Origin of the sequence: Paenibacillus sp. GYB003, from assembly GCF_036577625.1 — a bacterium.
Taxonomy (GTDB): domain Bacteria; phylum Bacillota; class Bacilli; order Paenibacillales; family NBRC-103111; genus Paenibacillus_AB.
The window spans coordinates 115,344-230,686 of the sequence record NZ_JARBDC010000069.1; the positions used below are offsets into that span (position 1 = coordinate 115,344).

The window sequence follows — 115,343 nt, forward strand, 5'->3', positions numbered from 1 at the left end:
GGCGCATCTCGGCTACATTCGCAAGCTGAAAAACATATATACCCGCCCGAACGAACTGCCGACCGCGGAAAAGCCGTTTTACCTCGTCCTGTTCCAGCTTTCGATGACCGGCCGGTTTCGCGGGCTGCCGGCGGCGGAGCAGGAACGCGCGATGTTTTTCATCAAAGAATTCATCGGCATTTCGCTTTCCGAGAAATACCCGGAATCGGTCACGCTGCAGACGGAAAAACATCAAGTGCTGTCGCTGCTCTTCACGGACGGCGAGGCGAAAGGCGTGCTCGAGGCGCTGGATCGGTTCAAAGCGGTGTTCGACCGCGACAAGCAGTACGGCTATTTGACCGTGGCGTTCAAGCCCGAGCTCGTGCAGCCGGCGCGCATTACGGAAACGTACGAGGAAGCGCTCGACATGGTCGGACGGCGCAGGCTGCTGACGGAAACGCAGCTATTGACGTCGCTCGTGCCGGAGCCGCTTTACGTCGGGTTTTCCCCCGCCCAGGAGCAGGAGCTGTACGCCAACCTGCAGGCCGGGCGGACGGAGCATGTCGGATCGCTCATCGACCGCGCCCTGCGGCGCATGGAGAAGGACGGAGCGACCGAGGAGCAGTTTCGCGCGTTCGCCAAAGATATCGTCGCCAAGACGGTGAAGGCGATGGTCGCCGCGAGCGTGGACATCGATTCCGTGCTGGACCGGCTGTCCCCGTACCAGGAAATCAAGCTTTGCGCCAGCGCGGACGAATACCGGCGGCTGTTCGAACGGTTTCTTGCGGAGGCGGCAAGCCGGATCGCCGAACGGAAGGAGAAAAAGGACCCCGTCGTCGAATTCGTTCTGGACAGCATCCACAGCAAATACCACGAGGAGTTGTCGCTGGAGCGCGTCGCAAGCGGCCTCGGGCTGACGCCCAGCTACGTGTCGCGCTACGTGAAGGAAAAGACGGGCAGCAACTTCTCCGATTATTTGAACGAGGTGCGCATAGGCAAAGCGAAGGAGCTGCTGGCGACGTCGAGCGCGCCGATTCGCGACGTGGCGACCCGGGTCGGCTACGTGAACGTTACGTCGTTTATACGCATGTTCAAAAAAGTGACCGGCGTGACGCCCAGCGATTATCGGCGGGCGGAAGCCGGCATGAACGCGGAAAAGCCCGGCTGAAGCCGGGCTTGCATCGTTAGGCGCAGCCAAACCGGCTGGACGTGAACGATCGAGGTCCCCTCGTCGACAGCGACCCTAGATCCACTCCTTCGGGAGCGGACAGGGGCCGTCTGTTTCGGATCGGGAAAACGTTCCGGATGGGTGCGGATTCGTCTCCACGTATTATTTTTGCCTGTCCAGCAATAAAATGTCGGCCAACACCGGGTAATGATCGCTCGGATATATCCGGTTTGCGCCAAAGGTCACCACTTCGCTCCGAAGAACGTTTACATGACCGCGATAAAGGATCCAATCGATTTTATTGTCTTTCCCTCCGCCGGTCGGATCCGTGAAATGATGCATCGTCCCCAGTTCCTCGCGAACCCGCACTTCCGCATCGGCAAATGCGTCCTTCATGCTCCCTTTATTTACAAATATTTCGTAAGAGTAGCCTCCCTGCTTGCTGTTGAAATCCCCCGTCAACAAAATCGGGATGCCCGGTTCGAACGTATTGGCCGTCTGGATAATCAGCTCCGCGCCTTTCTGGCGGGCCAATTCGGATTGATGGTCCAAATGGGTATTGATCGCATAAACCTTCTTCCGGGTACGAAGATCCTGAAAGAGGGCCCATGTCGCCATTCTCGGATAAGTATTGCCCCAAGTTTTGGATCCGGGAACGTCAGGGGTGCCCGACAGCCAAAAGTTCCCTTGCTGCAGAGGCTTCATTCGTTCTTTGTTATAAAATATCGCGCTGAATTCTCCGCGTCGCTCCCCGTCCCTGCCTTCGCCGATCCAACGGTAGGCGGGCAAATCGTCGGCCATGTTGGCCAATTGAGCGTATGTGCCCTCCTGGGTGCCGATCAGATCCGGCTTTTCCTGCATGAGCAACTCCCGTACGGCAGGTCTCCGCTTCTCCCATGCGAAACGGTCAATCGTGGCAGCCGTGCGCAGGTTGAATGTCATCACTCTTAGAGCGGCGTTGTCGGCATGGTTTGCTTGTTCCGACGAGCAACCGGAAAAGGCGATCACCGGTATGGCGATCAAGAACAAGGACGCCCACGCATGCTTTGTCGTCATTATTCTCCCTCCTCCGGCAGCAAGTAATTTCGGATCACCCATGAAACCCCGTCTTCCGCGTTTGAAGGAGCAACGACGTCCGCCGCATGTTTGACCGCATCCTGGGCATTTCCCATAGCGACGCCAAGACCTGCTGCCCGAATCATCCGAATATCGTTCAAGCTGTCGCCAACCGCGATCGTGTCCGCCATCGAAATGCGCAGCATGCCGCACACCCGCTCCAGTCCGCTCGCTTTGCTGATTCCGTACGGATTGCATTCGATATTCGTCGGATGGGAATTGCTGATTTCCAGTTCCCCCCAAGAGGTCAGTTCTTCCCGGATTCGGTGCAAACGATCAAGATTTGCGGATTTGATTCCGAATTGCAGCCACTGAGCGGAACGAATATCGGAAAGCGTCGAGGCGCTGTCGATGCGCCCGCTTACCGTATGCGCCCAAAAGCCGACTTCGTTTCCGTATTTGCTTATCTCGGCAAACAAACGTTCAATGAGTTCAGGCGCAATCACATGCCTTTCATATAAGGAAGAAGGGGTTTCCCAGATCTCGCTTCCGTTATTGATAATAAGCGGCGAGCGGAGACGCAGCTGTTCCGCGAAGGGCAGCACCTCACGGACAGGACGTCCGGTCGCCAATACGACGCGGACTCCCGCCTGTTGAGCGGATTCGATCCAACGGCGGTTATTCGGGGAAATGTCCCTATCCGTTCCGATTAACGTGCCGTCCATATCTAATGCGATTAGTTGGAATACCATCGTGTTCATGCAGTCCTTCCCTGGTCATGGGGTTATTCCCGATCGGCTTTGCAAAAGAAGAGCCTCTACTTCTGCGACTTTACCGTTTCCATATACTTGTTCGCTCTCTCGTTAGCAGTCCGGAGAACGGTATTAATGTCCTCTTTGTCCACGATCATGCTTTTCTGCGCATCCCCCAAATACTTGTAGTTTTCCGCATCGTACTCCGAATACATCGGCGCGGGAGCAGGCTTGATCTTGAACACGCCTTCGAGATTTTTGCCTTTGTAAATGTTCGTATTGGAAGCGAATTCGACTCTCAGTTCCGGTTTATTTAAAATGGTCAGGTTATTTCCTTTATTCATAACCGACTGAGCTTCGTCCCCGATGAGGGTCAAAAGCACGCGGTAAGCGGCTTCTTTATGTTTGCTCGCGGCCGGAACAAGCAGCGATTGGAACTCAATCTCCTTCCCGATGCCCGGCCGGTCGCTGAATACCGGATGTCCTGCCAAATCCCAGCTGAATGTATTACCGGACTGTTCAAAAGGCGGCAGGCGGCTCGTAATGGCTGCAAGCCAGGCGGAGTGCATCGCCAGCTTCTGTTCTTTCAAAAACCAGTCGATCCCGTACGAATACTTATTTTTGGGATCGACGACTCCGGGAATGTCGTACATGTCCTTTAATAAGGAAAACAGCCGTTTGTAGCCTTCCGAATCGAGAACGGCCCGATCTTCGGTTTGATTGACTGTCGGAAGCATATAACTGCGGCTAAACGATTTGATAGCGCCGGGATCGAGGCCGATGAATGAAGTTCCGCTATCTACGCGTGTAACTTTCGCGGCCAGATCGGTAATCTCCTCCCATGTCATTCCATCCTTCGGATAAGGGACGGCGAATGTATCGAAAATGTCCTTGTTATAAATTAAAGCTCCATAATTAAGCGTATAGGGGATTCCGTACACCTCGCCTTTTTTGCCGTACGATCGTAACGCTTTAACTGCTTCCGGCTCAAAACGATTGAAATCAACCCCGTATTTTTTTACAAAATCGTCGTTCAGGTCGCTTGCGAGTCCGAGGTTCAGCATGTCATACATCGAACCGTTCGGTACGGCGATAAGGTCGGGGATTTCCTTGGCGGCGATCAGGTCTGCAATGTTGACACCTTTAACCAATTCGATTGTAATATTCGGATGCTTGGCCAGCACCGTGCCGAAAACGGATTGCACATCCTGATCGTTATTGATTGCGGCATAGTGGGAGTAAAGCTTTAGCGTTACCGGTTCTTTCACGATCGGCTCGCCGGCCCTAGCTTCCTGACCGTTCGAGCCTCCTGTTTCCGCTTTCGCTTCCTCTTTGTTCGGCAGACTGTCCGATGAGCAGCCGGCGACGGATATTGCGGTTATGGCGACTATCCATCCACGAATAAACCTTTTTGTTGCTCCGTTGATATCCATTTTCCTCCCCTTCCATGATGGCTCTGTGTAAGGCTTCATTTCCAAAATTATTGTAACGTTCGTTGACGGGGAGATGAATAAGCGATACTATCAAATAGATACACTATCTTGCTGTTAGTAAAATCTTCATATTATCGCGGCGTTCAGTTGGTGATATGGTGGACAACGAGGTTATGTCTTGCGGCTATTCTTTTCACGCCAAACGTTTTGTTCAAGATCTGCATCGATTGAATACATACCTGTTCCGGCTGCAATCGGAGGGCTCTTGTACCATATACGTGGACGGGGAGCAATTACGGATTGAAGCGGGAGATCTGGTCCTGCTGAAGCCTGGAAGTGCATACGAGTTAAAGGTTGATGGCATGTGCGAGGATCAAATGCAGACCGATATTGTCAGCGGAGATTATTACCTGTACGGACAAGGAGAATGGCTTGACGAATGGTGGGCCCGTTCGCCCAGACCCGTCAAAGCCCGTATCGATGTAAACGAAGATCTCCTCCATTTATGGAGACAGATCATTTCCGAAAAGAACGGTTCTCTTCGGGAAAATAACGAATTGCTGAATTATTTGTTCCGTTCGCTATGTCTTTGCCTGGACAAATCATTGGCAGAAAACGATTCACCCGACAACCACGCTTTCACCGCTTCCCGCATGAAGAGGTTTATTCAACGAAATGTCCACCGTTCGTTCAAAGTGGAGGATGTCGCAAAATACGTAGAGCTGAGCGTATCCCGTTCTTCACGGATTTTTAAAGCCAATTACGGTAAAACGATCATGCAATTCGCGCTGGACCTGCGTTTGGCGGCAACAGTGGACAGGATGACGTATACGACGATGACGCTGGAAGAAATCGCGGACAGCTGCGGCTTCGGCAGCTACACGTTTTTCCATAAGGCGTTTAAAGCGAAGTTCGGCCTATCGCCGGCCGCATTCCGAAACAGCCGGCATCCCGCGCGCCCGGCCTTTCATCGTCAAAATGAGTGAAAAAGAAAAGGACTCGGCGGCGAGACCTTTTCGCTCCTGACGGCATACGCCGCCAGCACCAGCTGCTTCAATTCGCCGTAACGCGGATCCTTTTTCTCCATACGCCGCTCCAGTTTGTCTTTGCCGTCGAGATTATACTTGCCCTGATGGAACGCCACGGTCCAGTAGCCGTCATGCTGCGGCGCTTCCGCTAAATAGAGCAAATAAGATGCACCCGGAACCAGCTTCGAATAATAGTTGCCATTGTAGACCGTTTGCTTCGGAAACATCGCCCGCCCTTTGATCCAATATTGTTCCAGCACCGTCAGCGTTCCGCCGGGCTGCAGCGATCCGCTCTCATCCTGCAGTATCTCGTCGATCGTTACTTTCGTTTTCGTAAAGTGATCATACGGAAGGTTGTAAGGCACCGCATCTGCGGTTGCAGTCGCTCTGACAACGACCGGAGAACCTGCAGCAAGCTCTGCCGCCGTCCGGAACCGCTCATAGTCGATCTCTTTCAGATACGTATACCCGAACAAGCGGTACATGCTCATCGCCACAACGACCGCCAGTCCGATCAGGAAGACGACCAAACTGCCCGCCACGCCCCAGAACATTCGTTCTTTCTGATAACGCACCCATCTGGCCCACACGCTGCCCCCCTCCTCCTTCCCAGTCCTTCGTATCCGAAGCGGTTTCTAATCCTCATCATACCACAAAATGGGAAAATAATCGGGGCCGCCGTTTATATCCATGTGACGATCAGTTTGTAGAGGCAGCCCTGTCTGCATTCTCTTTCATACTTTTTTTCCATTTTCCCGATAGGTAATAACCGGCAAAAAGGATAGCCGAACAGACAAGAGAAATCGGGAAGCTCCACCATAACTCGCTCAATCCGTAATTCCTTCCTAAAAAATAGGCGAGCAATGACAAGCGAAATCCCGAACAAAATATAGGACCAAAATGTAATCAAAATGATTTGTTTGCCGATTTCTAGGGCGTTCCCTTTCGCCGGTAAAAAGAGCGAAAGAATTTCGTCTCTGAACAGGATACATATTAGAACCAATACACCCGTCAGCAGCAAATTTATCCCAATGCCTGCCAGAGCGGCGCGATTCACCCGTTCCCACTTGCCTGCACCGATGTTTTGCGCTGCCATCGCCGTTAAAGCGCCGCCGAGCGCTATTCCCGGCATTTGGATATGGGCGATAGAACAACGTTTTTCCGATCGGGCCGGTTGTTAAGGCTCTGTTTCGGTTCATTTCCCTAACTTGCCTTTCCTTTGGACGTGCTGATCAAACGACTCTAGCCGCGCTTCAAATTGTTGGGGGCTCATTCCAAAAACCTGATTTAGTAGCTCGAACTGCTCCGGGTAAGGCCCTTCCCCCTCTTTGCGGTGCGCCAACTCGCTTGAACTCAAAACCTCTTGCAGTGCCGAAAGAAATACGATTTCATGGAGCCATTTGAATTGTTCCTCCGTTACGACTTCCCCGAACTTCAGACTCATCAATTCTTGATAATTGTTCATGCTATTCCGTCTCCTTGGATTTCATAATGCCTCGGAAAAATAGGTTTGCGGTATGTCGGATGTATACGTCTGCCGGCATACTCCTTACCATCACCATCTCTTTATACAAATGCGGCTCAAATAAGTTAATGAAGGCCGAAGACATAAACTCGACCGGCAATTCGGGCTCAAATAACCCTTTTCTTATTCCTTCGTTCAAAATCTCATGGATGCCGCTAAAGATTTGGGGGAGCATTTCATTGATCTCCGTTTCGTACGATTTGAAGATCGTTGTCATGTCGGAACCGCTCTTCAGCAAAAATTGGAAAAAGGCTCCTGTCAATTCGCGCTTAAGGAGATACATGAGCTTTTCTTTCGGACCGTCCGAAAGAGCTTTCGCTTCTTCGACGGAACTGAGAAACGACTGCATCTTGGGCTTTACCAACGCATACGCAAGGTCTTCTTTTTTGGGGAAGTGTAGGTATAGTGTACCTTTGGCAACACCAACCCCAGCAGCAATTTCATCCATACTGACATCATGGTAGCCTTTTTCCAGCATCACTCTCTCCGCGTAATGTAAAATAAGCCGTTCTCGATCCTCACGCTGTTTTTCCTTCAAAGAAATTTTTGGAGTCATACCTTGTACCCCCTATTTTTAGAATTTATATTCATTAATTGACTTTAAAGTCATTATATTAAAGCGTGTTAAAAATTTCAAATGCTTTTTCTTTTTTTTCTATATAATCGTTTCCTTGTCGAGCGTTTCGAATCGGAGCTTACTTCTGCGGGTCCCACATCGCACAGCAAGCAGGGGCCGTCCGGCCGGACAACAGGGCGTACCCTTCCTCCATAAGAGATTTGTGTTAGAGAAAAAAACTCAAAGCACACCAAAGAAAGCCATAGGCCCTCAAAGGAGTGCTTCTCCCTATCGATCGGCTTAGGTTGCGTGTCCGGTATTCCGTTCAACAGTTGGCGAACGCTTGCCGGACATCGAGTCATGGTTCAGGTGGCTTCGCGCCCGCTTTCGTGAAGCTTTCTGTATTGTCCCGGCGTAACCCCTTCCATCCTTTTGAACTTGGCGATCAGGTTCGAGACACCCAAGTAGCCCGAGTCGAGGACGATGTCCCGGACCGTTTTGTCCGAATTGCGCAATTCCCGCTTCATCTCTTCAATGCGCAGCCTCAGCACGAGGTCGGTAAACGTGAAGCCCGTTCGTTCCTTGATCGCCCTGCTCAGGCAGGAGGCGGACATGCCGAGCCGATGCGCCAGCTCCTTCAAGCTGATATTGCTCGATCGGTAATGTGAATGAATGTAACGGACAACTTCATTCGTCAGTTCTTCGGAAGACAATCCCGAGCATTTCGACCTGCCTTCCCACGGATGCTTCTTCTCGACTTTCTGGACGACGATCATTTGGTGTCCAGGCTTGAGAAGGGCGCTGATATCGACGGTTTCTCCTTCCTCGAAGCGCAGAAACCGTTCGCTTCCCTCCTTCCCGTTGATCCACAGCACGAAAGAAACGGACGCATAGGGTCCGTCCCGGTCCCGAGAATCGGCTTGTACAGGCTTTACCTTCAAGTACATTTTCCTTCACCTCCAAGCGGGCGTTTCGCATGTCGTGGAAATGGTCATGTTCGTTTCGCGCCTTCATCATACCGAAACGGAGAGCCGGAAAAATGACACTTTTTGGCCGGAACCGGTACGTTTTTTGAAATATTGCATGGCGAAAAGGCGGATCGCATCCGATCCGCCCGCTACCTATCGGTATAACCGTATTTTCGCCGCGCTGCCGTCGGCGCTCTTCTCCACGACCTCGATCTTCAGCCCGTGCTGCGGCAGCACGCGCCCCGCGTCCGGATAAAGCGGGTTTCGGTAGCTGTTACTATCGTCGAATAGCGGTACGGCCTGCACGTACGTATCCGAGATCGACTTGTAGCTGACGTCGTAATGGAAGGGCGAGCTGTCCGACGTGTTGAAGGCGGCGTCATGAAGCTGGAACTGCAGCTCGCCGAGCGAGCCGTCACTCCATTTCAGCACGTGCTGATCGGCATCGACAACGCCTAAAAACCCGCCTTCCATCGTCCAGTTGTTCACGCCGTACGTTTCGTCGACGTACCAGACAAGAAGTCCTTCGTCGTACGACAGGCCGTTGCCGTAACGGATCGAGCTCAGCCCGGCGTCGAATCCGGTATGCGTTCGCCACTCCAGCAAGTAGTAGCGGATCGTCCGGTCGATGCCGTCGCTTTTGATGAACCCGTTCAAAGTGAAAGCGGGAACGCCTTCCGCATTGTCCGTCAACAGGACGTTGCCGTCGGCCGTTATGCGCAGATCGTCGACATAAAGGCCCAAGCTCCGGCTGTTGAAGAAGCGGTTGCCGTTCAGGGAGCCCGTGTACGTCGCCGAATCGGTCGTGAACCGGATGCGCAGTTCGATTTGCTGGCCGGCATAGGCAGATAAATTGAACGCCGCATCCACCCAAGTGCCGTACGTTTTGCCGCGAATGCCGACCGGTGTCGACGAGGTGGCGCCGAGTGTAATGTTGGTCAGGTTGCCCGGTACCGACGTCCATTGGGTCGCGCCGGCCGGCTTCACTTCGACGGCGGCGAGGTCTTTCGCGCCGACGATATGGTACGACGCTTTGAAATTCAGCCATACTTGCGACCGGCCCCGCAAATCGACGGCCGCGGTCATCGTCGAATCGACACCGTTCCCTCGCCCGCTGAAATAAGCATAAGTAGCGCTTTGGACCGTGGCCACACGGGTCGGCAAATTGACGCGAATGACGTCGTTATTCGTACCCTTCATGGAAGCTTGGTCCAGAAGCAGCTCTAGACCGGTTGCGCTCAAAGCTTCGGCGTTCACCGCCGTCCCGCTCGACCAATTTCCCCCGAGCGTCGCCTGCAGGAACGCTTTGTCCCACGGGTTGAACCCGGACGGCGACGTCCCTGCCGGCTTGCCGGCCCACGCGCCTTTATCCATAATCGACCAGTACGAGATCGGCGGCGCCGGCCGCTCGTCCGGCAAGCCCAGATCGTGCGCGTATTCGTGCGCGAGAATGCCGGGAGCGACCGCCTCGTCCACGACCATGTAGTTGAACGCCTTCATCGTCGAGCCGGGAATCGGGTCGAAGTTCAGCATGCTCCATCTCCGGGCCCACAGGGCATCCGTGCCGATCAGACCGCCCCCCGTCTCTTCCCCGAGACCGGAGTGAATGACGTATAGATGGTCGATCACGCCGTCGGGCTCGTCGTAGATGCCGTCCTTGTCTAAATCGTACCGGTCCTCGACGTCAAACTGCGTCAGATCGACGGTCGGATCTTGTGCGGCCGCTTCCAAAGCTTCCTTGACAAGCTCGATGTAACGCTGCTGCGTCTCGGTGTTGGCCCCGTAATAGGAGGCCGATTTTTTGGCTTTGTACCAGCCGCCGACCTGGCCGGTCAGCGTGTAGCTTCCGCCGGACTGTTCCTCATAATATTGCCGAACGGATTGCAAGGCTTCGCCGTTTGGACCCGTATAACCGTTCGGGCTGAAAATCATGTTCTCATAGTGCTGATTCGAGTAGTCCGGGTAATAGTGGCTCGTTTCCTCCGGCTTGAGGCTGTTGTGGTAATAGTCGGGAAATTCGATCAGCAGCACGAGCAGCTTCGCTTCGCGCACCGGGCCGTTCCACGGCTCCGGCGTCGCCGGACTTACTCCGCCCCCCGTCAAGCCGTTTTTCCCGAACTGTCCGGGCGGGCCGTACACGGACGCCGTTAGCGACCGCATCTCCGCCATTTTGCGGACGCCCTCCGCGAACCGGTTTTGCTCCCGGATCGCCATTTCCTCCTGTACGGGCGATTCCGCCTCGAATCCGGCGGCATGCATCCCAACCTCCGTCTGCCGCGTCAAACCGCCTAACCCCGCATCTGAAGTAAAGGCCGGTTCCGGTTTGGCTCCGGCACCGCTCCCGCCGTTCGCAAGCACTCCCGCCGGAACGCAAAGCGAAACGCCGAGTACGGCCGCGGCCCAAAGCGCCGTCAATTTCCTTCGTTTCACCATCATCACTCCCCATATTCATCTAGCGACGCCTGCTTGTTCTCCACCGCCTATCCGCATGGCGAACGGCCGTCCGTGCTCCCCTCCTTTCCGCCTTGTCCGTTTTCGCCTCTGCTTCCAGCGTAATGGAAGCGATGACCCGCGTATATATCCGGTTCTTTCCGGACATATCCGGTTGTTGCCGGACCGGGCCTCCGAACGAAGACACACGAAAAACCGCGCATGCGTTTGCATGCGCGGTTTTTCGCATCATATCCGGTTTCGGGCCCTCTCAATACGAGCGGATTACTTTTCGCACCGCCATGGCGATATCGTGCATGGCCCGTTCGTCCGAGAGCAGCAAGTTTTGGGTGAGCCAGACGCTTTCGTTGGCGCAAAGCCGCTCGCAGATCGGACAATCGTAGATGCGCTCCTCGCCCGTCCACTCCTTTGTCGCCCGAATAACGGCTTCATTGCGGTTCAACGGCACATACCCGCCATAGAGCGGCACGCCTTCCGCCATCACCTTTTTACAAAAATCGTCCTTGTCGACCCGCTCGGCCAACTCCGGCGCGAGCTTGAATATATACAGATGGTACGCGTGCCTCGTCATGCGCGGATCGCGCCTGAGCAGCCGGACGCCTTCGATTTCGCCGAGCAGCTCGTCGAGCAGCGCCGCATTCGCCTCGCGCCTGCGCATTTGCTCCTCGAGACGGGTCAGCTGCGCAAGGGCCACAGCGGCCTGCAGCTCCGTCATCCGGTAATTTTGTCCGATTTTTTCGTGTTGGTACCATGCGCCGTTCGGCACGCGTCCGACATTGCAGACCGACCACGCGTTGCTCCAATACCGCTCGTCGTTGGTCGTGATCATGCCTCCTTCACCGGACGTCAAGTTTTTGCTGGACTGCAGGCTGAACGTGCCCAAATCCCCGATGGAGCCGACTCCTTTGCCCTCCCACCTGGCGCCGACAGCCTGCGCCGCATCCTCGATCAACACGAGACCGTGCCGATCGGCGATTTCCTTCAAGCGGGTCATATTCGCCGGCGCTCCGGCTACATGGACGGCAATGATGGCCTTCGTCCTCGGGCCGACGCGTTCCTCCGCTTTGGCGGGATCGATCAGCATCGTATCCTCCTCGATGTCGGCGAAAACGGGTATGACGCCGTAAGCCAATGCCGCAGACGCGGTCGCGATGAACGTGTACGGCGGGACGATGACTTCGTCGCCGGGTTTGACGCCGGCCGCTTGCAGCGCCACCGTGATCGCCACGGTGCCGTTGACGACGCTGATCGCGCGGGAAGCATCCTGCATGGCGGCGAATTTCCGTTCCAGCTCGGGAAGCTTCGGCTGGTAAGCGGCGTTTTTGACCGCGCCGGAACCGCCCCATTTGCCCGACGCGATGACCTCCTTGAGCAATTGCACTTCCAAATCCCCGAAAATCGGCCACTCGGCGAAGCCGCCCGTTCTTACGGGAGTGCCGCCGTCTATCGCCAGTTTTTCCATAAGGCTTCCTTTCTCCTCTCGCTTGCGCCGGATTCGTGTTCATCGTAACGGAAACGCCCTGCGGGAACGTGCTATTTCTTTCCCTGCTGTTGCCGAATTTTTACGAATATCCCTTTAACGGGGTTCGCGTTCGCCTCCATTGCGAACGATTCAGGATAAAACGAGCGGCACCGGCTTTCCGGTCCGCGACGATTCGTACGCCGCGACCGCGACCGCCGCCGATCGCAGCCCGTCTTCGCCCGTGACGGCTACGTTCCTCCCTTCCTTCACCGCCTCGACGAACTCACCGATCATGAACCGCTCCATGCCGTCCCCCCAATAGCTCCACTCGGCTCGCGGCTTGTCGTTGCGGTATACTTCGTTCCGCTGGGCGAACGCATTCAGTTCGATGGCGCCATCCGTGCCGATGACGTGCATCGCGACGTCGGCGCTACCGGGATAGCTCGGCACCCGCGACCAGCTCGGATCCAATACGCCGATGACGCCGTCCGCGTATCGGACGTGAATCATGGCCGCGTCCTCGACATCCAGCTCGCGGTGAAACAGCGTCCCCGCCTCGGCGTACACTTCGACGGGGACGGAGCCCGTAAACCAATTCATCAGGTCCATCAGATGAACCGTGTGATCCATGATCGCGCCGCCGCCGGAAAGCGCGCGGTCGACGAACCATCGGCCCGACATGCGGCCGCGGTTCGTCCCTTTGATCGCCAGCAGCCGGCCGATTTCCCCGCGGTCGACCGCCGTCTTCGCCTCGGCGACGGCCGGCAAGTAGCGGCACGGATACGCGGTCATAAGCTGCACGCCGCTGTCGCGGCAAGCCGCGATCATCGCCCGCATGTCCGCGATCGTGGTGGCGAGCGGCTTCTCGCACAGCACATGCTTGCCGGCCGCGGCCGCGTCGAGCGCCAGCGGGGCGTGCCGCGCATTCTCCGAACAGATGACGACGGCATCCACATCGGCGGCGAGCAGTTCGGCGTGATTGCCGTAGAAGGTCAGACCGTAGCGGTCCGTCACCGACTGCACGCGTTCCCGCGACTCGTCGTACACGCCGGTTACGACGACGTCCGACCGGTTCATCAGCTCGTTCAGAAACGTAAACGCATGGGAATGCGCGAAGCTGATCATGCCGATTTTCACTTTGTCCTTCATTCGCGTTCCTCCTTGCACAGCGGATTAACCGCTCGCCAGCCGCACCGGCATGCCCGTCCGGGCGGAGCGCGCGACCGCCGAGGCGAGCTCCACCGCCTTGACGGCGTCCTCCGCCGTCATAACGGGCTCGCAGCGGTCGCGGATACAGGCGATCGCATGCTCGAGCGCCGACTGCCGGGTCGGCTTCGCCACCGGTCCCGGCGGCATGGCGGCGCTGTCGTCCGCATCCGGCTTCGCGGCCGTATCGTCGTTGCCGGCTTCGTCCGATTTGCGCAATCCCGCCTTGCGTACGACGAGCGACCGGGACGCCCGGCTGTCGGCCCGCAGCAGACCGTTCGAGCCGGCCAGCTCCGCCTCGGTCCCGGACGGCCCCGGATAACCGAGCACCGTCTCCAAATTGACGATCGCTCCGCCGCACAGCCGCAGCGTGGCCGTCATATAGTGCAGGCGGTCCGTCCGCCTGTCCGCGGCGAAGACGGTTTTCACGTCCCCGAGCGTCCACCGGACGAAATCGAGGTCATGGAGCATATGGTCGAAGACGAGGTCCGTGCCGGCGGCGCGCGAATCGCTCCCTGCCACTCGCTTCAAATGGCCGACGCCGATCGCGCCGATCGCGCCGGATACGGCGTGGCGGCGCAAATTCGCATATTCGGGCGAAAAGCGCAGCGGATGCTCGACGAACAGCTTCACGCCGCACCGTTCGCACGCATCCGCGATTCGCCGCGCCTCCTCCGGATCGAACGACAGCGGCTTCCCGCAAACGACATGCAATCCCCGTTCCGCCGCACGCCGCACGTACGGTTCGCGCAACCGTGCCGGAATCGCCAGGCATACGACGTCCGCGCGTCCGGACGCGAGCAGGTCGTCATACGAACGATACGGAGCCGCCCCGTACTTTGCCGCCGCCATCTCCGGCGGTTCGTCAAGATCGCAGACGGCGGCCAAGCGGACTCCCGCGATGCGGGACAGCGTTTCCGCATAGGAAAGGCCGACCGGCCCGAGGCCGACAATGGCCGCATTCATACGCTCCCCTCCCCCGATTGCGGACGGATCATGTCCGCGAGCGCCGCCCTGAAGTCACGGTCCGACGCCGGGTCGAGCCTGGACGGCATATGGAAATAATACGTGGACAAATCGGACTCGTATCCTCGGTACGGATGCTGCTCCGCGGTAGGCACGTAGCCGATCATCCCGTTCGTATAGGCCACCGGAAGCACATTCCCCGCGGACAACCGCTTCATGTACAGCCCATAGTCGACGACCACCTCCGCGTTCATCGTCAAGAGCGTTAAACCGTCGGCCACATCGAGCCGCGTCATCTCCATGCCGAGCGCCGCAGGCCGTTCGTCGTACCGTTCGAGCATGTACGAGGCCCATTCGTCATAAGGCGGCTCTCCCGCGGCCGCAACGGCGGCCAGCCGCTCCCGGTCCGGCAGCGGGAGCAGCTTGAGCGGCACCGTCCGGTATAGGCCGCGCAGCGCGCACGATGCAAGCGGCTTCATCGACGACGCCAGCACGTCCGATACCGTATCGGCGAGCTTCTCGCCGAAATACGCCATCTTCTCGCGATCCGTCGCCGCCTCGGAGGGGGCGGACGATTTGGAAATGGCGATGTCGCCGCAGCAGCCTTGCAAATATAGACATACCGAACCTTCGTGTTCCCGCTCCAACCGTTCCGTCGCATAGCCGGCGAATTCGGCCGACACCTCGTTTTCGGTCGATGTGATCGGATGGCAGGCGTAATGGACGATCAGCGCCTTCGTCCGCCCGTCTTCGGTCCGGAACCGGACGACGTTCACTTCCGGGTCCATCGGCCCGTTGGGATTCGGCCCGCCGTACACCTTGCCGTCGGCATACCGTCTGCGCTGCACGCCAATGCGGCTTTCCCCCGTCCCGCGTTCGATCGAGACCGGCTCGAGATTGCCCGCCGCTGAGTCGATCGCTTCCAGCAGCCGTTCTTCCAAAAAAGCCACGTAGGCGGAATTCGCCCTGCCGAGCATCCGGTGGAACGTACTGCACGTCTGCGGGCCGGAATGGCTGTGGGTCGCGTTCAGCACGATACGTTCGGGACCGAGCCCCCACCGCGCCTTCAACCGTTCGCGGATGCCCGCCATCCGGTCCGATCCCCACCAGATCAGGTCGGCGGCCGCGACGACCGCCTGGCGGACGGTCCCGTCCGCGTCCTTCTGTCGAAAAAACAGCACTTTGACGTAAATATCGCTCTCGATCCGCTCGAACGGCTTGTTGCCGCGAACGGCAAACCCGGCGAGCGGCACCGGCTCGGTCGGCGTAATATCCGCTTTTGCGGCGCCCACATACAGTTTCATGGCAATCACCTACTCTTTCAGCGAGCCAAGCATCGCGCCTTTGACGAAATGCTTCTGGATAAACGGATATACGAACAATATCGGGACAGTCGCTACCAAAATGATGCCCGCCTTCAGCTGTTCCGGCGTCGCCGGCACCGCAATCTCCGCTGCGCCTCCGGCTACGTCGACCGCGGTAGCGGCGCCGTTTTCCACGATCAGACTGCGGAGCACGACCTGGAGCGGGTACAAATCCTTGTTCCGGATGTAGATGATGGCGCCGAAGTACGAATTCCACAGCCCGACCACATGAAACAGACTGAGCGTGGCGATGACCGGCGCAGACAGCGGAAGCGCGATTTTGGCGTATACGGAACATTCGCCGCTGCCGTCGATTTTGGCGGCGTCGAACAGCTCCGACGAAATCCCTTGAAAAAACGTTTTCATGATTATGACCGAAAACGCGCTCAAAGCGCCGGGAATCATAAGCGCCCACAGCGTATTTTCCAACCCGAGCGAGCGGACGAGCATATAGTTCGGTATGAGCGGCGACGTAAACACAAGGGTGACGAGAACTCCCTGCAGCACCCATTTGCGCATCGGCATGTTGGGCCGGGACAGCGCGTACGAGAACGAGGTCGTAAACGCCAAAAATATGAGCGTCCCCATCGCGCATAAATAAACCGAGATGCCGAACGATCGCCACAACCGGTCCAACGACAAAATTTCCTTGTAGGCGACAAGGCTGAACCCTTTCGGCCACAGACCGACCAGCTTGGCATTCGCGTAGACCGGATCGCTTAGCGAAACCGCGAGCAAATGAATCATCGGGGCGACCATCGTGAAGCATGCAAGGACCAAAATCGTTCCGTTCCATAACGGAAACCAGCGATCCGTTCGATATGCCGGCATATCGCAGGCTCCTTTCTAGTAGATGCTTTCGCCTGTCGTTTTTTTGCTGACCGCATTCAGGACGACGATGAGCAGCAGCCCGACGAGCGCCTGGAATATGCCGATCGCCGTCGTATAGCTGAACTGGGCGCCCAGCAGGCCGACCCGGTACACGTACGTATCGATCACCTCCGCCGCCTCGCGGTTGACCGGATTGATGAACACGAGCACCTGCTCCGCGTTGGCCTCCAGCACCCCGCCGATCCGGAGCAGGAACAGCACGACGATCGTGGGCACGAGCGACGGCAGCGTAATGTGCCGCATTTGCCGCAGCCGGCTCGCGCCGTCGACCCTAGCCGCCTCGTACAGGTTCGGGTTGACGCCGGCGAGCGCCGCCAAATACAAAATCGTCCCCCAGCCCACTTCCTTCCAGATCGAAATGAAAACAAGAACGGGCCGGAAATATCCCGGCTCCGTCAAAAACTGCTGAGGGTTCATCCCGAACGACGCCAGCGTCATGTTGACGATGCCCGTAGCCGAAAGCAAATTCAGAAAGATGCCTCCCACGATGATCCAGGACAAAAAGTGCGGCAAATAGAGCAGCGTTTGCACCGGCCGCTTGAACCACATGCTTCGGACCTCATTCAGCAGCAGGGCGAGGACGAGCGGCGCGGGGAACCCGAATACGATCGAATAGAAGCTGAGCAGCAGCGTATTGCGCAATATTTGGTAAAACTCGGGGTATTGGAACATCGTCGCGAAATGTTTGAAACCGACCCAGTCGCTGCCGAAAAAGCCTTTGAACATGTTGAAATCCTGAAACGCCATGACGTTGCCAAGCAGCGGGACGTACTTGAAGACGACAAAATGCAGAATGCCGGGCAAGGCGATCAGAAGGAGGGAAATCTTTTCAACGGTCAGCCTTTTCCGAGCCATGGATGCGTCTCCCCCTTCCGGTTCCGGTTATTTTTTGTGAAAATCGGCATACCATTTGGTCGCTTCCTTGATCGCTTCGTCGCCGCCCCGGCGCTTCCACTCTTTCACGAATCCGTCGAACGCCGCATCGAGCGGTTCTTTGCCGGTAATCGCCTTCGCGAACATATCCATGAACAGCGTTCCCGTCCCTACGCCGGGCACAAGCTCGGGCCTCGTCTGAAACGCTTTGAGGGCGGGCATGAACAGGCCGTCATGCTCGTAAATTTCCTCCTCGGCGATTTTTTTGCCGGCGAACAGCTTATCCTTGTTCGGCTCCAGCTCGAGGAGCTTCGGCGATACCGTTCCGAGATAGATCGGGTTGATCGAGTATTGGTAGAAGACCCACGGCATGTTGCCGTTGTCATCGTTTGCCGGGCTCGTCTTCGACCATTTGATGCCGCCGGCTTCGACCGTGTAATTTTTGTCCTTGATCCCGTATGCGAAAAACGTTTGCGCCTCCTGCGAAGACCAAGCCCAGTCGAGAAACTTGATCGCTTCGGCCGCTTTTTTCGAGGAAGACGGGATGACCCAGACGTAGACGATCTGGTCGTTGCGCGGCGTCAACCCGTGCTTGCCGCCAGGGCCGACCGGTCCGTTGATCATGTCCAGCTTGACGTTCGGTTGGTTTACGAACTTTTCTTTCGGGTAGGACACGTTGTACGCCGTAAAGTCGTACATCCAGGAGCCGGCTTTGCCGTTCAGAATGCCTGCCACCCAATCGTCGAGCTTCGCGGTGAAAAAGTCCGGGTTGATGTACTTGTTGTCGTACATCGTCTTCCACCATTTGACCGCTTCCTTCATCTCCGGCTGAATGATGCCGGGCTGCAGCTGGCCGTCGCGGAACGTCCACTCGGCCGGATGGTAGCCGAACTCCTTGAAGAACACGTCGCTGTAGGAAAGCCCGTTGCGTACGTAAAAGCCGTACTCGTCGTTCGGATCCCCGTTCCCGTTCATATCCTGCGACTTGACCGCCTCGAAATATGTCGTCCATTCGTCGAGCGTTCGCGGCTGCTTCATCCCCAGTTTGTCCAGCCAATCTTGCCGGATGTACAGGACCCGCTGGGCCGGCAGCGGATTCGGATACGGGATGGCGTAAATTTTGCCGTTTTTGGATACCTTCGGGCTGTTCCATGCCGCCTGCGGCACGTTTTTCTTAATGTTCGGGCCGTACTTGTCGATCAAGGGGCCAAGCTCCGTAAAGATGCCGTTCTCTACCGCGCCGGGATGCATCTGGGCGTCGATATCCGTCGTGCGGATCAAATCGGCCAATTCTCCGGAAACGAACCGAAGGGTCAGCTGCTGCGTGAAATCGGTGTGGCCCAGAAACTCCCATTTGACGGTATAGCCCGACAGCCTGTTCAGCTCCTGGATGTAAGGATCGTTATCCTTTACTTGCTGGGCGTATTTCGCTCCCGCGTGCGAATTGAGTATGTGGAGCGAAACCGGCCCGCTGCCCCCGCCTTCGCCCGCTCCTTCTTTCGTCTCCCCGGAGCAGGCGGACAACGTCACGCCCGTGCCGACGGCAATGGCTGTGAAGGCGGCCAGAAAACGTTTTCGTTTCATACGGCAAGACCCCTTTCCGTTTCTGAAATGATCGGGAGGCGCTGGCGCCTCTGCGCTGACGATGACGGATTTTTTTCAGCATATCCGTTCGAGGGCGGGCAAACATGTCATTTTTTATTTGCCACCTGCATTGTTTTTGAAAAAAATATCCCCTCCCTGCGCGTATGCTCGCCGGCGGTTCGAGTATGGTACAATAAAGGCGATGCCCCGGTTCACACGATCTTGACGGAAAGGCGGAATTCCGATGTCTGGTATACCCGTTTACCAAGATTGTCTGGCACTCGGAAAGTTCGGCGACGGCCAACTACCGTTCTACATTCTGCACTTTTCGAAAATGAGGACGCAGCTGCACCATCACGATTTCGTCGAGCTGTTTCTGGTTGTCGGTGGAAGCGGTTTCGAAATCATCAACGGCTACCGGCACGTGCTGCGGCCGGGCACCGTCTCCTTCTTGCTGCCGCATCACATCCATTACATTCAGAGCCATCCGGATGCGCCGTTGGAAATTTACTCGTGCATGTTCGACATGAACATTTTGTTCCATTCGACCTGCGACCTTCCGATCGGCCACGATCTGCTTACATCCGGGCAGGATTTGCCGTCGCATTACGAGCTGAATGCGGAGCAGACAAAGGCACTGGAGCAAATTATGATCCGCCTGACGGAAGAGTACGATAGCGACAAATACGGCCGGGAATCGATCATCCGCGCGAAATTGATCGAGGCGCTCGTGCTCGTCGTACGCACCCATCGGGAGAAACGGAACCCGCCGGCCCCCACGGTACCCGGATCGAAGAACAACATTTGGGATATCGTCCGCTTTGTGCATATGCGGTATAACGAACCGATCACGCTCAATTCGCTGGCGCGGACCTTCAATTGGAGCCCGTCCTATATAAGCCGTTCGTTCAAGGAGCACGTCGGAGAGACGTTTATCAAATATTTGCATATGCTGCGCATCGTCAGGGCGGCCAGCCTGCTGTCCACGTCAACGATGAGCATTTCGGCCATATCGGCGGAGGTCGGGTTCGAGCATTTCCGGACATTTTTCCGCGTGTTCAAGGAAATCAAGGGCATGTCCCCGAAGGAGTACCGCCGGAAGCATCTGAAATCCCGCCCGTAACGGCGGTCCGGTCCGGAAGAAAGGCCGCTTTTTCGGCAATTCTCCCGTATCGAAAAAAAATCGCCGATATTAGCAGTCTTTTGAGACTCGTAAATGGAGGCGAAACGATGCCGAACGGCGATTTCGCAGCAAATAAGAGTCTCGAACGTCTTCTAATTTTCCAAAAAGTTCATTTTTAAAGAAAATAGCAGTCCCGAAGGACTGCTATTTTCATAATGCCGGACCGAGCGGAGCTTCAACTGCAACCGGCGTGGGGGGCAGCGGCTGATGCCGCGGCAGTTTGTCCCGCTTCTGTTAGTTTTCGTTTCCGTTCGACCGTCCCGCCTGACCGGGCGGGGTGCGGTTGACGGTAATCGTGTACGTTTTCGACGTGCCGTCCGGCGCCGTCACGACGATCGGAATCGTCAAGCTGCCGATCGGCAGCTTGATCTCGCCGGTCGGCCGGCCGCTTGCCGCCGGCTCGCCGTTCACCGTAACGGCGGCCCGCGCATCGGCGGCGGTCGGCACGATCGCGATTTTCGGCACGCCGGCGAACAGATCGACCGTATAGTCGGTCCGGTCCGGAGAGAACACCGGCGCCAGCTGCCCGGCCGACAAGGCGAGCGCGCCCAAATCGGGGTTCATCAGCCGCTTCACCGTGACGGTGTACGTTTTCGTCGCGCCGTTCTGGGCGGCGACCGTGACGGCGATCGGGTTGTCGCCCGTCTGCAGCGGAATGTCCGCCGACGGCTTGCCGCTGCGCACGGCGGCGCCGTTCACCGTAATGCCCGCGTATTGGTCCGCCGCCGTCGGCGTTACGCGGACCGCATAGACGTCGTGCGTCACCGTCGCCTCGTAGGCGGTCGTTTCCGGCGAAAACGCCGGGGCGATCGCCGCGCCGCCGACCGTCAGCGCGCTCAAGTCGGGGCTGCGCGACGGATTGACGATCAAGTAAGGCGCGTATCCGTCGTACACGCTGCCGCGTATGCGGACGAGCGTATTTTTCGTATTCGGGTCCATGATCCGGAACGTCGCGGTCCGATCGCCGTCCATCCGGGAGCGGACGAAGCCGGTAACATCCACGGCGTACCAGCCGGCGGAGCCGACCGCAACCGTTCCGACGGGAACCGAGCCCGCTTTCGGCCGGTTGTTCCAGTTGACGGTCGATTCGCTCCATGCCGCCGACGCGTAAGCGTCGATCGACAGCGTGACCGGCTTAGCCGTTTGTTCGTCCACGTAAAAGTACAGCTTCGCTTCCTGCACGTCCGCATCCAGGAAGCCGGAGAAGTCGGTCTTCAAGTAGGCGATCCGGTCTCCGCCCCCGGACGCGCCCGGGATGTCGACGACTTCGAGCAGCGGCTTGCCGCCGAAGTTTTCGAGCGGCCGCGTCTCGTATACGTACGCCGCTTCCGTAACCGGGAATACGTTCGTCGTCTCCCCGGCGCGAACGACGACGACCGTGTACGCCGCCACGGCGCCGCTTCGTTCCGTCACTTCGACGACGATCTCGTTGCGCCCGACCGCGAGCGGCACGACCGGCGAAGCCGAGCCGGAGACGACCGGAACGCCGTTCACCGTTATCGCCGCATCCGCGGACGCCGCCGTCGGCGTTACCGTAACGCCGCTCGTTTCGTTGTCGACGCCGGCGCTGTACATCATCCGGTACGGCGCGAATTCCGGTTCGAGCGCGACGCCGGAGACGGACAGTCCCGCAAGGCCTTCCCCGTCCGCGGGAAGCAACGTCGCCTCCGCCGGCCTGTCGTACGCCTTCGCCCAATAGTAGCCCGGAGCGTCGATGCTGCGCGCCATGAACCCGACCTGCCGGCCGGCCGGGATCGGCTCCGAGCTCGCCGTATAGACGCCGGCCGCCGTCGTCGGCGCCGTCACGTATTTGCCGCCGGAGTAGGTGAAGCGGCCGCCGACGTTCGCGGCTACCGCCGCGCCGGTCGCGTAATCGGCCACCTTCAGCGTCGCGGTGGCGCCGCTGCCGTTATAGGCGACCTTCATGCCGCTGACGACAAGCGGCTTCAGCGTCGTCGTCCCCGTTCGGGCCGACGTTTCCGCGGATGCGGGGCCGATATTGCCCCGGACGTCGACGGCCGCCACCTTGTAGTAATATGTCGTATCGGGCAGCAGGCCGGTATCCTGGAACGTCAAGCTTCTCGATTTCCCCGCCAAGTTGGCCGGACCGGGCGTAAAGCCGCTGACCGTGCCGCGGTATACCAAATATTGATCCACTTCGGTATTGTCGTACGCTCTGCCGTACCGGACCGTAATCTGCTTGTAATCGACCGTCTGCGCCGTCGGATTCGCGCTGACCGCGGTCGGCGGCGCGGTATCGGCCGGAGGCGTCCAAACCGTCGCCCCGGGGCCCCAATACGACGGCAGCGCCCGCAGCGAATCGTACTGGTGGACGGCGATTCCCCCGAACGACGCATGGCCCCCGAACGCGGCGTATACTTTGTCCAGCTCCTGCTCCATCGCCGTCCGTCCTTTTTGCCGGAACGTGACGTCGTACGGATCGGCGGTGTTCGCCACGTCGATCGTCTCCACGCCGATGACGACCGAGTTCGGCTTGCCGATCGAATCCGCGTATTCAATCTCGCCGCGGGCGCTGGCGATCAGCCCGTTCGAGCCGTCCGCCGTATCCCGGTAATCCATGATCGAAATGTAATCGGCGACGTCCTGAATATGCTCGGACAGCGGCTTAACCGCGCCGTTCCAATCGATGCCGGCGGCATCGACGGACGTGTCGTACCATCGCGGAATCGCCGGACCGATCGCAAGACCGACTTCGGCCGCATTTCGCCTTTGGATCATTTTCGCGAGCAAGTCCAAGTACTGCTTCTGCAAAAAGCGGTCCGGGCTTTTGAAATCCGGCGAAATGTACGGCTCGATGTCGACGTTGACGCCGTCGAACCGGGCGTCCGCGGGCGAAGCGAGATTGTAGTTGATCACCTTCTCGACCTGCCGGATCGCCTTGTCGTGATACTGGGCGTACGCCCCCAAATACGGCGGCGTCGTGCCTCCGGCGATCAGGGCGTGCACCTGGAAGCCGTTCCGGTGCGCCCAAGCGACGAAATCGCGCGCTTTCCCCGGCTCCTGCTCCAAAATGTCGACGCCGCTAAATCCGCCGACCGCGAGGTAAAGCGTCGTGATCGGGTCCGATCCGAACGTGGCGGTGTCTTTGGCGAACGCGTCCAGCACCGTCCGCGACCCCGGATTCAGAAACAGATTGTAGGCGGCCGGTTCCCAAATCCACATCGCCCGGTCCTGCTTCCGGACGGCGACCGGCTCGTTTTCGCCCGAGCCCGTTATCGCGTACGTCGTCATGCTGTACCCGGTTTTCCCCGTCGTGTCGGTCGCCTTCGCCTCGATCGAGGTCGTTTTGTCGCCGAGTCCCGAGCTGTCCCAGAGCAGCTCGTAGTACGCGCCGTTTTTCGCCGCCGTCTGCCAAGGCCCGCCGCCGATCCGCACCTGCACGCTTCCGAGCGGGTTCGCCGCATAAACCGCCACCTGGACGGCAACGCTGCCGCTTACCGCGGAGCCGTCGGCCGGACTCGCGATCGCCACCTGCGGCACCTGGACCGGATCGTGATCGACCCGCAGCCTGACCGGGGCCGACCAGACGCCCGATCGCGTCGCCACGTCCGTTCCTTTCGCCCGCAGCTCGATTTCGCCGCCGTATTGGCCGGCGTTCAGGTCGTACGTCCACGTCCCCTTATAGTCCGCGTCCGGGTCGTCGGCCGCGACGTCCGCCTGCTTCGCCCCGTTGATGACGAGCTTGATGTCGGTCGCGCCGTCGAACGTTCCGGAGATGCGCACCGTCTGCGCGGGCACGGTCGTCCCGTCCGCCGGCGAATCGATCGTTACGGCCGAGGCGGCGCGGGCGGGGGCCGGCGCGATCCAGACGCCGGCGCCCGCGACGAGCGCGCAGAGCAGCCCGAGAGCGGCCGCGCGGGGAAGCTTGAACCGGGAGTTGAGCATGACTACTTCGCTCCTTCTTCGATTTGGAATGGGGTCGCTTCGCTTCCGGCGCTCGGCCCTTTATTTGGCCATCTGCGCCTCGATATCTTTGTTCGTTTTCTCTTCCTGCTCGCGAAGCGCCGTGTTGACGTCCTTCTCCTTGAGCAGAACGGCGTTGTACGCGTTGTTCAAGTTGTTGAAGGCGATATTTTGGTATTTGCTGACCGGAGCGGCCGGAGCGAACTGCTTCGGCAAAAACGACTGCGTGTTTTTGTTTTTCATGAACGGAATGTCCGCGCCGTACGACTTCATCGCCTCGCGGCTTTTCAATACCGGGAAAATGCCGTTTTTGGCCAAATGCGTCTGGAATTCGTCCGTCGTCAAATACGCGATGACGGAAAACGCGTCGTCCTTATGCTTGCTCGCATTGTTGATATAGAAGTAGGTCGGGTACGACTGCGGCCCGACGTTCGGCTGCTCCTTGTAGACCGGGTACGAGACGACGTCCCAGTTCAGCCCTTCCTTGAAGCGGACCGAGCCGAGCGTGCTGAGCGCGAGAAACATCGCCGTCGTCTGGTCTTTGTCGAACGATTGGATCTGCTTCGTATAGCCGACCGTGTCTTTGTTCACTTCGTTATGCTGGATTTCGTAAAATTTCGTGAGCGTCTCGAACACGTTTTTGAACGATTCGTTCGTAAACGCCGCCTTGTTCGTTTTCGTATCGACGTACGGGACCGACCTCGCGTTCAGCAGCGACGTATGGGAGAACGAAAGGCCGAGCCCTTTGTACGTCACCGATCCGTCGGTGCGCGACATTTTTTTGGCCAGCTCGTACGTATCCTCCCACGTCATGCCGTCCTTCGGGTACGGGACGCCGAACTTGTCGAACAAATCTTTGTTGTAGTAAAGCGCCAGCGTCGTCGTGAAGACCGGAAGCCCGTATATGCCGCCGTTCGCGATTTGCTTTTGGATGTCGAGCGTCACCGGCTCGAGGACGGACGTGTCGTAACCGTTTTTCTTGATCAGGTCGGATATGTCGTATTCCATCTTGTAGTTCAGCAGCGTCTCCGACGTTTGGCCGATCGAGTTGAACAATATGTCGATCGGCTGGCCGGTCGTAATGAGCTTATCGAGCGACGTATCTTTGGTCAGCGCGATAAATTTCGGCGTCACGTGCGGAAACTTCGCTTTGATTTTGTCGCCGAACGTTTTGTTGAAACCGTTTTCATCGAAGTCCCCGGAAGTCGAATAAAACACAAGCTCGACCGGTTCCCGCTTTGCGTCTAGCTTCGTTCCCCCCGGCTGCGCGGCGTTTCCTCCGGCCGTCTCTTGCGGCTTGGAGCCGCAGCCCGCCAATGCGGCGCCGAAAACTAACGCGGCGGCGGCGGCAAGCAGTGCACGTTTTTGACTCATGGTCGTCCGTTCTCCCCTTTTTCGCTATCGATCGAATTCATTCGTTATCGTATCAAAATTGTTTTATACTGGGTATGAACGATGTGCTGATAAGATGAACGATTTGATGATCGAACCGGGAGTGAGCGGAATTGACACCAAGCGATCGCGGCAAGCCGCAGTCGGAAGTGCTTCACGCGGACTACGCCTACCACTATAAACCGTATCAAACGGCGAAACGGATGCTCAACTACTACTATTTCCGGCTTCAGGTCGAAGGCGGATGCATGGCGTTTGTCGGCGGCCAAACCGTTCCGGTCGGTCCGGGCGATTTGCTGCTGTACCGGCCCGGCGACGTCGCCTTCTTTCAATTCGTTCGTCCCCCCGGGCAGCCGGCCGGCAAATCGCTTCTGAGCGGCAATTATTACATGTCGTGCCGCGGGGCGTGGCTCGACGAATGGTGGGCCCGGACGCCCGTCCCCCAGCGGATGAAAATTCCGCTGAGCGACAGCCTGCTGGCCGTTTTCAAGGAAATCGTCCAGGAGCACCGGAGGGCGATGCCGCACAAGGCGGAAATTTCCGACTATCTTCTGCGCGTGCTGTGCCGCATGATCGAACGGTCGGTCCCGGACGCGAACCGACAGGACGACAACCCGTCGCAGCTCGTCGGACGGATGAAGCAGTATATTACGGAAAACGCGACTTCCCCTTTCCGGCTCGAAGACGTGGCGAATTATGCGGGCATCAGCGTCCCTTACGCGGTCGCCCTGTTCAAGGCGGCATGCAATCAGACGATCATGCAGTACGCGAAGGAGGTGCGGCTGTCGATCGCCTGCGACCGGATCAAATTTACGGTGACGAACTTGGAGCGGATCGCCGAATCGACGGGGTTCGGCAGCTATACGTATTTTCACCGGGTGTTCCGCGCGAAGTTCGGCATGTCGCCGAAGCAGTACCGCGAGCGGCATTAACGGCGGCGGCCGGACCGCCCTTTACTTCCGCCGGGGCATGCTCGAAGGGCGGCGAACCGGACTCGCGTATTTCATCCGCTGCGCGGCCGAATCGTACCTGAAGCCGGGTTCGTAGAGGAACGGTTCGTTTCCAAACTCCCCATCGCATCGGGATATTCAAACTACCGGTAAAACGTCCCGTTATTTTGCCAGCCTCCCCTTTTCCGGCCGCATTAGCGGGAAAACCTCACGATAGTTTTCGCCGAATCGCGCTTTTTGCCGCTGTGCTGCCGCTTTACCGGGAAGAGTTTTTCCCGTTCGTCCGAACCAACCGCTATTTCGAGACGAAATAGCGGGACGTATTCCGGTTATCTTCCGGATGCCGGGCATGGCCAAGTAACCGCCGGATACAAATGTCAGGCCCTTCCGCTGTTACCGCCCCATCCGCGGCAAAACCACGATTCGCCGCTCGGGAACCGCGATGTCATTTTTTCAAAACGAGCGGCTCCATCTCCCGCAGCGTGGTACGCCCCCATTGCTCCATAAGCCGGCAATAACTTTCCGCGTCGTGCATCTGCGCGTCCACATCGGCGATCGTCATCGTCCAGGCCACCTTGGGAAGAGGCGGCGCATCCGCCGGCCTTCGAATTCCCTTGTCGCGTCCCGGTCCTTGGGCTGCATCCCGGCGAATCATCTCCGTCGTGAAGCCTTCCTCCAAATATTTTCGCAGCGCGGCTTGGGCCCAGACATACAATTCATCGCTGTAGCCCTCATGCTGTACCATGTAGCAGGCAACGGTGAGAAAATGAACCCGACCGTAACCGGGATCGGCGAACTCGAGTGCCAGAAATTCGCCGAAAATCGATTCGCACGTTTTCTCCCCGGTATGAACGGCGCCGCACTTTGTACACATTTGCTGCATCAATATCACCTCCTGTCGCATTTCATCATAGTCTTGATGGAGACGAACTCCGATTTTTGCCTACCTGCGCAACGCTCCCCCATGCCGGCTTGATCCACTGCCGTCCTTCTACTTCCTTTCCATTTCAAGGATGTCCCGCCAAGGGAGGGATAACGCCGACGCAATTTCAATACCGGTCGTTTCTAAATATCGTTGGACCGTATGATATCCCGCTTCGAAGCCCGCAAGGTGAGGAATTCCGAAAGTCGGATGCCCCTGTGCGGCAAGGAGCGGATCGCCGTAAAGATAGGCGGCGACAATGTTCGCTTCCGTACGTTCCGAATGTGCAATGATCAGTTCGCAAGCATATTGGAGTTCCTCCCGCGTCAATGGAACAACATCCGGAGACCGGAAGCTGCCTGCCTGGATTCGGGTTCCGTAAATGTTGATCGGAACGTCGTCATAGCTTGTCTTGCCGTAATAGCCTGCAAGTTCGGCAAGCGTTTCTCCCCAGTCGTCCGGAGGCATAAAATGAATCAACGCCGGGAATTCCGCATCCGAAAAAACGGTATGTATAAAAGCTGCGGCTAAGCCTTCCATAACAACAGCTTCACCAAGCGAGATCGCGGAATCTTCGTTTCGGGCCGTTCGCCGAATTCCATGGATGAAGCTCCTTGCGAGAATATAACCCAGACGACGGAGATTCCCCGCCGAGGGCCATATACGAACAAACAAATAACCCGGTGCCCGTCCATAACAGCTTATACCCGAACCGTTCATCATCAAAGTTCCGTTTGCACAATCCGCCGGAACAATGGCGACAACGAGACGATCCGGCAAAAGACGAGAAGGAACGGCTTTCGCCAATATCTCCAACGTTTTCGCGATCCGATCGGCGAGTTGTCGCCGTTCCGATTCGTCAAAACTCCATTCCGTCGCTTCCAAGCTCCTGGTCGGGTTAAACAATCCGTATTGCTGCTGGGCTTCCAAAATATCGATGCCGTCGCTTCTTACGGCGGACAACATATCGAAATCCTGAAATCCATGCCGTCCTTTTGCATTCCTTACCAAAGAAATGAAGCCTTGCTCGCTTTCGGCCCATTCCAAGAATCGCGGTAACAGTTCTTCGGCTTTGAACCGTTTCGTAAAGGCATCGTACAGAATCGGCAATGTATTGTGAACAATGATTTGCATATGTTTCCCTCGCGTGCGGAAGTGATCTATCCCTATTGTAAGCTTAATCCCCCCGATTGAAATAGTATAAGGGTTAACGCTGCGTTAAAGTCAATTGTCGTTTTCGGATACGGAGTCGAATGGAAGGCATAAACAGAAACGGCAGTCCGGCGCCTCCAATCGGGTCCCGAACTGCCGTATGTACCGCCATTTTACAACAGACTAAACTCCCATCGGAATCGCAAACATCTCCGGCGCCGCGGAATACGATACGATCAGCTCGTCGCCCGGCATCAGGCCGTACAAGTTGTTGACCGGAAGTCCGGATGTGCCGCCGCCCACGACCGTCTGGTCTCCCCCGCGCCTAAACTGCACCTGCGTCACGGTTCCGCCGCGCACGGCCACTTGCTGGAGATGGCCGGCGTTGTTCGTGTACGCAAACGGCGAGGCTCCGACCGGTATTTCGACTCTAGGCTTAGGGACGGTCATAAACCGGTTCGTATCGTGATCGTAAATATCGCGGATCGTCGAATCGTCTCCGCTGTCGTACACCCCGCCCGCCGACGTGTTCCAATAGTTGACGGTCAGCTTCTCGATCAGCGTGCGGCGGGCGCCCGCGTCGGTTTGAATGCGCTCATGGAGCCCTCCGCTCACCTCGGCATTCAGCGAGCCGACGGCAAAATGCAGCTTTTTCGCCGAATAACAATTGATCAGCTTCGTGAACTGGCCTTGATCCATCACGTCGTCGGTTCCGTTTCCCTCGAAGCCGAGTCCGGAAAACGAATTAAATCTGCATCCCGGCGCTATGACGACACCGTGGATGCCTATCGCTTCCGAGGTGCCGCCGACGAAAGTATTCTGGTCTCCGTCCGCAATCCGGATGCCGATCCCGGTCAGCCCTTCGATAATCGGGTTGATGAACGTATTGCAGGTCGAGCGCAGGTTGCGCGACGGCGATTTGCCGATATGAATGCCCGTATACGGCTTGCTTGTCATCGGCTGTTCGTTAACCGAGCAGGTAACGCTCTCGAACACGCCGGCCACCGTCCAGAGCAGCTTTAGCGCCGTGCCCGTCGACGAGCTCGCTTCGCGCAGGTTCACGTTCCGAACGACCAGATGCGAGGCGTTCTCCGTATACAATAAATCGGTGATCGCCGGGTTGCCTTCGATCGTCAAATTCTCTACCGTAATCCCGTATATGACCTGCGGACCGAACGGACTGCCGTCCACGACAAAGGCTCTTCCCGAGCCGGTATACTTCAAAACCGTATCATGCTTGCCCGCTCCTCTCACCGACAAGTAGGAGTACCCCCAGTTCGGGCTGGCCGATGTTGCGCACACGCCCTTAGGCAGTACAATCGATCTTCGGCCGCTGGATACCGCGTACGCAATGGCCTTGGCCAGCGGTACTCCATTATCGGTCGAACCGTCCATGATCGCCCCGAACCAGGCCGGGTTGACCGCGCCTCCCGCCACCCTCAGCCAGCAGCCCGACCCGGACGGGCTCGTTTCGCCCGTTCCCGCAAGAAAAGCGGGCAAATTTGCCACGGTCCCGTTCCACGGAACAGTGGGGCTGATGACGACTCCGCCGTTATGGCCCGACTTGGGCTCGGACGCCTTCCACACGAACTCCCCTCCGCCGTTCGAGTCCATCGGCATAGACAGGGCGGAAACGCCGCCGGGATGCGACGCGAAGACGGATAATACCCGGACGATCTGTCCGTCAGGCATTGAAGCGGTATTCAGGGCCAGCAGATCCGTAACGGAAGGAACGGAGATCACGCAGTCGTCGCCGCCTTTCGCCTGTGCGGAATACTCGCCGGAAATTCCGGCGGCTGCGATCGATACGCCGGCCGCCCCCATCGCCGCCAGCAGCTTTCTGCGGCTTAACGGGCGCTTCGGGCTGTCCGAACTGCCCGGTCCTTCCATGCTTGAACGATCCATACCTTTTCCCTCCCGGATTGATTACTTATAGGGTCGGTGTATCCGGTCCGCGTGGTCCCGTATGCCGTCGCTATTTTGCCGTTATTTGCTCCGGACCTTCCGCTTGATTCACCGGATCCGCCATTCGGCGCTTACTCCGGCACGTCTTCCAGTACGGCCATCGCATGCAGCTCCAGCACCGGAATCGTAAATACGATGCCGTCCCCCTCTTCGGCGAAAGGAAGCGGCTCCAGCTGCGGAGCCAAATAAAGTCGTTCAGGCTTGGCCCGGATGCGTACCGTAATGTTGTGAAGCGGCCATATTTCCTCGATGAACGTTTTCGAGCCCGCCGCCTTCTCCTCTCGAACCTGTACGAGATGAACGATCCAACGCGAAGCCTGTCGCATCAGATTGACCTCCACGCCGATCGGCGCATCGACCTCGATCAGCGGATTCGGACGAAGCAGCTTGTAGCCGTCCATATAAATCCGGCGCAGCCACGGAGAGCCGGTTTTCCAGTACGAAGCCTCGATCGGCGCGGCTATATACAGGCATGCGCCTTTGCCGTAACGATGCAGCGTGATCGCCGGATCGTCGGTACGGATCGCCGGATGGGCATGCTGATGGTAGACGTGCCGATGCGTTTTCGTTTCCATGGCCGGCTCCATAAAGACGGACAGCACCCTTGCGCCCGCGGACGGCTGCACCCGCAGCACCGGAGAGTTCGTCCCTTTCACAAGCACCGGCATATCCGGGACGCTGCCAAACGCTTCCTTGGCGAAATCGGCCATATAATTCACGCTGTATCTCGAGTTGTCCTCGAAATCTGCGCCAAACACGTCCGCCAGCCCGAAATTCGCTTTACGCATCCCCTCTTCGGAGTATAAGGACGTCCGGTACGTGGCGATCAATAAGCCGCCGCCGCGAACGAACTCGCGAACCGCCGTTTCGACCTCCGGCGACACGTACGCCTGATCCGGCAGCGCGAGAACGGCATATCCGCCAAGCTGCTTCACCAGATCGCGTTCCGACATGACATCGAAATGGACGTTCCCTTCGATCAGCATCCGGTTCATTCCGTTCAGCGCATCGTCCGCGTGATTCGGCAGCGAAGTGCTTTCGAGCATGCGCCGGTTATGAACGCCGTGCAGCACCGCCACGTCGGGGACGCTGGACGCTCCAAGCAGCCATTCCTCCCGCTCGCGGATAAAATCGTTCGCTTGCTTTATCGCGTCTACGACCGGCGGGGGAAGCGCTCCTTTGAGCGCGCCCGACGGGATCGGCACGTGGCCGAAGCTGATCGAGCCGCCCCCCGATATCGTTATGGCCGCAGCCGCCTTAAGCGTCGCCGCCGGAGCGAGCGTCCATTCCCCCCAGCTGCCCATCTCGCTCGGCATCATCAGTTCGAACGGCTTGCCCTTCGTCCGCTTCCACTTGGCGAGCAAGCTGCCGTACAAATAAATCGGCGGATGGAATTCGGAGGTTAAGTAATCCGCCAGCTCATCCGGCTCCATATGCGCAAACGCCAAGTCTCCGGCATGATTCCAGCCGATCTCCAGCTCCGGATTGAGCCTCTTCAGCCTCCCGGTAATAAACCGCAAAAAGTCGGCGCGAATATCCCGCTGAAACTGCTGCCATCTGCGCAGGTCGGCCGAGCCCGGCGGCGGCGAGACGGGCGGCGTTTGCCCGTACTTCTCCACATACCATTTGCGGCAGTAGTCGCAGTGGCAGGAGGACGGCCAGACGTACGTAATATCGAAGAAAAAGCCGTCCACCGCGTAGCGCCCGGCAATCTCCGACAGCTGCGCCGCCACGTAATCCCGGTACGGAGAATTCAGGCAGAGCAGATCGTAGAAGCCGAATGCGTTCGTGACCGGCGCGCCGTCCTTGTCCCGCTGCCGGTAATCGGGATTTGAGCCCGCGACGTAGCTGTTCAGCCCGACGTTGTAATAGGCGATCAGACGGATGCCGTGCCGGTGCGCCTCCTTGACCGCTTCCTCCAGCAAATCTTTGCCCGCCAGCTTTGCGTTTTGTTTGCCGATCCGGGTGTCGTAGTAAGACGTTCCGAACGCGTCCTTGGTCATAAACGTCAGCGTCTGCATGCCGGCCTCGGCCATCTCGCGCATATAGCGCGGGACGTCGAAGGCGATCTCCGGCACGGCTTCCCCGATATGGAAATCGAGCAGCCCTCTTCGAAGTGTCGTGCGATATAAGCTCATGTTCGTCAGCTCCCATTTTTTCGGATCCGCCCCGATCGGAACGTTCCTGCATCAATGCCCGGCTTTCGCCGCTTGCCGCCGTTTCGAAGGTCCGTCGAAGGCGTCCCGGCTTCCGAACCTTCGGCAAGCGGCGGCCCGCCTAGTTTCGCTTCGCCTCCGCGACCGCCTTGTCCGCCTCTTCCGCCGCTTCGCGCAGCGCTGTGTTGAGATCGACCGTCCCTTTGACGATATCGGGAATCCGCTTCGTGAGCAGTCCTTCCACCGACAGCTGGTATTTCGATTTGGGTGCGATCGGGGCCGGCTTGTTGTAGAAAATCGCCTTCCAGTTTTTATCCTTGAAGGCGGATTCCGACGCGTACGCTTTCTTCACGTTCTCGTCCTCGATCACCGGCATAATGCCCTGCTTGGAGAAGTTCATCTGCTGCTGCGCGGACACCAAATATTTGATCACCTCCATCGCCGCATCTTTATTCGGGGAGATCGACGTGACGCCGAACACGAACGGCGCCATTTGCGAGCCGATCCCCGGCTTATCCCGGAAAGTCGGAAGCGAGACGAGATCCCATTCGATTTTCTCCATGTCCTTCGGCACCGCAAACGGGAATTGCGAATGGAAAGCGAACATCGCCAGCTCCTGGCTGTTCGTCAGCTCCAGCCGGTACGGGACGGCCTTCAAAGCCGTCACGCGGTCTTTGTAGCCTTGATCGGCTCCAGGGTCCAGGAAATAAGCCGCGATCATCTTTTTCCATGCCTCGGCCTGGAAGGTCGCCTTCTCCGCGGCATCCAAATAAGGCTGCGAGAGCTGGTTGTTGCCGAGCAGGTGCGGAGCCGAAGCGGCAAAACCGACATACTGCTTATCCTCCTTGCGGGTCAGCTTCTTGGCCAGCTCCAGCGTTTCGTCCCAGAACATCCCGTCCTTCGGATAAGGCACTCCGAACTTGTCGAAAAGCCCCTTGTTGTAGTACAGCACCTGCACCGTATTGGTGACCGGCAGAGCATGCAGCTTTCCTCCGCCGGAGCTGCGGATGCCGTCGATCAGCGTTTGCTGGAACGACCCGAGGTCGACTCCGTGTTTTTTGACCAGCTCGGTCATATCGTATTGGAGGCCGGACGTTTCCGACAGCTGCGGATAATAGGCGATCGACTGATACAAAATATCGATTTGCTGCTTCTGCGCCAGCAGTTCGTTCAGCGACTTCCCTTGTCCGTGCGGTATATATTTGATCGTATAGTCCGGAAATTTTTTGCGGAGCGCGTTGCCGTACTGCCCGTTAAACATGTCTTCGTTATCGCCGGAATTGGAGTGGATGACGAGCTCGATCGGCTGTGCCGGCTTGGATTGTCCCGCCGCTTCGTTGCCGTTCCCTTCCGTAGAGCCGCCGCCCGTTCCGCTACCGCCGCATCCGGTCATGACGACAATCGCCGCCGTCATACCGATCAAAGCCAACTTTTTCTGTGCCATGCGTAAATCCCCCCGGGTTATTTGGTTGAAGGCGATCTGCGCTCCCGGTACCATTCGTTCACCTCGTCCGTCATCTCCCGGCCGCCGAGCGTCTCCCATTGCTCGACGAACCGCCCGAAATCCTCGACCGGCCGCAGCCCCAGTACGATTTTCGTAAACGTCTCCGCCTGAAGCGTGCCGAGCGCTTCGCTTTTTCGCTGAGTGACCGGCAGAGGGAGCGATACGAACCGCTCGCGCTTATACAAATCCTGATTGCGATAATACGCCGCCACCGACAGCGACCCGCCCTTGCCGAACATGTAGTCCCACATCCAACCGTCGGAATTGCCGTCTCTTCGGTACGATTCGATTCTTTGCAGAACCCCCTTATCCTCGGGACTGAGCTTGGAGCGGTCGTTCGTCTCCATCGCTTCGATGATCCGGAGGCTTTCGTCCACGTTTTTGTACTGCTTGGTGAGGGCGACCAAAGCCATTTTCCATACCGGGTTGTTGTCTCTGGATTGGTTGAATTCGTAGTACGCCTGCTCGGAATCGTTCTCGTAATAAGTCTCGATCCAGAAATCGATCAGCCTCAGTATGGCCTCCGGGTGCTTCACGTCCTTGCTGACCACCCAGTAACCGTTTACATCCAAAGGTACCTGCGGACGCGCCTTCCTATCGTCGATCGAAGGAAGCGGGTAGGCTTTCCATTCCATGGAAGGGTCCCGTTTCTTCGCCTGATGAAGCGGGTAGGAGCCGGCGAACGGAGAAGCGTAAAACATCCCGATCCGCCCGTCCACGACGGACTCGTATACGTTGAGCTCATCCTTGACGCCAAAGTCCGGGTCGATTTGTCCGGCGGCGTACAGCTCCCGCAAGCCGGCAAGCGCCCGCTTCATCTCCGGCTGTATCGACCCGTAAGCCAGCCCGTCCCCCGACTCGATCCACAAGTTTCGGTACGCATGGAAGCCGTTAAAAAAACCGTCCGCCAGGTTGAAATGCCGATCCAAAGCCAGTCCGTACGTATCGTGAATGCCGTTGCCATCCGGATCGCGCTTCGTAAACGCTGCGCTGATGTCCAGCACGTCCCCGATCGTCCTCGGCTCCGGCAAATTCAGCTTCCTCAGCCAATCCGTCCTCACATGAAGCACTTGGGCCGCCTCCGAAAGCGTGCTCGTCCACGGGACGGCCATCAGCCTCCCGCCGATCGTCCCCAGCCGGAGCGAGTCCCGGCCCCGATCTTCCAGCAGCTTTCTCGTCCTTTCGGACACGCCCGCGGCGTACACATCGGTCAAATCCGCAATAAGCCCGCTCTCAGCCAGCTGCTGCAGCTGGGCGGCGTTAACCCGGAACAGATCGGGAATATCTCCGGATGCGATCATCAGATCCAGCTTCCGGTTATACTGGCTGCTGTCGTCGGTCCACAGCGTCTCGATTCGAATGCCAAGCCGCTGTTCATAAGCGCGCGTCCACGGATTGTTATTGTACGAATTGCCCGGCGAAAACCTCACTCCCGGCTCGTTGACCCGAATCGTTCGCAGAACGATCGGCGGGTCGTATTTGAGCGGGCCGCTCCGTACGCTGCCATGCTCGTTCCAAACGGCTTCCGTCGCTTGCAGAGCGGCGGAAGCCGCGACGTCGGCGCCGCCAACCACCGCGGATGGCGGAACGTCCCGCACCGTTTCGCAGGAGCTTAACGGGAGGACAAGCAGAAGCAGCGATAACAGCAGCGTTTGCGGCTTTGGCGCGGCGCGCCATTTTCGCCGCTTGCAACCCGCGTCGGCGGCTTTTACCGTTAACCGGCTCCCGTGCGATCTCGTGGCGGTGCTGTTGCCGTCATGGCCGTGCAAGTTGATCCGCATAATCCTCTTTCTCCTTTTCTTTGCCCGATCCCCTCCCCAACTTGTTTGCCGGCACCCGTAGATTAACCGAAGCCGGCCGGAACCGGAAGCCGCAAGTTTCCACGTTTCGCACCCGGTTTGGGAAACGACGAACAAAAGTGAATCGGGGAATAAATAATGAATTTGGGAAGATCGTGCCGCATTCGCTATTTAAATTATATATAATGTTTAATATAATATAAATAACATTTTGGATCGGACGTTTCCCGTTACATTTACCGTTTCTACATACGCAGCTTCGGATAGGGGGATCGGTCATGGCATCCGGCTGGAAAGCAAACCGCCATTCTTTTTTTACCAAACTGCTGCTCGCCTTCCTGATCGTGGGGTCGGTTCCGTTTCTGTTCCATATATCCGCCTCCAACTTCTTTATCGGCAGTATCCGTTCGGAAATCGTCAAAAACACGGACCTGCGGATGAACTATACCGTAGCCAAATACGAGGACCATTTCCGGAAGCTGGAGGAGGCCGTCGCCCCTTTTCTGAACAGTCCCAATGCCGGGGCCCTTACGGGCGAGACCGACAAGTACGGGTATTTTAGCGCGGTAAACGCATTGCGCGAACAATTCGCCGAACTTTCTTCCGCCTCCAACAATCTGTACGTGCATAATGTGTTCATTGCTTTTAAGGAGAAAGAGTTGCTGATCGACAAGACCGGTCTTCTTACAGCCAAGGACTTCCATACTCGGCAGTACATCCATCCCGCTTACGGCGAAGCTTTCTGGTCGGAGCCGTTCCGCGAGCCGTACCGGAGCCGCATTTTCCCCGCCGTCCGTTTCGACAAGGAGCAGTTGGACGGCTCGCGCGAAAAGACCGGCCTGTATTTCCCCGTCATTTATAAGCATAAGATCAATCAAGCCTTCTATATCGGCGTATTGCTGGATGCCGAGGCGCTGTTTCGAAGCTATTCGCTGTCGGGCGGCGACGTGTTTCAAATCGCGGATCCTGACGGCCGGCCGCTTTACAGCTCGGATCCGTCAACGGCTGCAAACGACGCCCACGCAGCCTCTCTTCCGCCGGCGGGAACGGACCGCGGTTATTTTACCGACAGCGGAAACTATTTCTTCCAAAATCGCGGGGAAATGACCGGCCTGTCGTACGTCAACATGGTTCCGAACGAACGGATCGCCGCTCAGCTGTCCAGGCTGAATGCCATCTTGCTCGCGTTGTTCGTTTCGTCGGTCGTGGTCAGCCTCCTTCTCTCCGTCATTTTCAGCTATAAATTCAAGCAGCCGATCCAAAAGCTCGTCCATTCGCTGCAGCGGAGCAGTCCGAACATCCAGCTCCGCAGCAAAATTTCCGAATTCAAGCTGATCGGCGACCGTCTTCAGGATCTGATCGCTTCCGGGGACCGGATTCGCGACGATTTGCGCAAGAAGACGAAAATGCTTGAGAAATACGGCTATTTGGACCTCGTCAAACGAACGAACGTCAACCATAAAGACGCCCGCTCGCTGGTCGATACGTCCAGGCCGTTTTATTTCATCCTGTTCCAGATCGAACGGACCAGGCGATTCCGCGAGCTCGGCATCGGCGAACAGCAGTTGACGGATTATATTGCGGAATATATTCATTTGGTCATGCATCAGCGGTTTCCCGGAGCGATTACCGTCCAGAGCGAAAAAGATCTGCTGTTTGCGATCGTGTTCGCGGAAAGCGCGGGCGGCGGCGGCGAATGGGCGGCGGACGTTGGCGGGGACGATGCGGACCGAAAAAGCGAAACGGCGGACGGCAAAGACGGGGTCGGCTTATGCGGCGATTTGACGGACCTGCTCTCCGGAATGAAGCAAGTGTTCGACCGGGACGGCGGCTTTTATTATTTGACGGTCGCCTTTCGTCCGTCCCTGCGAAGCTCCAGCGAGTTCACCGCCGCTTACGAGGACGGAATGGAGCTGCTGCGCCGGCGCCGGCTGTCCCCGTATACCCAGATTGTTACGGAGAAACGTCCGCTCCGGGACGACCTTCATTTCAGCCCCGCCGAGGAACGCGAGTTTGCCGCTTCGCTTCAGTCGGGCCATGCGCCCGCGGCCGTGGACCTCGTCAGAAGAATGATGCACCGGATGGGCAAAGCGGACGCCACCGCGTGGCAATACCGGCAGTTCGCGCAGGAGATCGTCTCCAAGCTTCTGATGGCGCTTACGGTGCGGAGGATCGATCCGGGGGAATGGAACGGGGAAATCCCTTTATACGAGCAAGCCAAAGATTTGGAAACGGCCGAAGAATGCGCCGATTTTCTGGAGTCGTGGACCCGCCGGGCGGCGCAGCTCGTTGCGGGCAAATTATCCGAAACCGACCCGATCCTCGATTTCATACGCCGTTACGTCGAGTCCCATTACGGGGAAGATATTCAGCAGGAAACCGTTGCCGGCAAGCTGAACATCTCCGTCGGCTATATGTGCAACTACATGAAAAGCCGCAGCGGAGTCACGTTCACCGACCTGCTGAACGACGTCCGCGTCGGTAAAGCCAAACAGATGCTCGAATCGACCGACTGCAAAATCCACGAGGTCGCCTCGCAGGTCGGCTACCGGAACGCCAACTCGTTCAGCCGCATGTTCCGCAAGCTGACCGGACTTACGCCGCTCGAATACCGGAGGGAACGGCGGATGGCGGAGGAGGGGTAGCCCGGGGACGGATCGGAATGCCGTTGAAGTTCGGCCGGATATCGATCAAAACAAGCTGTCCGAATGGTCGCGGGACCGATCGGACAGCTTTTCGACGTTTTCGCACGCCATCAGGCGCCGAACGAATCGTCTTTTTGAAACAGCATGAGCGGCATTTTGAACACGTACGCCACGACGATAAAAATGCCGATGATCATGCCGACCAGCACGAGCACGCTGCTGAGCGACAGCGCGCCGATGCCGGTAATGACGTTGGCGATGTTGCAGCCCGGCGCGATGCGCGAGGCGACGCCCATGAGCAGGCCGCCGAAAATGGCGGCGGGCAGGCGCGATTTGCGCGGCAGCCGCAGCTTGAAGCTGCCGCTGAGCAGCGCGGCAGCCAGCGAGCCGATGACGAGGAAGATGACGAGCGTCTCCTCCGGGCCGAGGCCGACTTTCGGAAAATCGGCGAACAGCGCGTTCAAGTACGTATTGTTGTAAACGAAATCGTCCCCGAGCAGCTGCGCGACCGCGACGGCGCCGATGCGCGTCTCCGGGCCGGTAATGCCGACGTTGGACATGAGCGCGAACTGCACCGTGGCGACGACGCCGATCAGAAACGCGACGAGCCGAATGTCCCAATGCGACTGCTTGAACGGATTGCGCTCCCAGTCGGTCAGCGCCTCCTTGATCCCTTGGGCGAAGCCGCGGACGCCGAAGCGCGCCACCGCGATGCCGATCATGACGACGACGATCGCGACCGGGATGACGTAAACCGGCAGAGGCAAGCTGTACAGCGTATAGCCGGATTCGGCGAACGTCAGCGGGTCCAGCACGCTCTTGCCCCACGGATCGTAAACGAGCGCGAACAGCAGATTGCCCGCGATCGCGCAGACGAGGACGAGCCAAAACTGCACGTAGCCCATGCCGCACCGGTACAGCGTCCCGGAGCCGCAGCCGCCGGCGATCGTCATGCCGATGCCGAACAGGATGCCGCCGAGCAAATTGCCGCCGCTGACCGGTACGGTCCACAGGTCCGCGATTCCCCGCGCGCCGGTCGCGAGCACGAGCGTCCAGCCGAGCAGCGCGGTGCCGATCAGCACGAGCACGCCGTTCAAAATGCGCGTATCTTTCACGCTGATCCAGTCGCGAATCGAAGCGACGAAACAAAAATCGGCTTTTTGCAGCAAAAAGCCGTACGCAAAGCCGAAGAAGGCGGCCAGCAAAAAGACGTCCCATGTGTATGCCACCTGCGTCAACCACCCTTTATCCAAGTTCGATCGATATTATGCCTTTTTGACGAAAATGTGGTATTCGCCGCCCTTTTTGGCGACGCCGAGAAACTCGCCGATTTTGTTCATTTTCACCGCGGCTGGAATCGTTTTGGTCGCGATGCTGTGGTCCGTAATCTCGACCACGATTTCGCCGGATTTCGCCTTTTTCAGCCCGTCCAGCGCCAAATTGAGCGTATGCGGGCACACTTCCCCGATCGCGTCGACGATATGGTCCGGTTTGATCGCAAGCAGTTCTTTTTCGCTGAGGCTCATTGTTCGTTATCCCCTTTCGTCGTCGGTAATCCGTAGTTTTCGATCGGCTCCGCCGGCCCTCTTGCGACGGGGTTGCCTTCCTCCGCCCAGCTCAGCATGCCGCCGAGAAAATTGTGCACGTTCGAAAATCCGTTGTTTTGAAAATAGTTGGCGACCTCGAAGCTTCGACGCCCGCTGCGGCAGACGAACACGTATTCGCGCCGCGGGTCGAGCTTTTCCGTCCAATCGATAATGTCGCCCATCGGAATGAGCGGGAGGCCTTCGATATGCGCCTCCTCGTATTCCTCCGGCTCGCGCACGTCGATGACGATCGTCGTGCGTTCCGTCTGTTCCAGCACTTCCTTCAGCTCCCGCCAATCCAGGTGGGAGACGCCTTCGATTCGCTGTGCCATGTCCGAGTCCATCTCCCTTCCTTATTTGACGAGCGGGGCGTCGTCCGAATTCGCCCATTCCGCCATCGAGCCTTCGTACGGACGAACGTCCTTGAACCCGAGCAGCCGCAGCGTAAAATACGTATGGGCGCCGCGAATGTTCGTCTGGCAGTAGGGGATGACCGTTTTCTCTTTATCGGTTATGCCGGCTTTCGTGTAGAGCGCCGTCAAATCTTTGTAGCTTTTGAATTTCGGTACGCCGTCGGACGGGTTTTGATCGATCGCCTCGCTCCATTCGGCGTTGATCGCGCCGCTTACGTGTCCGCCGTTTTTGTTGCCGCGCAAATCTTCGCCGGTATATTCTTTGGCGGAGCGGGTATCGACGACGGTGCATTGCGCCAAATTGGCGGACAGCAGCTGCGCTTTCGTCGTAATAAGCTTGTCGTTCGGCTGTGCGGTAAAGTTGCCCTTGGCCACCGTCGGCGTATCGGTCGACACTTCCTTGCCCGCGTTCGTCCACGCCAAGAAGCCGCCGTTCAGCACCTTCACTTTATCCTTCAGCCCGTAATATTCCAAGCCGTAAAAAATGCGCGTCGCCGAGTTGCCCGCCCCGCCCTCGTCGTAGACAAGCACGGTCGAGTCGCTGTTGATCCCGGCTTTCTGGAACAATTCGGTGAACGCTTCCTTCGAGATGATCGTATTGTTTTTCGAATCTTTCAACAGTCCGGCGTTCACCGATACGGCTCCGGGAATGTGGCCCTGCTCGTACCCTTTCGAACGCGCGTCGATAATTTTGACGTTCGCGTCCTTCGCATGCTCCTCGACCCATTTCACATCGGCAAGCAGCTGCGCGTTCGGATACGTATCCGTCGTCTTTATCTCTTGCGCCGGTTTATTTCCCGCATCGCCCCCCGCGGCGTTCGTCGGTCCGGCCGCCGGCTTGCTGCTGCAGGCCGCGGTAATGCCCGCCAATACGATTAACGATAAAATGGCCAGTTTCGATTTCATTGCTGCCGCTCCCCTCGGTCCCATATGCGTATTGCTATTTTGATGATTTCCCCTGTATAATACATCTATCCCGAGTGATTTACAAGGTTTAAATTTGCATTTTGAATACTTTCTAACTAGTGGGGTAGTGAAACGGATGAGAAACGGGAAAAAGATGCTCGCGCTCGGCATAGCGGCCGCCATGCTGCTGGGCGGATGCGCCATGGAGACGAAAGAGCAGGCCCGGGCGCGTCTCGGGGCCGGCGGCGGCAATACCGGCGAAGCGGCGGCGCCGGCGCAAACCGAGGCGGGCAAATTGACGGCCGTGCAGTTTTACGTGCCGAGCGAGAAAGACAACGCCCTGTCGGTCATCGACGTGCCGACCGGCAAAGTCGTGGGCGAGGTCAAGCTGTCCGAGGCGCCGACGACCGTCGTCTTCTCCAGCACGATGCGGGAAGCGTACGCGGCCAATATGAACAGCAGCACCGTATCGATCATCAACACGCAAACGCTCAAGGTCGAGAAAGAGGTCCCCGTCGGCCCGATGCCGCACGGCATGGTGCTGTCGCCGGACAACAAGACGCTGTACGTCGCCGCCGTAGCCGACCAGTTCGTCTATTTGGTCGACACGAAGGAACGGAAGGAAGCCGGCACGATCGATCTGGGCACCGGAGCGAAAACGAACTATATGAGCTTGTTCGGAGACAGGCTGTACGTCAGCGACCACGAAAACAACAAAGTGTACGTCGTCAATGTCAAGACGAAGCAAACGGTGCTGACCATCCCGACCGGCAAAACGCCGCGGGCCGTCAAAACGAGCGACGACGGCAAGAAGCTGTTCGTTCCGGTCGCCGGCGACGGCGCGCTGGAAGTGTACAATACGGAAACCGGCAAGCAGGAGGCGAAAATCGCCGTCGCGCCAGGAGCTACGGACGTTGTCGTCGCCGAGGACGGGCAAAGCGCGATCGTCACGTCGATGGAAGGCAGCGCCGTCACGTTCGTCGACCTGGCCGGCGGCAAGCAAATCCAGTCGATCGCCGACCTGGCCGGAGCGAGGCATATCGCCTACAACCGCCAGCAGACGAAGGCGTACGTCACGCTCAGCGGATCGGGCGAGGTCGCCGTCATCGACACGCAGACGCGCCAGGCGGTGCAGCGCATCAAAGTCGGCGCCCAGCCTCACGGCATCACGATCAAGGCGCTTCCCGGCATCGGCGGCAGCTGCTGATCGCGGAAAAAATATCCGGTTGCGCACGAATCGCCATCCCCTCTCCCCGAGAGGGGATTTTTTTTGCGCCGGATCCCGTCCGTTTTCCCGCCCGGCCGCGAACGCGAATAATTTATGGAAAAAAAGGCAACGTAACAAAATGACTGACGGTCGTCCATGTTCCAATAATTCGATTAGCAGATGGGGATGCGGCGTGAACGATTCCAAAGGCAAAATCGGCTTTCTGCAACTGCTCATGATCATGATGCTTTTCAACGGGCTGCTCAGTCACGTCATCGTAAACCCGATGCTGCTCGATTCGGCCGGCAGGGACGCCTGGATATCGGTTCTGATGACCGCTGCGCTGTACGTTCCGTGGTGCGCCGTCCTCGTCTACATCATGAACAAATCGGGCCGGCAAAAGCTGCAGCCGTGGCTCGCGCGGCAGACGTCTCCGCTCGTGTCCTGGCTGCTGCTCGCCCCGGTCGTCCTGCAGCTGTACTTCATCGGCGGCATGACGATCGTGCATACGGCGATATGGACGATCTCCAACTACTTGCCGGCTACGCCGCAACTCGTCCTCATTGTCGCGCTTGTGTTCGTATGCCATTACTCGGCGAGCCACGGAATCCGTACGATCGCCATCGGAGCCGGCCTGCTCCTTCCGGCGGTCGTCTGCCTCGGCTACTTCGTATCGATCGCCAATACGCCGGAAAAAGATTGGCCGCTGCTCAAGCCGTTCTTGGAAAACGGCTTAAAGCCGGCTTTTAACGGCATGATATTCGCCGGCGGGGCGTTTGTGGAAATCGCGCTGCTGCTGCTGTTCCAGCACCGGCTAAAAACGAAGGTGAAAGCTTGGCAGCTCATGTCGCTCGCTCTCATTCTCGTCTACATTACGCTCGGTCCGATCGTCGGCGCGATAACGGAATTCGGCCCGAAGGAAGCGGCCAAGCAGATGGTGTCGCCTTACGAGCAGTGGCGGCTCGTCAAGCTGGGCAACTACGTCGAGCACGTCGACTTTTTGTCGGTCTTCCAGTGGCTCGCCGGAGCGACCGTGCGCATCAGCCTGTCGCAATATTTGCTGGCCGACATGATGCCGTTCCGGAAGCCGAAGTCGCGCAAACGTTTCATTTTATACATATCGCTCAGCTATGTGGCGATGGCGATCGTAGTGAGCCGGATCACGACGTTTTATTTGGGGCTGTTCGAGATCTATATCCAGATTACGTTGGTCGTTACGCTGGCGCTGACGACCGTATGGGCGATCGTCGCCCGCTTCGCCAAGCCCGCCAAGGAGGAACCGATATGAGCGTCCGGCAATCCGAACATGCCGCGGTTTGGACGGAGGACAAGCTGCGCCGTCTGTTCGAAAGCTCCTCCGACGTACAAATCCAATCGTTTGCCTTCGACGAGCGGGACGACGGCTCCGTCGTGCTGCTCATTTACGCGGAAGGACTTTGCGACAGCTCGCAAATCGTCAAAACCGTCGTGCCGGAGCTGAGCCGCATGTATGCGCATAACGGGTTCGAGCATCTGCTTAAAGGCCGTTCGCTCGGGCCGCTGCCGCTCGTCGCGTTCCGGGAGGAGGCGACGGAGGAACATATCGCCGATGCCGTCTTCGAAGGCGATTTGACGATCATGCTGCCGAAAACGGGCATGCTGTTCAAGCTGAACATTTCCAATCGTCCGGAACGGTCTCCCGAGGAATCGAGCACGGAAATATCGATCAAAGGCCCGAGGGACGGCTTCGTCGAAGACGTGACGGTCAACGTCGGCCTCATTCGCAAACGGATCCGCAGCAATTCGCTCCATTGCGAAACGTTCGTGCTCGGCCGAAGAACGAGGACGAAAGTCGGGCTGCTTTACTTGGCCGACGTGCTGAGCCCCGACATTTTGCGGGAGGTTCGCGCCAGGCTGGACAAGATCGACATCGACGGCTTATACAGCATCAACCAACTGGAGGAAGCGCTGGCCGACGTCAAATATCCGCTGTTTCCGCTGCTGGACATTTCGGGTCGCCCGGATTACGCCGTCACGTGCCTGCTCGCCGGCCGCTTCGTCATCGTGATCGACGGCAACCCGCTCGTCCTGATCGGTCCCGCCACCTTCTCGCTTATTTTGAAGTCGCCGGAAGACGTGCATTTCAGCTTTCAGTACGTTTCGTTCGCGCGGCTCATTCGCTTGTTCAGCTTCTGGGTTTCGATTCTGCTGCCCGGCTTCTGGGTCGCATTGTCCGCGTTTCACCAGGACCAGATCCCGTTTCGGTTGATGGCGACCATTTCGGTGGCGCGGCTCGGCCTTCCGCTGTCGGCGCAGATGGAAATGTTTTTGCTGCTCGTGCTGATGGAAATTTTCCGCGAGGCGGGCGTGCGGCTGCCCAGCTCGATCGGTCAGACGCTGACCGTCATCGGCGGTCTCGTCATCGGCGACGCGGCCATACGTGCCGGTCTCGTCTCCCCTTCCGTCGTCGTCGTCGGCGCGATCACGGCGGTGATGGGCGTTACGCTCGTCAACCAGACGCTCAGCACGGTCGTCAGCATCATCCGGTTCGGCGTCTTTGTCGTCTCGTCGGTCATCGGCATGTACGGGCTTATTCTCAGCCTGATTTTGCTGCTGTTCTACATGTCGAAGCTGCGTTCGTTCGGCGTGCCGTACTGGTCGCCCATATCGCCTCCCGTTTTCAAAGATATACTGAGGAGCTATGTGCGCCTGCCGTGGGACAAAATGAAAAAACGGCCAACCGCGCTGCAGACGATCGATCCGGACCACGAAAGGGACGATGCCGGATGAGAAGGGCGGGCGCTCTTGCGATCGCGGGCATGCTGCTCGCCGGACTTCTGACGGGCTGCTGGAACTCCAAAGATATTCAGAACATGGCATACGTCACCGCGCTCGGCTTCGATTACGAGAACGGAACATTTATTACGTACGCGCAAGTGCTCAACTTTACGAATGTAGCCAAAGGGGAAGCGGCGGAAGTCGGCAAAAACGTGCCGACGTGGATCGGCCGCGGCGAAGGCGTCACCGTGACCGAATCGTTCAACTCCATCTACTCCACCTCCCAGCTGCGCGTATTTTGGGGACACGTGAAGTCGATCGTGGTGACCGAACGTTTTTTGCGGCAAGGCGAGCGGGTCAAGGAGGCATACGATATGGTCAACCGTTACCGCGAAATCCGGTACAATATTTTATTGTACGGCACGAAAGAACCGCTGCGCGACATCTTCGCGCAAAAATCGCTGCTCAACCTGTCCCCGCTCGATACGCTGATGGACACGCCGGCGCAAATTTATTCCCAGCGTTCGTACATTTTGCCCGTGTACGGCTACAAGGTGATCGGCCAGTTCAACGAGCCGGCCGAGTCGGCCATGCTCCCTTCGATTTCGATCGACCGGCAGTCGTGGAGCGAGGATAAAAACAAGCGGCCGATGTTCAAAATCGACGGAGCGTACTTTTTCCACGCGCAGAAAATGGTCGGCTGGCTGTCCGAGCGCGACCTCGAAGGGTACCGGTGGCTGCAAAGAAAGCTGGAGCGTTCCCCGATCAACATTCCGGACGACCGCAATCCCGCCGCGGCTATCGTGGTCATCAAACCGAAACCGGCCATTCACCACGAAGTGAAAAACGGAAAGCCGTATTTCAACATTACGCTGACGATGAAAGCTTTCGTGGACGAGCTCGTACGCGATACGTCCAAAACCGATATCGAGAAGCTGTTGAACGAGGGGATCGAAAAGCAGATTCGCGATACGTACGAGAAAGGGCTGGACATCAAAATCGACGTGTTGAAGCTGGGCCAATGCCTGTATCGCGAAAATCCGAAATTGTGGCACAGTTTGCACCGCGACGGCGAATTCATTTTGGATCGAGATTCGCTGCAAAACGTCGACGTCAAAGTGACGCTGATCCACAGCGGCAAGTACAAATTGCGGGTCGAATGACGAAAAGCCCGCGCCCTGCGTGCGGCGCACGCGAGGCGCGGGCTTTTTGCGTCACGGCATCGCCGTCGTATTGCCGATGCGGAACGTATGCATGCCCTGCCAGCCGATAAACGGATAGGAGGTCATTTTCGAGCTTCCGTCGGGCGCATATTGCCAGCCCGGGTCGGTTTCGTTCAAGACGATCAGCGTCCTGCCGCCTTCGCGGCGAATCTCCTTGATCGGATAGCCGTGCGTTTTGCCGTCCGGGTGCGTGACGACCGCGAACCGGCCGGCCGCATCCGCGGATACGTCGGCTTCGGTGACCAACGCATCGACCGGATCGCCGTCGAGCTTCCGCAGCACCTCCGTTACCGTCCCGACCGCCGCTCCGCCGGCGACGACGGACCGGTCCCCCTTGCGGAGCAGCGTGCCCTCCGCGAGCACCATTTGCGTCACCGTTCCGTTTTCGAGACGGATGAAGCCGTATTTGCCGACCAGCTCGATATCGCCTACCTTCAGCGTCCCGCCGCGGTTCGCGGCGCTCAGCACGATATCGGTCGTCGTCCCGTACCGGATTTGCAGCGCGACGTCGCCCTCGGCCCCCAGCTCCGGCGTCAGCTTTTCCACGGATTCGATTTTCGGACCCGACGCCGCCTCGTACGGTTCCAGCACGTTGACGAACGTGCTGTTCAGATCGGCTCCGCTTCGCCGCACGACCAGCTTCGGCAGCCAATAGTTGACGGCCTCCGTGTTGATATCCTTCGACGTGCCGAACAGCCGGGTCGCGCGCAGCGAAGGCGCTTTGCCGACGAACAGCTCGTTGGCTCCGGGATCCGCGAACCCGGTAATCGCCAGCCTCGCCTTGTCCGCGCCGTTCTCCTTCGTTTCGAGCGTCAGCCGGTAGCGGCCGTCCGGGATATCCGCCTTCTTGACGTCCTGCACGAACATGTAGGCGTAATAATGGCCGCCGGCCGAGCCGGTTTCGTTCTCGGACTTCGGCATTTCGACTTTCGTGCCTTCCGGGAGCAAGTACGGCCCGTACGGCGCAAGCGGCAGGTCGGTCGCGAACTCGCCGTCGCGGTTCGCGTCTCCCCCGAGCGTATACTCGTGGCGGCTGCCCCCGGATACGCGGAACAGATCGACGACGTAACCGTCGCCGCCGTTCGCCGCTCCCGCGAATCGGATTTGCCACGGCTCCCGGTTGTAGGCGTCCGTTTCCGGGTACGCGCTCGTCTGGCCGGCGCGGGCGATGCCCACGCCGTCGGCCGTCGCATGAAACGCTTCGATTTGGCCGCCGTGCCGTCCGTCTCCTCCGATCGTCATGTTTTTCCCGTTCACGACGACCGTGTTGTGGGCCAGCGTCGAGTTCGCCCAAGCCCGGTAAAACGTATGCGTATAGCCGATATCCGGCAGCAGCTCCTGTCCTTTCGCGAACAGCGTCAAATTGAGCGGGTCGTAATGATTGTGGCCGTATTTCGGCACGAAATTCATGTACAGCTGCTGCTGGCCGGCCCCCGATCCGAGCGTCAGACGCGATATGCCGGCTCCCGGCAGCACGTACGAGCCGAGATCGGTGCGCGGCTGGGACGTTTTTTCGTTCGCCCACGTATCCTGCACCGGCACATAGCCGCCGTTCGGATAGGCGACGATGTTTTTCATCGCCTGAGCGTTAGCCAGCGCCGGGTAAGTGCCCGCCATATCGAGATTCGCGATCGTTTGCCCGCTGCGCGGCGAGACGTACCCGGCCGAATCGCTCCAGCCTTTCGCCTCGGCCATGCTTTGCAGCAGGCCGTTCGTCGACTGGTTATGGTACGACAGCGTCACTTCTTTCCAAAAGCCGTCGGACAGGAAGTTGTTCGCGGCGAAATGCCGCATCAGCTCGACCGCCTCGTGCATGTACGCCGGCTGCCCGGACGCTTTGGCCATGCGGACCAGTCCGAGCCACGTCGTATATTCCATGTTATGGTCCAGCACCGGGAACGAGCGCACGAAGTCGAAGGACGGCTCGAACACGTTTTCGACGAGCCGCTTCTCGACGTCATAGCCGACTTCCCGGCTGAGCAGCTCGAACGCGTTCGTCTTGCGCACGTCGCGGTACGCGTTGATCAAGTAGCTCATGTTCGTCATTTCGCCGGTGTACCACCGGTACCAGACGCCGCCCCAATAATGGTACGGCGGACCGCCGACGAGCGGGTAGTTCGTCCAGTAATAGTCGTTCGTCGGCAAGTAGCCGGCGTACACTTCGCTCCAGCGGTCGAGCAGCCGGGCGGCGCCGAGCGGGTCGGTCGCCGCGAGCTTCGCCGTTTCGCGCAGCGCGTAATCTTTGCGGAAATACCAAATATGCGCGGAAATGAAATATTTGCGGCCTTCGCCGTCCTCGTAATACGGATATTCGACGGTTTGGCCGAGCCGGTTCGTGACGACCAGCTTTCGCGTCTCCGGGTACGTTTCGTTCGGATAGACGGTGCCGGTCGTCTTCGATACGATCCGGTCCGGCTGCTTGTCGCTCCAATCGAACAGCTGGTACGGGCGAAGCGTCGGATTTTCCGGCAGTCCGGTAAAAATGAAGCCGGTTTTGTCGGGAATGAGACCGAGCAGCCGCTCGACCTCGGCGGAGGCGGGCGCCTGCGCGACCTGCCGCTTCTCCGGAACGGGAACGGCCTGCTTCGCGGCCGCGTTGCCCGCGGCGATCAGCGCCTCGCGGTCGAACGCGAGCTCGAAGTACCGGTAGGCGCCGTTTCCTTGGCGAAACGCGACCTGGAGCCGGTACAAGCCCGGCTCGACCGGCTTCGGATGGCTGAACGCGATGGCAGCGGTTTTGCCGGCTTTGCCGAGGACGGCCGGCTCCAGCTTCGTCCGCATGCCGTCCGGCGACAGCCACGTCATGCGCAAATCGCCGCCGCCGTGAACGGCGTTGCCGTTCAGCGTAAGCTTTTTCGTCTGATAGCCGGTATACAGCAGCTTCGGATCGTCCGGACGCCACGGCTCGGAACGGCTACCCGCCGCGTCCGGCACGGCCGGCGGACTCCCGAAATAGATCGGGGCCATCCGCCCTTGATTCAACGCATGCGCGACGAGCGTCGCCGTTCCCGTGCCTTGGTCGGACATGTACGACTGGCGGATCGGCGCCCACGAGCTGAACGGCTTCGAATTGATGCCGTAATAGCGGACCGCGTTGAGCTTCCATTCGCTGCCGGCCGTAACGCCGCGGGCGCCGAGCGCCGCGAACGGAATTTTCGCCTCGGCCGTCCATGAGCCGCCGCCCCGGGCGACTTTCACTTCGGCTCCGGCGAGCTCCTTCATGCCCATCCCCCAATCGGTCCGGATCGGGATTCCGCCGGTACGGATCGGGATTTTCAGCCGGTAAACGTCATCCTGCACCGTCCCCGGCGCCAGCAGCAGCTCGACCGTTTCCGACTCCGGCTCGCCCCCGGCCGGATCGGCGAATCCTTCGAGCGCCACGTACAGATGGCTCGCGTCGTACAGCAAATACAGCTCCGTATCGGGGACGACCGGTTTATTGTCGAACATCGTGACGAAGCCGCTCGCCCGGTAGGCGGACTGCCATACCGTCTCGAGCGCCCCGTCCACCGCGGGCGCGGCGGCCGCTTGCGGCACGACGGCCCACCGATAGTCGTAGACTTCCACTGCTGCGTTCATCGGATCGCCGCCTCCTTCCGTTTGTTCCGGACTTGCCCATGCGTACCCCGCCAACAGGGACGACCATAAGACGAGCGTACACAGCACGTAACCGAACCTGCTTTTCATAAACGAATTCCCTCCTTCTCTTCCCGGATTTCGATTGAAAGGGCTTTCAATGCCAGTTTACCCCCGCCTCCTTCCCGGTACAAGGACTTAAAATGTTCTTTATTTGGTTCTCCAACAACTCCTCGCAAGTCCGGACGCAACCTCGTATACGTGCAGCCGCATCCGTTCGATGTACGCGTCCGTGCCGAGAGCGTCCGTATCGGTATTCGCCCGAAAATCCGCCCGGCGCTCCCCCGGAAAAGCGGCCGCTTTATGAGCGGCCATGCGATATGGTAAACTAAGTATCGTAAAAGCTTACACGCCTAACGGGGGAACCCCTTATGACCGATTCGCTGCGCTTGTTTCTTACGCTGTCGGACGCCGTCATCATTACGGACGCCGATCATCGGATCGTCGACGTCAACCGGGCTTACGAGACGATTACCGGCTACAAACGGGAGTCGATTATCGGAGCGAAGGCAGGCATCGTCAAAAGCCGGCACACGAGCCAAGCGACCTACGACAGCATGCACCGGGCGCTGGATCGGGGCGAAAGCTGGTCCGGCATCTTCATCAACAAAAAAAGCGACGGCGAGCTGTGGCACTCCTCGATTTCGATCACTCCTTACCAGATGGACGGGGAGCGATATTATGTAGGCGTTTTTCGGGAGCTCGAGCATTTGGAGGAAGGCGTCTACATCGCGGAGGAGCGGCGAACGAACATCCAGGCCGTCCTGCTGAAGGTGCTGGCCGTCTCGTGCGAAATTCGCGATCCCGCCATCGAGGATCATTTGACGCGGGTGCGGGACTATACCGAAAGCTTGATCGCGAGACACGACGAGCGGATGCGCCTTTCGCTTTCGGACGCCTACAGGCAGAGCGTCGCCCACGCCAGCATCATGCACGATATCGGCAAGTCCGGCATACCGGAAGGCATTTTGTACAAGCCCGGACCTTTGACGAGCTACGAACGGCTGATCGTGGAAATGCATCCGCTGATCGGCGTCGACATTTTGGACAAAATTATCGGCGAGCTGCACGACAGCTTTTTCAAAGACCATTTGTCCGTCGCCAAAAACATCATCATGCATCATCACGAAAAGTGGGACGGCACCGGCTATCCGTCCCGGCTGCGGGGGACGGACATCCCGCTCGAAGCCCGGATCGTCAGCGTGGTCGACGTATTCGACGCGCTCACGTCCCGGCGGCCTTACAAAGAAACGTGGACGAAGGAGCGGGCGCTCGCCTTTTTGCGGGAGCACCGGTGCTCCTTGTTCGACCCGGACGTGGTCGATTCGTTCCTGTCGCTGCACGGGAACGACGGAACGACCGGCCGGTCGGTTATGCCAAATACTGCTTGGGGTGCATCCTAGATGGAGTCCGATACGCAATCGACGCCGAATCCGGACGTTTCGGCGAATACCGGGCGCGATGCGGCGCAAACGAAGCTTTGCGCGCATTGCATGGAGCGGAAGCCGCTGTCCCACTTTTTGCGCCGGACCGGGCGAAGGTCCGGCGCGAGATCGCGCCGCGGCGTCTGCCGCGCGTGCCGAAAGCTGAAAAAAGCGGCCCGGCCTGCGGCGGACGCTCCGGAGCGTCCGCCCGCGGAGGTCGCTTCGCAGCGTCCGCCCGCGGAAGGCGCGGCCGGCGCCCCGGACGCGAACGAAGCCGCACCGAAGCGGCGGACGAAGCGGCCGCTTCCCCCGCTTCCGCCAAGACCGGAAGGTCCGGACGCGTCCGTGCTCCGGCCGACCCGGGACGGCATCATCCGGATGCGCGGCAAAACCGACAAGGGGCGGCGCTGGCATCAGGAAACCGACCTGGAGACGGCGGTTACGCTCGTGAACGAGCATGCCGCCGTCGTCGTCAACCGCCATACGATTCGCCGCATTTACACGAACAAGTCGTTTCGCCGCTTTATTTTGAACCGCGACGCCTATACGTGCCATTTTTGCGGCGAATACGGCGATACGATCGATCATTTGCTGCCGCGCGCCAAAGGCGGCCATACGACGCCCGCCAACTGCGTATGCGCGTGCAGCGTCTGCAACCAGAGCAAGGCGGCCCGCGATTTGGACGATTTTATCGGCGAATTCGCGGATGCGGATTAATCGCGGGCATCGTACGCCCAAACGTCCGCTATCGCTCATCCGATTGAAGAAAGCCGCCCTTGTCAGGGCGGCTTTCTCGTCGGAACGGACCGCGAAGGCGGAGCGGCGATGGTCGGCGCTAAGCCGGCAGCGAGCCGGCGAAACCGATCAGTCGTCGTCCTCGTCGCGCTTTTGGCCGTTCCCTTTCTTTTCGTCCTTATGCTTGTCGTCCTTTTTCTCGTCTTCTTTTTTCGCTTTGCCCGGGGGCGTTTTTTTGTTTTCGTCTTCTTTATTTTTGCCGGGGGCGGCGCCGTCGTTTCGTTTGTCCGGCTGCGGCGGCCGCTTGAACGAGCCCGGCGGAACGTCCTTCAGCGCCAAACTCATCATTTCCTTGAAGACGAGCGCCGGATAATGCCCTCCCGAAGTGGACAAGTAATGGTTCCGGTCCGTCTGGTCGTAGCCGATCCAAACGGCGCCGACGAGCTCCGGCGTATAGCCGACGAACCAGGCGTCTTTGGAGCCGTCCGCAATTCCCGCGAATTCGTTCGTGGCCGGCAGCTGCGTCGTTCCGGTTTTCCCCGCGACCGGCCGGCTCATCGCCGCGTTGGAGCCGGTCCCTTCGCGAACGGCGTCCTGCAGCAGGCCGGTCATCGTATAGGCGCCGGACGGCGACATGACCGCGACGGGCGCCGGCTTCGCTTCGGCCAGCACCCGACCGTCCGCCGACGTTATTTTGGCGATCGTATGCGCCGGCATCATGACGCCGAGGTTCGGAAACGCGCCGTACGCCTGCGCCATCTGCAGCGGGGAGACGCCCTCCTGCATGCCGCCGAGCGCCAGCGCCAAATGGTCGTCCCCTTTCGCGAACGGGATGCCCAGCTTTTCCGCGAACGACTTGCCCGTCTGCAGCCCGATTTCGTTCAGCAGCCATACGGCCGGAATGTTCCACGACCGCAGGATCGCTTCACGCAGCGTCACTTCCCCGCGCGTCCGCCGGTCCCAGTCGGTCGGCCGGTAGCCGTTAATGTCGAGCGGACCGTCGTACAGTCCGGAGGACGGCCCGTAGCCGCGTTCGATGGCGGGAGCGTAGACGATCAGAGGCTTGAACGACGATCCCGGCTGACGCCGAAGCTGCGTCGCGCGGTTGAAGCCGCGGTATACGTGCTCCCCCCGTCCGCCGACGATGCCCCGCACGCCGCCCGTATACGGATCGAGGACGACTGCGCCGCTTTGGATCGGCCGGTCCGGCGCGCTTTGCGGAAACAGCGAGTCGTTGGCGTACGCCGTCTCCATCGCGTGTTGGACGGCCGGATCGAGCTCGGTGTAAACGCGCAAGCCGCCGGCGAGCAGCTGCCGTTCCGTAAACCCGTACGCTTCGATCGCCTCCTCGATCACCTGGTCGAGGTAGTAGCCGTATTGGCCGCGCAAGCTGCCGACGTCGCTGCCCGCTTCCGGAAGCGGCTCCGCGATCGCCGTCTTGTACTCGTCGTCCGTAATGTACCCGTCGCCGAGCATGAGTTCCAGCACGAGATTGCGCCGTTCGAGCGCCTTCTCTTTGTTTTTGAACGGCGAATAGCGGCTCGGCGCTTTCGGCAGGGCGGCCAGCATCGCGCTTTCGGCGATCGTCACCTTTTCGACGTCTTTGCCGAAATACGTTTTGGCGGCTTGCTGGATGCCCCATTGCCCTTCGCCGAAATAAATCTGGTTCAGGTACGTTTCGAGAATCTTGTCTTTGCTGTACGACTGCTCGATCTTGAACGCGTACGCCGCCTCGTTCAGCTTGCGGGACAACGTCTGCTCGTTCGACAAAAACATGTTTTTCGCAAGCTGCTGGGTGATCGTGCTGCCGCCCTGCGAAACGCCCCCGTCCTTCACGTTCCGCACCAGCGCGCGCAAAATGCCGATCGTATCCACGCCGGGGTGATCGTAAAATCTCCGGTCCTCGACCGCGACGATCGCTTGGCGCAAATGAAGCGGGATGCGCTCCAGCGGGACGGGGACGATTTTCGAGGACGATACCTCCGACGCCACGCTGCCGTTTTTGTCCAGCAGCTGCGTCGGCGCCAGCAGCGGATCCGCGAGCTTCGCGATATCGAGCGACCGGACCCACAGCGCAAGCGCGGCAAAGGCGAGCAGCGCGGCCGCGACCGCGGCGATCAGCACGAGGCGGACGATGCGGGCCTTCGACTTGCGCTTGCGGGCCGGTTTCCGTGCGCTTGGCGCAGGACGTCCGGGCTTTTTCGACGCGGGACGTCCCGGATGCGCGCGGCTTGTCGGCCGGTGCGCGCTCGCCGCCGGCTGCTTGGCTCTGTTCATTGATGGTTTCCCCCTCGGCGTTCTCTCTATGTATGTCGTCATACATATTCGAACGCGCGATTCGAAGTAAGGGGGGGACGGCGGGGCATCCGTATGCAAAACGCCGCAAAAAGCGCTCCGGCGATGCCGAATTTAACGCCGGCCGCTCGGAAATCCGAAAACGAAAATGATGACGCCGATCAAGCAAAAGACGGGCACGAAAACATTGGCGAAAAATTCGGGCGTTTCGGGCTGAAGCCCCGTCATCTTGTTTCCTAACCGTTCGACCGTATAAATGGCTGCGGCGGCGAACAAAAATGCGGCTCCGAGCTTATGGTAAAAGTCGTTCCCCACGGGATGCACCTCTTCGCGTTTTTCCTTACTATACCATAATTTTCTTCATCCCCGGCCATTTCCCGGTCTTATTCCGGCATTCCGCTTCATTTTCGCGTCGGCGCCGTCCCCGGCTCGTTCTCCAACGCGCGCCGCAGCCGGGCGACGCCCTCCCGAATCGATTCGATCGTCAATCCGCCGTAGCCCATCACGATTTGGTGCTCGTGCCGTCCGCTTCGAATCGCATAATGCTCCACGGCGTACACCTGCACCCCTTCCGAACGGATGCGCGCGAGCAATGCCGGGGTAAAGCGCGTCCCCGCCATTTCGACGACCAGATGCATGCCCGCGGCCTGGCCCAAAATGTTCGCCTGCGGCAGCTGCTGCCGCAAGCTGCTTACGAGCGCTTCGCGCCGTTTGCGATAAATTTTTTTCATGCGCCGGATATGACGCTCGAAATAGCCCTCTTCCATGAAACGGGCCAAAATGAGCTGCTCCAGCACGGAAGTGTGGCGGTCGGCGAACCATTTGAGGCGGCGGTACTCCGGAACGAGCCGTTCGGGCAAAACGGCATAGCCGATCCGCAGCGCGGGCGATAAAATTTTGCTGAATGTCCCGACGTAAACGACGCGTTCCGGGTCCAGCCCCTGCATCGAAGGAACGGCGGCGCCTTCGTACGTGAATTCGCTGTCGTAGTCGTCCTCGACAATGTAGCAATCTTGGCGCCGGGCATACTCGAGCAGCCGGATGCGCCGCTGAATCGGCAGCGTGCCGCCGAGCGGGAACTGGTGGGACGGGATGACGAATACGAAGTCCGGCTTTTCCGCGGCGGGCAGCTCCTCGGGAACGATGCCTTTGTCGTCCACGGGAACCGGCAGCACGGTCGCCCCCGCATAGGCGAAAATGGCGCGCATTTCGTCCGTCACCGGATCTTCGACGGCGACGAGCGCGTCCTTTTTGCGCGAAAGCAGCTCCGTAACCAAGTGCAGCGCCTGCGTCGCCCCGGACGTGATGACGATCCGGTCCGGATGGCAGCGGACGCCTCGCGCCTGCAGCAAGTAACGCGCCAGCACGCCGCGCAGCTCGGGCGCGCCTTCGGCCGGGCCGTAGCCGAAAACGCGCTCCGGCGCGTCCAGGCACACTTCCTTGGCCAACCGCCCCCACACGGCGCGCGGAAAATAATCGGCGGCCGGATGCGCCGCTCGGAAGTCGATGGCGGCAAGGTCCGCAACCGTCTCGGCCCGCGCTGCGGCCGGGGCGACGCGCTCCCGCTCCGCCTCCGCGTGACGCGCGAAGGAAGAACCGGCTGCGACGAAGGTGCCCGATTGCGGGCGTCCCTCGATATATCCTTCGGCCGCCAGCCGCTCGTACGCTTCCAGCACGACATTGCGCGATACGCCGATATTCGCCGCCAGCTCGCGGCTCGAAGGCATCCGTTCGCCTTCCGCCAGCTCCCGCCGCAAAATGCGCGAGCGCATCTGCTCGTACACTTGCGCCGTCAACGGCACGTCGGCGTTTCGATCGACCTCGAACCCCAGCATCGGCCTCTCCCCTTCCGCAAACAAACTGGTACTTTGAAAACTGTCCGTTCCTGGTACTTTCAGCAACCAGTATAGCATGGTATGCTTTGCTTCGAAAGGGAGCGTGAGCGACGATGAAAACGATCGGCTTGATCGGCGGCATGAGCTGGGAATCGACCGCCTTTTACTATAAATACATCAATGAGGGAGTGAAGGAACGTCTCGGCGGGCTTCATTCGGCCAAATGCCTGCTGTACTCGTTCGATTTCGCGGAGGTCGTGCGGCTTCAGCAGGCGGGGCAATGGAAACGGGCCGGCGCGCTGTTGGCGGAAGCGGCCGTTCGGCTGGAAGCGGGCGGCTGCGACGTCGTCCTGATCTGCACGAACACGATGCATACGGTCGCCGAGGACGTTCAGCGCGCGATCGGCATCCCGCTGCTGCATATCATCGACGTAACGGCGAACGAAGTGAAGCGGCAGGCGATTCGCAAAGTCGGGCTGCTCGGCACGCTGTATACGATGGAGCAGCCGTTTTACCGGCAGCGTCTGCGGCAGCTCGGGATCGAAGCGATCGTGCCGGAGAAGGCGGACCGGATCCGGGTACACGACGTTATTTTTCGCGAGCTGTGCCGGGGAGAGCTGAACCCTTCGTCCAAAGCGGACTATTTGCACATGATCGGGCGGTTGCGGGAGCAGGGCGCGGAGGGCGTCATTTTGGGCTGCACGGAAATCCCGCTCCTGATCTCGGAGGAAGACAGTCCTTTGCCGCTTTTCGATACGACCTTCCTTCACGCAAACGCAGCCGTGGAATATGCGTTGAACGGACGATTGACCTCCCTGCCGGTCCCGTCCGGATTCCCGCAAGAAGCACCGTAACGGGCAGGATCGCAAAAAAAAAAAACATGCGGGGCTTTTCGACCCGGTTTTCGGACTAAGGCTAACGAACCGAATAATCGTTATCGGGGCCGATAACGGAAGCTTGAATTTGTAACGAACCCCCATATCGCTATTTCCGGAAAAATCGGCTCGTTTCCTTCCATTTTGGCATGATAGCGATGTCCGGATTCGTTAGCCTGAAAAAACGTCCGTTTTTCCGCCGATAAGCATACTACGATTCGTTCCTTCCCGATAACGAGAAAAAAGGCTGCCGCCTATCGCGACAGCCGTACGATTCGAATGATGGCCGTTACTCCTTGTCCTCCGGCCGATACGTCAGCACGACGGCGCCGGAACGGAACGTCCTCGTATCGACAAGGCGAAACGCCTGTTTGGCGTATTCGGCTTGAAACAAACGGTTACAATATAACGTTACGTCACATTCAAGTGGTACTTCCAAATTTCCGTCATCCCTTCACCATCTGGATGTACCACATGTCGAAGCCGAGCTGCTCGTAAAAGCCGGCGACTTGCCGCCAGTTTTTGTTCGACGACCCGACCGTCGCGCGTACGATGCCTTCGGCCTCCGCTTGGTCCAGCAATGCCCGGACGAGCCGGCTTCCGAGTCCGCCGCCCCGGTGACCTTCCGCTATGTACACCTCGTAGATGTCGAGATACCGCTCCCCCGGCCGGATGACAGAGCTCCCTCCGCTCGTCTTGACCGCGCCGAACGTATAAGCGACGATGCCGTCTTCCGTTTCCGCGACGAAAAAATAGTCGCTCAGCTTGGCGGCCAGCTTCTCTTCCGTCCATTTGACGTTTTCGTACCCTTTCGTAATCCCTTCCTCGGCCCATCGGTTGGACAACCGGACGACCTGCGGAATATCGTTCAACGTGCACGGGCGAACGTTTGCCATCTGCGGTCACTCTCCTTCTTGCAGCTAGCTTGCCAATGTTTGCGGTTTCAATGCAAGCGAAAAAAGACGAACCGCTCCCGTCTTCCGTTCCGAAAACGATGGCGGTTCGAACGCGGCCGATTGCGCCGGTCTACTCTTTGATCGTAACCGTCACCGGCGACCATTCGCCGATCACCGTTTGCCCATGCACCGATACGCTGCCTTCCGGCGTCAAGTCTTTCTCGGTCATAATGCCGAGCGCGATCGTAAACCGGTTGAACTTGATCGGGACGCCGCGCTCCCTGCGCACTTCCACGCCGTTTACGTAAAACGCGACTTCGTCGGCCGCCCGGTCGTACGTAATCCGGTACGTATTGAACTCGCGCGCTTTGAAGCTCGTATCTTCCTTGAAAATGCAAAAATAGCGCGTCTTGTCGGACGGCGGCACCTCGACGCCGGGAAACGGCAGCACGGCGTACACGCTCGCGTACTTGTCGTCTCCGACGAAAAAGTCGAGCGCCGCGCCCGTGGAGAAATCGAGCAGGTTCAGCGAGACGTAGCCGTCGTACAAGTCGCCGGGCGCCGTATGCTGCGTACGGGCGCGAATTTGCAGCTCGAAGCCGACTTCCCCGGCTTCCGGCACTTCGACCTGCTCGACCGAATAATACATATGCTTCGCATTGTCGAGAATTTGCACCTTGTCGTGGCTGCGGCTGAGCGGCGCCCGGACGTACAGCATGCCGTTTCGCACGATGACGACGGCGTCGGGCTCGCGGTACGACCAGAACGTGCCGTCCGGCAGCGGAAAGCCGCCGATTTTCCACACTTCGCCTTCGGACAAAATCGTATGAAAATCTCCGAACGTTTTTTGCGTTTCCATGAAAACACCCCTCGATCGAATTAGAGCCGCTGCAGCAGTCCTTGCAGCAGCAAAGCGAGCGCCATCAGCCCCCCGCAGCGGACGGACGCCGTAAGCGAAGCTCCCATAAGCGGCAAATAGGCGCGCGACTCGTTACGGTCCGCGAGCGTGCCGTAAACGCGGAACAGGTTCAACGACGTCAGCAAAGCCGGCAGCGCGTACCAGGGCAATGCCTGCAGGGCGACGCATGCGATCAGCGTCAAGTACGCCAACGTCGCGAGCATGCGCGAAAAGACGAGCGCCCGTTTCTCGCCCCAAACGACGACAAGCGTTTTTTTGCCGGACGCCCGGTCCGCCTGCCAATGCAAAAAATGATGGTTGAACAATACGAGCGTCGTCAGCAGCCCGATCGGCAGCGACAGCAGCAGCGGCTTGCAGTCGAACTGCCCGAGCTGTACATAATACGTGCCCATAACGGGCAAAATGCCGAATGACAGCAGGATCGCCAGCTCGCTGTAGCCTTTGCCCCGATACCCGAACTTCAGCGGCGGCGCGACGTAAAAATAAGCGATGAACGCTCCGAGCGCCCCGATGGCGAGCGGCCACCAGCCGCTGTAAACGCTGACCGCGACGCCGCAGACGAGCGCGGCGGCGAACAGCGCCCAAGTCGCGAATCCGAACGTTTTCTCCGACAGGACCCCGCCCGCCAAAAAGCCCGAGTTCGTGGATATGGCCGCGGCCGTTTCTTTCGCCGCCAGGTCGACCCCGCTCCGGTAATCCCACAAATCGTTGATCATGTTCGAAAACAGATGGGCGCATGCCGCGCCGACCAGCGTCAGTATAAACGGGAACGGACGAAAAACGCCTTCCCACGCGAAGGCGCCGACGCCGCCCAGCACGACCGGGACGACCATGACCGGAAGCACCCTGGCGCGGGACGCTTTCATCCACAAGCTCAGCTTGTCCATGACCCACTATCCTTTCCGGTAGGATGAACGAAAAGTATTCAACTTATTATAATTCATAATGTCGGACGGGCGTACAATTAAATGCTGGATTTGCTGTAAGGAACGGCCTTCCCTGCGAATCTGCCATTATTTTGTCATAGGACCGGGAAAGATTCGTATAATGATAGCAAGAACGTCTATCATTCTTTTTCCGGCAAGGAGTGAACTTGTGCGAGTCGTCGTCGTTCGTCTTCGTTTCCGCAGCCGTCCCGGTTCCCGCACGTATTGGATCGGCTTGGCCGTCTTGCTGCTGGTCGGCATCGTACTCGGCATTCTCCTGAGGATGCCCGATTCTTCGGAAAAAACCGCCGCATACCGGTACGACAAATGGAATTCTTCCAACGGCGTGGTGCTCCATACCGTTCAAACGACTCCCGACCGAATCGAGCTGAAGGCGATCGATACGAACGTGACGGCGACGCCTTATGTCGGCGTCAACGGAGGCTTCTTCTGGGAGGGCTCGCTTCTGAGCATCGCCGTCGTGAACGACGCGCCGCTGAAAGGATCGCCCGGCGATTACGGATCGGGCTGGTACAATACCGGCGTGGACGGCCATCTGCGCCGCGGCACGCTCGTTTGGGACGAAGCGGCCGGCCGCTTTTCCGTTCAAACCGTCCTGGAGGCGGACGAGCTCGTCGTTGCGGATCGGCGCCGGTTTTGGGCGCAGGGCGGGGTCAGCATGAACGTCACCGACGAAGCTTCGTTTGCGGCGAGCATGATCGCCGAGCAAATGCCCGCCTACGACGAAAACCGGATGCGCACCGGCATCGTCTACGATCGCGACAACCGGCTCTATTTGATCGTGACGCCGACGCCCTGCACCGCCGGCCAATTCCGCTCCGCCATCGTCGAGAAATTCGGCGCGGGCCGGCTCGTCGACGGCATCTTTCTCGACGGGGACGGTTCATCGCAGCTGCAAACGAAGCGAACGAAGCTGGCCGGCGACCGGCGGCAAGTGTTCCAAATGGTCGCGATCGCGGGATGAACCGAATGAAGGGCGTACCTGGCAGCGGAAGTTGCGCGCACAAAGCCGAATTCACTCGAATTCGGCCGTTTCTTTGCGTTGACGGGTTTCGCGCCCCGGCGCTATACTTGGATGATTACTTGCTACCATCGCCTGTGGAGGTTGCCGCAAACGTGAAAGAACGCGTCGTATTGCTTCGTCTGCTTGGCGTATCGCTGCTGTGGGGATTCAATTACGTGGCGAGCGCCTATTTGCTCAAAGATTTTTCCCCGATCTTTTTATCGTACTCGAGACTCGTGCTCACGTCGCTGTTTTTAATTACGGTCGCGGTCATCGGCGGCAAAATGAAAAAGCCGTCCCGCCGCAGCCTGCTGCTGCTCTTGTTCGCCGGCTTTTTCGGGACGCTGCTGAACCAATTTTTTTACTTTACCGGCCTGCAGGGATCGACGGCGGGAAACGCTTCGCTCATCATCGCGTTATCGCCGGTGGCGACGATTTTTTTGGCCCGGCTGTTTCTCGGCGAAACGATCACCGTCAACAAGTTGGTCGGCTCGCTGCTGGCGCTGATCGGCGTGGCGCTGATCGTGCTGTTCGGCGGGAAGGCGCTCGGCATTTCCCACGGCGACGTCTATTTGCTGCTCGCCATGCTGGCGCTGTCCGTCAGCCTGCTGTTTATTCGCCAGCTGTCGAAGATCATGGCTTCGTACGACATTACGATACTGGCTACGGTCATGGGCACGGTGCTGATGACGCCGGCCGCCGTCATGGAAGGGGTGCAGGGTCACCTGCACGTCAGCGCGCACGCGACGATGTGGATCGTGCTCGCGGCGGCCGCCATTTTCGGGCAAGGCCTCGCCGGCTTTTGGTGGAACCAGGGCATATCGCAGGTCGGCGCGTCGACCAGCTCGATGTTTATGAACATTCCCCCGTTCGTCGCCATCGTCGTCGCCTATTTCGTGCTGGGCGATCCGATCAAGCCGGCGCAAATTGCCGGAGGCGCCTTGATTTTGATCGGCGTCTATTGGGCCAACGTCCGTTCGGTCCGGCCCAAATCCGGCGCGCAATCGGCGGGCGTCTGAGCATCGGCGTTCATAAAATATCGGCGACGTAGCGGGTCCCGTCGAACCCGAACCTGACGTCCGCGGGAAGACTTTTGACGTTCGGCGTACCCGCCGGTCTTTGGCGGAACACCCATTCTTTCAAATCTTCGGGGAGTCTGTATACTTTGACCGTCCTTCCGATATCGACCGTAACGATCGGGTATTTCGACACGTAATGGAGACCGGCCGAAAGCACGTGGTATATTCTGCCTCGGGAAGATTGCGGGATTTTCAAAAGCGCATGCTTCTCGATATCCGCATAAACGATGCCGCCTCGGGCGTTGATGATGTATTCCGCTTCGGGATTCGTCCGAACGGCTTCCAAGCTTCCCGCCCGTCCGACCGCACCGTCCGCAAGCTTGCTGCGTTTCCGGCTGTCCATAAATATCGCCCCTTTGTCAAATCTTGGAGTAGTATAAAGCACGGGGCTGTACACAATCTGAACAAAGCGCAGTGCCGGAACGGCGCAGCCGGTGATCGAGTCAGGCCGCGGGAGCTGTTCCCGGCCTGGCTTTTATTTTGCAACCATTCGCCCTCTCGTTTCGTCTCCATAGGCTGTACGAGCGCATTCAAGGCAATCTCGTTTCGGCAGCTCGCCCGCCGTCGCGGACGGCAAAGCCGGCAAGCCGAATGCGCATCGTCCTCTCGCTCGCGCTCGTGTTCGCCGTGCCCGCGGCGGGCGTTTTCGTTTACGCGGGATATCCGCTTCGGCTGATGGATGATGCGATCCATCCGGCGAAGACGGAGCGGTCGGGCGTCTCGTTCCATGCAGGGTTTGCGGTCGCCGTTCCGAACCGCTGAACTTCGCTTAGGCGGGACGGCGAGCGCCCTCGCAATCTATCGTTTTCGGCATATGCTGGAAGTAGATAGGGGGTGTTCGTATGGTCATGTTCGGAACCGCACGTTCCATGCTGAATCGCAGAGTCAAAGTTCGCACGATGTCGGGGGAAACGCATATCGGCAAAATCGTCAAAGTGACGAAAACGCACGTCTATTTGCAAAAAACGCCGCGCAGGCGGAAAGGCGGAGGCAAAGTCGGCACCCGCATTTTCGCGCCGTTCATACTGCCGCTCGTGCTTTTCGATTTGCTGGCCATCGTCCTGCTCGTCTGACGAAGCCGACCATCGGAACGATTCCGGACAAACCGAGTCCGGACAAACCGAATGAAGCGGAATATCCGGGAGGGCTCAAGCCCTCCTTTTTTGCATGGGCGCGACCGTTTCGCCGCCGCGAAACGCAGCGAAACCGGCCCGTAACGGGCCGGTTCGTCGAAGCCTTCGATGACTTACTTTTTCAGCCTGGCGTACCATTCGTTCGCTTCTTTCTCCATTTGCTCGCCGCCGCCGGCTTTCCACTTTTTGACGAACTCGTCGAATTCGGAAACCGGCTTGTCGCCCGTAATGATCGAAATGAACGTCTGATCCTGCATTTTTTGCAGCTCGGCCTGGTATTTCGCCTGGGACGGCAAAGCGGTCAGCAGCTGGTTGCGGATGCCGCCTTTCTCGTAGCCGTTGTCCGACGCCCATTTGTTCCGCTTCGCCATCGAAATCGAAGAAAATTCCGGCAGCTCGAGCGATTCCATAACGTTGTTGGCGCCCATCTTCTCCAAATCCTGAGTCGAAATGTTGTTTTTCAGCACCGGCACTTTGTCCTTGTCGAACGTCCAGTCTTCGCCTTCGATGCCGAACATCGCCGTCACGTAGTTTTCGTACGACGAAGCGCTGATCGTATCGATCATTTGCAGCACTTTGCCGAGCTTGTCCGGATCTTTCGCCAGCTGCTTGCCGAAGGCGATGAAATTGCCGTTCAGCATGCTGCCCTGCGGCGCGCCCATTTTGCCGTTCGGCCCTTTCGGAGGCTGCCCGTGCACGAGGGCGTCGGCGGCCGCCGGGTTCACTTTTTTCAGCTCGACGTAGTCGTGGGATGCGGTATCGCCTTCGAACAGCAGCGGCTTCCAGTGGTAGAAGGCGCCGAGGCTCGTCAGGCCGATCCGGCCGTTGATGAACGCGTGCGACAGCGCCCAGTAGCCGCCCGTATTTTCGCCGGTAATGAACTCGGGATCGATCAGGCCGGCTTTGTACCATTTGTTCAGCAGCTGCAGCGCGTCCTTCATTTCCGGCTGCACGGCGCCGTAGACGAGCTTGCCGTCGCGCGCGCTCCAGCGGTCCGGCAAATAGCCGAACGCCCCGTAGATGAGCGGCAGCGACGATGCGGACAACCCGTACGTATCTTTTTTGCCGTTTTTGTCCGGGTCTTCGTTCGCCAGCTTCGCAATCGTCTTTTCGAACTCTTCGAGCGTTTCCGGCGGCTTGTCGATGCCGACGTTTTTCAGCCAGTCGCCTCTCCAGACGATCGGGCTCCGGAACCGGTCGTACATGACGAGCTTCGGAATGCCGTAAATTTTGCCGTTCACTTTGGCGTATTCGAACGCGTTCGGAAATTCCTTCTCGGTTTTCGCGTACACGTTCGGCGCGTACTTTTTCAGCATGTCGAGCGGAATTTCAGCCAGCAAATCCTGGTTGACGTACTGCTGCAGCGTCGCGAAACCGTTTACGACCATCCGGTCGGGAATTTCGCCGGAAGCGAACTTCAAGTTCATCATTTCCGTAAAGTTTTTCGATTCGATGTTCCAAATGTCCAGCTTGACGCCGAGCTTCTCGTTCCAATACTTGATCATTTTGGCGTTCGCGTCGACCGGAGTCGACTGGCCCGACACCCACGAAACCGTATACTGGTTCGACGCGCCGTCGGCGGAGCCGCCGCTTGTCTCCTTCGGTTTCGTGCCGCAGCCGGCTATAGCCAGAGCGACCGCCAGCGATACGGCCGTCGTGACGACCAACCGTTTTTTGAACTGCTGCTTCATGTACCGTGACCTCCCGAGTTGATTCTGATTGTATATGGCATGAACGCGAAGGCCGACCCGGAATCGGCCCTCTCGTTTAACCCGCGCAAAGCGTCTACCCTTTCAAGGAGCCGACAAGGACGCCTTTGACGAAATATTTTTGCAGAAACGGGTAAAACAGGACGATCGGAATGATCGTAACCATCAGCGTCGCCGCTTTGATCGTTTCCGGATTGACCGGCATGTTCGGATCGTCCAGCGTATTGAGGTCCATCATGTCTTTCGTGCCGAGAAGCACGATGCGGCGCATGACGACCTGAAGCACCTGCTTGTGCGGATCCGTCATATAGATCATGCTGTCGAACCAGGCGTTCCAGTGGGAAACCGCCATCCACAGCGACAGCGTCGCGATGATCGGCATCGAAATCGGCACGACGATGCGCATCAGGATGACGATGTCGTTCGCGCCGTCGATTTTGGCCGACTCCTCCAGGCTTTCCGGTACGGCCATGAAGAAGTTGCGGGCGATGACGAGCGAAAACGCGCTGACGAGACCGGGCAGCACGAGCGCCCAAACGCTGTTCATCAGCCCCAAATTTTTGACGAGCAGGTAGCTCGGGATAAGGCCGCCGCTGAAAAACATCGTAAACACGATGAACCCGGTCCAAAACGTCCGATGCGGGAAATACCGCTTCGCCAGCGGATACGCGGCGAAAACGGTGACGCACAGCGACAGCGCCGTCCCGAGGACGGTCCGGACGACCGTATTGACGAAGCCGCTCAGCACGAATTCGTTCGTAAACACTTTTTTGTAGTTGGCGAGCGTCAGCTCCGGCGGTATGAGATGAATTTGCGTCAGCGGCACGTTGCCGGTGCTGAGCGACAACGACAGCAGGTGCGCGAACGGAAATATCGTCGAGACGCAAAAGGCGATCATGAACAAGCCGTTGACGACGTCGAACCAGGTCGCTTTGCCCAGCTTCACTCTCGCTCCCCCTTTCTTGGTGCGGACTTACCACAATCCGTAATCGTTGTACTTTTTGGCGACGGCGTTCGTCACGAGCACGAGCGCGAACGCGATGACGTTTTTGAACAGGCCGACCGCGGTCGAGAAGCTGTACTGCATGTTGACGAGCCCCATCCGGTACGTGTACGTGCTCAGCACGTCGCCGACCTCCATGACGGCGTTGTTGTACAGGTTGAACACCTGATCGAAGTCGTCGTTGACGAGCCGTCCGATCGACAAAATGAGCATGATCGTAATGACCGGAACCATGGCGGGAAGCGTAATGTAGCGCATCCGGTGATAGCGGTTCGCCCCGTCGACGGTCGACGCCTCGTACAGCTCGGGATTGACGCCGGCGATCGCCGCCAAGTAGACGATCGTTCCCCAGCCGAGCTCCTTCCAAATATCGGTGACGACGAGCACGGAGCGGAACCATTCGGCGCTGCCGAGAAAATAGACCGGCTTCAGCCCGAACCACTGCATGATCAGGTTGACCGGGCCGGTAGACGGGGACAAAAACTGGATGGCCAACCCGCCGAGAACGACCCACGACAAAAAATGCGGGAAGTAGCTGACCGTCTGTACGAACTTTTTGAAGACGGACAGCCGGATTTCGTTCAGCAGCAGCGCGAACAGGATCGGCGCGGGAAAGCCGAAAACAAGCTTGTACAGGCTGATCGTCACCGTATTGCGGAATACTTGCCAGAAGCTGCCGAGCGTGAACAGCTCGCGGAAATGATCGAAGCCGACCCACGGACTCCCCATAATGCCCATGCTGAATTTGTAGTCTTTGAACGCGATCAGCACGCCGTAAATCGGCACGTAATGAAAGATCGCGTAATAGATCGCGGCCGGCAAAAACAGCAGCGTCAAATATTTGTGCGTCCAATAGCCGCGCAGCGATTTCGTCAATCGCCCGCCGCGCTTCGGCCGCTCTGCCGCCGGTCCGCTTGCAACCGTTTGCGTTTCGAGGCGGTTCATTCGGTGATGCGCTCCTTTCCGTATAGTGTCATGCCGCTTCGCCATGCCCTTTACGATAGCCGAGCGCGCCGTTGCGCCTCAATAGCAAATAACGCAGAATATAAAACAAGTTCAAGATTTCCCGGTTTTTCCGGCAAAACGATATGCAGATGATGCAAATGCGCGAATAGTCGGCGGGATGAACCGGATACGCGGCGCGTGCTCCAATACAAATAGCGCGTCCGGGGCGACGGGACTTTTCGGCCTGCCGGGCGCGCTTTAGGTGAATCAAGGATTAACGGTATAATTGAATTTGTACGTTTTCGGCGTGACGCCGTACGCTTCCTTGAACTTTTTGATAAAGTAAGCCGGGGTGTTGAAGCCGACGGTCCCGGCGATTTGCTCGACGTTCAGATCGGACGTCTTGATCAGATGCGCGGCGGCTTCCAGCCGCCGTTTGTTGACGTAATCGACGAAGCCGATTCCGGTTTCCTCCTTGAACAGCTGGCTCAAGTAGCGGGGATGCAAACGGACGCATTCGGCGACGACCTGCAGGCTCATATCCCGGCCGAGGTTCGCTTCGACGTATGCCTTCACGCGCTCGACCGACTCGCTGCCGCGGCTGCGGCCGCGCTCCTCGACGAAGCGGAACGTTTGCCGGACCGCATCCAGCAGCCACTCGCGAAAATCGCGAATATTCGCGATGCGCTGAAACCGGTCCAGCGAGTCTTCGCCGACGACGTCGGTCAGCTTCAAGTTCATCTGCTTCACGTACTGCCGGTATGCGTCGACCCACTGCTTCCACTTCTCGTGGCAGTAATCCGCGGACAGGAGGTCCCGCCCCATCCGCTCCGTCAGCTCGTCGACGAGGCTGCGCACCCGCTCACCGTCCCGCGCCCGCAGCGCTTCCGCGAACTCGTCGGTCAGCCGCTCGGGCAGCTCGGCGCGGCTGTTCTCCCGCTCCGTGCATGCCGGCCAGGCGAACAGCCTCCGTTCCGGCATGAAATACCGGTACTTCCAGCACGTTCGCGCATCCGCATACGATTCGTGCAGGCGAAGCGGCCGGTCGACCCATCTGCCCCACGCGGCCGCAGGTCGTACGCCAAACCGTTCCTCGGCATACGCGAACAGCTTTTCCGCAAGTGCCGCGAGCAGCCGCTCATTCGGTTCGCCGGCCCGCACGATCGCCGATATTTCGTTCGACGAGGCGGCGACGGCCGTGCACGTGCAGCCCGCGAAGCATTCCGCCGCCTGCTCCAGCTCGCGCACGAGCGAATAGACGACGATTTGCTCGTCCCCGACGCTGAGCGGCTGCGCACCGGCATCGTCCAGCCGGACGACGAGCGCGCACGAGTACGGCTCCGGCCAGCTCATCTTCAGCAGACGCAGCCGCTCCGCCAGCTCCTCGGGGCCGGCAATGCCGCTGTTCAGCAAGCCGGTCACGAGATGGTGCCGGATGATCGGCACGTTTTCCTGCACCGTCATTTCCAGCTCGCCCACCTTGACCGAAAGCCCGCTGACGATCCGGTCCAGCACCTTATATTCGTTTTCGTGCTTTCCGGACGGCGGCTCGGACGGCTCGAACATCCCCTTCACCGTGCGCAAGAGCGACTTGAGCGGGCTGTACATGCCGAGCGTCAACGCCTGCGACACGATCAGCCCGAGCGCGATCGCGGCGACGCAAATGAGCAGCAGCGTGCGCTGAATCGCCGTCGCGTTTTTGTTGTAGTCGTCGACCGGCGTCGCCTGAATGAGCCTCCAGCCGTTGTACGGCAGCGTCGTATACGTCAGCAAGTAATCGACGCCGCCCAGCGTCCGGCTGAGGCTGCCGCGTTCCTGCCCGGCCGCGCCGATCTCGCGGAGCGGCTCCGCGCTTTCTTCGGCCATGGCGCCAAGCCGGGAGTTGCCGAAGGCGATCGTATGGCCGCTCCGGTCGACGATCCATTGCTGCCCGCGGTCCGTCTCGTCCGATATACGGATCAGGTCGGCGATTGCATCCGCTTTCAGGTTGACCGCGTAATATCCTTTCGCCGACCTGCCGGCGGAGTTGTACGGATACGCGCCGACGAGCGTGACGAGCTCGGCGCCGGCGCCGTCCGAGCTTACGTTGACCGGGACGCGGCGCGTTTCGATCCAGAGCATCGGCGCATCGGCGCGGTCCGCCCGTTCGATCCAATCGGTGCTGACGGCGACTTTGCCCGGAATGCTGTCCAGAAACGAAACGCCCTGCAGCGACGATACGACCGCCCTTTCGTCGCGGTAATAGACGGCGACCGAATCGACGATGTCCGGGTACAGCGCGGCGATCGCCTTCAGGTCGTCGGCGACGCCTTTCATTTTGGCGTAATGGCCGGGTATCGGGTTATCGAAAAAGTACCGGACGTCCGCACGGGTGGCGAGATCCAAATACAGCTTTTGCGCTTTGCCGAGCACGTTCGCCGACAGCTGGTCGGCCGTATGGCTCAGCATGCGGGCGTGCACCTTCTCCACTTCCGCATTCAGGCTCGACGTGAAAAATACGTACGACGTCGCCCCGACGGCCGCCGTCGTCGCGAGCAGCAATGCGGCGTACGAAAAAAACAGCCGGTAAAAGACGCTATTCATTTTGTTCAGCAGCTTCACGGCCGCCACTCCTTCCGCACCGTCGATTCGAAACGCGCGCGCGGCCCGCGGCCGGGCGAACCGCCGCCGAAGCCGGCAAAGCCGCATCAGGCACATGGAATCCCATGCGCCTGGAATAGAGCCCTATATCGCTTCCCCCGGCCTTACAGCCGGACGATCTGCTCCTTGTACGAGCTCGCTTTGCGGAAATCGGGCATCTCCATCACCCGGCCGCCGTTCGTCACCGACAGCTCCGACAGCAGGCCGACCGCCGTCCATTCGCACGCGTCGTACACGTCGATCGGCGGCTTCGTGCCGGTTCGGATCGCGTCGACGAAGTCCTGCACAATGAAGAAGTCGCCGCCCCAATGTCCGGCGCTGCGCTGCTCCTCGGTCACGTTTTTGTACCGCTCCGGCAGCAGGTCGTTGAAGTCGGACAGCGGACGCCATTCGGCTTTGTCCGGATGCTCGCCGTCCTGCTGGACGTATATTTTGTGCTGGTCGCCGAGCCCGCGCGGCGCTTCGTAGCACGCCTTCGTCCCCTGCAGCGTATAGTACGCCCCGTTATGCGGACGGTTCGAGACGCAGTCGAGACGCAGCTTGATCAGCTTGCCGCTTTCGAGCTGGCACATCGTGATCGACGTATCCTCCTGACGGAACTGCGGAGCCGTATGCCATCCCGTTCCGAACGTCGCGACCGACTTGATCCGGTCCCCCTTGAACCACTGCATGACCGGCCCCAAACTGTGCGTCGGGTAAAACATGCCGCGCTTGCCGAACTGCCAGTAGTTGCGCCAGGACGTTTTGCCGGCGGTCGTCTGCTCGCCGGGAACGCGCCGGTTGTAGCCGTAGGCCAAATGCTTGACGTCGTGCAAATATTCGCCCTCGCCGAAGTAAATGTCGCCGAATACGCCTTGGCGCACCATGTTGGCGATCAGCTGGTTCGTCGGAATGTAGCAGTAGTTTTCCGCGAACATGTACACTTTGTCGCTATGCTTCTCGACCGCTTCCTTGAGCCACCACAGCTCGTCCATCGTCACGCCGGCCGTCACCTCGCACATGACGTGCTTGCCGGCTTCGAGCGCTTGAATCGTCTGCTGGACGTGAAGCTGCATCGGCGTCGAGATGACGACGGCGTCGAGATCGGATTCGAGCATGTCTTCATAGATGCGGTACGTGCGCGGAATGCCGAACTTCGCCGCCTGCTCCTTCAGCAGCCCTTCGTGAAGGTCGCACAGCGCCGTCACTTCGACGCCGGGGATAGCGCGGAAGCCGAGCAGGTTGCTCAGCCCTCGGGCGCCGACAATGCCTACTTTTAACGTCACCTTGGATCAGCTCCGTCCTGATTGGTTGTGCCCGCTACACGAGACCGAGCAGCTCGGGCGTATTGCGGTGAATGATCGATTCGATCACGTCGTCTTCGATCGGCGGAAGCGGCGTTCCTACGGCGAACCGTCCCGCGCTCCGCAGCGAATCGATCGTTTGTTGCGTCGTGAAAAACGGAAAGTCCGAGCCGAACAATATTTTGTGCGCCACGCCGTATTCGATCGCCGATACGAGCGCATTATAAAATTGCCAAGGTCTGGAGCCCAGCGCGGACAAATCCATGTAAACGTTCGTATTTTTGCGGACGACCGAAATGCATTCGTCGATCCACGGGTGGCCCATATGCGCGATGATCATTTTCAGATCGGGAAACGTTCTCGCGATCGGATCGAGCTCGACCGGACGCGACGCGTCGAGATAGCCTTCCGGCACGAACGACGTTCCCTGGTGCCACATGATCGGCAGCTTCAGCTCGTTCGCCTTCGCGTAGAGCGCGTAATGCTTCGGGTCGTTCGGGTAAAAGTTTTGGTAGATCGGTGCGATTTTCAGTCCGCACAGCTTGTGCTCCTTGACCGCTTCCTCCAGCAGCCTCGGCGCGTCCGGCCGGTTCGGATCGACGCTGGCGAAGCCGAACAGCTTGCCCGGAGCGGTCGCGACGTACCGGGCCACATCCTCGTTCGGCACGAGGCAGCCGGTCGCCGGAGCGTCGAACGCCAGCACGATCGCGCCGTCGAAGCCGCGTACGCAAGCTTCGTGCTGCTCCGGGGTCGCGATCACTTCCATGTTCCAGGCGCGCTTCGCGGCCGCGCCCCACGCGCCGCCGACCTGCCCGGGAAGAAACAAATGCGTATGGCAATCGAAGATCATACCGTTCACGCCTTTCTTGGGCGCTCGATCGCGCGGATCCGTCGGCTTTCCGACGATTGGTACGGCGGTGCCGGGCCGGTTCGCCGGTCAGCGGGCACCGCCCTGCTTCGGCAGCGGCTTCGCCGGCGTCGGCGGCTGCAAGTAACCGAGCTCGGCGGATATGCGATCGGCTGTCTGTTTGACCGCTTCGCCGATTTGCTGGTATTTCGTCGCCGGCAAATCTTTGTTCAGCGACGTGATGCTGATCGAGGCGAATACTTGCCCGTTCTCGTTCCGGATCGGAGCGCCGATGCAGCGGATGCCTTCCTCGAACTCCTCGTCCTCGATCGAATAGCCGTATTGGCGCACGTACCGGACGTCGTCCATCAGCTTGGCGAGCGCCCGGTCGAGTTTATCCGATGCGCCCTCCAGCTCGGCCGCCAGCGCGCCGGCGATTTCGTCGTCGGTCATCCCCGACGCGATCGCCTTGCCGACGCCGGACATATGGAGCGGCTGCACTTGGCCGATTTTCGTCGCGAACCGGACGAACCCCCCGCCTTCGACTTTATCCACGTACACCGGCTTGTCTTTCTCCGCGACCGCCAGATGGGCCGTATACGGCGTATCGGCGACGAGCTTCTCGAGATGGGGTCTGGCGACGGCGACGAGATCCATCGACTTCATATAGCCGATTCCCCAGCGCAGCACGCCGTGTCCGAGCCGGTATTTGCCTTCCGGACTTTTCTGGATGAGCGAATACTGCTCCAGCGTGTTCAAAATGACGAAAGCGGTCGACTTCGGCACGTTCAGCGTCGTATGAATTTCCTGGATCGACAGCTGCTGCTCGGTGAGCGCGTTCAAAATCGCCACCGTTTTGTCGATCGCGGGAACCGAATATTCTTTCGGCTGCTTCTTCAACGCGATTCCTCCTTTCTATTGGCGAATGGCAAATCCACAACGAGCGGCGTCCGATTGAGCCGGAATCCCGGCGCTTCGGAACTGCGATGCCCCGGAACTTCTATGATCCGAAGCTCCGTTGCTCGGAAACCCCAGTGCTCAGGAGTTCCATTGCTCGGGAACTCTGATACTCGCGATTGCGATTCGAATCAAAGCCGGGCCGCACGAGGATCCGATCCGGCAATAACGGAACCGATTTAAACCGATTTCCGCTATCGCCGTATTTCCCGATCATCTCCCGACGATAGCGGAACGCCGTTCCGTTCATATGCCGATTTTCCCGGTTACGCCGCTCAATCGGCGCAAAAACGGGACGCGATTCCGTTACGTGTGGCGCTTACCAATATTTCGTTTAAATAAAGGAAATCGTTTCCGTTATTTAAACGATGCATCCGAAGCCTCGACTTTGCAACCGGCGATAACGGCGGCCTGGAAGCGCGGCGGCTCGTACCCCGCCGGCTCGCCTACAGCTCGCTCGCGTTGGCCAAATGGCCGCCGTCCACGGGCAGCGTGACGCCGGTAATATAGGAAGCGTCGTCGGAGGCGAGGAACAAAAACGCGTTCGCAACCTCGTCGACGGTACCGAGCCGTCCCATCGGCGTGCGCGCGGTCAAGTTGAGCGAGCTGTCCCGCTCCTTCAGCTTCCGGTCGAGCGGCGTGTCGATAAAGCCCGGGGCGACGCCGTTGACGCGAATGCCGTGCGGCGCCAGCTCCACGGCCATCGACTGCGTCAGCAGCACGACCGCGCCTTTGGATGCGTTGTAATGCGCCAGCATCGAGCTGCCGGCGAGGCCGTTTTTCGACGTCATATTGACGATCGCTCCGCCCGTTCCGCGCGCGACCATGTTGCCGGCGATCACCTGGCTCAGCACGAACATCGAATTGACGTTGACGTCCATGATCTTCGTCCAGCGCTCGAGCGAAATGTCCGCGAACGGCTCGCGAAACGCGATGCCGGCGTTGTTGATCAAAATGTCGATGCCGTCCATCCGCGACCAAGCGTCCTCCGCCGCGGCCTTCGCCGCGTTCAAGTCGCTCAAATCGCATACGGCGTATTCGATCCGCGCGGCCGTACGCTTGCGGAGCGATTCGGCCGTTTCCCGCAGCTGCGCGCTTCGGACGTCGAGCAAAAACAGGTCCGCGCCTTCGCGCAAAAACGTTTCCGCGATACCCAGGCCGATCCCTTGAGCGCTGCCCGTAATGAGCGCTTTTTTACCGGTTAGTTTCATATGGACTCCTTCTCGCGCATGTAATGTCGGGATCCGGGAACAAGCCGGCCGCGAGAGGAAGCCGTTCCGGCATGAAGCGGAAATTGGCTCCTCGCCACCGGCTTCGATCCCGAGCTTGTCGCCGACATCTCGAAAAGACTCATTTTAATATAATGAACAATATTCACTATAATAATAGTGGAATCCTTTTTTCATTGTCAATGCTTGCGACCGATACGGAAATGTGGCGCGGACCGAATATGCGGGTTGACTTCGGGATAAATGTCGCCATATAATCAACTTATTGAATCGTATTTAGTATATTGAACTTTGGAGGGGCGACATGACGAACAGCGCTAAACTTCGCGAGGAATCGAACAAATATACGCCGGGAGGCGTTCATTCGGCTACGAGAAACGTAGAACCGTTCCACGTCTTTACGAGAGGGGAAGGCGCCTACATTTACGACGCCGACGGCAACAAATTCATCGACTATCAGGCGGCGTTCGGCCCTTACATTCTCGGCCATAATTACCCTTACGTCAACAATAAAGTCATCGAAGCGCTGAGCAAAACCGACATGTACGGCGTCGGCACGACCGATCTGGAAATCGAGGCGGCCCGCAAAATTACGACGCACGTTCCTTCCGCCGAGCAGGTGCTGTTCGCCAACTCCGGCTCGGAGGCGACGTTCCACGCGATTCGTCTCGCCCGCGGCGTGACCGGACGGCAAAAGCTGATCAAATTCCAAGGCTGCTACCACGGCTGGCACGACTACGTCGCCCGCAACATGCTCAGCTCCTGGGACAAAATCGGCAAGCGCGATCCCGGCTCGGCCGGCATGCTCGAGGAAGCGATCGACAATACGCTCGTCTGCACGTTCAACGATCTGGACGACGTGGAGCGCACTTTTCATGAAAACAAAGGCCAAATCGCCTGCATCATTCTCGAGCCGATTCCGCACAACATCGGCATCATCATGCCGCAGCCCGGCTTCCTGGAAGGGCTGCGCGAGCTGTGCGACGCGAACGGCGCGCTGCTCATCTTCGACGAAGTGATCACCGGCTTCCGTCACAACATCGGCGGCTATCAAAAGGTGGCCGGTGTAACGCCGGACTTGACGACGATGGGCAAAGCGATGGCGAACGGCTTCCCGATCGCGGCCGTGGCGGGCAAAAAAGAATATATGCAGCGGTTCAACACGCAGCCGGGCGGCGACGTTTGGTTCGCGGGCACGTACAACGGCCATGCCGTAGGCACCGCCGCCTGCATCGCGACGATCGAAGTGATGGAGAACGAGCCGGTTCACGAGCATATTTTCCGTCTCGGCGACCGGATGCGCACGGAAATTCGCGGCATCGTCGACCGTCTCGGCATCAAGGCGTACGTTGCCGGCTTCGGCTCGACGTGGACGACCTACTTCATGGATTTCGAGCCGAAAAACTACACCGACCTGCAGCATAACGACGCGGAATTTTACGTGACGTACCGGAAAAAGATGATCGAGAAAGGCATTTACAAAATGCCGATGAACTTGAAGCGGAACCATCTCAGCTACAGCCATACCGACAAGGAAGTCGACATTACGCTGGAAGCGATCGAAGCCGTATTGAAGGAAATGACCGGCAAGTAAGCCGGAATGAAGACAAACGCGGACGTGCCGGAACAGGCTTGGAGGCCGGGTTCATGCCGAGTTCATGCCGAGTTCATGCCGGGTTCGGGCCGGCTCAGGCCGTCGGCCGCTCAGCCGCCCGGCCGGCGGCCCGCACGAACCGCACGCGAAAAAAAACGGAAAGACGCCCCAAATCCGCCCGACGGCGGGAATGGGGCGTCTTTTTATGCGGGACCGGCCGAAGCGCGGACAAGCTGGCGCTCCGGCCCGCCAACAACGCAGCGGCCGCGGCTTACTTCGGCTGCAGCAGCGCGCGTACGTCGCGGATCAATAGATCCGCCGCCGCGGCCGATATATGCTTGCCGCGCTGCGCTTCCAAATGATTCAGCATCGCTTGCAGCTCGCCGCCGAGAAGCTGGCTGCGCAGGCTGTTCGCGATGCCGCCGACCGCGATCGAGCCGTCCGCCGCGAAACGGTCGATCAACGCGAGCACGGACGGGCCGTTCGTTTCGATCCGGAACGGGACCGTCACGCTCGCGACGTTGCCCGCCATGTCGGCCGCCGTCGCCTGGAAGACGTGCGGGCCGAGCGGCAGCGCCGCCAGGTCGACGGAGGCGTCGGCCGCGATCGGCTGACCGTCGAGCGTAACGGCCGTGCGCGAACGGTCGACGCCGGACAAGGCGTCCGCGACCGACACGTTCAGCCCGATCCGTTCCGAATCGAGATAGGCCGAATGCGGCCGTACGTTCAATCCGACCGCGGGCGGCGTCCGGTCGATGCGAAACGATACCGATTTCGCCTCTTCCGTATTGCCGGCCCGATCCGCGGAACGGTACAGCACGTCGTACGCGCCGTCGACGTCGAACACGACCGGCCCGCCGTACGTCCGCCAAACCGCGCCGCCGTCCGTGCTGTAAACCGAACCGGAAACGCCGGACGTATCGTCCGCCGCCTCGAGCCTCAGCGCAACGGGAGACGCATACCAGCCGTTCGCCCCGTTCGGCGCCTGCGGCGACAGTTCGGCCGTCGTAACCGGCGCGGCGGTATCCGGCGCTTCCTCGGCCGGCGGCGTATATTTCCACAAATCCGAATTGTTGTCGGAGAAGTACAAGTTGCCGAACCGGTCGCGGTTCAAATAGTTGCCGAACGAGCTGTTCAGCAGCACGAATTCCATCGTATCCGGCTTGATCGTGAAAAACTGGCCGCGCGACGTGCCGTACACGTTGCCGTCCGCGCCGGTTTGCAAAAACGCGTACGTCCAAACGGTGCCGTCCTTATACCGTCTCAGCTTGGCCGCCTTGTACGTAAACTGCCGCGTCGCCGGGTCGAATTTGAAAATCGTATCCTCGGCGACGCCCCAGATCAGGCCGTCCGGCCCGACCGCAAGTCCGGTTACCCCTTTTCGGCCGGTCGCCGGCACCGTCTCGAACAGCTTCCGCTTCGTCGCCGGATCGAAGACGAACAGCTTGGCGTTCGTTTCCGCAGGTCCGCTCGTGCCGAGTCCGCCGTAAACGGTCGTGCCGACGTAAAGCAGGCCGTCTTTGTACGCCATCGAAACGACGCTTTGGTTCGGCACGATATTGCGGAACACGTCCAGCTTCCTGGAGGCGAAATCGTACACCGCGAGCGCGCCCTGAAGCGACGTCGAGTTCGGCACCGTGCCGACGAACAGCAAATCTTTGTCTTCGGCGTACGCCATCGCGAACGGGCGGTCCTGTCCGTAAGCGCGCAGATCGAACAGCTGCCGCGGGTTGCTGCCCGACCACGGCTGGCTCGGGTCGTATTCGAGAATGCGTGCGCCCGCGTACGCGCCGATCAGCATTTTGCCGCCCCGGACGGCGGACGATTCGATCTGGCCGAGATCCTCGGTTTCGGAAACGGCGCCCGTAACCGGATCGTAGGACGTGAACCCGGCCATGTAACCGGCGACGTACATGCTGCCCTCCGGACCTTGATGGATGCTCTGAATGAGCGTCGGCGCCCCTTCGTACCCGGACAGCTTCACTTCCGCCCGGCCGGTCGTCATATTGTAATGAATAACGTTGCCGAACTTGCCCCCCGCGACGAACGTAAGGCCGGGCCAATCCGGGCTGCCGAGATCGACGAATTTGCCTTCGTGGAAATTGACTCCGCCCGCTAATGTCTTAAGCTGCGTCGACGTGCGCGTCTGCACGTCGTAGGCGTACAGGTGGCCGCTGTTCGAGTACAGCACCTTTCCGGGCTGGCCGGGAATCGCCGTCACCCGTTCCGAATGAATGTCGAGGCCCGCCGGATCGAAGTATTCGACGGCATTGTCGTCCCCCCGCATGACGAGCAGGTCGCCGTTCGAAAACTTGACGAACAGCCGGTCCTCGGCGAATTCCATGCCGTACGGCCACGCGTACGCGTCGCCGCCGCCCGGAATGGAGCCGGCAAGCAGCTCGGTCCGGCTTCCGTCCGGATTCAGCCGGTAAATGCGGCTCTTCGTTCCCCCGACGCCGACGTACAGAACGTCCCGCCGGGCGTCGTAGGCGAGCGAGCGAACGTATTTTTGCTCCGGATCGAACGACCCGAGATCGCGGATCGTTCCGTCCGCGGGATCGTACTCGAACAGCTTGCCGCCCGGGTACGTACCGGCATACATTTTGCCCGCCGGGCCGGCAACCAGGGAAAACACGTGCGTTTCGGCGCCGAACCGCCCGATGTACCCGAACGTTTTGCCGTTCGGGGCATAGCGGTACAATCCGCCGTCATAATGGGTGCCGACGTACACTTGACCGTCGCTCGCGACTTTGACGCCCCAGGCCGCTTCCACGCCCGGCATCGGGTACGTGCGCAGCACGCCGCGCGAAGCCGCGTCGATGACCGCGAAGACGGTCGGCACCTCCCCCCGCCCTTTGAACACCGTGTACATGACCGGCTTGCCGTCTTCGATGCCGATCGCGCTGTCTTCGTTGATCGTTCCTTTCACGACGCCGCCGATATGTTCGAACGTTCCGATCCGATTCAACTCGATCCCCACCCGATCTGCATATCCGCGCGTGATCCCCGCGGCGGAAGAATACAAAAGTACGGTTCCGGTCGCCGCGTTCGCCGGGACGACCGTCGACGTCGCGTTTTTCGTCCAGCCGCCGTTCGTCTGCGTAATGAAGCTGCTCGATTCGCCGACTTTGACGCCCGCCGCGTCGAAAAACCGGATGTAAATCGCCATGGAACCGTTTTCAACTTTCATCATGGCCGATACCGAGTAGCTCGCACCGGGAACGACGGGAAACGGATCGCTTTCCAGTCCGAGCGCTTTCGCGCCGTTCGCGTCGTCGAGCAGCAGGCTGCTCGTTCCTTCGTACGCTTGCGCGGACGTGACGCCGAAGCTCATCCCGCTTTCCCCGACGCCGAACGTCTGCGTCCATCCCGGAACCGCCGGGCCGAACCGCGGCTCCTCGAATCCGGCGTTGCGAACGGCCGGCGGCGCGGACGAATCGGCGGCGAACGCGGCGGGTGCCGGTACGAGTCCGGCGGCCAGGCCGAACAGCGCCATCCCGGCGATCGCCTTTCGAAAGCGGCTTTTCCCCATACATCCTCATCCCCCTTTTTTGACTCACCCGTGACTCACAACTTATCATAAATACAATAAACGCGAAGTGTCAATACGAGTTCGCGCATTTAGTCCGCACCGAGTTGAACGGGCGGCCGACTGTTTGTAAAATGAATACAGCAAACCGCGCCCGTAAGCGGGCGGGAAAAGGACCGATTCGCATGACCGACCAACCGAGCCGCAAAACGGCCCGACTCCGACTGGAGCATATGATCCACACGCTGCGCGGCGACATAATCGCCGGCAAGCGGCGTCCGGGGGATTTTTTGCCGACCGAGCGGGAATTGTCCAAGCAGTTTCTGCTCAGCAACAAGCTCGTACGCGTCGGGCTCGGCGCTTTAGTCCGCGAAGGCTTGATCGAGAAAATCGCCCGTATCGGCAACCGGGTGGCGGAGCCGCTTCCGGACCGTCCGGTCGGTCTGAGGTTCGGCTACCCGTCCTCGCTGGACCGCGACGCGGAGCTGGGCGCCCTCGTCCGCCAATTTCACCGCGACCATCCGGCCATCCACGTGCAGCCGATCCCGATCGCCTTCGACAAATATTACGAGACGGTCAAAGCGTATTTGGAGACCGGGTTGATCGACATCGTGGCGATGAACTACAACAACTTCCACGACTTTTGCAGAAACGGCCGCCTCGACTTGCTGCTCGAGTGCGAGCGGGACGACGACGCCTATTATCCGTTTCTCGCCGACGCGTTCTCGTCGGGCGGCAAGCTGTACGTCCGGCCGTTCGTCTTCTCCCCGCTCGTCCTGTGCTACAACCGCGACCATCTGCGGGCCGCCGGCTTGCCCGATCCGTACCGCCCGGACAGCTGGGAGCGGCTCACGGAAGACGCGGCGCGGCTGACGGTCGAGAACGAGCGGTTCGGCTTCTATTTTTTCCTCCATTCGAAAAACCGCTGGCCGGTGTTCGTCATGCAAAGCGGCGGCTTGGGCGCCGACGCGGCGTCCGGACGCGAGAGCTCGATCGACGCGATCATGAACGGTTTGAACGTATGCCGGGAAATCATCTACGCGCCGAATACGTTTCCGACGTTTTTGTCCGGGAGCGACGCCGACGCCGAAGAGCTGTTCGCGCAGGGCAAAGTTTCGGTCATATTGTCTTCCTACATGGCGATGAACCGCCTCCGCGAATCGGACGTCCGCTTCGATATCGCGCCGCTGCCGGTGCTGCGCGAGCCGGCGACGATTATGATGACGATCGGCCTCGCCGTGAACAAACGGTCGGAATCGGCCGGCGCCGCGCGGAAGTTCGCCGACTATTTGCTGTCCGCGAACGCCCAGACGGATATACGCGCCAAAACGCTGAGCATCCCCGCCTTACGGCAAGCCGCGGAACGGACCGGCGCGGAGACGATATACCGCCCGCCGGGGTACATGTCGTATTTGGACATGGTCCCGTACATGCGCCTGTTCACCGACCTCGGTTTGACCGCCCCGCAGATGGACGCGATCATGAAAGAAGCGAACCTGTATTGGGCGAAGCTGCAAAGCGAGATCGGCATGCGCGGGAAAATCGAGGCCATCCTGCGGGCGGATTGAAACGGAGCGCAAAAAAAGACGGGCCGCTCGACCCGGCGAGTCGAACAGCCCGTTTTTCCTTTCCTTTCGTTCGGCACTTATCGTTTGCTATACTAAAAGCAGTTACACGCGTCTTACGGGAGGGATCGGATGCGCAAATCGAACGCCGGCGAAGTTTTTCAGGAAAGCCAGTTTATGAACGCCGTCATCCGGCAGTCGACGGACGGCGATTTCGCGATACTTCACTTCCATCAAGGGATGGAATTTTTGTATATCCACGAAGGAACCGGCGTCGCCACCATCGACCGGAAGCCGCTCCCGGTCGGTCCGGGATCGCTGCTTTACTTTCAGCCGTTTCAGCTCCATAAAGTCGAGATGACGGGAAATTCCGACGTCCGCTACGTCCGCTCGGTCTTTTTCATCAATCCGGTCATCGCGGAATCGCTGCTTGCCCCGTTTCCCGAGCTGTACGCGTATTTTCAACGGCTTCTGCGCAACCGGCTGTCCGACCAGGCGTTCCGTTTCGCCACGGACGGGGAAATCGGCCGGCTGATCGAGCAGTTCAGGCAGGACGTCGTTCGCGTCAAAAAAGCGCATGTGCAGGAGGAATACATGATCTTTTTCCTCCAGCTGCTGAACCGGCTGCGCAAGTCGTCCGCACCCGACGAGCGCGATTCGGACGAGACGCCCGCCCGCACCCAGCATCATGTCGAGAAAATGCTGGAGTGGCTGGAGCATCATTTTCACGAGACGTTTTCGCTGCAAAAGCTGGCCGACTTCGTCTTCCTGTCGCCGTATCACGCGTCGCGGCTGTTCAAAAAGCATACCGGCATGTCGATCACCGACTACGTCAACGTCAGGCGCGTCAAGGAAGCGTCGAAGCTGATCGCCACCACGCAGACGCCGGTGAAAGCGATCGCCGCGCAGGTCGGCTTTCAGAGCGACGCCTATTTCTGCAAGCAATTCAAGCACATTACCGGCGTGTCGCCGTCATCGTACCGCCAGCATCTTACTTATTTCCATCCGCATCGATGACGGCCTGGAATTTGTCCTGGAACGTGCGGAGCGCCGTGTTGATGTCGACGCCGTTTTTGCTCACCGATTCGGTCGCGTTGGCGATTTCGGCACGAAATTTCAAATTGTATTTTTGCATGTAATCGTTCGTTTTCACCGTCGGGTAATTCGGATTTTTCAGCACGTCGAGCCGTTTCGTCTTCACGAGCGGATGGTTCCACCAGTCGTAGTTCGGAATCGACTTCATCACTTCCGGGGACAAAATCGTGTCGAGCACCGCCATCGCCAGCTCCTTGTGCTTGCTCGTCGCCGTGATCGTCCACATGCCTCCGTTCGGCCCCACCACCGTATGGGGCGCCATTCCCGCGAATACCGGATACGTAGCGGCGTCCCACTGGATGGATTCGTATTTGTCGGGCGCACGGAACAAATCGCCCGCATCCCCGGCGTACATCGCCACGTTTTTCGTCTTGTAAAAGTTCGAGATGTCGCCGCCCTTGGGCAAAAATCCGCCCTGCTCCCCGGAAATGCGCCCGTTGATGCGCAGCAGCTCGCTCCATTTCGGATCGGCGGTGCTCACTTTCCCGTTCGGGCCGACGAATTCGAGCCCGAGCTGGAACGCCAAAAAATGGGGGGCGGCGTGGGCGACCAAGCCTTTATACTCCGTCCCGCCGTCGGTCCGGACGAATTTTCGGGCCAGATCGACCGTCTGATCCCACGTCATGTTGTCCTGCGGGTACGGCACGGCGAATTTGTCGAAAATGTCTTTATTGTAAATCAGCGCGTACGTATTGTACGGACTCGTCTCCTCCAGGTTGTCCGGCAAGCCGTACAGCTCTCCTTTGGCGCCGTAGCTCCGTATGACTTCCAGCTTTTTTTGCTCGAATTTGCTCATGTCGACCCCGAGCTGCTTCGCCAAAGGACCGACATCGTATTGCAAGCCGTAGTCGTCCAGCGCCGCGAAGGCGGAAATGATCGCGCTGACCAAGTCCGGCGTATCGCCCGCGGCGATCGCTTTGTCGAGGTCGGCGTATTTGACGTACTGAAACGTTACGTTCGGAAATTTTTGCTTGATGACCGGATTTTGCGTGAACTGCTTGAAGCTTTCCTCCGACGCGGAATAAGCCACTTTCAGCGTGACCGGCGTCTTGAGATCGATGGCCGGCTTGCCGCCGGTCGCCGCGACGTCCGTTTGCGTCTGTTTGCCGTTCGCGCAGCCGGCCGTCAGCAAAAGCGCAACGGTCAAGGCCGGATAAACCAATTTCGTTTTGTACATTTCGTCGAACCCCCGTCTGTTTATCAAATCGATGATCGCTTGGCGGTACCGCCGGTTACGTCACGATCGTGCCGTCCGCGTATCCTCTGTTGCCGAAGGCGATCAGCCGCTCGCACAAGCTTTGCGAGATGGCCGCGCCGGCGTTTCCGTCGAGCCCGTTGCCGTAAATGAGGCAGTCGTCGGAATTGTACAGCAGCAGCCCGCTCGTCTGCGTTTTATTTTCCCGGTCGTCGGTGCACTGATTTCCGCTGATCGTCGTAAAGCTGCTGTGGACCAGGTTGATCCCCGAGCCGACGTTGTTTTTGACGATATTCCCTTGCACGAGACTGTCGTATCGCCGCCCAAGATCGCCCTCCAGCTTGATTCCGTGCGAGCCGCAGCCCGCCACGTAATTGCCGGCAATCCGGATATTTTTCGCCTTCCACACGGAGATGCCGCGGTCCGAGCAAGCCCCCTCCGAGATGTGATTGCCTTCGACGATCGTTCCGTGAGCTTCGACGATATGGATGCCGTACGTAAACGATGCGCCCGAGGCGGACTTCACCAGCTGATTGCTTTTCAGGATCACGCCCGACGCTTCCTTATGGACCCGGATCCCGTGAGCGGCGCCGCCCATAATCGTATTGCCCTCCACGACGGCGGCTTTGCCGCGGTACACCATAATGCCGCTGACGGGAGGGTTCCAGCTCGCTCCCGCCGGGGTCGTTTTATACGGCGGCGATTCGACGACGTTGTTCGCGATGACGTTGCGGTCGCCGTAGGACATAAACCCCCACCACGTTTGCCCTTTCACCGTATTGCCGGTCGCGGTGACGCCGGACGTTTCGATATGAATGCCGCGCCGGAACGGTCCGACGACCACATTGCCCTGAATCGTGCCGTGTCCGTCTTCGATATGGCCGTTTTCCCAGCCGGGGTGGATAAGCGATTCGAAGTTGATGCCGATGCGGGGGTCTTCTCCGGGCTTGGATGCAACATAGTTGCCGACTACGATCGCGTCCGAGCCGAAGATGCAAATCCCGTCGCCCAAATCTTCCCTCGCCGCCCCCAGATGGTTCGTAATTTGATTGTTTACGATCCGCGTTCCCCGGTATTCGGTCGTGCTCGTGCCCGAATTGACCAGGATGCCGATCAGCATCCGGTCGATGCGGCAGCGCGTTATCATGGCGCGATGCGCCCGGATCTCGATCGCCCCCGACCGCGTCCCGCTTCCGTGCGGTTCGCCGATTCGCTTCAGCTCGCTCGGGTTATGGAAGCCGAGTCCGTCCACAACGACGTCGTCCGCCATAATGCGCAGCGTATAGACGTTGTCCGCGCCGAGCCGAAGCTTGCCCGCACCCGTAAACGTAACGCCGGGCACGGTAATGTCGATCGCCTGCACGCACAACACGTCCACGTCCGGCGGAAAATAAAACGTGTCCCCTTGGCGGGCGGCGTTCACGGCGGCTTGAATAACGTCCCGGTCCGCCGGCGTCTGCCCGTCGCCGGCGATGCCGAGCGTCTTCACGTTGGTCCAGTCGCGCAGCTTTTTGTCGTCGCCATTGCCGTACACCGCCCCGTTCACCGACTGATCGCCGTAAGCCGTATGCAAGAAGCCTCCGGCCAAAACGGCGGCGCCGGCCGCGCCGACGGCGGCCAGCATGCTTCGTCGGCTAAGCAGCGGCCTTGCCGCATTCGCCGTTTCCCGCTTCGGCGCTTCCCGAAGCGGTTCCGTCTCGAATCGCTCGTTCGGCATTTTTCCCATCGTCATTTCCCCTCCCGTTATTTTCGAGAAAGCGCTATCTCTAAAGCAACTATAACAAAGGGGCATATAACGATGTTGCGTGATCGTATAACGCTGTTGCTGCTCGGTATCCGAACGCGAAAAAGAGCCGCGGCGAGGTGCGCGGCTCCTTTGACGCAGTATGAATCGGACGGCGGCGAGTGCGCCTTAGAGCAGCGACTCGGCCCCGTCGATGACGATTTCCGCGCCCGAAATGTGGCTGGACTCGCCGGAAGCGAGAAACAGCACCAGATCGGCGACTTGCTCGGGCATGCCGGCCTTGTGCTCGAGCGGCTGGCTGCCTTGCGGATATTGCACCGGAATTTCGATCTGCTTCAGCTCCGGCGTCTTTTTCGTATTTTCTCCGATATTCGTTTCGATGGCCCCCGGACATATGACGTTGACGCGGATTTTGTACCGCGCCAGCTCGAGCGCCGCCATTTTCGCGAAAGCGACCTGACCCGCTTTCGAGACGCTGTAGGCGGATGCGCCGAAGCCGGAAAATTTGCGGCTTCCGTTGATCGAGCTCGTCACGATGATGCTGCCGCCGTTTTGCTTCATATGGGGAATCGCGTATTTGACGGCAAGGAACGTTCCTTTCAAGTTCGTCGCCAGCGTGTTGTCCCAATCCTGCTCCGCCATATTCTCGATCGGCGTCCACGTTCCGTTGATGCCGGCGTTGGCGAACACGATATCGAGCCGGTTCCACTGCTCGAACGTTTGCCGGATGCCGGCTTCCATCCGTGTCGGGTCCGATACGTCGATGTCGGCGACGATCGCCTGGCCGCCGAAGCTTTCGATTTGCTTCAACACGTCCCCCGCGCGATTTTCCTTCAAATCGGCGAGACATACTTTGGCGCCTTCCTGCGCCAGCTTGATCGCGGCGGCCCGGCCGATTCCCGAACCCGCGCCGGTGACGAAAGCGACTTGATCTTTGACGCGCTGCAGCTGCGGCGCGTTCGGCATCGTTTGCGTTAACGGCATGACTTGCGTTCACTCCTTCGTTGTCCGATTTTGGCCGTACTCCCTTATATTGCCCAAAATGCCGCGGACATTCGGACCTTTTTCAACGTCCCCCGTTTCGCCGAAACACAAAAAACGCGACGAGTATTATCGCGCGGCCGGTCCGTTTGCAGACTTTGTCGCGGTATCGTTCCACGGGCTTGTTCCGCCGAACGAATCGGACGGGGCACCGATAGCGATTGCAGGATTCGTTAGCCGATTCGCGCATTCGGCATAGCCGGATACGCATCTCGTTTTCTCCGGATCCCGGGCGGGCCGTCCTTTTCCGCACGCTCAACGATCGCCGGTTCAGCAAGGAGGCGGAGGCGGAGGCAGCTTTCGCCGTAGGCTATTACGTTGACATGAAGGTCCATTGTAACTATACTGGTACTGTTGGAAGGGGGGCGTTCAGATGGCCGTAGTCAGCAGGTACGTCGTCGCGCTGCATATATTATCGTGGATCGCGCAAAAGACCGAAGATAACGACAATTTTGTTACTTCCGATCGTATTGCAAATAGCGTGAACACCAGTCCGGTTTTTATTCGCCGCATTCTAAAATCGCTCCATGACGCCCATTTAGTCATCGTTCAGCACGGAGGGACCACCCCCGGATGGAAGCTTGCCAGGCATCCGGATTCCATCACCTTGCGGGATGTTTATGAGGCTGTTGTGGAAAAGCCGCTCTTCGAGCTTCATCACAGTCCGCCGAATCCGAAATGTCTGATCGGCAAAGGGATTCAACCGGCCCTAAATCCGATTCTTACAAAATCGGAATTAGCCATGAAGCAGGAACTCGAACAAGTGACGATCTCCCGTCTGCTGCATGATACACTCGCCGAGAATTCACAATCGGGATAAGAAACTGCAGGTTAACCGGAGAAAAAGCCATTTGGAAGGTCTCCAGGTTAACCTTTGCATTGGCCATCAATAAAACCGGATCGGTGTCCTTGCTTTCTTCGGTCATGTTTTTTTGCCGACCAATGAAACTAATTCAGTGTTATTGACCTATTCCCTCATCCTATGCAATTCAATGTAACTGCACCGTTTGCTTTGAATCCGACTTTTGTACTTGAAAGGAGAAGCCCTATGAATTTTCGCATCTTTATTCTCGCAATCGGCACCTTTGTCATCGGAACGGAAGGTTTTATGATTGCCGGCCTGCTGCCCGCACTTGCCCGGGATTTGCAAACCTCCGTATCCGCGGCCGGACAGTTGGTTACCGCGTTCTCCATTGCCTATGCTCTCGGCTCTCCTGTATTAACGACACTTACCGGACTTGCTGAACGGCGCAAACTGTTGACGTATGCCTTATTTATTTTTGCCCTCGGAAATATTCTTTGCGGCCTGGCGCCCAGCTACGGTCTCATTCTCGTCGGACGGATCGTCGCTGCCGCAGGCGCCGGACTCTTTACACCGGCAGCCAATCACAGCGCTTCCATCCTTGCCGCTCCAGGAAAACGGGGACAGGCGCTTTCCATCGTCATTGGCGGAATGACCGTCGCGTTAGTCTTAGGTGTCCCGCTCGGGAATTGGATTGCTTCGGTATTTGATTGGAAAATGACCTTCTGGTTTGTCGGCATTATCGCCTTGGTCGCCGCCGTCTGCATTCGCTTGTTTTTTCCCGCCATTTCGGCACCCGCATCCGTCACTTTGGCAGAACGGCTGTCTTTTCTGAAAAACCCGACCATCCTGACCGCTTTATCGATAACGCTGGCCTGGGCTTTCGGCATTTACGTCGTATACACCTATATTGGCGATATATTTGGCAGAGTCGGGGCCGGGGAAAATACGATCACGGTTATGCTGCTCATTTCGGGAATCGCCAGCTTTCTGGGCGTCAACTTCGGGGGCTTCGCTGCAGACCGGTACGGTCCTGCTCGCACCATCGTATTGGCGCTTCTCCTGCTGATGGTTGCGGTCGTTGCCTTATCCTTCTTCAAGTCCGTCGCTCTCGGCATAGCCGCGATGGCTCTATGGGGTTTCGCCGGCTTTACGTTCAATCCAGCGCAGCAGCACAGACTGATTGGGTTATCCGGAAAAGATTCGGGGGTCGTGCTCTCTTTGCATCATTCCACACTTTATGTGGGAACGGCTCTCGGCTCCATGACCGGCGGCCTTGTTATCCAATATGGATCCGTCACCTGGCTCGGAATCGTCGGAGGGGCTGTCGTCCTTATCGGGCTCGTCGTATTTCTGTTCACCCGGCGGCATGACGAGCTAAACCAAAGGAAAGATCTCTTCTCCCTAAACGAATAAGAAACATGCAGCACTGGAATACACCGTTGCGCTTCATATCCTGGACATGGATGGCGTTGGTCGCAAAAAAACGCCAAGCTCCAGTAACCTCCGATCCGATTGCGGCCGGCGTCAATACCAATCCTGTTTTCATAAGGCGCATACTTGGACAACTTGGAAATTGTTATGGAAATGCGGAAAATACTATGGAAGCCCATTTGTCGCAAGCAACCATTGCCGATCTGTCGACAGTAACGATGACTCATATGAACGAAAAAAGCCGCAGCTGCGCGGCTTATTAAGCATGTATGTTCTTGTCAGCTTTGAGTCGGGTCCGGTCGGTGGGCTCCCGGATCTTCTCCTGCAATCGGTGTATCGTCTTCGGGGCTCATCGTACCCCGACGGGTTTCTTCGGCTGCTCGTTACCGGTTGAGAAAACGGCGAATTTCCGCCAACACCGTACTCCGCTCCTGCGAAAACACGCCGTGTCCCGCACCCGGAATCAGCACCAGCTCGGAGCCCGCGATGCGCCGGTTCAACAGCTTGGCGTGCTTGGCGCGGAATACCCAGTCGTCTTTGCCGTGAATGATGAGCGTCGGCGCCTTGATGCGTCCGAGCCGATCGAACGAATCGAAACTTCTGCTTGCCTGCTTGTGCATTTGAACGCTGACCGGATTCGGCGGCGCTTGCTCCATCCGTTCGACGAGCGACGCGATCATGTCCGGATGCCGCCGCATGTACGATTTGGAAAACAGCATGTCGAGCGTATCTTGCGGGGAAAAGCCGGTCGATTTTCGCATCAGCCATCGGATCATCCGAAACGAAGGCAGCACCCGCGTTACTCCGCACGTCGTGCCGCATAAAATCAGCTTCGCCACGCGCTCCGGATGTTCGATCGCGATCTCCTGCGCGATCATGCCGCCCATCGATTGGCCGAACAAGTGCGCTTTCTCGATGCCCAGCACGTCCATCAAGCCGACGACGTCTTTGGCCATATCCGAGATGCCGTACGGCTCGGTCGGCGCATCGCTGCGTCCGGAACCGCGGTTGTCGAGCATGATGAAACGATGGTTCTCGCTGAACGCCTGCTTGACCGCCGGATGCCACCAGTCCATGTTGCTGTCTTTCCCGGTAATCCCGATCAACGGAAACCCTTCCCCGACGGTATCGTAGCAAATGGTTACGCCGTTCACGAACGCCTTCTCCAATCTTCCCACTCCCCCACTTCATAGTCTCGCACTTACGATTACTGTATTCCGCGAGAACCGGAAAAGTTTGTACCATTCGCGTTCGGCATGCCCGTTTTTGTTTGTATTGCACCTGCGCTCAGCGCCGAAATTCGCATTAGAAAAGACCGTCGGACGACGGTCTTTCTGCGCAAACCGATCCTGCTTGCACGCCGCAACTGCAGCGAAGCGGGAAATGAAATGGAAAAGTTCCCTCTATTTTCGGCCGTTTCCCGTTTCCGGGCAGAGCAACGGGAAAACGTCCCGCTAAATTCGCCCATACCGCGCTTTTCGCCGATTCAGCGCCACTTTAACCGGAGCTTTTCCCGGTATTTCGAAACGGCGCCTATACGAGAGCGGATTAACGTGAGGTTTTCCCGTTCGTACTATTCCACCGGCTCGGCAGCATAAGGATACGCCGGATGTAAAAACGGCAGGCGCCACTCGCCGTTCGCGCCGTTCGCGCTCGGCCGGCTTATTCGTCAGGCAGCAGCGACGGATCGAACCGGCTCGCGAACAATCGCGTCGCCTTGTCCGGATCGATATCGCAGACGAGCAGCTGTTCAGCGCCGTACGGGACGTGATCGATCAGTCTGCCGTGCGGATCGATGAGCGACGTCGCCGACGTCTGGCCATCCATCGCCAAATTGACGCTGGCAAAATAGATCGTGTTTTCGCCGGCTCGGCACACCATCGCTTTCTCGAAAAACGACTCGCCCCACTGCATCCGTTTCGTCTGCCCGCTGTGTCGGCCCGTCCATTGCGGCTGAAAGACGATTTGCGCGCCGCGCACCGCGGCCCACCGCACCGTCTCCGGGTATCGCCACGCTTCATGGCAAATGGCGATGCCGAACGGTACGCCTTTGATACGAAACATCGTTCGAGTCCCGTCGGGTACGTAATGCTCGGACTCGCCGCCGGGCGGAATTTGGTTTTTCGTTTGGAAGCCGAGCACATCGCCCTCGTCCGACACGACGTAAGCCCGATTGTGCAGCCCGAGCGGCGACGTCCACTCCATCCCTACGATCGCCGACGTCTTATGCTGCCCGCACATATGCCGCAGCGTCTCGAGCGCGCGCTCCATCGCCGGCTGATCGGGAGGCGGCAGCGCCACGTCCGTGCCCCGGAGGCCGGGCAAATATGCTTCGGGGAAGCAGACGATGTCGACGCCGTATTCGCGGCACTGCCGCAGCGTTTCCCCGATTTTGGCCAGTCCTTGATCGAGCGTCGGCTGGTGGCGAAGCGATGCAAGACCGATTTTGAGCATGCCCATCCCTCTTTTCCGAAAAGTCGAACCTGCCCTGCGCCGGACCGACGCTTACAGCCGCTTGCAGCGCTTGACCGTTTCGCTGCGAAACGTCGCCCTTCAGCCCGCCCGGCAGCCGGATATGGCTGCGCGCCGGCATATCGGGATCGGCGCGGCTTTGGCGTAATTCGGGTACATGTCCCGGCAGGTCGTCCGCCGTTTTCGACCATTTGCCCGTAATGGGGTCCGCATGTCGTCCGGCATAAGCCCGTAGGCGTCCGGACAGCGCAAGCGCCCCGTAATAAAAACGGCATGAACGGGCTGCCGCTCTGCCCGAGCTCGGCCGGCGGGTTCAACAAATAAGATTCGATCCGCTCCCGTCGGGTTCCTTCCGCGATACCGCACAAACGGGCGACGACCTCCGTTTGCATGCGGAACGAATCGGAACGACGGCCCTATGTCGCGCGCGAAGTCCGCATCCCCGTACAGCTTCGTCGTATGGCGGCTGATGTTGCTGGCGAACGTGACAGGCGAACATTTTTATACAAATTTCCAATATTTCTTAGACGCGCCGGCGCTGGCATAATGGGACTATCAACGTTAAGGAGCTGGTGCGACGATGGCGACGAGCGAAGCGATCGTGCGGGAAGTTAGAGCCGACGACGATTTCGGACAAATTCACGATTTGATATTGGAGACGAAACGGAACGCTTCCCGGGATAAGCGATTGTCGATTCGTTCCGCGGAAAAACTGCGCAGCGACTATTTCCCGGAAGGGCCCGATTCGCCGCAGCCCGAGAGCAAAGGCTTCGTAATCGAGGAGGACGGCCGCATAACGGCGTTTATGGGGGTCCATCCGCGCAAAGAAAACGGCATACTGGATTACGGCGTTAACCGGTACGATCTCCCCCGGCTTAACGCCTTGCTGAACCGGTGCGAGCAGATCGTGCTGGAGCGCGGCGGCACGAAGCTGTTTTATTTCGCCTCCACGCAATTCGCCCAAATCCGCAACCGGGAAATCAGCGTTCTCGAAAGGCTGGGCTTCGAGTCCGAGGAATTCGCGCGAACCGGCGCCTTCTTGTCTCTTAACTACTGGAAAGAGCCGGAGCAGATCGACTCCAGCCGCATCGTCGCCGAAACCGATATGGAAAAAGACGACATTTATCGCATGATGGCGGAGGACGATAACGAGACGGACGCCGACGTATTCAAGCACCAGCTCCGCACCGCGGAACCGAGCAACGTCATTTTAACGCTGCGCGGCAAGGGGAACGACATCGCGGCCATCGCCTACTACAAAGTAAAAAAAGTGAATCCGCAGAAGGACGAACTTTCGGCCACGGCGTTCAACGTCCATTTCCGTCCCCGGTTCGAGCTGCACCGGAGCGAAAAGAAACGTTTCGTGCAAGCCGTTCTCCATTCGATGAAACAGCTTGGATTGAATAATGTTACCGCTACTTTTTCGCTGAAGCATGTCGATGTGCTGACGCTTCTCGTTCAAGAAGGGTTTCACGATTTTCTCGGCAGCATGCTGTCGTTCACGAAAACGTTGAAGTAAGGCGGGAGGAGCGATGAGCCGATACCGGAACGCGAAAGACGTGCTGCCCGATCATTTGGTCCGGGAAATCCAGAAATACGTCCGCGGCCAGCATTTGTACATTCCGCAAACGGAACGGGCCGGCTGGGGCGAAAAAACGGGGATCCGCGACGAGCTGGAGCAGCGCAACAAAGAAATCGCGCAAAAGTTCGTCGACGGAGTGAGCGTCTCGCGCTTGGCCGATATTTATCATTTGAGCGAGGACCGCATCCGTACGATCGTCTATGAGCATTACGGGGACGAATAACCGGCGCCGGGCGGTACCGGCGTCCGCACCATACAGTAGGGCGGAGTCGACGGCTCCGCCTTTTGGCGTTTGCGAGCCGGTTCCATTGGCATACAGGCCGGGAGCCGAACAAAGGGCGGCGTTTTCGGGGTACGTTAATTGTACTTTTTGGGAACCGGAATCGGGATAAGAGGCTTTAGAGCCTCAGACCACGGCTTCGAGGAAAGGCGGATCGGCCGACCGGCCGCCGCTTCGCAGCTCGACAGCGATTCACACCCGCTGCGCCGCCGCAAAAAAGCGCCGCTGCTTGGCCGCACGGCCTCGAACCGTAACCGGAACCCGATCCGAATCGTTCCGCGACCACGGTGCCGTGAAGCCCTCCGTTAACCGACGTCTCCGCCGCGTTTCCCCCACTTCGTCGCCCAGCTGTCCATCGCGGCCACCACGTTGTGAAAGTCGGCGCCTTTGTCGGTCAGCGAATATTCCACCGTTACGGGAACGGTCGGAAACACTTCGCGCCTGACGATGCCGTTATGCTCCAGCAGCCGGAGCGTATCCGTCAGCGACTGCGTTTTGACGACGGCGACGTCGCGCTGCAGCTGCTTGAACCGTTTCGGTCCTTTGAACAGCTCGGTAATGACGAGGAATCCCCATTTGGCGCCCATAATTTGCAGCACTTCGCAAATGCTCGGCTGCTCTTGAAGCGGTTCCGAGGCGGAACTCATTGTGCATCCCCCTCACTTCCTTTTAGTAAGCGAGTCAGACGAAACGGACTACGTCCAACCGTTTTGCCTTCTTTCGCGTCTGCGGCGGCCTCTATATAATGACTTACAAGCGGTCCGCGCAAACCGCCCTAACACCCGGTACGGGAGTCCCGCACGTGCTAGCCGTCCTGCTCCCATTATACCGCAAAGCGAAAGGATTGAAACCGATGAATCGTCGTCTTGTCGTCTATTTGCTCGCCTTGGGAGCTTTCATAACGGGCACGGCCGAACTGGTCGTCGCCGGCATGCTGAACGTGATCGCGGACGATCTCCATATATCCGTCGCCGCCGCCGGGCAGCTTATATCCGCCTACTCGCTTCCGTTCGCCATCGGCACGCCGATACTGATCGCTTTAACCGCCCGAATGCAGCGCAAACGGCTCATTATCGCTTCGCTGGTTTTGTTTACGTTCGGCAGCCTCGTTTCGCTGTGGAGTCCGAATTATACCGTCTTGTTCGTCTCCCGGATCGTCCTCGGCATAAGCGCCGGCATTTATTCCGTCGTCGCCGTCGGCTCGATCGCGAAGCTCGTTCCTCCCGAGCGGATCGGCAGCGCCGTCAGCCTGATCGCGCTCGGCTTCGGCTTCGCCATGGCGCTCGGGGTGCCGCTCGGTGTCGCCGCCGCGAATGCGGGCAACTGGCGGGCCATCTTCGCCGTCCTCGGGCTGATCAGCCTGATCGTAACGTTCGCGCTGCTTCGCCTGCTGCCGCATGTCGAAGGGGACGCGCCGGTGCCGTTCCTGCGCAGATTCGCCGTACTGGGCCATCCGGTCGTCGCGAGCGGGCTTCTCATGTCGCTGCTGCTCAATGCGAGCAACTCCGCCATGATGACGTATTTGGCGCCGTATTTGCAAAACGTCGTTCATTTGCGGACGGCGGAGGTCGGCTGGTCGATGCTCGCGTTCGGCGTGTTCGGCATCGCCGGATCGCGGCTGGGCGGCTTCGGCGTGGACCGGTGGGGCGCGGTCCGCATCATCGCCGTCTCGCTGTCGCTGTCGGCGGCACTGCTGCTTGCGTTGCCGCTGTTCGCCGCCTCCGCGCTTCTCGGCTTGCTTTTGATCGCCCTCTGGTTTACGGCTCTGTTCATGAACGCGCCGGCGCTGCAAACGTATTTCATCCAGCAAGACCCGGAGTCCGGCAACCTGGTGCTCGGGTTGAACCTGTCGATCGTCCATTTGGGCATCGCGCTCGGGGCCGGAGCCGGCGGAGTCGTCGCGGACGCCGCTTCGACCGTCCAGTATAACCCGTGGACCGCCGGCTTGATCGCGGCGCTCGGATTGGCGGCGGCCGCCGCATCGTTTTCGATGCGCCGGCGCATCGCCCCGAAGCCGGCGTGACGCGTTCGGTACGATCCCGCGGAACCCGGCGTCCGCGAACCTCGCCGACTGCTATTACCGGCTCGGCGACCGGGCGAAAGAAACGGAAATCACGTTCCGAACGTTCGAGTACGACATTCCGCGCCCGGAGGCGTGCTGCCGGCTCGGATACTATTTTTTGGAGCGCGAGCGGTTCGCCCAGGCGATTTTTTGGTACAGCTTGGCGGCCGATTACAAGCCGAACGGCGAAGAGTCCGTTCAATATTCCTGGTTACCGCATATGCAGCTCGGTCTTTGCTTTTTTCGGATCGGCGATTACGAACGGTCTTACCGCCACAACAGAATCGCCCACCGGTATATTCCGGACGACGAAGGCATCGTCCAAAACTTGAAGCTGCTGGAGAGCATACTCGGAGCATCGAATACGCGGAATCAATTGTCATAATTTTCTCACAATTCGCAGCGGCAAACGGCGCGGAAACGGCTATAATAGCAGTGAAATCGAGTCGGCAAAGAAAGGATGATGCGCATGACCGTCTGGTTCCGCCGCAACAAATCCGGCAAAATCGAAGCCCCGTTCGTCCCGACGGGGCCCGCCCCGACGCCCGTCGGCGGCGAAGTGTACGAGAACGCCGCCAGCACCATTATCCAGGAGCGCCGCATGCAGCATTGGATCGACGAAGCGATCCGCGATTGCCAGAAGAACGGCGGCTTGGACCATTTGAGCGGAAAAGGAAAGCCGATCGATGTGCCGACCGGCGACATCATGAACTCCATTTTGAAAAACGCCAATTACTTGCCCCCATGGCTGGAGCTGCAGCACGAAATCCGCGACGACATCCGCGCCCTGCTTCGCCATTGCGACGAGGCGAGCGACGACCCGGGGTCCATCCAAACGAAGCTCGATGCGATCAACAAAAAAATCGCCCGGTACAACACGATCGTCCCGACCCCCGTCCTGCAAAAAGGACGGCTTCACGCCGACTCGGTGAGACGGCAGGCGAACTCCTGGGAGTAGAAGCGCGCGGCGAACGCTACCGGCGCGATCCCCGTTGACGAAGAGGCCGCCGGTACGCGCGAACGCATACGGACGGCCTTGCTCGTTCCCTTCGTCTTCGGCCGAATAGCGGCTACGCCTCCACGCGCTCCGACGTCGGGTCGCAGTTCGGCTTTTCGAGATCGGACACCTCGGACAGCTTCGTCAAATAATAGCATTCCTCGCGCGCCATATGGTCGGCCATCAGCGGCGCGATCGTCCCGAGCAGCTCCTTCGAAATGTCGAGCTCCAGCAGCTCGTGCAAAAACTTCATAAACAGCAGCATCTCCATCTTCACGTCGCTGCCGAACTTCGCCAGCGCCGGAAACCGTTTGACGTTCGTCCGCAAATAGCCGGCCATCTCGACGGCCTTCAAATAAAAATGCTCGAACTGCTTGCGATACGCCTCGCTCTCCTGCTGCAGCTTCTTCTCGGCCATGTCGAGATGCCCCGTGATCGACGCCGCATGGCCGTACGCGTCCTGAAGCCAGACGAGATGGTAATGGAGCGGATGATACAACGGCGCGGGACGGCCCGCCGAAAGCTCGCGAAGAACGCGCTCGTACTCCTCCAGCTCGTTCACCATATGATTCAAAAAGCTCGGCGACAGACCGATCGAAATCGTGCCGGTCAAATGCCGCTGCAGCAAATGAAGCTTGAACGCCCGCAGCTCGGCGGTCAGCCCGGAAGCGGCCGCGTTCAAGGCCGTCAGCCCGGCGCCCGCGAGCGGCTTCCGCGCTTGCCCCAGCAGCTTGTCGTACTGCGCGACGAATTGCTCGGCGCGGGCGATCTCCTCCGTCTCCTTCGGCGCCAACGCGTCCCGGATAAACCGGCTGTGATCGCCGAGCACTTGCAGCCAAAAGCGGTGCTCGAACAGCGCCGATTGTTCGTATGTTGCCATCGCAGGTCCCTCCGCACTCGATTTGGTACATTGTATGTGCGGATGCCCATCTTGATTCGCGACGAGCCGTTTCGCCGCGGCTTAGGCGGACGCGCTCTCGCCCGTCTGCCGTTCCTTCGGCACGAGACGTCCGGCGACCGTTACCGCCAGACACATCACGAAGCAAACCGCGAACAGCGCCCGGATCGGCGCGCCGAACGATTCGCCGTCCCCGGCGGACGAGCCCATCGAGCCGACGAGCAGCGTCGCCAGCCCGATGCCGGCGATTTGCCCGAGGTAGCGGACCATCGCCAGCAGACTGCCGGCAAGACTGCTCTTCGACGCGGGAGCCGCGCTCATAATTTCGGCGTTGTTCGTCGCGTGGAACAGCCCGATGCCGACGCCGAACGCCGCCAGCTGCAAGCCGACCGTTACCGGCGTCACGCCGCCGGGCAGGGCGACGAACAGCATCGAAACGGCGCAGCACAGCGAGCCGAGCGCGATCGGCGCCGCGCCGCCGTATTTGTCGCGGAACCAGCCGGCGAACGGCGCGACGAAGCCCATGACAAGCGGCTGCAGCATGAGCAGCGCCCCGGTCGCCCAAGCGGAATAGCCGAGCTGGCTTTGCAAATAAAACGTAACCGGAATAAGCGTCGCCGTCTGCGCCAGGTTGATCAGAAACGACCCGGCGTTGCCGAGCCATACGTTCCGCCGGCGAAACAGCTCCCGGTCCAAAATGCCGTAATCGATCCGCCGGCTTTGCAGCCAGAGGGCGACCAGCAAGGCGGCGCCGATCGCCCCTTCGACGACCGCTTCCGCCCGAAACGCAGCGTTGGCTTTGGCCGATTCGGCCGCCATCATCAGCAGGCAAGCGCCCGCCGCGAGCAAAAACGAGCCGACGAAGTCGATCCGCGTTTTGGAGGAGCCGCCCGTCCCGCACGGAAAAAGGCGAAGTCCGAGCACGCAGGCGACGAGCGCGATCGGGACGTTGATCCAGAACAGCACGGGCCAGTCCGCGAACTCGAGCAGCAATCCCCCCAGCGCGGGGCCCGAAAGCGTGCCGATCGAGATGACGACCGCATTGACGCCGAGCGCCCGTCCGCGCTCATGGTCGGGAAACACTTCGCGCACCATCGCCTGGCTGTTCGCCATAATCATCGTCGCCCCGACGCCTTGCAGGCAGCGCGACAGCAGCAGCGCGGCGAAGCCGTGCGAAATCGCGATGAGCAGGGAGCCGATGCCGAACACGAAAAAGCCCAAGCTGTACACTTTGCGCCGCTCGAGCCTGTCGGACAGCTTGCCGAGAAACGGCAAAAGCGCGACCATCGTCAGCAAATAAACGGTCGCGACCCAGCCGATTTGCGCCAGCGTCACCGAAAATTGCTCGGCCATCACCGGCAGCGATACGTTGACGATTCCGACGTCCAACGTGGAAATTAACGTTCCCATATTGACGATTTGCAGGATGGCCCATTTATTGGCCGTTTTGGTCGACATGGCTGCATTCCTTCCCCGGAGCGGTCCCCGCCGAGCCCGCGCCGGATCGGTGAAACCCCGCCGCGGGCATAAGTCTCTCGCCTGATTGTACATCCGTCCGCTCCGATTGAAAAGAACATTTCGCGAAAAAAACGACGGCGGAAACCATTACCGGACAAAGCGGCGTCTATACGGCCGATTGCGCCGGCGCCCTATTTTCCCGCGCCGTTCCAGCTTACGGTGCGATGCCCCATCAGCTCGTTTTTGCCGTTGTAGGCCGCGAACACGATCGGCTTCGCCGGTTCGAGCTTCGAGAAGTCGAGCTCGAGCTCCCACGGCATCTCGTACGATACGGCGAGCCGCGTGTCGCCCTGCAGCGCCGCGACGGAATGCGGCTGGATGTCCATCGGCAGCTTCGCGTACACGAACAGCTTCCGCTTCCCCTGCAGCCCGGACGCCTGCTCCAGCGGCACGTAGCGAACGGCGCCGTCCGACGCGCTCCCTTGTCCGATTCGGTTCAAAAAGTAGTCGCTTTGGATCAGCCTGCGGTACATGTCGTACATGAGCGGATTTTCTTTCAGGTCATAGATGTGGTCGCCGTTCAGCGTCTCGGTTCTCGTCTTGCTCATATTGAAATACGTCATCGCCTTCACCTGCGGAAACATGCGGGGCAGGAAGCCGTACAGGTTGCCGAGCTGTCCTTCGGCCCATTTCGCGTAGCTCGTGTTCGTCGTCCGGTAGTAGTGCGATACGGCGCCTTCGGAAATCATGATCGGCTTGTGCGCGTATTTGTCGTACAGCGGCTTGAAATAATCGATCACGTTTTTGCTGAAATCTTCTTCTCCGGCGAACAGCGGGGTCGCATAAAGCGAAAACCCGACCCAATCGACATAGTCGTCCCCGGGATAATAGTCGTCGATATTCGTTTGCGGCCAAAAGTTCGGCGACCACACCATCGCCACGTTCGGCGCCTCTTCCTTCATGATCCGGGCGATCAGCCGGAACTTCTCGATATATTTGGCCGGCTCGTCGTACCACGGCACCCAGGCCCCGTTCATTTCCGACGCATAGCGCAAAAAGATCGGGATGCCCGACTCCTTCGCCTGGCGCGCGAACGATCTGACGTACTCGTCGTCCTTGATGCTGTCGAGCCCGTAATGCGGCTCCCAGCCGATCTGCACCGCTCCGCCGCCCGCCGCCTTGACGCTCGAGACGAGCCGCGTCGGGAAATAGTTCCGCGTATCGTTTTCGTCCTTGCGCCATCCCGAATACGTCAGGCCGATCGGGTGATAGCGTCCGAACGTCGGCTCGACCGACGGCCAATCGAAGATGCCGAACATGCCCAAGTATACGCCGGACAGCGGCTCGAACTTGGCCGGTTTCCGGGAGGTATCCGCCGCAACGGCAACGTAGGGCGCCAGCGCGACGGCGTCGTTTTGCGCCGGAGGCGTCTCGTCGTAAAACCGTCGGTCCTTCCGCTCGTCCTTCGCCCAATAACCCTCGGAAGCGGCATACCATTCGGCCGCCTCGCTTTCCTCGCCGACGCTGCGGTAATAGGCCGCTTTCCGGTAAGCGTAATCGGCCGCGACGCTCCATTTGCCGGCAAGCTCCGCTTCCTTCAGCCGTTCGTCCCAGCGCCGCAAAAACGCGCGATCCGCCGGCTCGTCGGCCGCCTGCTCCTTCATCGTCTGTTCGACCGGGTCCGGCTTTTGCCTGCCGCTCTCCGCGAACAGCAGCCCGCACGCGCAGCCGGCGGCCAAAATGCCCGCGATGACGGCCCCTCTTCCGTACTTTCGACGCATGCCCGACTCCCCCTTCGGCAACGAATGTATTGTAGGCTAGATTATTTCTGCTAATGTTGTTTGCCGTTCTATTATACTATGAGTCCGAGCCGCTTATCACGTTCGCATGCGCTTTACCGCCGCATATCCGATAAAACCGATAGGAAGTGGAGATGTTTTCATACGGCCCGGTTTAGTGTACAATAAGGGAAAGCGCTAAACCTAACATGGCATGATAACTAGTGGCGGTGATTGTCAAGAGTGGAATTAAGGCAGATCCAATATTTTATCGAGGTTGCGAAGCTGGAGCACGTTACCGAGGCGTCCTACGTGCTGCACGTTGCGCAATCGGCCGTCAGCCGGCAAATATTCAAGCTGGAGGCGGAGCTCGGCGTCGATCTGTTCGTGCGCGACGGACGCAAAGTGCGGCTGACGCCGATCGGCAAAATGTTTCTCGGCCATATGGAACGGGCGCTGGAAGTGATCGAGAAGGCGCAGCAGGAGATCGAAGATTTTCTCGATCCGCAGCGGGGCACGGTCAAGATCGGATTCCCGAGCAGCCTCGCATCGCATATGCTGCCGATGGTCATCTCCGCGTTTCGCGAGCGTTATCCGAACGTGCAGTTTCAGCTGCAGCACGGCTCGTACCGGGAGCTGATCGATTCGGTCGCCAAAGGCTCGCTGAATTTGGCGCTGATCGGTCCGGTACCGAAGGGCGGCAAGCAGATCAACGGCGATACGCTGTTTTTGGAAAAAATCGTGGCGCTCCTGCCGGCCTCCCATCCGCTCGCCGATCGGCCGACGTTGAAGCTGAGCCAGCTGCGGGGCGATATGTTCGTTCTGTTTCCGGAAGGATTCGTGCTGCGGGATCTCGTGATCGACGCTTGCGAGGCGCAAGGCTTCGAGCCGAAAATTTCGTTCGAGGGCGACGATATCGACGCGATCAAAGGGCTGGTGGCGGCCGGTCTCGGCATCACGCTGCTGCCGGAAATCGCGCTTAACGACAATATTCCCCGTTCTACCGTTAAAATTCATTTCGAGGATCCGCAGGTGACGCGCACGGTCGGCATCATTACGCCGGCGAGCCGGGAGCTGCCGCCTACGGAGAAGCTGTTCTACGATTTCATCAAGACGTTTTTCGTCAGCGTCGGCAAATTCAATCACGAATAAAGGGAATGGAGCGCAGAGCGCGTCCGTTCTTTATTTTTTGGTTCTGTTAAATGTCTATACGAATTGGGATTTTATACCTAAGAATGAAGGGACATGATATAAAGCGCCTAATAGAAAGGAATCAAAGAACTATTTTTCCAAATATTGTTGAGAAAATTCCGAATTTTTGCTAAATTTTTCTTACAATTATTACTTGCTTAACTTTTAGCGCAGTACCAGCTTATGCGGCACCTACAGGTGATACTCAATTGTATTTATCGAGCGCTTCTGGTCCCTTGGCCTCCTATTCAGACATATACGGTGATCAGTACTACAATCTGTTGAAAATTGCCCATAAGGTCATCAAAGATAATAACACTGCCTTCCCATTATTTGAGCAATCATATAGCAATACCAATGTAAAGAACCTATCATCAGGAGTAAATTATCATACTTGGGATCCAGATTCTAGTTACAGAGCCGAGGGTTCTTTTGAAGCAATACAGAACGGGGTAACAGTCTGGACCCATAATGATGTTGACAACACGCTTTAACAGCAAGACTGGAATCTAGTAATCATTAGACAAGGGGGAGGCAACTCCCCTTGTCTATTACCAAGGTGATGAAATGAATAGAACTAGGATGTCCGTTGTAATCATACTGCTAACGATCAGTTTCTTGTTAAGCGGTGCTGGAAAACGCCGTCTCAAAAGGAATCGCCACATTCTTACCTGAATAAAACAAACAACTCTTTAATTAAAATTATGTATTTCAATAACGATACATTTTACAGTGACTACGGATTTTGGTTAAAGCAGGAGTTTCCGAATATCCAATTCGAAGTCGTTTCATCTGAAGAAGCCATAAAGAAAAATGATAAACAGTTACTGTTTGAAATCATAGATAAAGAGAAGCCTGACATGATCTCGATTGATCACAGTATATTTGAAGTACTGATCCAACGAGGGATGTTACTGGATTTGGAACCGTTAATCCTTCGCGATAAGTACAATATCGAGCAATTCGTTCAGCCTGTTATTGAATATTTAAGGCATGACGGTAAAGGGAAATTGTTTGGATTAACACCGATATTTAACAGCCGCGCATTATTCTATAATAAAACGCTGTTTGACCGTTATCAAATCCCTTATCCGAGCGAACGAATGACATGGCTCGACGTTTTTGACACGGCCAAACGATTTCCGAACAGTGAAGTTTTCGGATTTGAATATCGTTTAAGCGACTTTAATCCGATGATACTGGTAAATGAGATTTTGTTGACCCATGGTTTGTCCTATTGGGGACCGAACTCGCAAAAATTAGTTCAGAGCAACTCCGATTTTGAAGCGATCATGGATTTGGTCATAAACGCCTATCAGGAAGGCTATATTTACAGCTCGGAGCACCAGGACAACGAAACTGTACATGTTGCTGCCGACGCCCCTTCGGAAGGAATGTTTTTATCGGGAAGAGCAGCTATGACATACGGAAATTATTATTTTTTAAACGATATAGAAGCTGCGAGCTTTAATAAAAGAGCTTCATTTGACTGGAGTATCGTTCCCGAGCCTGTCGACCGCGACCATATAGATTACACATACAATTATGTTCTTTATGATGTCTTTGCCGTTCACTCTACTACCCGAAATCAAGATGTCGCTTGGGAAATTTTGAAATATATCCACAGCGAACAATCGGCCAAAAACATATCTTTATCCGCTAACAGCGGAGGACTTTCAACGCTACGGAATTTTGTTACAGATAAATGGGGAAAATCGCTCTCAGCCTTTCATCAATTGCATCCGCGATTGGACGGCGAAGTAAAAATTCCGTTCAACAATGATTTGGCAGAAACGGCGAAAAGGGCAACCCTTGACCGGATGAGAGGAACGATCACCTCTAAAGAGGCATGGAATCAAATTTCCGCCGCTGTTGAGGAACAATATGTAAAGCGCTACAAGGAGGCACCATGAACGCGAGACGAATCTTCGTCATTCTTTGCTTGATCGCATGTTTCGGATCCGGGTGCAAAAAAAATGAATCTCCAGATGTAAAAATAAACTTAAATGAACAATATGAAATCACTGCATTGCATTACAATGATCAGGAATTTATAAGTAAGTACGGTAAATATTTCATGAAAAAATTTCCCAATATCAAGCTTATTGTAATCCCTTATCCACCAGTTCGTCCTAACGAAGATATTGTTGCGATTATGTCTGAATATGTCAAAAAGCATAATCCCGACATTTTATTCATACCCAACTACGGAGTTTATCGCGCCTTCGCGACATCCGGAAAACTGAGCTCTCTCGATGAATGGATAACAAAAGACCGATATCAATTGGATGATTATCATCAGGGTGTTTTGGATGTCCTTCGGTCGGCAGATGAACGATATATGTATGGTTTATCTCCAACCTTTACCAGCAGAGTGTTGTTTTATAATAAGGAGCTTTTCGACAGCAACCACATCCCTTATCCTCGCAATCATATGACATGGATGGAACTGATCAAGCTTGCATCCGCCTTTAAGCAGGGAAAAGGATTGGAGTTGGAATCGCTTAAGAACTATGATTTGATAAAGGAACTAGGCACTCGACAAGGGCTAACCATGCTTAACAACGACGGCACCGGTGCAAAGTTAAACACCCCTGAATGGAAAGGGATATGGGAGACTGCCGCAACGGCATACCGGTATCAAAACCTGCAAACAAGCAATCCCGATGGACAATCATCCTTCCTTTTGGGCTCCAGCGCTATGCTTCTTGCGAACAGTTATTATATGGAGAGCATTCCTTCTTCCATTTCATGGGGAGTCGTTACGGAACCGGTAGACTCGAACCGTGCGAAAAGCTCCTATTCGCTTTATCCGGATAGCATATTTGCGATTCATGCACAAACGGATGAACGAAACAAACCGGCAGCTTGGGAGTTTATAAAATATATCAATAGCGAGGAAATGGCCTCCATCTTGCTCGAAGAAAGACCGAATACGCCAACATCCAGGAAAAATGCTTTCTTGCAGCATAATGACAAGGAAAATGCGAGTGCATTATACGACTTAACTTCATGGACAAGGCCCGTATTGGAGAAGGTTCCTCAAAAATTTTTCAATTCGTTGGAACCTATTGCCGAGGAAAAATTGGACGGAGTCATATCGGGCAATTTCACCGTTGAGGATGCTTTAATGGATTTACAAGCTGAAGCAGACAAGATTTTAAGTGAAAAATAAGGAGCTTAACGTTAAAGAGCCGCCCTAATCGGGCGGCTCGTGACGTGAGCGAAGTGCAAGGGGCGGGCTGTCGACCGCTCGCCACAATGATGAACTTCGAAGCTGAACGTCGCTTTCAATGACCTTTTACACGACGCCGTGCAAAATCATCGCGTCGGCCACTTTCAGGAAGCCGGCGATGTTCGCGCCGACGACCAGGTTTCCGGCATGGCCGTATTCTTCCGCCGCCTTTACGCTGCTGCGGTAAATGTTTTTCATAATGTGATGCAGCTTGTCGTCCACTTCGTGGAACGACCACGAGTAGCGCATGCTGTTTTGCGACATTTCGAGAGCGGATACGGCTACCCCGCCCGCGTTCGCCGCTTTGGCCGGTCCGAACAATACGCCCGCCTTCAAGAAGACGTCGATCGCCTCGAGCGTGGACGGCATGTTGGCGCCTTCGCCGACGGCTTTTACGCCGTTAGCCACAAGCAGCTTCGCCGATTGCTCGTCGATTTCGTTTTGCGTCGCGCAAGGCAGCGCGATATCGCAAGGAATCGACCAGATGCCGCTGCAGCCTTCCGTATAAACGGCGCCCGGATGCTCCTTCACGTACTCGCTGATCCGTTTGCGCTCGACTTCCTTCAGACGCTTCACCGTATCGAGCTTGATGCCGCTCGGATCGTACACGTAGCCGTTGGAATCGCTGCACGCCACCACTTTCGCGCCGAACTGCTGCGCCTTTTCGATCGCATAGATCGATACGTTGCCGGAGCCGGAAACGACGACCGTGCTGCCTTCGAAGCTTTCCCCGATCGATTTCAGCATTTCGTCGACGAAATAGACGCAGCCGTAGCCGGTCGCTTCGGTACGCGTCAAGCTTCCGCCGTACACGATGCTTTTGCCGGTCAGCACGCCCGCTTCGTTGCCGCTGCGGATCCGCTTGTACTGGCCGAACATGAAGCCGATCTCTCTGGCGCCTACGCCGATATCGCCGGCAGGCACGTCCACGTCCGGACCGATGTACCGGTACAGCTCGGTCATGAAGCTTTGCGTAAAGCGCATGATTTCGCCGTCCGATTTGCCCTTCGGATCGAAGTCGGAGCCGCCTTTGCCGCCGCCGATCGGCTGACCGGTGAGCGAATTTTTGAAAATTTGCTCGAAGCCCAAAAATTTGATGATGCTCGCGTTAACCGACGGATGGAAGCGAAGACCGCCTTTATACGGTCCGATCGCGCTGTTGAACTGAACGCGGAAGCCGCGGTTTACCTGCACGTTGCCTTGGTCGTCGACCCACGGCACGCGGAACGTGATCAGCCGCTCCGGCTCGACCATCCGTTCCAAAACGCCGTGCTTCATATAATGAGGGTGTTTCGCGAACACCGGCACAAGAGACTCGACAATTTCTTTGACCGCTTGATGGAACTCGCTTTCGTGCGGATTCCGTTTCACGACGGTTTCGTAAACGCCTTGTACATATTGCTGAGCCGCGGTCGTATCCAGCTCGGTTTGAACAATCGCCATTTCGTATCCCCTCTCTATCCGTAAGAAGATGATTCCGCAACATATCGATGCTTCATCCAATACATGTATCTTATTATGCGAACGAGGGCATATACAATGCGTGATTTAGATGAACTTCATGCCATTTCGAGATAACGGAACCATGTCCGCTCCGGCTTTCCGGCATGAGACCCTATCGGACTTTATTGGACCCATACGGAAAAAACGGATGCCAGCACGATCGCTTGCGCAAGCGAAAAGGCGACCATCATCCGCCAATCGTTCCTCGCGAACGGTCCGCCCCGCGAAAGCCGCAGTCCTACAAAAGGAATAAGCAGCAGTCCGAGCACAAACAATAAGATAAAGCTGACGACAAAAACGTACATGGCCGAAATCCCTCCGGTTGTCTCGTAATAGCCGAAATCTCGAAAACTAGCCTGCGTCTTCCGGACGGCGGCCGACGGATTTTCGCCGGCGGACGCAAAGAAGCCGCAGGAAAGAGGACCTTTCCCGCGGCTCCGTAAGCATGGCAAAGAAGCCATGGTATGAGCGAAAGCGGTGCCTCTCCTAAACGCTTGCGAGGTTAGCTGACGGATTCGGGCGTTGGAGTCGCCCTACGCTTCGTCTGATGTTCGGACGGTTGCGATTCACCCCGTGAAACCGACGCCGGATTGGCGTCATGCGGCTTCTGTTGGTTCCCCCGTTCCTGCTGTCGCAGAATTCAGCGATCGTAGACTTCGAATATGGTATGAATCATACTCTTCGCAGCGCCGCCTGTAAAGTGCGATGAGAAGCGAAAATAGCCGATTTAACCGGCTCCCGGCCGGGAAGGCAGCGGTTACAAACGGCGCAATCGGTCCATTGCTCCCGTTATCGGCTTGGCCCTCGCTTATTCGCAAACCGCCGCGGCCCCGCTCGGGTGCGGCGATCGCGCCTCTTTTTGGAAACGCGCGCCCGTTTGCTTCGTCGCCCGTTTATTGACTTGCGGTCAAGGGAGACCTATACTGAATTGAAATCGTTACATGTAACCATACCGGTTACCGGAAGCGAAACTAGCAAATCGAGGAGCTGATCGCATGAAAGTGGAAATATGGTCCGATTTCGTTTGCCCGTTCTGCTATATCGGCAAACGGCGCTTCGAGCAGGCGCTGGAGCGGTTTGAGCACCGCGGCGGCGTCGAAGTCGTTTATCGCAGCTTCGAGCTGGACCCGCGGGCGAAACGGGACCCGGCCGGGGATATTCACGATATGCTTGCCGCCAAATACGGCATGAACCGCGAACAGGCGAAAGCGATGAACGCGAATGTCGGAGAGCAAGCGAGAACGGTAGGGCTCGCCTACCGTTTCGATACGATGAAGCCGACGAACACGTTCGACGCTCACCGGCTGGCGCATTGGGCCGGCCGGCACGGCAAAGCGGAGATCATGACGGAAAGGCTGCTGAAGGCGTATTTCACCGATTCGGCGCATATCGGGGATCGCGAGACGTTGGCACGACTTGCCGCGGAAGTCGGGCTCGACCGCGAGGAGGCGGGCCGGATGCTTGCCGGAGAAGAAGGCGAGGCCGACGTTCGGGCCGACGAACGGGAAGCGCAGACGCTTGGCGTCCGGGGCGTTCCGTTTTTCGTCATCAACCGCAAATACGCGATATCCGGCGCCCAAAGCGCGGATCTGTTTCTCGATACGCTGATCAAAGCGTGGGACGAAGAGCATCCGCTTACGTTCGTCGGCGATTCGTCCGGTTCGGCCGAGGCGGGCTATTGCGAAGGCGGCGCCTGCGCGATGCCGGGCGATTCCGAACGCGACCGTTGACGCCGGGCGGGCGTTACCCGCCGTCTGCGCCCGCAGCCGTTTGCGCGGGCGCTTCCGCGCGCGGGAACGACAATACGTACTTCGTTCCTTTTCCGACCTTGCTCTGAACGCGTATCGTCCCGTTCATGTTTTTAATGATGCTGAACGACACCATCGTGCCGAGCCCGGTCCCTTTCTCCTTCGTCGAATAATACGGCGTGCCGAGTCTGGCGATTTGGTCCGCGGTCATGCCGACGCCGGTATCGCTGATCTGGATTGCGATGCGGCCGTTATGCTCGCTGACGGAGATATCCAGCACCCCTTCCCCTTTCATCGCCTCGATCGCGTTTTTGCCGATATTGATCAGCGCCTGCCTGAATTTATATTTGTCGCCGGCGATCCAGAGCGGCTCGTCCTCCACCCCGCAAACGATTTCCACATTTTGATAATTGGCGTACGACAGCAAAATATTGCGGATATAGCCGATTTCCGCGCCGATTTCGATCGGTTCGTTCGTTTCCAGACCGGGCTTGGCGAGCGTCAAATAGTCCGATATGATCAGCTGCGCCCGGTCCAGCTCTTCGAGGCATATTTTTTCGTAAAAGCCGCGCTTTCCTTCGTCGAGCCGTTCCTCGCCCAGCAGCTGAATGAACCCTCTCACCGACGTCAGCGGATTGCGAATTTCGTGCGCGACCGAAGCGGCGATGTCGCTGACGATTTTGATCTTCTCGCTGTTGATCACTTCCTGCTGGATGTACAGCACGCTGCGCAGCCGTTCGAAAAGGAGCACGTACAAGGCGCAGACGACGCTTTGAAACACCATGATGAAAAACGTCGACACATATTTCGCGTCGATCAGCGATGCTATGCCGTCGTTCAGCGCGGTGTACGACACCAGCGAAAAAACCCGGATCGCCAAAAACAGCGTCGCCGCCGCAATCATTTTGTGGCGCAAGCCGAGCGCCATGTACCGGCGTATGTAGATATAGACGATCAGGAGTGTGGGAAGCAGCGAAACCGCATAAACGAGCTGGTTCGGATTGTTTTGCAGGTAGCGGAACAGGAGCAGGACGGCGTACAGCGCGCAGGAGACGTGGAATCCGCCGTACAGCGATCCGATCGTAAGAGGAATGGCGCGGAAATCGAAGATCAGTCCGTGAATGTTGATCGGCAGCGACATCGCGAAGACGATCGCCAGCGAGAAAAAGAAAAAATATAAGGTGCGGTTATACACGAGACGGTTGTCCGTCCGATGAAAGAACGGGTACATGAAAACGGGAAAAAGAATAATCGAGATGTTCAGGAAAAATTCTTTCAATATCGTGAGCATAAAGCCTCCCGTTTGAAGCGATATGGCTGCCTGTACCATCATAACACAGATTCGCTGTATACGCTTTCGAAAAAAAGCCCTGACGTGGATCGGAAACGGGCTCCCGCTCTCAGTTCCGGCTTAATAAGTCGAAATTTTTCGCGATATCGAGTATCGCTTCGTCCGTTACGAAGCTCGCGGTCATGGTCGCCGTATCGACGACGGCCATGCAGCCGGAAAGCTCGATTGTAACGAATTCGTGCAAGTCTCTCCATGCCGGAATATGGTACACTTATTGGAACATCCGAAGGGAGGGAACGGCGATACTTACGACGGTTTACTTTATCCGGCACGCGGAATCGATTTATACCGACGGGAACGAGCGGGAGCGCGGCTTGACGGACAAAGGAAAACGGGACGCGCTTCGCGTGCGCGACCTGTTGGCGGACCGGCCGATCGAGGCGGTCGTGTCGAGTCCGTACCGAAGGGCGATCGATACCGTACGGCCGCTCGCCGACGCTTTGGGCAAACCTGTCGCCATCGAGGAACATTTGCGGGAACGGCTCGCCTCGGGAACCTCGTTCGGCAAAGACGAATTCATGCAAGCGAAGAAGAAGCTGTTCGAGCAGCCCGACTTCTCCTTCCCCGGCGGGGAATCGAGCGAGGCGGCCGGACTGCGGGCGGTCCGGATCCTCGCCGGGCTCCTCCGCGAGTACGAAGGCAGGACGATCGCAATCGGCACGCACGGCGACATCATGACGCTCATGCTGAACCGGTACGATCCCGGATTCGGCTATCCGTTTTGGACGAGCTTGACGATGCCCGACATTTACCGGCTCGAGTTCGACCGGGAAGGCAAGCTGCGGCAAACGACGCGGCTATGGCCGGAATGAGGCCGCTCGTTTACCCGACGGACAAATCGGTGCCGACGACGCCGATGGACGTTCATCGCGGCGATCTATTTCCGCTTGCCTGCCTTTCGCCGAATCGGTCGTCCGATTCGGCGATTCTCCTCCCGCTTCGTCTCCAATCGAGCCCTATTTATGTTATATTTCTTCACATTATAACAAGCGGTAGTGAGAATGGGAATGTATTTTTTTGTGCGGTTTGACGCCATACGGTTCGCTATGTTAGTATCGAATTGTATACAATTTAATGTAACGCAATTGATGTCGCGATACGGAGGCTGTCATGAACCGGGATGACGCGCTGAAACTGGACAACCAGACTTGCTTCGCCCTGTACGCCTGCTCCCGCGAGATGACGAAGCTTTACCGCCCGTTTCTGAACGAGCTCGGCATCACGTATACGCAGTACGTCGCTCTTCTTGCGCTATGGGAGCGGGACGACGTTACCGTCAAACAGCTCGGCGAGCGGCTTTATCTCGATTCGGGGACGCTGACCCCGCTGCTGAAAAAGCTGGAAGGCGCAGGACTCGTCGTCCGCGCCAGAGACCCGCTGGACGAGCGCAACGTCCGGATCCGCCTGACGGAACGGGGCGAGAAGCTGAAGGAGTCGGCGTACGACGTGCCGAATAAAGCGTTATGCCGGGCGGGCGTTCCGGCCGAAGAGGCGCTGCGGCTGCGCGAGGCGCTCGCCGACTTGCTGCGCCGCCTGAGACAAACGACGTTGGAGGAATGATACGCATGGGAGTTTACGATTTTACGGCGAAAACGATTCGCGGAGACGAAATCGGGCTTGACAAGTATGAAGGCAGCGTGCTGCTTGTCGTCAATACGGCCAGCAAGTGCGGCTTTACCCCGCAATATGCCGAGCTGCAAAAGCTGTACGAACGGTACAAAGACCGCGGCCTGGTCGTTCTCGGCTTTCCGTGCAACCAGTTCGGCGCCCAGGAGCCGGGATCGAACGAGGAGATCCATACGTTTTGCCAATTGAATTACGGCGTTACGTTCCCTCTGTTCGACAAAATCGATGTCAACGGGCCGGAGCGGCATCCGCTGTTCGCTTATCTGACCGAGCAGGCGCCTTTCGAAGGATTCGATCCGGAAAGCCCGCGAGGCGGAAGGCTGACTTCGATGCTGGAGCGCGAGGGCAAGCTCGCCGGCAACGATATCAAATGGAATTTCACGAAGTTTCTCGTCGACCGGAAAGGAAACGTCGTCGGGCGTTTCGAATCCCCCGTCGAGCCGGCCGACATTGCGCCGGCGGTCGAAGCTTTGCTGTAACGAAGTCGGACGCGCGCAGACGCGAACCGAAACGGATGAAGCCTTCGAGCGGCTGCGAAAAAAACTCCCCGTTTCGTTTGAAAACGGGGAGTTCGTCATTTCCAACGTATCGCCGCCGCATCGGCTCGAATAGCGGCCGGCAACGGCCCGATCCGGCTTTACTGCTTCGTCAAAATAAGCGGACCGTCCGCCGTAATCGCGATCGTATGCTCGTACTGCGCGGACAAGCCGCCGTCCGCCGTCCTTGCCGTCCAGCCGTCCGGGTCGAGCTTGCTGTGGTACGTGCCGGTATTGATCATCGGCTCGATCGTGATGACCATCCCTTCCTTCAGCCGCACGCCGCGTCCCGGCGGCCCGTAATGGGGCACCTGCGGCTCCTCGTGCATCTGCTGGCCGATGGCGTGGCCGACGAAGTCGCGCACGACGGAAAACCCTTCCGATTCGGCATACGTTTGGATCGCATGCGAGATGTCGCCGATCCGGTTGCCGACGACCGCCTGCTCGATCCCGAGATAAAGCGACTTTTTCGTCACGTCGAGCAGCTTCCGCGCCTCGTCGCTCACGTTGCCGACCGCGTACGACCACGCGGAATCGGCGAGCCAGCCGTCTATATTCACGACCATGTCGATGCAGACGATATCGCCGTCCTTCAGCGCCGTTTCGCTCGGAAAACCGTGGCAGATGACGTCGTTGAGCGACGCGCACGTCGCGAACGGATATCCGTGATACCCTTTCTGCTCCATCGTGCCGCCGCCTTGGCGAACGAAATCTTCGGCGAATTTATCGATTTCCAGCGTCGTGACGCCGGGCCGGATCATGCCGGCGATCGCCCGGTGACAGGCGGCGAGCAGCTCGCCCGCCCGGTGCATTTTCGCGATTTCTTCTTTCGTTTTGATAACGATCATGCCGCGCCTCCTGAAAACGGAAAGCCAGAAATGCGCCCGGCATTTCCGGCTTTCGATCATTGATAGCTTTTATTATAAAAGGATATCGTCCCGAACACAAATGAGCGGAGCCCGTTTTACGGCTCGACGGGCAAGCTGACCTCGATCGTCGTCCCGACGTTTTCGACGCTGCGCACCGACAGCTCGCCCCGATGGTTTTCGATAATCCGCTTGCTGACCATAAAGCCGAGGCCGGTCCCTTTTTCTTTGGTCGTGTAAAACGGCTGCCCGAGCTTGCTCAGCAGCGTCTGCGGAATGCCGCATCCTTCGTCCGCGATGCTGACCACGATCCGGCCGCGCTCCGGCCGGCGAAGACGCACCTCCACCTTGCCGCCTCCGGGCATCGCCTCGATCGCATTTTTAATAAAGTTGATCCATACCTGCTTGAGCTGGTTTTCGTCGCACGAAACGACCGCCGGACCGCGCTCGAAATCGGCCACGATCTGCACGTTGCTCATGATCGCCTGCGAATCGAGCAGCGTCATCACCTGCGTGAGCAGAAGCCCGACGTCTTTGCGGTCGAACGCGGCCGTTTGCGGCTTCGCAAGCAGCAGCAGCTCGCTCAAAATCGTTTCGATGCGGGCGATTTCCGAGGCGATAATATCGAAATACAGCTTCCTTTCCTTGAAGCCGGAGTTCATCAGCTGGATAAACCCTTTGATCGCGGTGATCGGGTTGCGAATCTCGTGGGCGATTCCGGCGGCGAGCTGTCCGGCGATCGACAGCTTCTCCCGGTTCATCATATGCTCCTCCGCCGCTTTGCGCTCGGTAATGTCGCGGAGCGAAACGGAATAGCCGGCGATTTGGCCCGCATCGTCCCGGAGCGGAAACGCTGTCAAATTGACCTCCAGCTTCGAGCCGTCCTTGCGCAGCCGGGTCGTTTCGTAGCTGAGAATCGAATGGCCGGCGTTCAGCCGGGACAAATTCCGTTCCAGCTCGGCCAACAGCCCGGGCGGAACGAATTGCAGCTCGTAGACGTGCAGGCCGACGATTTCCGCCAAGCTCCAGCCGAACGTCCGCTCGAACGACTCGTTCACCTGGGCGATCCGGCTGTCCCGGTCCAATATCATTATCGGATCGACGTTATGGTAAATGAACGATTCGAGACGGTCCTTCGTCGTCCGGAGCTCGTTTTCCGTTCGCTTGCGATCGGTGATGTCCCGCCAGACGGCCAATACTTTGTCCGGCTCTCCCCCGGCCTTGCGGACGATTTTCACGGCCGATTCCACCCAGATGCAGCATCCGTCCTTGTGAACCGCCCGGAACGTATGCGTGCTCGTATCGCGGCTCCTGGAACGGCCGACGGGCATGCCGAAGGCGTCCGCATCGTCCGGATGGATAAGGCTCGACAGCGGCTTGCCGACGACTTCTTCCGGCCGGTAGCCGAGCATCCGTTTCACCGCGGGCGAAGCGTACAAGCAGATGCCGTCCGTCCGGCAAAACGTAATCAAGTCGAGCGAATTGTCCGAGATGAGCCGGTACATCATTTGGCTTTCCTGCAGCTTCTCCCAAAGCTCCTTCTGCTTCGTAACGTTTCTCGACATGCCGTGCACCCCGACGACTTGCCCGTCCATGACGATCGGAATGCATGTAACGTCGAAAACGACCCGTTCGCCGTCCGCGCCAATCCCGACGGATTCATAACGCTGCGGGACGCCCTTCGCCGTTTCGCGGAACCGGTACTCGGTATCGGCGAGGCAGTCGGGAGCGGTCAGCGATTTGAAATGAAGCGGCCGCGATTTGAACTCGTCCGGTTTGACGCCGAACGTCTCTTGAAACGCTTCGTTCGCCAGGACGACGTAACCGTCCATATCGAGCGAATAGATCAAATCCGGATGGTGATCGAACAGCGACTGGTAGCGGAGCTTGCTTAAATTCAGCTCCATCTCCGCCTCCTTTTGCCGGGTAATGTCGGTCATTTGCGAGACGAATATAACGGGGGCGTCTCCTTCGTCGCGGATGAGGCATGTCCGGATTTTCACCCAAACGGTATGACCCCGCCGATGGATGTATCGTTTTTCGAATTCGCGGCACGCGATCCCGCCGCCGACCATCTCGGCGATATGCCGCCGGCTTTCCTCGACATCGTCCGGATGCGTGATCGAGAAAAACGACCGCCCCGTCAGCTGCTCCGGCGTGTAACCGACGATCGCGCCAAGCGACTCGTTCACCCGAATGAGCTTGCCGTCCGTCGCGACGACGGCCATCGCGATCGGGGCCTGGAGAAACGCGAGATGGTACAGTTTATCGGTGCAATGACTAGGTTCCAAGGACATGGCGAGACTCCTCCGCGTTTTGGCATTCGTGATACATTGGTTCGCTGACGGTTCGCCTTTTTCCTTCGTATCGATCCGGTCGCGGTCGTAAAAATTTTCCAAAACCCGGTTCCGGCAAATCGATGCGCAAAGAGCGGCCAGCGCTGAACGCGCCGCCGCTGCGAAGGAGGAGTTTGGAAGGAGGAAGCCTGCACGGACCGGCCGAAATCGCGCAACAGTACCGATAGCACGCACGCGGCAGGCGGGTTAATGCATCATCCACCCGCCGTCGACGTTGATCGTTTGTCCCGTCGTAAAATCGCTGTCCGGAGACGCCAAATACAAAAACGCGCCGACGATGTCGGGCGGCAGCTGCCGCCGCGGAATCGACTGCGCCTCGGCCAAAAAGAGGCGCGTCTTCTCCCGCTCTTCGGGATCGGGCATGTCGAGCAGCTCCTGCTCGGTCATGACCGCACCCGGCGATATCGCGTTTACCGTAATGCCGTGCATGCCGACTTCGCGGCTGAGCGCGCGGGTGAAGCCGATGACGCCGCCTTTCGAGGCTACGTAATGGACGAATCCTTTTTGCCCGCTCCAAAACGTGACCGAGGAGACGTTGATGATTTTGCCGTAGCCTTTGTCGCGCATATGGGGAAAAACGGCCTTGCTCGTCAAAAAGCACGACTTCAGGTTGACCGCCTGCACCCGGTCCCATTCGTCGCCGGTAATGTCGTACCACGGCTTGCGCGGATAAATGCCGGCATTGTTGACCAAAATGTCGACGCCGCCCCATGCGTCCCCGACGCGCCGAACCATCGCGTTCACCTGCGCTTCGTCGCTGACGTCCGCGCGTACGGCGAGCGCCTCTCCGCCTTCCGCCTCGATCGCGGCTACGACGTCCTGCGCCTGCGACTCCGGCCCGATGTAATTGACGGCTACCCTCGCCCCTTCCTTCGCGAAGGCGAGGCATACTTCCCGGCCGATGCCGGTCGAGCCCCCGGTGACGAGCGCCGTTTTTTGCCTCAGTCTCATTGCGGTTCATCTCCTTTCGAGGTCGGGAAGTCATCGAACGGGTACATCGGCCTCGGAATGCGCTTGAACGGGAGACCGGCCAAATTGGCCGTGCTCGCTCCCGGCGTGTCGAGAATA

General features: G+C 58.4%; 95 protein-coding genes and 1 riboswitch (2 of these 96 cut by a window edge). Of the genes, 34 read left to right on the forward strand and 61 right to left on the reverse strand.

Annotation, left to right across the window (positions count from 1 at the left end):
• A protein-coding gene (locus PV407_RS22175) for a helix-turn-helix domain-containing protein (protein WP_332092178.1) crosses the window boundary here: on the forward strand, positions 1-1,147 show its 3' portion. Its footprint begins 1,091 nt before the window's first position; 1,147 of the gene's 2,238 nt are visible here — the last part of the coding sequence; the start codon falls outside the window, past its left edge; it ends in the stop codon at positions 1,145-1,147.
• A gap of 162 nt (positions 1,148-1,309) precedes the next feature.
• On the opposite strand, the gene PV407_RS22180 is transcribed toward PV407_RS22175, so the two are convergent.
• The 3 genes from PV407_RS22180 to PV407_RS22190 are packed head-to-tail and all read right to left on the reverse strand — an operon-like array spanning position 1,310 to position 4,388.
• Entirely contained in the window at positions 1,310-2,203 is an 894-nt protein-coding gene (locus PV407_RS22180) for an endonuclease/exonuclease/phosphatase family protein (RefSeq protein ID WP_332092179.1), read from the reverse strand.
• Entirely contained in the window at positions 2,203-2,964 is a 762-nt protein-coding gene (locus PV407_RS22185) for a Cof-type HAD-IIB family hydrolase (RefSeq protein ID WP_332092180.1), read from the reverse strand. Before PV407_RS22185 ends, PV407_RS22180 begins: the two co-directional genes overlap by 1 nt.
• A gap of 56 nt (positions 2,965-3,020) precedes the next feature.
• Positions 3,021-4,388 (reverse strand): ABC transporter substrate-binding protein, encoded by a 1,368-nt coding sequence (locus tag PV407_RS22190; RefSeq protein ID WP_332092181.1) that lies wholly within the window; start codon positions 4,386-4,388, stop codon positions 3,021-3,023.
• A gap of 155 nt (positions 4,389-4,543) precedes the next feature.
• On the opposite strand from PV407_RS22190, the gene PV407_RS22195 reads away from it, so the two are divergent.
• Positions 4,544-5,374, forward strand: coding sequence for an AraC family transcriptional regulator (locus PV407_RS22195; protein ID WP_332092182.1), 831 nt, complete (start codon positions 4,544-4,546; stop codon positions 5,372-5,374).
• Here the strand turns inward: PV407_RS22195 and PV407_RS22200 are convergent.
• The 13 genes from PV407_RS22200 to PV407_RS22260 all read right to left on the reverse strand — a co-directional run bounded on the left by PV407_RS22200 (position 5,362) and on the right by PV407_RS22260 (position 19,262).
• Complete coding sequence (locus tag PV407_RS22200) at positions 5,362-6,006, reverse strand: hypothetical protein (RefSeq protein ID WP_332092183.1); 645 nt, start codon at positions 6,004-6,006, stop codon at positions 5,362-5,364. The two genes, PV407_RS22195 and PV407_RS22200, sit on opposite strands and share 13 nt — an antisense overlap.
• A gap of 92 nt (positions 6,007-6,098) precedes the next feature.
• Positions 6,099-6,548, reverse strand: coding sequence for an MATE family efflux transporter (locus PV407_RS22205; RefSeq protein WP_332092184.1), 450 nt, complete (start codon positions 6,546-6,548; stop codon positions 6,099-6,101).
• 63 nt (positions 6,549-6,611) lie between these two features.
• Entirely contained in the window at positions 6,612-6,881 is a 270-nt protein-coding gene (locus PV407_RS22210) for a hypothetical protein (RefSeq protein ID WP_332092185.1), read from the reverse strand.
• A 1-nt stretch (position 6,882) separates the two neighbouring features.
• Complete coding sequence (locus PV407_RS22215) at positions 6,883-7,497, reverse strand: TetR/AcrR family transcriptional regulator (RefSeq protein ID WP_332092186.1); 615 nt, start codon at positions 7,495-7,497, stop codon at positions 6,883-6,885.
• Between the two features lie 365 nt (positions 7,498-7,862).
• Positions 7,863-8,444 (reverse strand): helix-turn-helix domain-containing protein, encoded by a 582-nt coding sequence (locus PV407_RS22220; protein WP_332092187.1) that lies wholly within the window; start codon positions 8,442-8,444, stop codon positions 7,863-7,865.
• Between the two features lie 174 nt (positions 8,445-8,618).
• The gene (locus PV407_RS22225; protein WP_332092188.1) at positions 8,619-10,724 is read right to left on the reverse strand and encodes an immune inhibitor A domain-containing protein; all 2,106 of its coding nucleotides are present in this window, start codon (positions 10,722-10,724) and stop codon (positions 8,619-8,621) included.
• A 442-nt stretch (positions 10,725-11,166) separates the two neighbouring features.
• Positions 11,167-12,378 (reverse strand): DegT/DnrJ/EryC1/StrS family aminotransferase, encoded by a 1,212-nt coding sequence (locus PV407_RS22230; RefSeq protein WP_332092189.1) that lies wholly within the window; start codon positions 12,376-12,378, stop codon positions 11,167-11,169.
• Positions 12,379-12,528: 150 nt separating this feature from the next.
• Positions 12,529-13,527 carry a Gfo/Idh/MocA family protein gene (locus tag PV407_RS22235; RefSeq protein WP_332092190.1) on the reverse strand — a complete coding sequence of 333 codons (999 nt, stop codon included), beginning with the start codon at positions 13,525-13,527 and terminating at the stop codon, positions 12,529-12,531.
• Between the two features lie 24 nt (positions 13,528-13,551).
• Complete coding sequence (locus tag PV407_RS22240; RefSeq protein ID WP_332092191.1) at positions 13,552-14,550, reverse strand: Gfo/Idh/MocA family protein; 999 nt, start codon at positions 14,548-14,550, stop codon at positions 13,552-13,554.
• Positions 14,547-15,854: a neutral/alkaline non-lysosomal ceramidase N-terminal domain-containing protein gene (locus tag PV407_RS22245; protein WP_332092192.1), complete on the reverse strand. Its 1,308-nt coding sequence runs from the start codon at positions 15,852-15,854 to the stop codon at positions 14,547-14,549. The genes PV407_RS22240 and PV407_RS22245 overlap by 4 nt, the downstream gene beginning before the upstream one ends.
• 9 nt (positions 15,855-15,863) lie before the next feature.
• A complete protein-coding gene (locus tag PV407_RS22250) occupies positions 15,864-16,745 on the reverse strand; it encodes a carbohydrate ABC transporter permease (RefSeq protein ID WP_332092193.1) in 882 nt (293 codons plus the stop codon).
• Between the two features lie 15 nt (positions 16,746-16,760).
• On the reverse strand, positions 16,761-17,660 hold the full coding sequence (locus tag PV407_RS22255; protein ID WP_332092194.1) for an ABC transporter permease: 900 nt from the start codon (positions 17,658-17,660) through the stop codon (positions 16,761-16,763).
• Between the two features lie 27 nt (positions 17,661-17,687).
• Positions 17,688-19,262 carry an extracellular solute-binding protein gene (locus PV407_RS22260; RefSeq protein ID WP_332092195.1) on the reverse strand — a complete coding sequence of 525 codons (1,575 nt, stop codon included), beginning with the start codon at positions 19,260-19,262 and terminating at the stop codon, positions 17,688-17,690.
• Positions 19,263-19,506: 244 nt separating this feature from the next.
• Between PV407_RS22260 and PV407_RS22265 the strand changes: the two genes are divergently transcribed.
• The gene (locus PV407_RS22265; RefSeq protein WP_332092196.1) at positions 19,507-20,385 is read left to right on the forward strand and encodes a helix-turn-helix transcriptional regulator; all 879 of its coding nucleotides are present in this window, start codon (positions 19,507-19,509) and stop codon (positions 20,383-20,385) included.
• Positions 20,386-20,679: 294 nt separating this feature from the next.
• Here PV407_RS22265 and PV407_RS22270 read toward each other — a convergent pair whose 3' ends face one another.
• Together PV407_RS22270 and PV407_RS22275 are read right to left on the reverse strand one after the other, a co-directional pair.
• Complete coding sequence (locus PV407_RS22270) at positions 20,680-24,351, reverse strand: cadherin-like beta sandwich domain-containing protein (RefSeq protein WP_332092197.1); 3,672 nt, start codon at positions 24,349-24,351, stop codon at positions 20,680-20,682.
• A 60-nt stretch (positions 24,352-24,411) separates the two neighbouring features.
• Positions 24,412-25,743 (reverse strand): ABC transporter substrate-binding protein, encoded by a 1,332-nt coding sequence (locus PV407_RS22275; RefSeq protein WP_332092198.1) that lies wholly within the window; start codon positions 25,741-25,743, stop codon positions 24,412-24,414.
• Between the two features lie 131 nt (positions 25,744-25,874).
• On the opposite strand from PV407_RS22275, the gene PV407_RS22280 reads away from it, so the two are divergent.
• Complete coding sequence (locus PV407_RS22280; RefSeq protein WP_332092199.1) at positions 25,875-26,693, forward strand: AraC family transcriptional regulator; 819 nt, start codon at positions 25,875-25,877, stop codon at positions 26,691-26,693.
• A gap of 463 nt (positions 26,694-27,156) precedes the next feature.
• Here PV407_RS22280 and PV407_RS22285 read toward each other — a convergent pair whose 3' ends face one another.
• From PV407_RS22285 to PV407_RS22310, 6 genes are all read right to left on the reverse strand, one after another.
• Positions 27,157-27,594, reverse strand: coding sequence for a DUF5946 family protein (locus PV407_RS22285; protein ID WP_332092200.1), 438 nt, complete (start codon positions 27,592-27,594; stop codon positions 27,157-27,159).
• Positions 27,595-27,702: 108 nt separating this feature from the next.
• Positions 27,703-28,767, reverse strand: a complete 1,065-nt coding sequence (locus PV407_RS22290) for a DUF2268 domain-containing putative Zn-dependent protease (protein ID WP_332092201.1) — start codon at positions 28,765-28,767, stop codon at positions 27,703-27,705.
• A gap of 201 nt (positions 28,768-28,968) precedes the next feature.
• A complete protein-coding gene (locus tag PV407_RS22295) occupies positions 28,969-30,690 on the reverse strand; it encodes a hypothetical protein (protein ID WP_332092202.1) in 1,722 nt (573 codons plus the stop codon).
• 131 nt (positions 30,691-30,821) lie between these two features.
• The gene (locus PV407_RS22300) at positions 30,822-32,888 is read right to left on the reverse strand and encodes a beta-galactosidase trimerization domain-containing protein (protein WP_332092203.1); all 2,067 of its coding nucleotides are present in this window, start codon (positions 32,886-32,888) and stop codon (positions 30,822-30,824) included.
• Positions 32,889-33,027: 139 nt separating this feature from the next.
• Positions 33,028-34,350 (reverse strand): ABC transporter substrate-binding protein, encoded by a 1,323-nt coding sequence (locus PV407_RS22305; RefSeq protein ID WP_332092204.1) that lies wholly within the window; start codon positions 34,348-34,350, stop codon positions 33,028-33,030.
• Positions 34,351-34,367: 17 nt separating this feature from the next.
• Positions 34,368-36,191 carry an extracellular solute-binding protein gene (locus PV407_RS22310; protein ID WP_332092205.1) on the reverse strand — a complete coding sequence of 608 codons (1,824 nt, stop codon included), beginning with the start codon at positions 36,189-36,191 and terminating at the stop codon, positions 34,368-34,370.
• 296 nt (positions 36,192-36,487) lie between these two features.
• Here PV407_RS22310 and PV407_RS22315 point away from each other — a divergent pair, with 296 nt between their 5' ends.
• Positions 36,488-38,854: a helix-turn-helix domain-containing protein gene (locus PV407_RS22315; protein WP_332092206.1), complete on the forward strand. Its 2,367-nt coding sequence runs from the start codon at positions 36,488-36,490 to the stop codon at positions 38,852-38,854.
• Between the two features lie 110 nt (positions 38,855-38,964).
• Here the strand turns inward: PV407_RS22315 and PV407_RS22320 are convergent, their stop codons facing one another.
• The 4 genes from PV407_RS22320 to PV407_RS22335 are packed head-to-tail and all read right to left on the reverse strand — an operon-like array spanning position 38,965 to position 41,759.
• On the reverse strand, positions 38,965-40,083 hold the full coding sequence (locus PV407_RS22320) for a YeeE/YedE family protein (protein ID WP_332092207.1): 1,119 nt from the start codon (positions 40,081-40,083) through the stop codon (positions 38,965-38,967).
• Positions 40,084-40,119: 36 nt separating this feature from the next.
• Entirely contained in the window at positions 40,120-40,380 is a 261-nt protein-coding gene (locus PV407_RS22325) for a sulfurtransferase TusA family protein (protein WP_332092208.1), read from the reverse strand.
• Positions 40,377-40,772 (reverse strand): rhodanese-like domain-containing protein, encoded by a 396-nt coding sequence (locus PV407_RS22330; protein ID WP_332092209.1) that lies wholly within the window; start codon positions 40,770-40,772, stop codon positions 40,377-40,379. Before PV407_RS22330 ends, PV407_RS22325 begins: the two co-directional genes overlap by 4 nt.
• 21 nt (positions 40,773-40,793) lie before the next feature.
• Positions 40,794-41,759, reverse strand: a complete 966-nt coding sequence (locus tag PV407_RS22335) for a sulfurtransferase (RefSeq protein WP_332092210.1) — start codon at positions 41,757-41,759, stop codon at positions 40,794-40,796.
• A gap of 136 nt (positions 41,760-41,895) precedes the next feature.
• Between PV407_RS22335 and PV407_RS22340 the strand changes: the two genes are divergently transcribed.
• From PV407_RS22340 to PV407_RS22355, 4 genes are all read left to right on the forward strand, one after another.
• Entirely contained in the window at positions 41,896-42,966 is a 1,071-nt protein-coding gene (locus tag PV407_RS22340; RefSeq protein ID WP_332092211.1) for a YVTN family beta-propeller repeat protein, read from the forward strand.
• 193 nt (positions 42,967-43,159) lie between these two features.
• On the forward strand, positions 43,160-44,254 hold the full coding sequence (locus PV407_RS22345) for an endospore germination permease (protein WP_332092212.1): 1,095 nt from the start codon (positions 43,160-43,162) through the stop codon (positions 44,252-44,254).
• Positions 44,251-45,735 carry a spore germination protein gene (locus PV407_RS22350; RefSeq protein WP_332092213.1) on the forward strand — a complete coding sequence of 495 codons (1,485 nt, stop codon included), beginning with the start codon at positions 44,251-44,253 and terminating at the stop codon, positions 45,733-45,735. The genes PV407_RS22345 and PV407_RS22350 overlap by 4 nt, the downstream gene beginning before the upstream one ends.
• Entirely contained in the window at positions 45,732-46,886 is a 1,155-nt protein-coding gene (locus PV407_RS22355) for a Ger(x)C family spore germination protein (protein WP_332092214.1), read from the forward strand. The genes PV407_RS22350 and PV407_RS22355 overlap by 4 nt, the downstream gene beginning before the upstream one ends.
• Before the next feature lie 51 nt (positions 46,887-46,937).
• Here PV407_RS22355 and PV407_RS22360 read toward each other — a convergent pair whose 3' ends face one another.
• The gene (locus PV407_RS22360) at positions 46,938-50,633 is read right to left on the reverse strand and encodes a heparinase II/III domain-containing protein (protein WP_332092215.1); all 3,696 of its coding nucleotides are present in this window, start codon (positions 50,631-50,633) and stop codon (positions 46,938-46,940) included.
• Between the two features lie 320 nt (positions 50,634-50,953).
• On the opposite strand from PV407_RS22360, the gene PV407_RS22365 reads away from it, so the two are divergent.
• Together PV407_RS22365 and PV407_RS22370 are read left to right on the forward strand one after the other, a co-directional pair.
• Positions 50,954-51,985 carry an HD domain-containing phosphohydrolase gene (locus tag PV407_RS22365; protein ID WP_332092216.1) on the forward strand — a complete coding sequence of 344 codons (1,032 nt, stop codon included), beginning with the start codon at positions 50,954-50,956 and terminating at the stop codon, positions 51,983-51,985.
• Positions 51,986-52,723: an HNH endonuclease gene (locus PV407_RS22370; protein WP_332092217.1), complete on the forward strand. Its 738-nt coding sequence runs from the start codon at positions 51,986-51,988 to the stop codon at positions 52,721-52,723.
• Positions 52,724-52,870: 147 nt separating this feature from the next.
• Here the strand turns inward: PV407_RS22370 and PV407_RS22375 are convergent, their stop codons facing one another.
• From PV407_RS22375 to pdxR, 3 genes are all read right to left on the reverse strand, one after another.
• On the reverse strand, positions 52,871-55,018 hold the full coding sequence (locus PV407_RS22375) for a transglycosylase domain-containing protein (protein WP_332092218.1): 2,148 nt from the start codon (positions 55,016-55,018) through the stop codon (positions 52,871-52,873).
• A 132-nt stretch (positions 55,019-55,150) separates the two neighbouring features.
• A complete protein-coding gene (locus tag PV407_RS22380; protein WP_332092219.1) occupies positions 55,151-55,351 on the reverse strand; it encodes a hypothetical protein in 201 nt (66 codons plus the stop codon).
• An 86-nt stretch (positions 55,352-55,437) separates the two neighbouring features.
• Complete coding sequence (pdxR, locus tag PV407_RS22385; protein WP_332092220.1) at positions 55,438-56,871, reverse strand: MocR-like pyridoxine biosynthesis transcription factor PdxR; 1,434 nt, start codon at positions 56,869-56,871, stop codon at positions 55,438-55,440.
• 113 nt (positions 56,872-56,984) lie between these two features.
• Between pdxR and PV407_RS22390 the strand changes: the two genes are divergently transcribed.
• Positions 56,985-57,725 (forward strand): aspartate/glutamate racemase family protein, encoded by a 741-nt coding sequence (locus PV407_RS22390; protein ID WP_332092221.1) that lies wholly within the window; start codon positions 56,985-56,987, stop codon positions 57,723-57,725.
• A 467-nt stretch (positions 57,726-58,192) separates the two neighbouring features.
• On the opposite strand, the gene PV407_RS22395 is transcribed toward PV407_RS22390, so the two are convergent.
• From PV407_RS22395 to PV407_RS22405, 3 genes are all read right to left on the reverse strand, one after another.
• The gene (locus PV407_RS22395) at positions 58,193-58,642 is read right to left on the reverse strand and encodes a GNAT family N-acetyltransferase (protein ID WP_332092222.1); all 450 of its coding nucleotides are present in this window, start codon (positions 58,640-58,642) and stop codon (positions 58,193-58,195) included.
• Between the two features lie 130 nt (positions 58,643-58,772).
• Positions 58,773-59,501, reverse strand: a complete 729-nt coding sequence (locus PV407_RS22400) for a DUF6081 family protein (protein WP_332092223.1) — start codon at positions 59,499-59,501, stop codon at positions 58,773-58,775.
• Positions 59,502-59,521: 20 nt separating this feature from the next.
• On the reverse strand, positions 59,522-60,448 hold the full coding sequence (locus PV407_RS22405) for a prenyltransferase (RefSeq protein ID WP_332092224.1): 927 nt from the start codon (positions 60,446-60,448) through the stop codon (positions 59,522-59,524).
• Positions 60,449-60,656: 208 nt separating this feature from the next.
• Between PV407_RS22405 and PV407_RS22410 the strand changes: the two genes are divergently transcribed.
• Both PV407_RS22410 and PV407_RS22415 read left to right on the forward strand, forming a co-directional pair.
• Positions 60,657-61,472 carry a hypothetical protein gene (locus PV407_RS22410; protein WP_332092225.1) on the forward strand — a complete coding sequence of 272 codons (816 nt, stop codon included), beginning with the start codon at positions 60,657-60,659 and terminating at the stop codon, positions 61,470-61,472.
• Between the two features lie 152 nt (positions 61,473-61,624).
• Complete coding sequence (locus PV407_RS22415) at positions 61,625-62,530, forward strand: DMT family transporter (RefSeq protein ID WP_332092226.1); 906 nt, start codon at positions 61,625-61,627, stop codon at positions 62,528-62,530.
• Between the two features lie 10 nt (positions 62,531-62,540).
• On the opposite strand, the gene PV407_RS22420 is transcribed toward PV407_RS22415, so the two are convergent.
• A complete protein-coding gene (locus PV407_RS22420) occupies positions 62,541-62,933 on the reverse strand; it encodes a hypothetical protein (protein WP_332092227.1) in 393 nt (130 codons plus the stop codon).
• Positions 62,934-63,181: 248 nt separating this feature from the next.
• Here PV407_RS22420 and PV407_RS22425 point away from each other — a divergent pair, with 248 nt between their 5' ends.
• On the forward strand, positions 63,182-63,352 hold the full coding sequence (locus PV407_RS22425) for a hypothetical protein (protein ID WP_332092228.1): 171 nt from the start codon (positions 63,182-63,184) through the stop codon (positions 63,350-63,352).
• An 80-nt stretch (positions 63,353-63,432) separates the two neighbouring features.
• Complete coding sequence (locus PV407_RS22430; protein WP_332092229.1) at positions 63,433-63,663, forward strand: hypothetical protein; 231 nt, start codon at positions 63,433-63,435, stop codon at positions 63,661-63,663.
• 173 nt (positions 63,664-63,836) lie between these two features.
• On the opposite strand, the gene PV407_RS22435 is transcribed toward PV407_RS22430, so the two are convergent.
• The 8 genes from PV407_RS22435 to PV407_RS22470 all read right to left on the reverse strand — a co-directional run bounded on the left by PV407_RS22435 (position 63,837) and on the right by PV407_RS22470 (position 74,318).
• Positions 63,837-65,414, reverse strand: coding sequence for an extracellular solute-binding protein (locus tag PV407_RS22435; RefSeq protein ID WP_332092230.1), 1,578 nt, complete (start codon positions 65,412-65,414; stop codon positions 63,837-63,839).
• A gap of 94 nt (positions 65,415-65,508) precedes the next feature.
• Positions 65,509-66,378, reverse strand: a complete 870-nt coding sequence (locus tag PV407_RS22440) for a carbohydrate ABC transporter permease (RefSeq protein WP_332092231.1) — start codon at positions 66,376-66,378, stop codon at positions 65,509-65,511.
• 27 nt (positions 66,379-66,405) lie between these two features.
• Positions 66,406-67,380, reverse strand: a complete 975-nt coding sequence (locus PV407_RS22445; RefSeq protein ID WP_332092232.1) for an ABC transporter permease — start codon at positions 67,378-67,380, stop codon at positions 66,406-66,408.
• A 267-nt stretch (positions 67,381-67,647) separates the two neighbouring features.
• Positions 67,648-69,981 (reverse strand): helix-turn-helix domain-containing protein, encoded by a 2,334-nt coding sequence (locus tag PV407_RS22450; protein WP_332092233.1) that lies wholly within the window; start codon positions 69,979-69,981, stop codon positions 67,648-67,650.
• 143 nt (positions 69,982-70,124) lie between these two features.
• The gene (locus tag PV407_RS22455) at positions 70,125-71,285 is read right to left on the reverse strand and encodes a Gfo/Idh/MocA family protein (protein WP_332092234.1); all 1,161 of its coding nucleotides are present in this window, start codon (positions 71,283-71,285) and stop codon (positions 70,125-70,127) included.
• Between the two features lie 34 nt (positions 71,286-71,319).
• Positions 71,320-72,153 (reverse strand): amidohydrolase family protein, encoded by an 834-nt coding sequence (locus PV407_RS22460; protein ID WP_332092235.1) that lies wholly within the window; start codon positions 72,151-72,153, stop codon positions 71,320-71,322.
• Between the two features lie 87 nt (positions 72,154-72,240).
• The gene (locus tag PV407_RS22465) at positions 72,241-73,050 is read right to left on the reverse strand and encodes an IclR family transcriptional regulator (RefSeq protein ID WP_332092236.1); all 810 of its coding nucleotides are present in this window, start codon (positions 73,048-73,050) and stop codon (positions 72,241-72,243) included.
• 503 nt (positions 73,051-73,553) lie between these two features.
• Positions 73,554-74,318, reverse strand: coding sequence for an SDR family NAD(P)-dependent oxidoreductase (locus PV407_RS22470; protein WP_332092238.1), 765 nt, complete (start codon positions 74,316-74,318; stop codon positions 73,554-73,556).
• 322 nt (positions 74,319-74,640) lie between these two features.
• Here PV407_RS22470 and PV407_RS22475 point away from each other — a divergent pair, with 322 nt between their 5' ends.
• Entirely contained in the window at positions 74,641-75,930 is a 1,290-nt protein-coding gene (locus PV407_RS22475) for an aspartate aminotransferase family protein (RefSeq protein WP_332092239.1), read from the forward strand.
• Positions 75,931-76,201: 271 nt separating this feature from the next.
• Here PV407_RS22475 and PV407_RS22480 read toward each other — a convergent pair whose 3' ends face one another.
• Complete coding sequence (locus PV407_RS22480) at positions 76,202-79,462, reverse strand: OmpL47-type beta-barrel domain-containing protein (protein ID WP_332092240.1); 3,261 nt, start codon at positions 79,460-79,462, stop codon at positions 76,202-76,204.
• Positions 79,463-79,644: 182 nt separating this feature from the next.
• On the opposite strand from PV407_RS22480, the gene PV407_RS22485 reads away from it, so the two are divergent.
• Together PV407_RS22485 and PV407_RS22490 are read left to right on the forward strand one after the other, a co-directional pair.
• The gene (locus PV407_RS22485; RefSeq protein WP_332092241.1) at positions 79,645-81,027 is read left to right on the forward strand and encodes an extracellular solute-binding protein; all 1,383 of its coding nucleotides are present in this window, start codon (positions 79,645-79,647) and stop codon (positions 81,025-81,027) included.
• Between the two features lie 129 nt (positions 81,028-81,156).
• On the forward strand, positions 81,157-82,041 hold the full coding sequence (locus PV407_RS22490) for an AraC family transcriptional regulator (RefSeq protein WP_332092242.1): 885 nt from the start codon (positions 81,157-81,159) through the stop codon (positions 82,039-82,041).
• Here the strand turns inward: PV407_RS22490 and PV407_RS22495 are convergent.
• From PV407_RS22495 to PV407_RS22505, 3 genes are all read right to left on the reverse strand, one after another.
• On the reverse strand, positions 82,016-83,296 hold the full coding sequence (locus PV407_RS22495) for an ABC transporter substrate-binding protein (protein ID WP_332092243.1): 1,281 nt from the start codon (positions 83,294-83,296) through the stop codon (positions 82,016-82,018). The two genes, PV407_RS22490 and PV407_RS22495, sit on opposite strands and share 26 nt — an antisense overlap.
• 55 nt (positions 83,297-83,351) lie before the next feature.
• Positions 83,352-85,040 (reverse strand): right-handed parallel beta-helix repeat-containing protein, encoded by a 1,689-nt coding sequence (locus tag PV407_RS22500; RefSeq protein ID WP_332092244.1) that lies wholly within the window; start codon positions 85,038-85,040, stop codon positions 83,352-83,354.
• 186 nt (positions 85,041-85,226) lie between these two features.
• The gene (locus PV407_RS22505) at positions 85,227-86,042 is read right to left on the reverse strand and encodes an SDR family oxidoreductase (RefSeq protein WP_332092245.1); all 816 of its coding nucleotides are present in this window, start codon (positions 86,040-86,042) and stop codon (positions 85,227-85,229) included.
• Positions 86,043-86,472: 430 nt separating this feature from the next.
• On the opposite strand from PV407_RS22505, the gene PV407_RS22510 reads away from it, so the two are divergent.
• From PV407_RS22510 to PV407_RS22520, 3 genes are all read left to right on the forward strand, one after another.
• Positions 86,473-86,919 carry an Rrf2 family transcriptional regulator gene (locus PV407_RS22510; protein ID WP_332092246.1) on the forward strand — a complete coding sequence of 149 codons (447 nt, stop codon included), beginning with the start codon at positions 86,473-86,475 and terminating at the stop codon, positions 86,917-86,919.
• 228 nt (positions 86,920-87,147) lie between these two features.
• Positions 87,148-88,317: an MFS transporter gene (locus PV407_RS22515; protein ID WP_332092247.1), complete on the forward strand. Its 1,170-nt coding sequence runs from the start codon at positions 87,148-87,150 to the stop codon at positions 88,315-88,317.
• A 5-nt stretch (positions 88,318-88,322) separates the two neighbouring features.
• Positions 88,323-88,598, forward strand: coding sequence for a hypothetical protein (locus PV407_RS22520; protein WP_332092248.1), 276 nt, complete (start codon positions 88,323-88,325; stop codon positions 88,596-88,598).
• Between the two features lie 120 nt (positions 88,599-88,718).
• Here PV407_RS22520 and PV407_RS22525 read toward each other — a convergent pair whose 3' ends face one another.
• Together PV407_RS22525 and PV407_RS22530 are read right to left on the reverse strand one after the other, a co-directional pair.
• Positions 88,719-89,504: an alpha/beta fold hydrolase gene (locus PV407_RS22525; protein ID WP_332092249.1), complete on the reverse strand. Its 786-nt coding sequence runs from the start codon at positions 89,502-89,504 to the stop codon at positions 88,719-88,721.
• Positions 89,505-89,997: 493 nt separating this feature from the next.
• Complete coding sequence (locus tag PV407_RS22530; RefSeq protein ID WP_332092250.1) at positions 89,998-90,789, reverse strand: carbon-nitrogen hydrolase family protein; 792 nt, start codon at positions 90,787-90,789, stop codon at positions 89,998-90,000.
• A gap of 598 nt (positions 90,790-91,387) precedes the next feature.
• Here PV407_RS22530 and PV407_RS22535 point away from each other — a divergent pair.
• Entirely contained in the window at positions 91,388-92,326 is a 939-nt protein-coding gene (locus tag PV407_RS22535; protein ID WP_332092251.1) for a hypothetical protein, read from the forward strand.
• Between the two features lie 13 nt (positions 92,327-92,339).
• Entirely contained in the window at positions 92,340-92,612 is a 273-nt protein-coding gene (locus tag PV407_RS22540; RefSeq protein ID WP_332092252.1) for a CD3324 family protein, read from the forward strand.
• Positions 92,613-92,974: 362 nt separating this feature from the next.
• Here the strand turns inward: PV407_RS22540 and PV407_RS22545 are convergent, their stop codons facing one another.
• Positions 92,975-93,316 carry a winged helix-turn-helix transcriptional regulator gene (locus PV407_RS22545; protein WP_332092253.1) on the reverse strand — a complete coding sequence of 114 codons (342 nt, stop codon included), beginning with the start codon at positions 93,314-93,316 and terminating at the stop codon, positions 92,975-92,977.
• Between the two features lie 206 nt (positions 93,317-93,522).
• On the opposite strand from PV407_RS22545, the gene PV407_RS22550 reads away from it, so the two are divergent.
• The 3 genes from PV407_RS22550 to PV407_RS22560 all read left to right on the forward strand — a co-directional run bounded on the left by PV407_RS22550 (position 93,523) and on the right by PV407_RS22560 (position 95,689).
• Positions 93,523-94,692 (forward strand): MFS transporter, encoded by a 1,170-nt coding sequence (locus PV407_RS22550; protein ID WP_332092254.1) that lies wholly within the window; start codon positions 93,523-93,525, stop codon positions 94,690-94,692.
• Positions 94,693-94,849: 157 nt separating this feature from the next.
• A complete protein-coding gene (locus PV407_RS22555; protein WP_332092255.1) occupies positions 94,850-95,116 on the forward strand; it encodes a tetratricopeptide repeat protein in 267 nt (88 codons plus the stop codon).
• Positions 95,117-95,200: 84 nt separating this feature from the next.
• A complete protein-coding gene (locus PV407_RS22560; protein ID WP_332092256.1) occupies positions 95,201-95,689 on the forward strand; it encodes a J-domain-containing protein in 489 nt (162 codons plus the stop codon).
• 112 nt (positions 95,690-95,801) lie between these two features.
• Here PV407_RS22560 and PV407_RS22565 read toward each other — a convergent pair whose 3' ends face one another.
• The 3 genes from PV407_RS22565 to PV407_RS22575 all read right to left on the reverse strand — a co-directional run bounded on the left by PV407_RS22565 (position 95,802) and on the right by PV407_RS22575 (position 99,865).
• Positions 95,802-96,608 (reverse strand): DUF2935 domain-containing protein, encoded by an 807-nt coding sequence (locus PV407_RS22565; protein ID WP_332092257.1) that lies wholly within the window; start codon positions 96,606-96,608, stop codon positions 95,802-95,804.
• 81 nt (positions 96,609-96,689) lie between these two features.
• The gene (locus PV407_RS22570) at positions 96,690-98,084 is read right to left on the reverse strand and encodes an MFS transporter (protein ID WP_332092258.1); all 1,395 of its coding nucleotides are present in this window, start codon (positions 98,082-98,084) and stop codon (positions 96,690-96,692) included.
• Positions 98,085-98,275: 191 nt separating this feature from the next.
• Complete coding sequence (locus PV407_RS22575; RefSeq protein WP_332092259.1) at positions 98,276-99,865, reverse strand: glycoside hydrolase family 26 protein; 1,590 nt, start codon at positions 99,863-99,865, stop codon at positions 98,276-98,278.
• A 240-nt stretch (positions 99,866-100,105) separates the two neighbouring features.
• Here PV407_RS22575 and PV407_RS22580 point away from each other — a divergent pair, with 240 nt between their 5' ends.
• The 3 genes from PV407_RS22580 (at position 100,106) to PV407_RS22590 (ending at position 104,228) form a co-directional block, all read left to right on the forward strand.
• Positions 100,106-101,014, forward strand: coding sequence for a LysR family transcriptional regulator (locus PV407_RS22580; RefSeq protein WP_332092260.1), 909 nt, complete (start codon positions 100,106-100,108; stop codon positions 101,012-101,014).
• A 743-nt stretch (positions 101,015-101,757) separates the two neighbouring features.
• Entirely contained in the window at positions 101,758-102,966 is a 1,209-nt protein-coding gene (locus PV407_RS22585; RefSeq protein ID WP_332092261.1) for an ABC transporter substrate-binding protein, read from the forward strand.
• Positions 102,963-104,228 carry an ABC transporter substrate-binding protein gene (locus tag PV407_RS22590; RefSeq protein ID WP_332092262.1) on the forward strand — a complete coding sequence of 422 codons (1,266 nt, stop codon included), beginning with the start codon at positions 102,963-102,965 and terminating at the stop codon, positions 104,226-104,228. The genes PV407_RS22585 and PV407_RS22590 overlap by 4 nt, the downstream gene beginning before the upstream one ends.
• Positions 104,229-104,354: 126 nt before the next feature.
• Here the strand turns inward: PV407_RS22590 and gdhA are convergent, their stop codons facing one another.
• Positions 104,355-105,731 carry an NADP-specific glutamate dehydrogenase gene (gdhA, locus tag PV407_RS22595; protein WP_332092263.1) on the reverse strand — a complete coding sequence of 459 codons (1,377 nt, stop codon included), beginning with the start codon at positions 105,729-105,731 and terminating at the stop codon, positions 104,355-104,357.
• 182 nt (positions 105,732-105,913) lie between these two features.
• A complete protein-coding gene (locus tag PV407_RS22600; protein ID WP_332092264.1) occupies positions 105,914-106,096 on the reverse strand; it encodes a hypothetical protein in 183 nt (60 codons plus the stop codon).
• Positions 106,097-106,267: 171 nt separating this feature from the next.
• A riboswitch (cyclic di-AMP (ydaO/yuaA leader) is annotated at positions 106,268-106,447 on the reverse strand.
• A 339-nt stretch (positions 106,448-106,786) separates the two neighbouring features.
• On the opposite strand from PV407_RS22600, the gene PV407_RS22605 reads away from it, so the two are divergent.
• Positions 106,787-107,521 carry a DsbA family oxidoreductase gene (locus PV407_RS22605; RefSeq protein WP_332092265.1) on the forward strand — a complete coding sequence of 245 codons (735 nt, stop codon included), beginning with the start codon at positions 106,787-106,789 and terminating at the stop codon, positions 107,519-107,521.
• A gap of 13 nt (positions 107,522-107,534) precedes the next feature.
• On the opposite strand, the gene PV407_RS22610 is transcribed toward PV407_RS22605, so the two are convergent.
• The gene (locus tag PV407_RS22610) at positions 107,535-108,830 is read right to left on the reverse strand and encodes an ATP-binding protein (protein ID WP_332092266.1); all 1,296 of its coding nucleotides are present in this window, start codon (positions 108,828-108,830) and stop codon (positions 107,535-107,537) included.
• A gap of 182 nt (positions 108,831-109,012) precedes the next feature.
• On the opposite strand from PV407_RS22610, the gene PV407_RS22615 reads away from it, so the two are divergent.
• The 3 genes from PV407_RS22615 (at position 109,013) to PV407_RS22625 (ending at position 110,995) form a co-directional block, all read left to right on the forward strand.
• On the forward strand, positions 109,013-109,702 hold the full coding sequence (locus PV407_RS22615) for a histidine phosphatase family protein (RefSeq protein ID WP_332092267.1): 690 nt from the start codon (positions 109,013-109,015) through the stop codon (positions 109,700-109,702).
• A 298-nt stretch (positions 109,703-110,000) separates the two neighbouring features.
• Positions 110,001-110,450: a MarR family winged helix-turn-helix transcriptional regulator gene (locus PV407_RS22620; protein WP_332092268.1), complete on the forward strand. Its 450-nt coding sequence runs from the start codon at positions 110,001-110,003 to the stop codon at positions 110,448-110,450.
• A 5-nt stretch (positions 110,451-110,455) separates the two neighbouring features.
• The gene (locus PV407_RS22625; protein WP_332092269.1) at positions 110,456-110,995 is read left to right on the forward strand and encodes a glutathione peroxidase; all 540 of its coding nucleotides are present in this window, start codon (positions 110,456-110,458) and stop codon (positions 110,993-110,995) included.
• A gap of 158 nt (positions 110,996-111,153) precedes the next feature.
• Here the strand turns inward: PV407_RS22625 and map are convergent, their stop codons facing one another.
• The 4 genes from map to PV407_RS22645 form a co-directional block, all read right to left on the reverse strand.
• Positions 111,154-111,900, reverse strand: a complete 747-nt coding sequence (map, locus tag PV407_RS22630; protein ID WP_332092270.1) for a type I methionyl aminopeptidase — start codon at positions 111,898-111,900, stop codon at positions 111,154-111,156.
• Positions 111,901-112,016: 116 nt separating this feature from the next.
• Positions 112,017-114,215 (reverse strand): PAS domain S-box protein, encoded by a 2,199-nt coding sequence (locus PV407_RS22635; protein ID WP_332092271.1) that lies wholly within the window; start codon positions 114,213-114,215, stop codon positions 112,017-112,019.
• A 246-nt stretch (positions 114,216-114,461) separates the two neighbouring features.
• The gene (locus PV407_RS22640) at positions 114,462-115,226 is read right to left on the reverse strand and encodes an SDR family NAD(P)-dependent oxidoreductase (RefSeq protein WP_332092272.1); all 765 of its coding nucleotides are present in this window, start codon (positions 115,224-115,226) and stop codon (positions 114,462-114,464) included.
• Positions 115,223-115,343: the end of a M81 family metallopeptidase gene (locus PV407_RS22645; protein ID WP_332092273.1), read on the reverse strand. Its footprint extends 1,394 nt past the window's final position; 121 of the gene's 1,515 nt are visible here — the last part of the coding sequence; the start codon falls outside the window, past its right edge — the gene reads right to left on this strand; the stop codon is at positions 115,223-115,225. The genes PV407_RS22640 and PV407_RS22645 overlap by 4 nt, the downstream gene beginning before the upstream one ends.

Excerpts from the sequence above, each read along its gene's own strand:
- PV407_RS22180 (WP_332092179.1), bottom strand. The coding sequence starts at position 2,203 with ATGACGACAAAGCATGCGTGGGCGTCCTTGTTCTTGATCGCCATACCG.
- PV407_RS22185 (WP_332092180.1), bottom strand. The coding sequence starts at position 2,964 with ATGAACACGATGGTATTCCAACTAATCGCATTAGATATGGACGGCACG.
- PV407_RS22190 (WP_332092181.1), bottom strand. The coding sequence starts at position 4,388 with ATGGATATCAACGGAGCAACAAAAAGGTTTATTCGTGGATGGATAGTC.
- PV407_RS22195 (WP_332092182.1), top strand. The coding sequence starts at position 4,544 with ATGGTGGACAACGAGGTTATGTCTTGCGGCTATTCTTTTCACGCCAAA.
- PV407_RS22205 (WP_332092184.1), bottom strand. The coding sequence starts at position 6,548 with ATGCCGGGAATAGCGCTCGGCGGCGCTTTAACGGCGATGGCAGCGCAA.
- PV407_RS22210 (WP_332092185.1), bottom strand. The coding sequence starts at position 6,881 with ATGAACAATTATCAAGAATTGATGAGTCTGAAGTTCGGGGAAGTCGTA.
- PV407_RS22215 (WP_332092186.1), bottom strand. The coding sequence starts at position 7,497 with ATGACTCCAAAAATTTCTTTGAAGGAAAAACAGCGTGAGGATCGAGAA.
- PV407_RS22220 (WP_332092187.1), bottom strand. The coding sequence starts at position 8,444 with ATGTACTTGAAGGTAAAGCCTGTACAAGCCGATTCTCGGGACCGGGAC.
- PV407_RS22225 (WP_332092188.1), bottom strand. The coding sequence starts at position 10,724 with ATGCATGCCGCCGGATTCGAGGCGGAATCGCCCGTACAGGAGGAAATG.
- PV407_RS22230 (WP_332092189.1), bottom strand. The coding sequence starts at position 12,378 with ATGGAAAAACTGGCGATAGACGGCGGCACTCCCGTAAGAACGGGCGGC.
- PV407_RS22235 (WP_332092190.1), bottom strand. The coding sequence starts at position 13,527 with ATGAAGGACAAAGTGAAAATCGGCATGATCAGCTTCGCGCATTCCCAT.
- PV407_RS22240 (WP_332092191.1), bottom strand. The coding sequence starts at position 14,550 with ATGAATGCGGCCATTGTCGGCCTCGGGCCGGTCGGCCTTTCCTATGCG.
- PV407_RS22245 (WP_332092192.1), bottom strand. The coding sequence starts at position 15,854 with ATGAAACTGTATGTGGGCGCCGCAAAAGCGGATATTACGCCGACCGAG.
- PV407_RS22250 (WP_332092193.1), bottom strand. The coding sequence starts at position 16,745 with ATGCCGGCATATCGAACGGATCGCTGGTTTCCGTTATGGAACGGAACG.
- PV407_RS22255 (WP_332092194.1), bottom strand. The coding sequence starts at position 17,660 with ATGGCTCGGAAAAGGCTGACCGTTGAAAAGATTTCCCTCCTTCTGATC.
- PV407_RS22260 (WP_332092195.1), bottom strand. The coding sequence starts at position 19,262 with ATGAAACGAAAACGTTTTCTGGCCGCCTTCACAGCCATTGCCGTCGGC.
- PV407_RS22265 (WP_332092196.1), top strand. The coding sequence starts at position 19,507 with ATGTCTGGTATACCCGTTTACCAAGATTGTCTGGCACTCGGAAAGTTC.
- PV407_RS22270 (WP_332092197.1), bottom strand. The coding sequence starts at position 24,351 with ATGCTCAACTCCCGGTTCAAGCTTCCCCGCGCGGCCGCTCTCGGGCTG.
- PV407_RS22275 (WP_332092198.1), bottom strand. The coding sequence starts at position 25,743 with ATGAGTCAAAAACGTGCACTGCTTGCCGCCGCCGCCGCGTTAGTTTTC.
- PV407_RS22285 (WP_332092200.1), bottom strand. The coding sequence starts at position 27,594 with ATGCAGCAAATGTGTACAAAGTGCGGCGCCGTTCATACCGGGGAGAAA.
- PV407_RS22290 (WP_332092201.1), bottom strand. The coding sequence starts at position 28,767 with ATGCAAATCATTGTTCACAATACATTGCCGATTCTGTACGATGCCTTT.
- PV407_RS22295 (WP_332092202.1), bottom strand. The coding sequence starts at position 30,690 with ATGGATCGTTCAAGCATGGAAGGACCGGGCAGTTCGGACAGCCCGAAG.
- PV407_RS22300 (WP_332092203.1), bottom strand. The coding sequence starts at position 32,888 with ATGAGCTTATATCGCACGACACTTCGAAGAGGGCTGCTCGATTTCCAT.
- PV407_RS22305 (WP_332092204.1), bottom strand. The coding sequence starts at position 34,350 with ATGGCACAGAAAAAGTTGGCTTTGATCGGTATGACGGCGGCGATTGTC.
- PV407_RS22310 (WP_332092205.1), bottom strand. The coding sequence starts at position 36,191 with ATGCGGATCAACTTGCACGGCCATGACGGCAACAGCACCGCCACGAGA.
- PV407_RS22315 (WP_332092206.1), top strand. The coding sequence starts at position 36,488 with ATGGCATCCGGCTGGAAAGCAAACCGCCATTCTTTTTTTACCAAACTG.
- PV407_RS22325 (WP_332092208.1), bottom strand. The coding sequence starts at position 40,380 with ATGAGCCTCAGCGAAAAAGAACTGCTTGCGATCAAACCGGACCATATC.
- PV407_RS22330 (WP_332092209.1), bottom strand. The coding sequence starts at position 40,772 with ATGGCACAGCGAATCGAAGGCGTCTCCCACCTGGATTGGCGGGAGCTG.
- PV407_RS22335 (WP_332092210.1), bottom strand. The coding sequence starts at position 41,759 with ATGAAATCGAAACTGGCCATTTTATCGTTAATCGTATTGGCGGGCATT.
- PV407_RS22340 (WP_332092211.1), top strand. The coding sequence starts at position 41,896 with ATGAGAAACGGGAAAAAGATGCTCGCGCTCGGCATAGCGGCCGCCATG.
- PV407_RS22350 (WP_332092213.1), top strand. The coding sequence starts at position 44,251 with ATGAGCGTCCGGCAATCCGAACATGCCGCGGTTTGGACGGAGGACAAG.
- PV407_RS22355 (WP_332092214.1), top strand. The coding sequence starts at position 45,732 with ATGAGAAGGGCGGGCGCTCTTGCGATCGCGGGCATGCTGCTCGCCGGA.
- PV407_RS22360 (WP_332092215.1), bottom strand. The coding sequence starts at position 50,633 with ATGAAAAGCAGGTTCGGTTACGTGCTGTGTACGCTCGTCTTATGGTCG.
- PV407_RS22365 (WP_332092216.1), top strand. The coding sequence starts at position 50,954 with ATGACCGATTCGCTGCGCTTGTTTCTTACGCTGTCGGACGCCGTCATC.
- PV407_RS22370 (WP_332092217.1), top strand. The coding sequence starts at position 51,986 with ATGGAGTCCGATACGCAATCGACGCCGAATCCGGACGTTTCGGCGAAT.
- PV407_RS22375 (WP_332092218.1), bottom strand. The coding sequence starts at position 55,018 with ATGAACAGAGCCAAGCAGCCGGCGGCGAGCGCGCACCGGCCGACAAGC.
- pdxR (WP_332092220.1), bottom strand. The coding sequence starts at position 56,871 with ATGCTGGGGTTCGAGGTCGATCGAAACGCCGACGTGCCGTTGACGGCG.
- PV407_RS22390 (WP_332092221.1), top strand. The coding sequence starts at position 56,985 with ATGAAAACGATCGGCTTGATCGGCGGCATGAGCTGGGAATCGACCGCC.
- PV407_RS22395 (WP_332092222.1), bottom strand. The coding sequence starts at position 58,642 with ATGGCAAACGTTCGCCCGTGCACGTTGAACGATATTCCGCAGGTCGTC.
- PV407_RS22400 (WP_332092223.1), bottom strand. The coding sequence starts at position 59,501 with ATGGAAACGCAAAAAACGTTCGGAGATTTTCATACGATTTTGTCCGAA.
- PV407_RS22405 (WP_332092224.1), bottom strand. The coding sequence starts at position 60,448 with ATGGACAAGCTGAGCTTGTGGATGAAAGCGTCCCGCGCCAGGGTGCTT.
- PV407_RS22420 (WP_332092227.1), bottom strand. The coding sequence starts at position 62,933 with ATGGACAGCCGGAAACGCAGCAAGCTTGCGGACGGTGCGGTCGGACGG.
- PV407_RS22425 (WP_332092228.1), top strand. The coding sequence starts at position 63,182 with ATGCGCATCGTCCTCTCGCTCGCGCTCGTGTTCGCCGTGCCCGCGGCG.
- PV407_RS22430 (WP_332092229.1), top strand. The coding sequence starts at position 63,433 with ATGGTCATGTTCGGAACCGCACGTTCCATGCTGAATCGCAGAGTCAAA.
- PV407_RS22435 (WP_332092230.1), bottom strand. The coding sequence starts at position 65,414 with ATGAAGCAGCAGTTCAAAAAACGGTTGGTCGTCACGACGGCCGTATCG.
- PV407_RS22445 (WP_332092232.1), bottom strand. The coding sequence starts at position 67,380 with ATGAACCGCCTCGAAACGCAAACGGTTGCAAGCGGACCGGCGGCAGAG.
- PV407_RS22460 (WP_332092235.1), bottom strand. The coding sequence starts at position 72,153 with ATGATCTTCGATTGCCATACGCATTTGTTTCTTCCCGGGCAGGTCGGC.
- PV407_RS22470 (WP_332092238.1), bottom strand. The coding sequence starts at position 74,318 with ATGAAACTAACCGGTAAAAAAGCGCTCATTACGGGCAGCGCTCAAGGG.
- PV407_RS22475 (WP_332092239.1), top strand. The coding sequence starts at position 74,641 with ATGACGAACAGCGCTAAACTTCGCGAGGAATCGAACAAATATACGCCG.
- PV407_RS22480 (WP_332092240.1), bottom strand. The coding sequence starts at position 79,462 with ATGGGGAAAAGCCGCTTTCGAAAGGCGATCGCCGGGATGGCGCTGTTC.
- PV407_RS22485 (WP_332092241.1), top strand. The coding sequence starts at position 79,645 with ATGACCGACCAACCGAGCCGCAAAACGGCCCGACTCCGACTGGAGCAT.
- PV407_RS22490 (WP_332092242.1), top strand. The coding sequence starts at position 81,157 with ATGCGCAAATCGAACGCCGGCGAAGTTTTTCAGGAAAGCCAGTTTATG.
- PV407_RS22495 (WP_332092243.1), bottom strand. The coding sequence starts at position 83,296 with ATGTACAAAACGAAATTGGTTTATCCGGCCTTGACCGTTGCGCTTTTG.
- PV407_RS22500 (WP_332092244.1), bottom strand. The coding sequence starts at position 85,040 with ATGGGAAAAATGCCGAACGAGCGATTCGAGACGGAACCGCTTCGGGAA.
- PV407_RS22505 (WP_332092245.1), bottom strand. The coding sequence starts at position 86,042 with ATGCCGTTAACGCAAACGATGCCGAACGCGCCGCAGCTGCAGCGCGTC.
- PV407_RS22510 (WP_332092246.1), top strand. The coding sequence starts at position 86,473 with ATGGCCGTAGTCAGCAGGTACGTCGTCGCGCTGCATATATTATCGTGG.
- PV407_RS22515 (WP_332092247.1), top strand. The coding sequence starts at position 87,148 with ATGAATTTTCGCATCTTTATTCTCGCAATCGGCACCTTTGTCATCGGA.
- PV407_RS22520 (WP_332092248.1), top strand. The coding sequence starts at position 88,323 with ATGCAGCACTGGAATACACCGTTGCGCTTCATATCCTGGACATGGATG.
- PV407_RS22530 (WP_332092250.1), bottom strand. The coding sequence starts at position 90,789 with ATGCTCAAAATCGGTCTTGCATCGCTTCGCCACCAGCCGACGCTCGAT.
- PV407_RS22535 (WP_332092251.1), top strand. The coding sequence starts at position 91,388 with ATGGCGACGAGCGAAGCGATCGTGCGGGAAGTTAGAGCCGACGACGAT.
- PV407_RS22540 (WP_332092252.1), top strand. The coding sequence starts at position 92,340 with ATGAGCCGATACCGGAACGCGAAAGACGTGCTGCCCGATCATTTGGTC.
- PV407_RS22545 (WP_332092253.1), bottom strand. The coding sequence starts at position 93,316 with ATGAGTTCCGCCTCGGAACCGCTTCAAGAGCAGCCGAGCATTTGCGAA.
- PV407_RS22550 (WP_332092254.1), top strand. The coding sequence starts at position 93,523 with ATGAATCGTCGTCTTGTCGTCTATTTGCTCGCCTTGGGAGCTTTCATA.
- PV407_RS22560 (WP_332092256.1), top strand. The coding sequence starts at position 95,201 with ATGACCGTCTGGTTCCGCCGCAACAAATCCGGCAAAATCGAAGCCCCG.
- PV407_RS22565 (WP_332092257.1), bottom strand. The coding sequence starts at position 96,608 with ATGGCAACATACGAACAATCGGCGCTGTTCGAGCACCGCTTTTGGCTG.
- PV407_RS22570 (WP_332092258.1), bottom strand. The coding sequence starts at position 98,084 with ATGTCGACCAAAACGGCCAATAAATGGGCCATCCTGCAAATCGTCAAT.
- PV407_RS22575 (WP_332092259.1), bottom strand. The coding sequence starts at position 99,865 with ATGCGTCGAAAGTACGGAAGAGGGGCCGTCATCGCGGGCATTTTGGCC.
- PV407_RS22585 (WP_332092261.1), top strand. The coding sequence starts at position 101,758 with ATGTATTTCAATAACGATACATTTTACAGTGACTACGGATTTTGGTTA.
- PV407_RS22590 (WP_332092262.1), top strand. The coding sequence starts at position 102,963 with ATGAACGCGAGACGAATCTTCGTCATTCTTTGCTTGATCGCATGTTTC.
- gdhA (WP_332092263.1), bottom strand. The coding sequence starts at position 105,731 with ATGGCGATTGTTCAAACCGAGCTGGATACGACCGCGGCTCAGCAATAT.
- PV407_RS22600 (WP_332092264.1), bottom strand. The coding sequence starts at position 106,096 with ATGTACGTTTTTGTCGTCAGCTTTATCTTATTGTTTGTGCTCGGACTG.
- PV407_RS22605 (WP_332092265.1), top strand. The coding sequence starts at position 106,787 with ATGAAAGTGGAAATATGGTCCGATTTCGTTTGCCCGTTCTGCTATATC.
- PV407_RS22610 (WP_332092266.1), bottom strand. The coding sequence starts at position 108,830 with ATGCTCACGATATTGAAAGAATTTTTCCTGAACATCTCGATTATTCTT.
- PV407_RS22615 (WP_332092267.1), top strand. The coding sequence starts at position 109,013 with ATGGTCGCCGTATCGACGACGGCCATGCAGCCGGAAAGCTCGATTGTA.
- PV407_RS22620 (WP_332092268.1), top strand. The coding sequence starts at position 110,001 with ATGAACCGGGATGACGCGCTGAAACTGGACAACCAGACTTGCTTCGCC.
- PV407_RS22625 (WP_332092269.1), top strand. The coding sequence starts at position 110,456 with ATGGGAGTTTACGATTTTACGGCGAAAACGATTCGCGGAGACGAAATC.
- map (WP_332092270.1), bottom strand. The coding sequence starts at position 111,900 with ATGATCGTTATCAAAACGAAAGAAGAAATCGCGAAAATGCACCGGGCG.
- PV407_RS22635 (WP_332092271.1), bottom strand. The coding sequence starts at position 114,215 with ATGTCCTTGGAACCTAGTCATTGCACCGATAAACTGTACCATCTCGCG.
- PV407_RS22640 (WP_332092272.1), bottom strand. The coding sequence starts at position 115,226 with ATGAGACTGAGGCAAAAAACGGCGCTCGTCACCGGGGGCTCGACCGGC.